This window comes from Granulicatella sp. 572.rep1_STHE (assembly GCF_001073445.1).
Lineage (GTDB): Bacteria > Bacillota > Bacilli > Lactobacillales > Aerococcaceae > Granulicatella > Granulicatella adiacens.
Window position 1 is genome coordinate 106,083 of the sequence record NZ_JVBO01000012.1, and the last position, 87,819, is coordinate 193,901.

Sequence of the window (87,819 nt, forward strand, 5' to 3'; positions counted from 1 at the left end):
TAATCAAAAAGATTTTACCAATTTAATGTCTGTTTATTTAGATGCTGTGTTTTATCCAAATTTCAAGCATGACCCTCAAATTTTAATGCAAGAGGGATGGCATTATCACCTAGAGAATGCTGAAGATGAACTGATTTATAAAGGCGTTGTTTATAATGAAATGCGTGGGGCTTTCTCTCAACCAGAATCAGAATTATATCGTTTAATTGAACCAACTTTATATCCAGATACGGTGTATAAACATATTTCAGGAGGAATGCCTGCTAGCATCCCGACTTTAACACAAGAAAAATTTGTTGATTTCCATGACAAATATTATCACCCAAGTAATGCGCGTGTTACATTATACGGGAATCTAGATTTAGACGTTGCTTTTGGTCAGTTAAGTGAATACTTTGATGCATTCGAACCAAAAGCATATGACTTTGGTCCTGTTGAACAAGCTCCGTTTGAAAAAAGACATGAATTAGAAGCAAAATTCTCGATTTCTCAAGAAGAATCTGAGGAAAACAAAACATTGCTTGCTTATGTTTGGGCTGCTGGAAAAGGTACAGATGCTGAATCACTGATTGCCTTAGCAGTATTAGACGAACTTCTTTTAGGAAGTAATACAGCACCTATTAAAAAAGCACTTTTGAAGTCAGGACTCGGTTCTGATGTTTCTGGTGGTTTTGGTGCGGCAACATATTCACCTATATTTGAAATTGTTCTGAAAGATACAAATCCTTCTGCAAAAGAAGAATTTATTACGATTATTGAATCAGAATTAAAACGACTCGTTGAAGAAGGAATTTCTCAAAAAGCCATTCAAGCGGCATTAAACAAGGCGGCGTTCCGATACAAGGAGCTTACAGCATTAGAAGGTTCTACTCCTAAAGGTATTTTGTATTCTCTAAACGCGCTAACGAGCTGGTTATATGGTGGAAATGTGTTCGAGACATTTGAGTACCAACCAATTTTAGATAAGATTCAAAGAGAAATGACCAATGGATACTTCGAAAAATTAATTCAAAGTACATTATTAGAAAATACGCACTCAGCAGTTATTACACTTTCTCCTGAACCAGGACTTCTAGAGCGTAAAGACCAAGCGCTAAAAGAACAATTAGCTGCCTATAAGGCTTCGCTAAGTGACGAAGAATTAGAAGCATTGGTCGAAGAAACTCAAAAATTATTAGAACGTCAAACAACTCCTGACAAAGAAGAAGATTTGGCGAAATTGCCTAAACTCTCGATTGAAGATATTGATCGCAAAGTGAAGCCATTACCACTAACTGTGGAAGAACAAGATGGCAAACCAACCTTTTTACACTATGAAGACTTCACAGCAGGCATTTCTTACGTGAAATATTACTTCGATTTATCCGGTGTGAAGACAGAAGATATTCCGGTCGTGGCCTTCTTGACAGAAGTGTTAGGGGAAGTTGGAACAGAAAACTTCACAGATGAAGCCCTCAGCACAGAAATCGACTTCTACACTGGCGGTATCGGAACGAATGCGACTGTAATTACTGAATCCGTGGCAGACAATATTTACTATCCTAAATTCACAGTGAGTGGGAAAGCCTTGTCGGAATATCAACCACAGCTTTTGAGTTTGATTGAAGAAGTGGTTCACCGTTCGAACTTAGATGATGTAGAGAAAATTAAAGAGCTATTACTTAATGTGAAAGCCGACTTAGAGATGAACTTCAACTATGGTTCACACGTGGCAGCACTTCGTCGTTTAGAGTCTTACTACTACGAAGGCGCGAAATACTTACAATCGCTTGAAGGAATCGACTACTACGACTTTATTTGCGATGTGGTGGATGGTTTTGAAGAAGAGCCTCAAGCGTTTATCGACCGCCTAAAAGCTGTGTTAGAGGTTATTTTAACAACAGACCAATTAGTGGCAACCTTTGTCGGAAGTAAGGAAGACTTTGAACATTTCAAACAAGTATCAGAGGACTTCTTCAAACATCTTGGAAATCACAAAGTTGAAAAACAAGCCTTCACAAATCCAGTGGAAGTGTTAAACGAAGGATTCAAGACAGCGCAAGAAATCAACTATGTCGCAAAAGGATATAACCAAACCCTTCTAGGGGTTCCAGTGAACGGAATGAACTTATTCTTAAAATCAGTTCTAGGACTTGATTATTTATGGAATACGGTTCGTGTTCAAGGTGGGGCTTATGGAGGTATGAGTATCATCAATGATAAAGGGGACGTCGCAGGTCTTTCATACCGCGACCCGAACATCGTTGAAACACTCGAACGTTATGATGGACAAGTAGAATACTTAGAAAACTTCAACTTGTCAGAGGCGGAATTTGAAAAGAACTTGATTGGTACATTCAGTACAATCGACCGTCCACTTTCAGCTGCTCAAAAAGGTGCAGTAGCCTTTACGCGTTATTTCACGCATTTGACGCAAGAGAAAGTGCAACAGTTCCGTGATGAAATCTTAGATGCAACTCCTGAAAAGGTACGCGCATACGCTCCAACGATGAAAGCCATTATGGATCAAAACGCGTTGGTTGTAATTGGAAATGATACGAAGATTGAAAACCATAAAGACATCTTCAAAAATATCCGTAACTTAACAAAATAAGTCAACAAAAACTCCCAACCTTCACAAAAGTGAAAGTTGGGAGTTTTACTGTTTACTATTCATGGGGCATTTTATTTTCTTCTTGTTTTAGCCACATCGGGATACTTGTCATCACTAATAAGAATAGGAATGCACTTTGTACCCAAAGAATGGCCACATCGAATATGCCATGTACGAAAAGAACAACGATGAGTGACACATAGAGTCCAACGATTGGACGTTTCTTTGGATCGCGACTCATTTCTAAAATCATACGAACGGGTTTAAAAGAAGCAATTGCAAGAAGCAATGTTCCGATAATTCCGTAGCTTGAAAGTGTATCGATATATAAACTGTGTGCGTGTTCATGGTAGCGAGCACCGATTCTTGCAAAACTGTGCAAGTAAGTTAGAGGTCCTTCACCAAACCATGGATTTTTTTTAAAGAGAACCATTCCTGAATTCCAAATCGAAATCCGCTCTTCCATAGAAGAATCAAGAGTTCCCATACGAACTCCAATATCGTTAGAGAAGAGGAACATCAGTCCAATTCCAAAAGCGGCAATACTGAGCCAGAATGCTTTTGAGTTTCGAATCGTTGTAAAGAGATAAATAATGGCTCCACAGATAATCGCTGGGAAAGCCGTTCTATTTTGAGTGAAGCTGAGACCAAATAGATTAATTCCAATCGCAACAGCACCAATGAACTTCCAGAACCAACTCTTTGTGATGCTCAGTAAGTAGAAGGCAATCATAATGCAGAAGCAACAAATGATTCCGTAATAATTCGGGTTAAAGAAGGTTACTTCGGCACGGTTTTGGTGCCATACTTGCATCTTCGGAGATAGGAATGTGTAGTTAAATTTATGAACGATTTCATAATGTTCTAAAAATGCAAATCCAGCGGCAAAAATGCTAAGCAGTAAGATGGTCTGCAGAACAATATGGAAAAAGTCCGGTGTCAATCGCCTTTGATAATAATTGAAAAATATAGCATACATCAAAAAGCCAATTGAGATAACAGCCCCAATATAGTTTCCAGACACCATCGAAACAGCAAAGCTAAATCCAATAAATGTTAGTAAAATTGGGTGTGACACGAGGTCTTTTAGAACTTGTGTTAATTTCCCGGTAAAGGCAAGAAGTATGATATATAAGCCAAACAATGTTAGGAATAAATAAAACGGAAGGAAGCTACTAATAATGAGTAAGTATAGCGCTAAGTCCTGATTCGAAAATCGTTTTATTTTTCCGATAATCGTTAGTAGTTTCATAATGGTCCTTTCAGGTAATTTTTATACCAATTAATCTAATGAAAATGATATCAGTTTATTTTACCACTAAATGATAAGGGAGGGCAAATTGCAAGGTGTTGGGAAACCTTCTTTGAAAGATTTAGAAAACAGGCGTACAATAAAGATAGATTCACAGAAAGAAGGAATAAAAATGAAATTAGTATTTGTTCGACATGGAGAAAGTGAATGGAATGCTCTCAATTTATTTACTGGTTGGAGCGATGTGGAATTGACTCAAAAAGGGGAACAAGAAGCTCATCATGCAGGGAAAGTATTACGCTCATTAGGAATACCCTTTGATCATGTGTATTTATCCGTATTAAAAAGAGCCATTCATACAGGTCATATCGTCTTGTCTGAATTAAATCAAGACTATTTACCAGAGACGAAGAGCTGGCGATTAAACGAACGCCATTATGGAGCCTTACAAGGACTCAACAAACAAGAAACACGTGAAAAATACGGCGACGAACAAGTGTTGCTTTGGAGACGTTCTTATGACGTGATGCCTCCGCTTCTTAGTGAAGAAGAAGCCGCTAAACAAGCCCAAGACCCACGCTATAAACATTTACAAGTGAAGGACCTTCCTCAAGGGGAAACATTGAAAACAACTTTAGAACGCGTACTTCCAATTTGGCAAGATAAGATTGCGGTGGATTTACTAGACGGTAAGAATGTTCTTGTTGTAGCTCATGGGAATTCTTTACGTAGTTTAGTGAAATATTTATTGAATCTTAGTGAAGACGAAATCTTAAAATTTGAAATTCCAACAGGAACACCGCTTGTATTTGATTTAGACGAAGATCTACAAGTAAAAGAATACCATTTTGAAAAATAAGGAGGATGCGAATGAAGTGGGAGAAAAAACACACATTAGAAGAGACTGTTGAGTGGACAGGTCTTCCTGAAAGTGAAATGGAACCGTTCAAAGCTTATATAAATGGAAAGACGCCAGGAATTTGTGGGACGTATGCTGCTGCAGCGTTAACAGTACTGATGGCAAAACGCGAAGAAGTCGTGACACAAACGATGGATGAGCTTCTAAAAGGCATGGAAGCTTCCATTGAATACGCGTTCCCATATCGGGGAACCTTTTATTGGGATGTGCAACGCGGACTCAATGACGAGTGGAAGAAATACGGCTATAAGACACGCTTTAATTTATTTAGTGAAAAAGTCACACCAAGCCTTCTAGAAGACGGAGTTCCTGTTATTGTAGGAACAACTGCCGCTCTAGGTAGCCCGTATAAAAATCACTGGATTGTAGTGTACCAATACGCTTTCGATTCAAATGGAAAACTCTGGTATAAGGCATACGATAACCATGGGTCCATTACAACCGTTATTCCAGCTGTCCAAACACTTTGCGCCATCTGGCTTGAAAAACTCTAGTTCCAGCACATAGAGAATAAACTAGATTGCAGAGAGCTCCCAGACTTAAAAGCAGAAATAACATACCGGTATAGTAAAAAGGAGCGAAGAGTCTGTTATTTGGCACATAATTCTATCAGAGCACAATTTAACTCTGCCTCATAAAATAAGTAGCACATAAAAATGATTACGAAGAAGCCTGCGGATTTTATAATCGCAGTAACGTGAAAAGCATCGAATGTGAACTACGCGGAGTCGGAACTTGTTCCGTAGTTAAAACAGTTTATAAAGTTAGACGCAGTAGCTGATTGAATCAAGCTTCATCACTTGTGATTCGCTTAATTCTAATCAGCCTTGCGGGGGTAAGACTACAAAGCAAACAGGACTCACACTGTGAGTCCTGTTTTGACTTTGGTCTTACTCCCGTTTGAAGCTTCGAAGGAGCAAGACTAAGGCTTGGTCCGGTGCCCCGTAACAGCGATTATAAAATAAAACCGCAAGGCTTAGAAGTAATCATTTTTTTCTGTGCCTAAACTAATTCTATGAGCAGGGTTTAAGACAAAAGCAAAAGTGTTCTGATAGAATGAATGTGACAAAAAGGAGGAAGAATGAATGAAAGAATTTGATTTAATTTCTATCGGTGGCGGTAGTGGTGGTATTGCCACAGCCAATCGTGCTGCTATGCATGGTGCAAAAGTAGCTGTAGTGGAAGGAAACTTACTTGGAGGAACCTGTGTAAATATCGGCTGTGTTCCTAAAAAAATTATGTGGTATGGAGCGCAAATTGCAGAAGCGATTCACGCGTATGGACCAGATTATGGATTTACAGCAGAAAATGTAAAATTCGATTTTAAGACACTAAAGAAAAATCGTGAAGCGTATATTGACCGTTCACGCGCTTCTTATAATGGAACATTTGAACGTAACAACGTGACCTTAATTAAAGGATATGCAAGCTTTGTTGATGCCCACACGATTGAAGTGAATGGGGAAGAGTATCGTGCAAAACATATTGTGATTGCAACAGGCGCAAAACCTGCGATTCCAAATGTAGAAGGGAAAGAACTTGGAGGCACTTCTGACGATGTATTTGCATGGGATGAGTTGCCACAATCAGTAGCCATCTTAGGTGCTGGATATATTGCCGTAGAACTTGCGGGTGTTTTACATGCTCTAGGCGTAAAGACAGACCTATTTGTTCGCCGCGATCGTCCACTTCGTAACTTCGATCATTCGATTATTGAAGTGCTAGTTGAGGAAATGGAAAAATCAGGACCAACTTTGCATACTAATAAAGTGCCTCAAAAACTCGTTCAATTAGAAAATGATAGTGTGGAAATTCAATTTGAAGATGGAACAAGTTTCACTGCTGAAAAAGTGATTTGGGCAACAGGACGCGTTCCAAATACAGCTGGATTAAACCTTGAAGCAGCAGGTGTTGAATTAACAGAACGTGGATTTATCAAAGTGAATGAGTACCAAGAAACAACGGCTGAAGGAGTGTACGCACTGGGTGACGTTTCTGGTGAAAAAGAATTAACACCAGTAGCGATTAAAGCAGGCCGTACATTAGCAGAACGTTTATTTAACGGACAAACAAACGCCAAAATGGACTACACAACGATTCCGACAGTTGTTTTTTCACACCCAGCCATTGGAACAGTAGGGCTTAGTGAAGAACAAGCCGTTAAAGAGTATGGGAAAGAAAACGTGAAAACATACTTATCAACTTTTGCTGGAATGTATTCAGCAGTAACAAGTCATCGCCAACAAATGAGCTTCAAACTGATTACAGCAGGACAAGATGAAAAAGTAGTTGGACTTCACGGGATTGGATATGGCGTTGATGAAATGATTCAAGGCTTCGCAGTAGCCATTAAAATGGGAGCCACTAAAGCTGACTTCGATGCAACCGTAGCCATTCATCCTACGGGAAGCGAAGAATTTGTGACGATGCGTTAAGGATGTGAGAAAAGGCGTTTATAGGCGATGACGGTTCGCAGTTTAGCCGTAAGCGGTCTGGAAGACCGTGCGGACTAAACTCGAAAGGCTTGAGCCTATGCTTTTGCGAGCTCAACTACAGCAGGATACGAGGGCGAACGCTCAGGACTGAATCACTGGACTGATATGCCGCAAGGGACTTTGAAAAAAGTCGTGCGGACATATCAGGAAGTGGACGTCAGTCCTGTGAGCCCGAGTTCAACTATACAGGGATGTGAAGGCGAGTGGTCAGCTTTCGACCCTTTACCGAAATTAACGCAAGCGTCCGATAAGGACGTGCGGATAATTATCGGAAAGGAACGCGAAAGCTACGAGCCTGAACTCAACTACACAGGATGTGAGCAAAAGCGTTCAGCCAATATTCACAGTGTGAATGTTGGGTGACGGTGAGTTTGCCTTCATCACTGCACAAAAATATTTAGATTTACAACCACAAAAACACCCTAGATGGTCATCCATCTAGGGTGTTTCATTTTCTTTATGCGGCCGGCGGGACTTGAACCCGCACAGGTATACACCCACTGCCCCCTCAAGACAGCGCGTCTGCCATTCCGCCACGACCGCAGAACTATTTCAGTTTATCAAATGTTTGTTGGAATTTCAATCTAAAAGGATTAGTTTTCCGTGACATTTTCCGCACACATAGCGTTTTGTATTCATCTTACGCATTCTAGGGTAGCGGTGATGGCACGATGTGCATTCGTAAATGAAGTTCGGATCTCTCATTCGCTCGACAAATCGACTTCCACCTACCTGAGCGAGCAGGCGTTTGAAGTCTTGGTCACGGTGACGATAGCCGCCACCTATTTGATGCAAGTGATAATGGCAGAGTTCATGTTTAATGACGCCAGTCAAAGTTTCTAGCCCCAGTTCTTGTTCGACAAGGGGGTTAATCTCGATATTTCCCGTCTTCAGAAGATAACGACCACCGCTGGAGCGTAGACGATTGTTATAAGTGATTTTGTGCGTGAATTCGCGGTGAAAAGACGTGCGCGAAATCTCCTCGGTTAAGTTTTGTAATTCGTGTTCGTTCATAGTTGCCTCCGACCATAGTGTAACATGCTTTGCACCTTTAGAAAACAAGATAAACTTTGACCTTTCCGCACCAGACGGGTAAAATAGGAGGGTATAAGATTTTCAATCTGGAGGAAACTAAATGAAAATTGTTGTTGTCGGTGGGGGGAAAGTCGGCGAAGTCATTTGCCAAGAACTCTCAACGGAAGAAAATGACATTGTATTGATTGATAAAAATCAAGATTTAATTGATCGACTCTTAAACAAATTCGATATTATGGGAATTTGTGGAAATGGTACTAGTTACGATATTCTTGTGGAAGCAGGAGTGGAAAACTGTGACATCTTTATTTCCGTAACGGAAATGGACGAAATTAATATTATTGCATCAATTCTTGCGAAAAAAATTGGGGTGGAATATACAGTTGCACGTGTGCGTAATCCTGAGTATTCACAACAATTACAACTCATTCGTGAAAGTTTAGGAATTTCATTACTGATTAACCCTGAGCTTTCTACTGCCCGTGATATCGCGAATAACTTTAATTATCCTTCTGCATTAAGTGTGGAAAATTTTGTTGGAAATCGAGTGAGCTTACTGGAATTGGAAATCAATGAAGGATCACGTCTTGCTGGATTATCTTTAAAAGAAGTGCGTAATCGTTTTGAATCTATTTTAATCTGTGTGATTCATCGTAACGAACAAAGCTTTATTCCGGACGGAGATTCAACACTAGAAGCAGGAGATCATGTGTATATTACTGGAGCTTATCCTGACTTACGTAATTTCTTAAAATTAACAGGACAAGAAACGAAGAGTGTCTCTTCGGCCGTGATTGTTGGTGGTGGTCGTATCACCTATTATTTACTCAATATGTTGAAACAAACTAAAATCGATACGAAAGTGATTGAAGTAAATGAAGAGCGCAGTGAAACTTTAAGCTATGCATTTCCACATACAACAGTAATTCATGCCGACGGAACTGATCACGATGTATTAGAGGAACAACGCATTACAGAATATGATGTGTTTGTATCGATGACAGGGATTGACGAGGAAAACTTAATCCTTTCTGCCTATGCGAAACAACAAGGCGTTCAAAAGATCATTACGAAGATGAGTCGTCCAGCTCTTCTTAAAGTATTTAAAGGTTTTGACAGCCAATCAGTTGTGACTCCAAAACATATCGTGGCTAATGAAATTATTCAATTCGTTCGTTCACGTTCAAATACTCAAGGCTCAAATGTTGAAGCATTATACCGTTTAGCAGATAACCAAGTTGAAGCACTGCAATTCCGTGTTCAAAAGAATAGTGCGATTTGTGGCATTCCATTATCAGAACTCAAAACAAAATCAAATCTCTTGATTGCGTTTATTGTTCGTGGACAACAACTAATCTATCCTGCCGGAAATGATACCATTGAACCATTTGATAAGGTAATCGTCGTGACAACGGAAAAAGACTTTGACGACATTAACGACATTTTGGAATAGAGGTGTCGCAATGAATATAAAAACAGTTCGCTATTTTGTGGGGAAAATGCTTCAAGTTGAAGCAGCACTTTTAGCTTTACCACTAATTGTTAGCTTTATTTATCAGGAGTCACATACTCAAAAACTTGCTTATGCTGGTACGATTTTGATGTTGCTTGTAATTGGCTCTCTCTTAAGCTTTAAAAAACCGGAGCCGCTTAAAATTATGGCGAGAGACGGGGTTGTTACCGTTGCGTTGAGTTGGATTTTACTCTCTTTCTTTGGAGGATTACCCTTTGTCTTTACGGGTGAAATTCCAAATGTTGTAGATGCTTTCTTTGAAACAGCAAGTGGGTTAACAACAACAGGATCAAGTATTATTCCAGACCTTTCTGTATTAGCGCATTCTTCATTATTTTGGAGAAGTTTCACTCACTTAGTCGGTGGGATGGGGGTACTGGTTTTTGCACTTGCGATTCTGCCAAGTCATGGTTCCGAATCCGTACAATTAATGCGTGCGGAAGTCCCTGGACCTGTGTTTGGAAAACTTGTTTCAAAATTAGCGCATACGGCACAAATTTTATATATGATTTATTTAGCAATGACTGCTGTACTAGTGATTATTCTGGTCGTCTTCCAAGTACCGCTCTTTGATGCTTTGCTTCTAGCGTTTGGTACAGCTGGAACAGGTGGTTTTGGGATTAACAATGCTGGATTTAGTATCTACGCCAATCCTGCAGCTGTGGAATGGATTATCGGAGTAGGGATGATGCTTTTTGGAATCAACTTTAACTTGTACTACTTCGTCCTTTTAGGCGCTGTTAAAGATGTGATTAAAGACGAAGAAATGCGTACATATGTCGGAATCGTCCTCAGTTTTACGATGATTATTTTTACCGTATTGACGATTACTCAAACGGCTTTAGGAGTTCCGATTCGTAGCGTCTTCTTTACGGTATCATCGATTATTACGACAACCGGATATTCAACGGTCGACTTTGGACTCTGGGGATTGTTCCCACATGTGCTCCTTCTACTTCTGATGTTTATTGGAGGATGCGCAGGGTCAACAGCCGGAGGGATTAAAGTTTCTCGTGTTATCGTGTACTTCAAGAGTGCGATTGCCGAATTAAAACGTATGGGGCAACCTCGCCGTGTATTTGTACCAACGATGAATGGAAAACCAATCGACAATAAGATGGAGAAGAGTATTGCCAACTACTTAATCGTGTATGTACTGTTCTTCCTCGTATTGTTACTTTGCGTGTCATTTGAAGCAGGCGATTTTACAACAGCCTTCTCAAGTGTGGCCGCAACCTTTAACAACATCGGGCCAGGGCTTGGTCAAGTTGGGCCTACAAGCAACTTCTCGATGTATTCGGATTTCAATACATTTGTCCTTTCAATTGGGATGATTGCAGGACGTTTGGAAATTTATCCAATCATTATGCTTTTCTCACCAACAACCATGAAGGCATTTACTCGAAGACGTTAACAAATTCTTAAACAAATAGATACAGAACTTTAAGGAAAGAGCACTCTTTTCTTAAAGTTCTTTTTGTATACTAGAGGTGTAACAAGTGAGTTACGATTTTAAATAAAGGAGGTTCATTCATGAAGAAATGGGTGAAAGGAACCGCAATCGTCCTTGCATTGATGGGATTATCCATGAAAAGTGCATATGCCATTGATACAACGACCATTAATGAAAAATGGGGAAAACCAACCGTTGTTTATGGTGGAGGATTAAATGAATCACAAATTAAACAGACATCAGAGTTATTAGGAATTAAAGATCCGAATACAGTGAAAATAGAAAAAGCAACTGGGCAAGATATGATTAAATATCTTGGAAGTGGAGATGGTAACACTTCTGTTATGATCTCTTCAGTGATGGTTCAAAAGAAGGATAAAGGAACTGGAGTTAAGGTTCGTATTAAGACTCCTGAAAACATCACCCTAGTGACAGCTGAGCAATATGCTAATGCGGCCATCACTGCTGGGGTAACTGATGCGGAAATTGAAGTCGCAGCAGTTACCAAAGTAACTGGAGAGTCTGCCTTAACAGGAGTATACAAAGCCTTCGAAGCAAATGGAGTTCAATTAGATGCCAAACGTACCGAAGTTGCTCAACAGGAATTAGAAGTGACGAATAAAATCGCGCAAGAGAATGCAAACCAAAAAGGATTCGATTCCTCAAAACTCGATAAAGCGATGATTGAAATCAAAAAAGAACTTGCGGAACTCAAACAAAAGCAAGGACAATTAGCAACTAAAGAAGATATTGAACGCATTATTAATGATGCGTTGAAGAATAACTCGTTGCAAAATGTGATTTCTAAAGATCAAATTAATGCATTAGTCGCTTTTGCACAAAACTACCAAAACACAAGTGCGATTGATTCCAAACAAGTATTAGAACAATTAAATAGCTTGTCAAAATCAGTCGGCGAAAAGATTAACAGCTTAGTCGAACAAGCCAAAAACGAAGGATGGTTGGATAAAATTGCCCAATTTTTCACTTCTATCTTTGAAAGTATTAAAAATCTATTCAATCAACAATAGGAAAGTCAGATTGAATATTTTATAAACAAAAAGCAGTCGTACAAGAACCAACTAAGAACAGCTGTAAGTTCTTAGAATCCCCCTCTTTAGGTTCTTGGAAGGCTGTTTTTGCTTTTCTTCCATATCACAATAAGGTCTTCACAATAAAAAAATAAATTAATGTTATATTTTTTTAAGAAGATAGCTCTTGTAAAAAGGAGGAGAGTGCAATGAAAGAATGGATAAAAAAGTATACCGTTTATATTGTTATTGCCATGATATATTATTTCATTCCATTATATTTAGTCAAAGATACAGGAAGTGGCATCTTTCTACTATTGATGGTCATCCCTATAATTGTATTCCTTATTTCTGTTGTCTTCGCTCTAAAGAACGGATTTAGATGGTATTTTTCTGTTATCGTTGGATTATTATGGTTTCCGAATGTGTATATTTTAAATGACTCTGCCAGTAGTTATATAATCATCTATGGAGCGATTAGTTTAATTGGACAATTGATAGGAAATCTTCTTAGAAAATATAGAAAGAGTATCTAGTTTCTAATCATGAAAAAGAGTTAAAATCAACAAATAACCCTGACCAGAGATGGTTAGGGTTTTCTGTTTTGTTTTAGAATAAGATAAGATGCAACAACCTTATTTTATACTTTTTTGGAGGGTATTAATATTTTTAGAAGATAATATGAAATATTATGTTGACTGTTATTTTTAGAATGTGTAAAATTTACATATGCTATTAAAAGAGAAGTTTCTTTCAGAAAAGCAAAAATAGTGGAGGGTATGTAAATTGAGAAGTACAAATAAAAAGAAGAAATTTAATATGTTTAGTGTTCTATTGAATGTGGTATTAATAGCTATTATAGCTATTGGAGTGCTATTTTTCTTACCTAAACAACAAAAATCAGAAATCAAATCTTCAATTAATATCGAAAGTATTGAAAAAGTGAATGAAGTTGTATTTTTGAATGCAGGAGTTAATGAAATTATTACTGAAACAAAAACAACCCAAGTTTTTGGGTTTGATGTGCCGTTCTCTAGAAAAACAGCATTAGTGATTTTAAATTATACAGCTAAATTTGGAATTAAAAGTAGTGTAAAGGTTGAACAAATAGCTGAAAAAGAATATAAGGTTATCGTTCCAAAATTTGAAGTAATTGGTGTTGAACTTTCAAAAGATAATCCTTACAATTTGTATGATAATCATGGAGAGCTGTTAAGTGGAACTACAGAAGATGTTGATACTGGCAAATTGGTTACTAACCAACTTTCTAATGATAAACAAGCAGAGTATTTAGATAAGTTTAATAGTGACATTAAAGAATCTGCAATCAATTATTATAAAACTATATTTGCTTCAATGGATTCTGAAGTAAAGATAACGGTAGAATTTTCAGAATAACACTTTCACATAGGATTTTTAGAAACAAATAACCCTGACCAGAAATGGTCAGGGTTTTCCTTTTGCATTTTAAAATAAGATTAAGAGTAGGCTGATGGTGATAATTAATTGTACTACTAAACCAATGAGTGATAAGTATACTGGATCGATAGAGGATTCCGTTGCGCTTTTAAAAATAGATGACGCTAGTGTCACAATATAAAGTAAAATATGTGCAAAGAATACGATTAAGATTCCAACGAAAAACCACACTGGAGAAATAAAAGTCATAACCGTCGAGATTGCTAATAATAGAATTGCGAGGACATTCATTCCTTCATATTGAGTTAACCAGTAGTTAAAGACATGTTGACGTTTTTGGAAAACATGTTTCAGCCCATATGAAATAGTAGGGAATCCTAGGTAGAAGAATACGTAAAATACCAAGAATCTAACAAACATCCAAATATAATTTGGGGTACTCGTTAAGCTTGGTAAGATTGAAATATCAGCAAATAATTGATACTGCGTAAATAATGTATGAATGACATGAGTTGTAATGAAAGCAGACATTACAGTCGCTAGAATAATTAACGCGTACCCGTAAGTACGACTGTATTGACGTTTCCGCGAATATTGATTCGTTGGATGAATCAAACGTTCTCCAAAGAAAGCAAAGAATCGTTTGAATTTATTCCACGCACCTGCATATGCCAAGCGGTTATTCTTTACGCGGTTTTCTTGTGAACTACGGTTATCTTCTTCTGGGATTTTCGTTTCCACTTTTGTAGTGAATGAAGCAGTAGGTTCGTTATTTTCGTCTAATAAGTCTGTTTGAACTCCATCATTTGGCTCAATGGCAGTAGGAGCAGAAAGTTCATCTTGAACGGTGCCACAATAAGGGCAGAGTGTTTCTTTTTCGTCAATCATTTCATGACAGAATGGACATTGTTTCATGAATTTTCCTCTTTCCGTATGTATTACTAAATTTCATTGCTATTGTATCATAATTTTACTATAAAAAAAGACTAGGAACTCCTAGTCTTAGCGTGGCATCTTTTCAGATGAGTAGGTCGTGTTCACATCACGAACTACAAACAGCTACATCCGGTAGTGTGCCAAAGCACTCCTGTTCCACATAACTCGCAGTCTCTAATGTACTGCGTGTCGCCTCATCGCATAGAATACATTATAGCAGAGGGTGTGTAGAATGTCATGTATGAACTATTTTTCGCGGATTACTTCGATTTTGTAGCCATCTAAATCTTTCACGAAATAGTAGTTTGCAGGATGTCCTGGTAAACCTTTTAAGTCTGTAACATCATAGCCTTTTGCAAAATGTTCAGCATGAAGTCCTTCAAGGTCTTTAGCGCTGATTGCGATATGACCATATCCGTCGCCGATTTCGTATGGTCCGTGACCATAGTTATATGTTAATTCTAATTCATAGTCATCTCCTTCAAAAGCGAGATAAGCGATTGTGAATTTATGTTCTGGGAAGTCTTTTCTTCTTGTTTCTTTAAAACCGAATGCTTCTTCGTAGAACCGAATGCTTTCTTCTAGATTTTCAACACGGACACAAGTATGCAACATTTTTGACATGGTGTGACCTCCTTTATTTATTTTATTTAAGACTAACAAACTCGAATGATAAATACAAGTTTCCAAGACTGTTTTCAATACAAAGACAAATGTATTTATTTAGTGGAAATCCATTGCGTTCCATTCATTAATTTGGTAGTCTAGGTACATTGAAAAATAAGGAAGTGTCATATGAAAGTAATCAAATTTGGTGGAAGCTCTTTAGCAAATGCCACACAATTAAGAAAGGTCTTTAATATTGTAAAATCCGATTCAAGTCGTAAAATCGTGGTAGTTTCAGCACCAGGAAAACGGTCTTCTGATGATGAAAAAGTAACAGACCTTCTCATCCAATTAGCAACTTCTCATATTGAAGGAAATTATGATGAAGAAGTATTAAAGAAAATCTTAGTCCGTTATAAAGAAATCAGCGATGAATTAGAATTAAAACCTGAAGTGTTTGAACTCGTTCGGATTCATTTTAAAAACTTAAAAGAAAGAAACGATCTATCCTCTGAATATTTAATGGATGCTTATAAAGCAAGCGGGGAAGACTTAAATGCTCGTCTTATCGCATTTTACTTTAACCAAGAAGGTCTTGCTGCTAAATATGTTGGACCTAGAGAAGCCAAACTTTGGGTAAGCAATACTCCAGGGGAAGCTCGCGTTTTAGAAGAAAGTTATCATGAATTAGAGTACTTACAACTAACAAATGAAGTGATTATTTTCCCAGGATTCTATGGGGTAACAAAAGAAGGGAAAATCGTAACGTTTTCTCGTGGCGGATCTGATATTACAGGATCTATTTTAGCCAATGCCGTGAACGCTGAAGAATACGAAAACTTTACAGACGTAGATGCCATTTATGTAGCAAGTCCAAAGATTGTTCATAAACCACTCCCTATCGATGTATTATCTTATACAGAAATGCGTGAGTTATCATACGCTGGTTTTTCAGTATTCCATACAGAAGCACTTCTTCCTTCTATCAAAAAAGGAATCCCGGTACATGTATGTAATACCAACAATCCTGAAGCAAGTGGAACCTACATTATGAAAGGGAAGGTGACTTCTCCAAATGTTATTTCCGGTATTGCAAGCTCACCAGGTTTCGTAAGTATTTACGTGAAGAAATACTTAATGAACCATGAGATTGGCTTCCTTCGTAAAGTATTGACGATTTTTGAAGAAGAAGGCATTTCCATTGAACATATTCCAACGGGAATTGATGATGCGACAATTATCATTCGTGGGGAAGATGCGACAGATGAGCAATTAGAGTCTATTGTAGAGCGATTCTATGCTGAATTAGATGTAGACGAAGCAAGCTTTACACGTGGACTTTGCTTGATTATGTTAGTAGGGGAAGGGATGGTCAACATGGTCGGTACTACTGCTCGTGTGGCTTCAACTCTTGCTCGTACTCAAATCAATATTGAATTATATAACCAAGGGGTATCTGAGGTTTCGATGATGTTTGGTATTTTGGACCAATATGAAAAGAAAGCCATCCGTGCGCTATATGATGAATTTTTCGGTGAAGAAAAAGAATATCAAGTGGTGGAATAATTTTTCCTCTCCATATTAAAATGAAACATTAACGGTTGTAATTAATCAATAGGAAGAGTAGAATATCGAATATATTCTGCTCTTTTTATTTTGAGCGCAGTATTTTTGTTTAGAATAGGAGGGACGAAGATGATTCGTTTCTTATTGAAAGATTCCATTCCAAAAAGGATTGCAGCAAGTTTTGCCATTGTGATTTTGGTGGGATCATTACTACTTAATTTGCCGATTTCGCAAATAGCGACCTCACAAGCCACGTATTTTGACCATTTATTTACTACCGTATCGATGGTATGTGTAACGGGTCTATTTACGCAACCAGTAGCTGAAACGTATAATGTTTTTGGCCAGATTATTTGTATGATTCTGATGCAAATAGGAGGCTTAGGGTTGATGAGCATCATAGCTTTTTTCCTTTATGATTCTGGCAAAAAGATGTCCTTAGTCGATAAATTAGCCCTGCAAGATAGTTTGAACCGAGAAGATGGTCAGGATTTCAAAAAATATTTAACAACGATTTTTAAATATACTTTCGTTATTGAATTGATTGCAGCGGTTATTCTATCTTTTCGTTTCGTTCCTGAACTAGGAATCGGAAAGGGAATCTTTACAGCATTTTTCTTAGCCATCTCCGCTTTTTGTAATGCTGGATTTGATAATTTAGGTTCAAATAGTCTGATTAATTATGCAACGGATCCACTATTGAATTTAGTCATTGCAGCTCTTATTATTCTTGGTGGGATTGGTTTTTCTGTTTGGTTTGATTTCAAAAACAGTTATTTATCTATGCGAGAATCTACAAAGAGCAAAAAGAAAAAATCATTCTACCGACGATTGCATTATCATACGAAGATAGTTCTTTGGCTAACTGGGATTATTCTCTTAAGCGGAACGGTTTTAACCATGTTGACGGAATGGAATAATCCAAATACGATAGGTAATCTATCATTTTTAGATAAATTGCTTGTCAGCTTCTTCCAAACCGTGACGATGAGAACGGCTGGATTTGCTTCGATTGATTACACAACAGCGCATCCAACTAGCCTTCTTTTATATTCTATTCAAATGCTAATTGGAGGTTCTCCTGGTGGGACTGCCGGTGGGGTGAAGACGACAACTTTCTTAGTGGTTCTCTTATTTATTCGTTCAGAAGTGTATGACGAGCGTATGATTCAATTTAGAAATCATCGTATTTCGCAAGAATTGGCGAGAAAAGCTTTAACGATTTTTATCGTATTTACTACATTAATTCTAACGAGTGTATTCTTACTCAGCTTAACGGATCCAGATGCCCCATTGTTATATACTTTATTTGAAACTATTTCAGCGGTATGTACAGTAGGAGTAACGGCGAATTTAACACCAACCTTATCTTTTCTTGGAAAAATTGTGATTATGCTGTTGATGTTTATTGGACGTATCGGACCATTAACGGTTCTGTTAAGTTTTTCAAACAGAAAGAAAAAAACACTCGACATGAAGTATGCAAAAGCACCATTAATAATTGGATAGAAAGTAGGAATTATGATGAGAAAAACAGTTGGTATTTTAGGATTAGGCGTATTCGGGATGACCATTGCTAAACAACTAAGTGACTATGATTGCGACATTATTGCTGTGGACCGTGATGAAATTAACGTCAATCGTATTGAATCGCTGGTCACAAAAGCAGTGATTGCCGATGTTACAGATGAAGATGTTTTAAAAGAAATTGGAATCGGTGACTGCGATACAGTTGTGGTTGCTACAGGTTCAAGTTTAGAAGCGAGCATTTTAGCAGTAATGCACTGCAGTCGACTTGGAGTTCCTGAAATTATTGCTAAAGCAAAAAGCCGTACCACAACAGAAATCTTAACCAAGATGGGTGCACAACGTGTGGTAAACCCAGAAAAAGAAACAGGAATTCGTCTCGTAAAGAACATTCTTCACCATAAACTTGCTGAAGTGATTGCTCTTGATGGGAATATTTCACTTGTGGAATTTTATCCACCAAAATCATGGGTTGGAAAACAACTAAGCGATTTAGACTTACGTAAAGATTATGATTTGAACTTAATTGGATATCGTGAAGGAAAGGATGAATCGTTGAATACAAAAGTGTTTGCAGAATTTCTCATTCGTGAGGATGTCATTCTTGTAGCGATTATCGGAACGGATAGTTTAGACAAAGCCACTTTCCTTGAAGACTAATTAACGAGATCAGGTGAATCAAAAGCGATTCATTTGGTCTCTTTTTCTTTAAAAATGGATTCAAACCCTTTCCAAAGCATCCATTTCATAGTACACTATGACTATCAACTTTTTAGAAAGTAGGGATGACAATGGCCAATAAAAAACCATTAAGACGTGAAGACGTTCCTGTAGAATTGACATGGGACCTTTCCGCAATTTACGAATCAAACGAAGGATTTGAAAAGGATTTAGAATTTGTAAAATCACAAATTCCAGCAGTAGCCGCTGCAAAAGATACAGCACTAAAAGACGGGGAATCATTATTAGCGTTCTTAAATCTTTTAAACGTAGTGGATGATAAGATTGAAACAGCTTATGTTTACTCACATTTAAAAGCAGACCAAGATACTTCAAATAACGAAAATCAAGTCTTAAACCAACGTGCGTTCTCTACATATATTGATTTTTCAGGCGCTTCTGCATGGTTTAGTCCAGCAATCTTAGCATTATCCGATGAAGAGTTCGAAGAATATTTCAAACAAGAACCAGGACTAGAAGACTTCCGTGTATTATTAGAAACAGCGCGTATTAAAAAAGGTCACGTGCTTTCAGATAAAGAAGAAGCTTTACTATCAAAAGCAAGTGAAGTGTTCCAAGGCGCAAGCAAAACGTTCAATTTATTAAATAATGCTGACATCAAGTTTGACGAAATCACAACTGAAGATGGTGAAAAAGTTGAATTGACAAACGGAAACTACTCAGTATATATCGAATCTAAAAATCAAGCTGTTCGTAAGGAAGCATTCGAAACATTATACAAACCATACATCAACTTAAAAAATACATTCGCAAGCACACTTGGTACCGAAGTGAAAGGTCATAACTTCAGCGCTCTAGTCCATAACTATGATTCAGCTCGCCAAGCAGCACTTGCTTCAAACCAAGTTCCAGAAGAAGTGTACGATGCTTTAGTAGAAGTGGTAAACGAAAAATTACCATTACTACACCGTTATATTGCATTACAACAAAAAGCATTAGGCTTAGATGAATTGCATATGTATGACTTATATGTACCAATTACAGGTGATGCTCCAATTAAATATAATTACGAAGAAGCAGCAAAAGCAAGTCGTGAAGCCTTACTACCACTTGGAGAAGAATATGCTGAAATCATGAAAAAAGCTTATGCTGATCGTTGGATTGACGTTGCTGAAAACATCGGTAAACGTAGTGGTGGATACTCAAGTGGGGCATACTCAACAGCACCATACATCTTGTTGAACTGGCATGATGAATTATCAAACTTCTTCACATTAGTTCATGAGTTAGGACATAGTGCTCACAGCTACTTCACTCGTAATACTCAACCAAAACAATACGGAGATTACTCAATCTTCTTAGCAGAAATTGCTTCTACAACAAACGAAAATATCTTAACAGATTACTTGTTGAAGAAACATACAGATAAAGAAGCGCAAAAATATATCTTAAACAACTATTTACACCGCTTCAAATCAACCATTTTCCGTCAAACACAATTTGCGGAATTTGAACATCAAATCCACTTAATGGATCAACAAGGTCAACCATTAACGCAAGAATCTCTTGCAAAAGTATATGGAGAAATCAACGCTAAATACTATGCGAATGTCATCCAAGATGAACAAATTGCATACGAATGGGCTCGTATTCCTCATTTCTACATGAATTACTATGTATTCCAATATGCAACTGGTATGGCTGCCGCAACGGCTTTATCAGATAAGATTTTACATGGGACTCCTGAAGATTTAGAAGCTTACTTAAACTACTTACGTGCAGGACGTAGTGATGCTCCTATTGAAGTCATGAAGAAAGCTGGAGTAGATATGACGAAGAAAGATTACTTATATGATGCATTTGATGTATTCGAACAACGTCTATCACAATTAGAAGCGTTAATGAGTGAATAATCTCAAAAATTAATTGATTCAAAAACAGAAAAAGGTTCGTAAGAAATTTTCTTACGAACCTTCTTTGTTTAAAAAAATGAATGGAAAAGCTAATAATTTTTTATAAAAAATCCCAACTAGAAACTCTAGTTGGGAGATAATTAATAGCGATTTAAATTCATATTGACCACTTTATCAAATTTTTGATGCTCACCTGTATGTGTTCCTACTAATTTTTTTGTAGAGTGATACCCTGGTAAAGGCTCACCATTACAAATTTCAGCAATGGTCTCAGCTGTAATGCTACTAGCTAAAAGTAATCCATAAGGTTGATTAGAGTTATCAAAAATAACAAGGGAAGGAGTATGTGTAACATTCATCTCTTGCGCAATTTGAAGATCTCGATCATAGGCTTTTTTTACAGCGGAGCTAGATTTATCCTCGTAAAACATCTTTTTATCAATTTCGATTTTATTTAATATTTCTTCTAACAAGTCATCATTGTATTCGCGTTTATGTTGATGAATTTGTTGTTGTAATTCAATCAAAAATTGATGTCCAAGGCGTTTTCCTTGTAGGAGTGCAGCTTTATAAGAGAGGGCTGCATCATAAATTTTCATGTATATATCATTTCGTAAATCTAAATCCGTTACAGGTAATTTTTGGTTTTTCATATATTGATTAACGGTCTGTAAATTATGAAATGTTAAAAAGTGATAATGCACTTTAAATTCAGAATTACGTACAAATTTTAGTAATTCATTTTCACAGCGATAACAGTATGTTCCCAATGGATTCACGAATAAAAATAATTCGAAAATCTTTTCGTGTGAAGTGTTTTTTGATAGATTTTTTGTTTCGTAGGTACTCAAAATCCGACACCTCTGTTTCTCTAACTTTATTTTTGTAACTTTATTGTAACATAGTTCCTAAAAAATTCAGAATAAAATGCGGTTCCCTCGCTTAGGAGGAGATACTTGAAAGGGCTCGTTTAATTTTACTTTCTGCTTGTTCTCGTTGAATTTGATACTTTTGAAGAATCTTCAAAAAGACTTCTTCCCCTAATGAGAGATTCTGAACTTCCATCTCCATTTCATAGTCCACTTTCCCGTTATAGTAACTTTCATCTAGAACAAGCCATTCGTTGTTAGATAAGGGACCTTCAAATCGATGAGTGGTTAATAGAGCAGTTTGTTCGACCTTTTCGATAAAGACTCCATTACTTTCTAAAGTCTCTTTAATGGATAAAGGAAGCGTAAATTGCTTTTGTTCATTGTATTGGTGAAGTATTTCAACAGGCAATTCATGAGTGAATTCCAATACTTCTAGACTAGATTGAGGGATTTTCAAAGTGATTTCTCCAATGGTTTTTCCCTCAACAATTCGAATACGTAAAGCCATTTTATGAGATTGGAGGATTCCATCCCAATCATAATAACTATTGGTTTGGGTGATTTCTTTAGATAAGAGGGGCTTAAAATCCTCTAGAAGCGAATGATATTGGCTCTTGGTCAGTAAATTTTTAAATTCTCTTTCTACTTGTAACAATTATTTCCCTCCTTCAGCATTCTATTGTATCTCAAAATCATGGATAATTGAAAAAAATCGCATTAATTAGTCAAGCTTTTACATAAAATATGGTATGATAGAGAACGGAAATGAAAAAAAGTAGGTGGAAATATGGAAAAGTTGGAAACGCCGCTTGTTGAAGATTGGGAAGCCTTTCTAGCTCCGTATTATCAAGCAATTGAAGAATTAAAAATTAAATTAAAAGGGATACGTCGTCAGTATCGTCAAGAAGGAAGACATGCACCGATTGAATTTATCACAGGGCGTGTGAAGACTCCTGAGAGTATTCTAGAGAAGATGCAAGTTCGTAATATTCCTAGAGAAGAATTCCTCGAAGGCGTACAAGATATTGCTGGACTTCGTATTATGTGTCAATTTGTAGATGACATTTATGAAGTCGTTCGTCTGATTCGTCAAAGGAACGACTTTGAAATCGTGATTGAACGAGATTATATTCAAAATAAAAAGGCAAGTGGATATCGCTCTTACCATCTTGTGTTGGAGTATCCTGTTCAGCGAATTGAAGGGGAAACAAAGATTTTAGTAGAAATTCAAATTCGTACACTAGCAATGAATTTTTGGGCGACTATTGAACACTCTTTAAACTATAAATATAAAGGAGAGTTCCCTGAAGCGATTCATGAACGGTTAGAGCGTGCAGCGGAAGCAGCCTTCTTACTAGATGAAGAGATGTCTGAAATCAGAGAGGAAATTCAGGAAGCGCAATATATTTTTGCAATTTGTAAGGAAAATCAAAGAAAAAGAAAGAAACGGAGGTAGGTCATGAAAGTCGGTTTATATGGAAATCAATCAGAAAAAACGAAAGAAGTCATGAATGCCTTTAACCATCTTTGCCAACAAGGAGAATTTACTAGAGATGATGAACATCCAGATATTGTGATTACAGTTGGTGGAGACGGAACTCTTTTAGGAGCTTTCCATCATTATCGTAATCAATTAGATCAAATCCGCTTTGTCGGGATTCATACTGGGCACCTCGGATTTTATACGGATTGGCGAAATTATGAAGTGGATGAATTAATCGAGTCATTAAAAAAGGATAAAGGGGAGCGTGTCAGCTATCCTTTACTAGATGTGACTGTTAAGCTAAAAAATGGTGAAACAGCACATTATTCAGCTTTAAATGAGGCAACTTTACGCAAAGTAAACGGTACGTTATTCTGCCAAGTTTTTATTAATGGTGATTTGTTTGAAAACTTCCGTGGAGATGGTCTTTGCGTTGCGACACCAACTGGTTCAACAGGACTTAGCAAGTCTCTTGGTGGAGCGGTCGTGCATCCACGTGCTGAAGTGATGCAAATGTCAGAAATGGCGTCTATTAATAATCGTGTGTATCGTACACTGAGTTCACCAATGATTTTTGCTAGGGATAATGTATTGACCCTTCGTCCAGAAAGTGAAGAAGGAATGGTGATGGCGATTGATCATTTAACTTATGATGGGAATGAGATAGAAGAGATTCAATTAAAAATTAGCAAGGAGCGTATTTCATTTGCTGCTTACCGCCATACTCCATTCTGGGATCGAGTAGAAGATGCATTTATTGGTTCTCGTGAAGTAAATTGTAATGGAAGTGAGGAAGTCCGTTGATTTTAACGTGGAATTACCCATACGAGTATCCGATGATGATGCGCTCTTTTCTGCAAGAAGTAGGCATTTCAAGAACGTTTTTAGCACATGTCAAATCGCATGGGGAATTACTCGTCAATGGCCGTCATGAGATTGTTTTGAAAACACTGCGTCCTGGGGATGTCCTCACGATGGTGATACCAGCTTCTGGAGAGCATGAAACGGTGATTCCAAGCGAAGTTCCGATTGATATTTTGTATGAAGATGAGTATTTACTCATTATCAATAAGCCTGTTGGGACTGCTTCGATTCCATCAAAGTTACATCCGGATCACTCGATGGCTAATCGTGTGAAAGGATACTATAAAAGGCGTGGCTATGCTGACCAAATTACTCATGTGGTTACTCGCCTTGACCGCGATACAACAGGAGTGATGATGTTTGCCAAACACCGTGTTGTACATGCGTGGATGGATCAAGCGTTGCGAGAAAAAACAATTCAAAAAAAATACTTAGCATTAGTACATGACACTTCAACTCTAGAAGCGCATGGATTTATCAATGCACCTATTGGTCGTCATGAAGGATCTATTATTAATCGTTGTGTATCAGAAGATGGAAAACCTTCCTTAACCGAATATTGGAAGAAAGACACACTAGATGGAGCAGAACTTGTCGAGATTTTATTACATACTGGGCGTACGCATCAGATTCGTGTTCATTTCTCGTGGCTTGGGGCTCCGCTTGTGGGGGATGATTTATATGGTGGGCTTAAAGACGAACTTTTAGATCGGCAAGCTTTGCATTGTCACTCACTAAAGTTTATTCATCCGATGACGAAAAAAGAACTGATAATAGAAGCTCCACTTCCTAGAGATATGAGTCAGTGGATTGAAGCGCATAAGAAGTAAAGAGAGGAGAATCACCATTGAGCGAAATTGTTTATGAATTTGAAGATATTTTAGAACAAATTCAACATACTTTAGCAACAGAAGATAAACAGCAATTCAGAGAAATCTTCTTTGAAAACCATACTTACGACCAGGCACAGCTTTACTTGAGTTTAACCTTAGAAGAGAGAAAGCTCGCTTACCAATATTTAACTCCTGAAGAGATGGCAATGGTGTTCGAACTTTTAGAAGAAGACGTAGAGGACGTGGAAGAGTATTTAAACGAAATGGACGAAGCCTATGCCTCACGAATGCTTGCGGAAATGTATTCTGATAATGCGGTAGACGTGTTAAAGCAAGTAGGGGAAGAAAATGTCCGTACATACTTGCGCTTGATGCCACATAAAACAGCAAGTGAACTCCGTCAATTATTGAACTACGAAGATGAAACAGCAGGTGCGATGATGACGACGGAATTTATCGCCGTGCATGAATCCGATACATTAAAAACAGCGATGGCGACGGTTAAACGATTTGCTGAAGATGCTGAAACCATCTACTATGTGTATGTTACTGATGATGAAAATCATTTAACCGGGATTCTTACATTGAAAGACTTAATCGTGAAACCAGACGAAAAACTCGTCAAAGATATCATGATAGACCGTGTCGTAACGGTGCACGTAAATGATGCGCAAGAAGAAGTAGCACAAACGATTAAAGACTACGACTTTCTTGCGATTCCGGTTGTAGACGATACGAATACGTTAGTAGGGATTATCACAGTCGATGATGCTCTAGACGTTATTGAAGAAGAAGCGACTAGTGACTATTCAGGTCTTGCAGGGGTAAACGTTGATGAAGCTCATCAAGGCGTGTGGGCAGGCATTGTCAATCGCTTGCCAGGGATTATGACTCTTCTCATTATGGGAACAGTGACAGCATTCCTCTTCAGACATTATGAGCCACTGATTCAACAAGCAAGTATCTTTGCAATCTTTATTACATTAATTACTGGTACTGCTGGTAATACAGGGACACAATCTCTTGCAGTTGCGATTCGTAAGATTGGGCTTCATGAGGAAGAGCAGTCTTTTTGGAAAGTACTCGTGCAAGAAGGGACGACAGGTCTAGGAATCGGATTGATTTCTGGGGTAGTTGTGTTTGGAATTGTGAGTCTATGGCAAGGGAATATTGTACTTGGTGGCATTATCGGTTTTGCGATGTTTGCTTCGATTTTCGTTGCTGCATTAACAGGGACTTGTATTCCGTTCTTATTAGATAAATTTAACTTTGATCCTTCAATTGCCAGTGGACCATTCATTACCACTGTTAACGATTTAACAACTGTATTTGTTTATTTCACGATTGTAAGTCAATTTATCTCGGTGTATTTAGTAAAATAGAAGATGATATAGCATATAAACAATATCGTTTATATGCTATAATTTCATTCTGAAATTAAATAGGCTGACTACCTATCTCTGGCGTGGAAAGTTAGAATATGTAACTGAAAAAAAGAGAATCCTATGTATTCGAAAGCTTTATCAGATGAAATCATTCATCTTTTTACATGAATGAATAAAATTAAATTTTTTAGAAATATTGCTCCCAAATTAACATCTTCTGAAACAAATGTAAGAAAAAAGGATATCCCTGGGGATATCCTTTTGTTTTGTTGAAGTTCCGTTAAAGGATAGGTAGTAGTTGATCTCGAAAAAGCAGAAGTTCAAGCATCTCGAGTTTAGTCCGCGTAGTCTTTCAGATCGCTTATGGCTAAACTATGAATCTTTAGCTAATATTCTCACTGCCAATGTTAGCTAGACTACTTTTCTCACATCCTATAATTTAAAGTAATCTTGCAAATACTTCGCTAATCCATTTTGGTCATTGGTGAATGGAGTAATGGCATTAGCCACATTTTTCAATTCATCAATACCATTTTTCATCGCAACTCCGTGCCCTGCGTATTGAATCATTTCCATATCATTGTCCTCATCACCAAAGGCAAGAATGTCCTTTTGATGAATATCATAATAACGAGAAAGATGTTCAACGGCTTTTGCTTTATGGATTCCGCTTGTAATGACTTCTAGACAAGGGTAACTGCCTCCCCAAGTTCTTACTTCAATGCCGTTATTGTAACGATGTAAAATTTTCTTCTTGATTTCAGATTGTAATTCTAAGTCAGAGAATAACGCTACCGCTGTAGGCTTTTCTTTTAATTTAGTTGTTGGATGAATCAATAATGGTTTCTGATCTTTTGGATAATATGTACAATCGGGCAGCTCTGTAATATTTGAATACATCAATTCAGTTCCTTCAACCATCAAATAATCCACTGGTAAAGTCTTGTTAAAAGCAACTAAGTCTAAAACAAGTTCAGTATCCAATGTGATATGATAGCGTCCATCCCATTCTGGCTTGCTTGGAATATGACAGAGAGCACCATTGAAATTCACAATAGGACCTCCAAGATTCAATTGGTTGTATATTTCTTTTGAGCTACGATAAGGACGACCGGTAACGATAGCAACTTTATGACCTAGTTTTTGAACAGCATGAAGTGTGTCAATCGTTTCTTGTGTGAGTTCAGAATTTGCATTTAAAGTAGTCCCATCTAAATCGATGGCAATTAATTTTTGGTTCATAAATACTCCTTTCTAATAAAGTTATGTAAATTGGAAACTTGAGGTTAAAGTTTCATTTTAGTACAATATCTGTATAAGTGTACCATATTTTCAATAAAATAAGAAGAAAGAGGAAATTATGATTCAAATTGATTATCGTGAAGTAAAGGGAATCCCTTATGCAGAAGTCGTAGATACAGCTTTAAAAGACCAAGTACTTCCTATTGTTGTGTTCTATCATGGTTGGACCGGTAGTAAAGACCGTGTTGTAACCATTGGAGTTGAACTCGCTAAGCGTGGCATTCGTGCGATTTTACCAGACCAACTGTTACATGGAGACAGAGGTGTGCGTCTAATTGGAGGAGAAATCTGGGAGATTGTTGCAAACAATATTAAAGAACTTCCTGTTTTAAAAGAAGAGATGAGACAGCGTGGACTCTTAAATGAAGAGAAGTTTGGGGTATCTGGTTTAAGCATGGGTGGTATTACGACATACGCATTGTTCAATCACTATCCAGAGATTACAGCCGCAGCCAGTTTGATGGGAAGTGCGGATCCTGCTCGTTTTGCTAAATGGACGATTTCTTCCATTTGGATGACAGGAACAACAAAGGAACAATGTGATGCATTAGAAGCGGAAATTGAGAAGAATAAAGCATTTTTAGATGCAATGGCTCTTGCAAAACGCCCGGAACGTATTAACGGACGTCCATTATTCTTATGGCATGGGACAGCAGATGATAAAGTGCCTTATGAATTAAATAAAGAATTTTATGATAGTATTAAGAAGGAACCATACGCTACAAAGGTAGAATGGCATGAGACACAAGGTGAAGGTCACCGAGTACCTCATCAAGTGTTTGAAGCAGTAGCGGATTTCTTCCAAAAAGTATTTCAATAGGAGAGTAGCAAATGACAGAAGAGAATAAAACTGCAGCAGAAGCAATGCAAGAAAAGATCTTAGAAGCGTTAGAAACAGTCATTGATCCCGAGTTAGGAATTGATATTGTAAACTTAGGATTGATTTACGGAGTGGACTTAAATGAGGAAGGTCATTGTAAAGTGGATATGACCCTTACAACAATGGGTTGTCCGCTAGCAGATATTATTACAGATGAAATTCATCGCGCATTAGCTGAGATTGAAGAAGTGAAGACAATAGATGTGAAACTTGTTTGGTATCCGGCATGGACTCCTGAACGGATGTCACGATACGCAAGAATTGCATTAGGTATTCGATAAGACAAAATCCCCACAGATGTGGGGATTTTTTTGTGCAATAAAATAAATTCTGTCAGATAAATACGTATGGTGAAATTATCATATATGATAATTTTCATGGTGCATTCAAAGGGTGTGTGCTTTGACTTAGATGCAGTGGGGTAAGGAGGGCTCACATCGCGCAGTGGTTTATTGACATTCTTTTCATCACTCGTGATTCAAGAAAGTCTAATAAACTGTGCGGGCGAAAGACGACGAAGCAGAAAAACCTCACATTGTGAGGTTTTTCTTGTCTTCTGTCTTTCTGCCTAGTCTTCTCCCGGTCTCATCGGACGTTTATATTTACTCTTTGATTCTTGTCGGATGATGGTATGTGGGGATTTACGTCCCTTGTTAGAATTTCTAAAGAGCATTTGCATTTTTTCGTCGTCGAAGAGTTCTAAGTTTTGATCGACGAAGTGACTTGCATCAGCTTTCCAATCGGAATGATAGTAATTGAATAATTCAGCCATCGCGATCGTTTTATCGGTGGCACTCCCTTTAAATTCAGGGTCTGTTACTTCTGTTAAGTATTGTTGCATTTTTGCAATTCTATTTTTATCAAAATCTGCCATAACATTCGCCTCTTTTCAGTTATATTTTATCACAGCTCCGTTTTTGAAAAAAGAACTATTTAAATTACTGTTCATTTTTATTTGTTTGCATTATACTAGATAATGCTGTTTTTTAGAAAGGAGAGTGAATCATGGCAAAAGATATGACAAGTGGTAAGCCAATCAAGCTAATTTGGAACTTTACAATCCCCTTATTAATTGGGAATTTATTCCAACAATTATATAACATGGCGGATACATTTATTGTTGGACGAACGATTGGAGTTCATGCATTGGCTTCTGTTGGCTCAACTGGAAGTATTATCTTCCTCATTCTAGGATTTGCAAATGGATTAACGGCAGGATTAGCCATTCCTCTTGCCCAAAGATACGGCGCTAAAGATTATTTAGGAGTAAAGCGTAGTTTTTATGTATCCATACTGATTTCTGCCGTGGTTGCCATTCTTCTAACAATTCTCAGTATGATTTTTTGTCGCCAAATTTTAGAAATCATGCAAACGCCCGTCGAAATTATTGACGGCGCTTATGATTATTTGATGGTCATCTTTGCGGGAATCTTTTCGTCTATGGCTTTTAATTTGCTCTCTAATATTTTCCGTTCAATTGGAGATGCGAAAACGCCATTGTATTTCCTTGTGATTGCTTGCATCATGAATATTATTCTAGATGTTGTTTTTATTGCGGGATTCGGAATGGGAGTTGAAGGAGCAGGATATGCGACAGTTCTTTCTCAAATATTTTCTGCACTCGCTTGTATTCTTTATATATGGAAGAAAATTCCTATTTTAAGATTGAACTCAAAAGACTTCGTTGCAGAATCTTCGGACGTTAGAGAACATGTTCGCATTTCGTTTCCAATGGCCTTTCAATCCTCTATTATTGCAATAGGGGCCATTATTATTCAAATTACTTTAAATCAATTGGGAGCAACTGCCGTAGCTGCTTATACTGCCGCACAAAAAATTGATCAGGTTGCTATTCTTCCAATGATGTCTTTTGGAGTAACGATGGCAACGTTCGTGGCACAAAACTATGGAGCAAAAAAATACGACCGAATTTGGAGAGGCGTACGAGACTGCATTAAGTTATCCTTGACTTTTGCCATTTCGGTAGGAATTATTCTCAATCTGTTTAGTCCTATTTTTATTCGTGCTTTTGTCGGCGTTGGACATGAAGAGGTGGTTGAGTTAGGGGCGATTTATTTTATAACGAATGGAACGATGTATAGTCTTTTATCATTGCTCTTTATTTATCGATACACTTTACAAGGGGTAGGAAAGACTTTTACACCTACCGTAGCAGGAATTATGGAATTATGTATGCGAGCTTTTGCAGCCGTAGTACTTTCCAATTTATATGGGTATACGGGAGCAACAATGGCTAACCCATTAGCATGGCTAGGTTCGTTAATTCCACTGATGATCGCATATTATTTATTTAAGAATAAATTTCCGAAAGAGCAGGTTTCTTAATGAGTATATAAAAAATGTTATATCCTAAGTTTCAGGGGATTAATTCTGAAATATATAAATTTATATGAAGAAATTATGATAACATTTATAAAATGTTCTTTTTTATGTTACAATTAATTTGATAGTTAACAATAATTGTGGAAAGGTGATGATTTTTTTCTTATTTGGGGAATGAGAGGTTAGTTGATCGTGTGTTATGTAGGGGAACGTACATAGAAAAAGGAGATTAAAATGAAACAAAAATTTTTAAAATTATTGTCGCTGTTTGTCGTCGTTGGTTTTCTCATGCAAGGATTGAATTCTTCAGTACTTGCGCAGGGAACTCCACAAGAAGTTGATGCAACGATTACGCATTTTGAAATCCAAAATGCAAGTAAAAAGTCAGTTAACGAGTTAAATAAAAATGACTTCTTTTACTTAGCAATGGATTGGCAAGTTAGTAATTCGGGCTCGGTATTACATTCTGGGGATTATTTTGATATTACACTTCCTAATAATTTAACATTTCCACCTGGGTATTCAGAACCCCAATTTGATTTAACGGATTCTGAGGGGAATGTAATTGCAAGAGCTGTTGTGACTACAGGCCCTGAAGCTATTGGAGGTAAGATTCGAGTTACCTTTAATGACAAAATTAATAATAAATATGATGTCAAAGGGAAGCTTTATTTAGGTGCTCTATTTAATAAACGTGTTACAAAAGACAATGTGGTTAACCAATTTGATATTTCTGTTAAAGGGAAAGTCACTTCTAAAAACCTTAAAGTAACAAAAGTTGGTGTTCCAGCAGATCAAATTATTTCTAAATGGGGTCAACAAGTTACACAAAATGGACAACGGATTGATCAAGTAGAATGGTATGCAAATATCAACTATGCTAAAGCAGATTTAAAAAATGCGGTTATTACAGATGAACTTCCAAATGGAGAAACTTATATTCCGGATTCTTTTGTGTTAGAAGAAGTAGAATATACAGATGAAGGTGCAATTCTTAGAAGACTTAAGAACATTAGTTTAGAAGGCAAACTTCAACTTAGAAACAATAACCAAGCATTTACGATTAATATGGGAGATACTGGAGCGAAACAATATCGCTTAACATACAGAACAACTTATACTATTGGTTCTTCTTTAAGAAATAAAATTAAAGTAACACATGCTGGTGGTTCGAAAGAACACGGATTTACTTATAAGTCATCAGAAGCTGGTGGTACTGCAGATGGACAATTAGCAAGTAAAATCAAATTGACGAAAGTCGATGAAGAAGATAAAAATATTGTTCTTGCAAATGCGGTGTTCGAAGTCACTGGTCCAGACAACCAAAAATTCGAACTAAGAACCGGTAACGACGGTACGATTATCTCTGGTGTATTAAAACAAGGAACCTACACAGTCAGAGAAATTCAAGCTCCTACAGGGTATCAATTAAATGGAGATACATTTACATTAGAAGTAACTCCTAAAGGTGGAGCCTTAAAAACTGTTACTAATAAGAGAATTAAAATCAACATTTCTGGTGAAAAAACATGGGATGATGCCAATGATCAAGATGGAAAACGTCCTTCAAAAATCAGAGTGAACTTACTAGATGAAAATCAAAAGGTAGTTCAATCTAAAGATGTGACACCAGATGCTTCTGGTAAATGGAAGTATACATTTGAAAATGTAGATGAATATAATGTCAAAACCGGTAAAAAGATGAATTACACGATTACCGAAGAAGCGGTAGAAGGGTATACAACAGAAGTTACAGGATATGACATCAAAAACTCGTACACACCTAAAAAGACAAGTATCCAAGTGACTAAGAGCTGGAATGACGCCGAAGATCAAGACGGAAAACGTCCTACAAGTGTCACCATCACTCTTTATGCAGATGGTCAAAAAACAGATCAAACGCTTGTCTTAAATAAAGAAAACAATTGGACAGGAAGCTTCTCAAATCTTGATGTGTATAAAGCAGGTAAGAAAATTGAATACACTATTAAGGAAACGGCTGTTGAAAATGGATATGCAAGTTCAACGGCAGGAAGCGTAGAACAAGGCTTCACTGTTACAAATAGTAGAACTCCAGAAAAAACTTCTGTGAAGGGAACTAAAACATGGGATGATGCTAACGACCAAGATGGCAAACGTCCGAAAGAAATTACCATTAAATTGTTGAAGAATGGTCAAGAATTTAAAACTCAAAAAGTAACTGCAGCGGATGGTTGGAAATGGAGTTTTGATAATCTAGACAAGTATGAGAATAAACAAGAAATTACTTATACTGTTGTAGAAGAACAAGTTGAAGGCTATACAACTAAAGTAAATGGCTACGACATCACGAACTCATACACACCAGGTAAAACAAGCGTACAAGTAACAAAAGCTTGGGATGATGCGAATAACCAAGATGGTAAACGTCCTGCAACAGTAACGGTTACTTTATATGCAGATGGCCAAAAAACAGATAAGACTCTTCAATTAACGAAAGAAAACAATTGGACAGGAAGCTTTACAGATTTAGATGAGTTCAAATCTGGTAAGAAAATTGAATATTCTATTAAAGAAGAATCAGTTGAAAATGGTTATGTAAGCCAAGTGACAGGAGATGCTAAAAAAGGTTTTGTTGTAACAAACTCTAGAACTCCTGAAAAGACTTCTGTTAAAGGAAGTAAAACATGGGATGATGCCAACAACCAAGATGGCAAACGTCCAAAAGAAATCACAATCAACTTATTGAAGAATGGTCAACAAGTAGCCACTAAGAAAGTAACAGAGGCTGACGAGTGGAAATGGAGCTTTGAAAATCTTGACAAGTATGAGAATGGACAAGAAATCACTTATACAATTGTAGAAGAAAAAGTGGAAGGATACACAGCTACTGTTAAAGATTTCAACGTTACAAACTCATATACACCAGGTAAGACAAGTATCCAAGTAACGAAAGCTTGGGATGATGCTAATGACCAAGATGGTGTTCGTCCAACAAGTGTAACGATTAAGTTACTTGCAGATGGAAAAGAAACAGATAAGAAACTAGTATTATCGAAAGAGAATAACTGGACAGGTAACTTCACAGATCTTGATGAATATAAAGATGGTAAGAAGATTGAATATACTATTTCTGAAGAAACAGTAGGAAAAGGATATACAACACTGATTACAGGAAATGTTCAAGAAGGATTTGTGGTTACAAACAAAAGAACACCAAATACGCCTCCTGAAAAACCAAAAAATGAATTACCGAAAACAGGTACAACTGCTTCATTAGCACTTCTTGGAGCGGTAGCCCTAATTGGTGGAGTGACAGTATTAAAGTTTCAAAGAAAAGATAACTAAAATACAATAATATAGTAGTTTTTATGAAGGGAATAAGTTTTATTTAAAAACTTATTCTCTTTTTTTGTATAAAACAATAGAAAATTCATATTTAAAATGTAAAATTTTAAAATTTAACATAATAAAAGATTGACAAGCGATTAAGAAAACCTTTATTATAATCGTAGTGGACTATAACTAAAAAATAGGAGGACAATTATAGATGAAAAAATTATTTCATTCTTTTGTAGCACTATTGATGCTAGTATCGGTCTTCGTACCTTTACTTAAAATGAATAGTGTTGTTAACGCTGCTGAAAAACCATCTTCAGAATATACGTTAACGACGGTACCAACGATTAATACAAATAAATTAGTCGACCACGCAAAATATGGTGAAGGTAAGTTCTATCTACAAACAACTTACAAATTCCCAGATAATGTTACCCTTAACAATGGGGACTTTGTTACTTATCAAGTTCCTGCGGAGTTCAAAATTGAACAAGATTCAACAACTCCATTAAAGGCTGCAAATGGGGAAACTATTGCGGAATTGACAACAGACAAAGCAACAAATACTGCTAAAATTACTGTTACAAATGAAGAATACTTCAAAAAGTTCAACGAAAATAAAGAACTTGTAGCTTCATTTACGACAGTATGGGCAGACCATGTACAAAGAAACAAGGAATATGAAATTACTATTCCAGGTGCTGGGGTTTACCACTTAACTCGTATTGTTCCAGATGATGACCCAACTGGGTTTACTAAATGGGGGTACAAGATTCTAATGACCCTAACTACGTAAACTGGCGTGTACGTATTAACCGTTATGCTGAAAACTACACTGGAGTTTCTATCAAAGATACAATTCCAGAAGGTCAAGTATTAGCAAGTGAAATTACTGGTTACTACTTCCCTAACTGGGAAAACGGTGATGGAAGATCTCCATTAGACAAAGCACATGTTCAAGTAACAGATAAAAACAACTTTACTGTTACTCCAAACGGAGACGGAACTTTACCAAACAAAGGTTTGTATTTAATTTATAGAACTCGTTTAACAAAACCTGTTGATCCAGTTACTAAACGTGTTTTAAACCATGCTACTGTTACAACGAATGAAAAAGCTGAACCATTTGAAGTAGATGGATTTGCTCCAATTACTACAACTGATGGTGTCGGTACAGGTGCTAAATCTGACGAAGTTGAATTCCAAGTAACTAAGAAATTAGAAGGAAAAACTCTTGAAAAAGATGCTTTCAGCTTCCAATTAATCGACAAAACTGGTCAAGTAGTTGAAACAGTTAAAAACGATGAAAATGGTAAAGTGAAATTCAAAGCGATTAAATTCAGCGAAGTTGGCGAATCTGTTTACACAATTAAAGAAGTAAACGATGCTAAAAAAGGTTACACTTACGATGAAAAAACAATCACTGCTACAGTTACTGTAGAAGATGTATACGGTGAAAAAATTGCAAGTGTTAAATATGACAGCAAAGAGTTCTCTAACTCATATAAAGCTGCTCCTACAACAGTTGAATTAAAAGCTACTAAAGTTTTACAAAACAAAACTCTTGAAGCTGATAAATATACTTTTGAACTAAAAGAAAACGGTCAAGTTGTTCAAACAGCTAAGAACGCTCAAGATGGTTCAATTAAATTCCCAGCAATTACTTATGCTGCAGAGGGAGTCCACACCTATACTGTAACTGAACAAGCTGGAACTGAAGATGACGGAGTTGCATTTGATACAAATGCATACGAAGTGACTGTTGAAGTAAAAGACAATGGTGAAGGTCAATTAGTTGCTACAATTAAAAATGGAGATAACTTAACATTCACTAATGTTTACTCTGCTAAACCAGTTAAAAAAGCATTAACAGCTACTAAAGTTCTTAACGGTGGAACATTAGCTGACGACCAATTCGAATTCGAATTGAAAGAAGGCCAAAATGTTGTTGCTACTGCTAAGAACAAAGCTGACGGTTCAGTAACATTCAAGGAAATTGAATATACAGCTGCTGGTACACATACTTACACAGTATCAGAAAAAGCTGGCACAGCTGCTGGATATACTTACGATTCTAAAGTATACACAGTAACTGTTGATGTTGTAGATAATGGAAAAGGTCAATTAGTTGCAAATGTAACTGATGGCGACAACTTAGTATTTACTAACAAATACGAAGAACCAACAACTACAACAACAACAACAACTACTACAACGACAACAACTACAACTACAACAACTACAACAACTGAAACTACTACTGAAGTTCCTTCAACTGAAGCAACTACTACAACAGTAGAAGAACCAAAAGAACCAGAATTACCAAATACTGGTGCAACAGCTACTTTAGCTGGAGCAGGTGTTGCTGTATTGTTATCAGGATTTGCAGTATTAGGATTTAAGAAAAGAGAAAACTAATCGTTAATCTTTAAATGAGGATGCGTATGCATCCTCATTTTTTTTTTATTTATTAAATGGTATAATAAAACGAATATACTTGAATCGAGGTGGAGAAATGAAGTCGGATATTGAAATTGCACAAGAAGCGTCAATGCAGCCCATTACAAAGATAGCAAGTAAGATTGGATTAACAGAAGACGAAATTGATTTATATGGAAAAGTGAAAGCAAAGATTCTTAAATCAGATATACATGAAGCCAACAACTACGGTAAGTTAATCTTAGTAACTTCAATGAATCCCACACCTGCAGGAGAAGGAAAATCAACCGTTACAATTGGTCTTGGGGATGCTTTAAGTTCTATCCAAAAGAAAACAGCCATTGCATTACGAGAGCCATCTTTAGGGCCAACTCTTGGACTAAAAGGAGGAGCAACAGGTGGAGGCTATGCTCAAGTGGTTCCGATGGAAGAAATCAATCTTCATTTCACAGGGGACATGCATGCCTTAACGAGTGCAACCAACCTTCTATCTGCCATTATTGATAATCACATCCATCAAGGAAATGAACTAAATATTGATATCAAACGAATACTATGGAAAAGGGCGGTAGATTTAAATGATCGTGCTTTAAGAACGATTGAAATCGGGCTCGGAGGTCCTGTAAATGGAGTTCCTAGAGAGGACGGATTCGAGATTACGGTAGCAACCGAAATGATGGCTGTTCTTTGTTTAGCACGGGACTTAAACGACCTGCAAAAAAGAGTTTCGAATATTCTTGTTGCTTATGATATTTCTGGAGATCCGATTCGTGTTTCTGACTTAAAAGTAGAAGGTGCGATTACCGCTTTATTGAAAGAGGCCATTAAGCCGAATCTGGTTCAAACTTTAGAGGGGACACCTGCTATCGTTCACGGAGGACCATTTGCCAATATTGCACACGGATGTAATAGTGTGATGGCTACAAAGATGGCCTTAACATTGGCGGATTATACAGTAACAGAAGCTGGCTTTGGGGCTGACTTAGGAGCTCAAAAGTTCCTGGATATTAAAGTGCCAGTATTAGGGAAGTCTCCAGATGCGATTGTTCTTGTCGCGACCATTCGATCGACTAAAATGCATGGAGGGTTGTCTCTCGAAGAGTTATCTAATGGAGAATCACTCGATGCATTAAGAGAAGGATTTAAAAACGTTGCAAAGCATATCGAGAATGTACAGAAGTACGGCGTTCCAATGGTCGTAGCCTTAAATGAATTTACGACGGATACTCCGGCTGAAAGAGAATTGTTTATGGAGCTTTGTGAAGCAATTGGAGTTGATTGCATTTTGTCTTCCGTTTGGGAAAAAGGCTCAGAAGGCGGAATTCATTTAGCCAAAAAAGTAGTGGAACTCTGCGAGCAGAATAGTCAGTTTAATGCATTGTATCCAGTAGATGCGACGATTCAAGAAAAGATTGAGGCGGTTGCTACCAAAATTTATGGAGCTTCGAAAGTGAATTATACCCAGAATGCACTCGAAGATTTAAAAGAAATAGAGCGTTTGGGTTGGAATGAAATGAATATTTGTATTGCAAAAACACCTTATTCATTCTCAAATAATGCAAAATTGAAAGGACGGCCAACCGATTTTGAGATAACGATTCGTTCACTTGTTCCTAAGTTAGGTGCTGGATTTATTGTTGCGCTGACAGGGAAAGTTCTTACAATGCCTGGACTTCCAAAAGTACCCGCAGCCTTAGGAATTACTGTAAGTGAAGATGGAAAAATTCAAGGCCTCTATTAGAGGTGACGAAAGGAGTTTGCATGAAAGATTTTAGAGTAGATCATTTAAAAAAATCTTATGGTGCAAAAACACTATTAGAAGATGTTTCTTTTATTATCAATGAAGGGGAACATGTAGGTCTCATCGGACAAAATGGGACTGGTAAAAGTACGCTTCTTTCGATTTTAGCTGGGGTCGATTTTGCAGAATCAGGAGATATTACAACTTCAAATGACTACAGAATTGGGTATTTATCTCAACAACCGGAACTAGACGATGAAGATACAATTTTTGAAGCGTTATATAAAGGCGATCATCCAACATTAAAAGTCGTTCATGATTTTGAAGAAGTGGTGGAACAATTACGCAAAAATCCAACGTCCCAAAGCCTTGCAAAACGATATAGTGACCTTGAGCAAAAGATGAATGAAATTGATGGATGGCAAGTAGAAGTTCAAATTAAAACCATTCTTCAAAAAATGGGATTGACGGATATCCAAAAGAAAGTTGGGACTTTATCCGGTGGTCAAAAGAAACGTGTTGGTCTTGCTAAAGTATTGATGGAAGAACCGGATTTACTCTTACTAGATGAGCCGACAAACCACTTAGACCTTGAAGCGATAGAATGGTTGGAAGGATACTTAGCTAATTATAAAGGTGCGATGATGCTTGTTACTCATGATCGTTACTTCCTAGAACGTGCGGTAACGCATATGTTTGAATTGGTCAATGGTCGTATTGAAGCCTATGAAGGAAACTATGAATCTTACTTAGAGCAAAGAAGCCAAAGAGAGCAAATTGCGAGCCGTATGAGCCAAAAGCAAAAGCGATTATACCAGAGCGAATTAGAATGGATGCGTCAGGGCGCAAAAGCTCGTACGACAAAACAACAAGCGCGTATTCAGCGATTTGAAGCATTAGAAAAAGATGTGAAACAGACAACTAGTCAAGAAAAATTAGTAATGGAATTTGACCAAACGAGAATCGGTAAACGGGTCTTCCAAATGGAAGATTCCAGCCTTTCGATTAATGGCCAACAAATTGTGAAGAATCTGGACTGGATTATTCAGAGTAAAGCACGTATTGGGATCGCGGGTGTGAATGGAGTCGGAAAATCAACCTTTCTGAATGCGATAGCTGGGCAAATTCCATTTGACAGCGGTCAGTTTGTTGTAGGGGAGACTGTTCGAATTGCGTATTATAAGCAACAAGACGAAGATATCCCAATGGATAAACAATTGATTCAGTACTTACGTGAAGAAGCAGAAGAAATTAAACGCGCAAATGGAGAAGTGGCATCTATTTCTGAATTACTGGAGACTTTTTTGTTTCCAAGACATTTGCATGGTGCATATATTCATACACTATCCGGGGGAGAAAGAAGAAGGCTCTATTTACTCCGTTTATTAATGACAAAGCCGAATGTTTTATTGCTGGATGAACCAACAAACGATTTAGATATCGATACATTAACTGTATTAGAAGATTTTCTTCAATCTTTCAATGGAGCAGTTCTCATTGTATCTCACGATCGTTATTTCTTAGATAAAACGGTGGAGCAGTTATTTGTCATCCGAGGAGAAGGTCAAACGGAATTGTTCTATGGGTCTATGAGTGATTACTTAGAACAAGAGAAGAGTTTATCGAAAGTAGTTATCGAAGCTCCGAAAGTGGAAAAAAGTAAAGAGGAGACTACTAAGCTAACTCCGGCCAAGAAAATGACGTATCAAGAGAAGAAAGAATGGGAAACCATTGAAACGACGATACAAGAGTTAGAAGAAAAATTGGAATCCTTACAAAGGGAAATGACTGCCAATGCGCAAGATTTTGCAAAATTACAAGCATTACAAGAAGAACTCGATAAAACAGAAGAAGCAGCTGCAAACGCCTATGACCGTTGGGAATATTTAGCAGAATTAGCTGGGAATTAATAGAAAGGAACAGACATGACGAAGCAGTATAAAGAGTTATTAACTAAAATTTTAGAAGAGGGTACGACAAAAACAGATCGTACCGGAACAGGAACGAAGAGTATTTTTGGGTATCAAATGCGTTTTGATCTTCAAAAAGGATTTCCACTCTTGACGACTAAAAGAGTTCCATTTGGATTAATTAAGAGTGAATTATTGTGGTTCTTACACGGAGATACTAATATCAAATATTTATTAGAGCATAATAATCACATTTGGGATGAATGGGCATTTGAACGCTATGTGTCTTCGCCAAAATACAAAGGACCAGATATGACAGATTTTGGTCGCCGTTGCTTACAAGACGAAGCGTTTAATGAAGTTTATCAAGAAGTGAAAAAAGACTTCTGTGAGAAAATTTTAACGGATGATGCGTTTGCTGCGGAATTCGGAGAATTAGGGAATATTTATGGTTCACAGTGGCGTCATTGGAAAACATCAAAAGGGGAAACCATTGACCAAATCGAAGACTTACTCAACTTGTTGAAGAATTCTCCAGATTCACGTCGAATGATTGTTTCTGCTTGGAATCCAGAAGATGTTCCAAGTATGGCTCTTCCACCATGTCACACAATGTTTCAGTTTTATGTGGCGGATGGTAAATTAAGTTGCCAATTATATCAACGTAGTGCAGACGTGTTCCTCGGAGTACCGTTCAACATCGCAAGCTATGCATTATTAACACATTTAATTGCTAATGAAGTAGGATTAGAAGTGGGTGAATTTGTCCATACTTTAGGAGATGCACACATTTACTTAAATCATATGGAACAAGTAAAAACACAATTAGCGCGTGAAGAGATGGCCTTACCTACACTAGTTTTAAAACATCCTGAAAAATCAATGTTTGATATTGATGTTACGGATGTCGTTGTCGAAGGATATCAATCACATCCAACAATTAAAGCACCTATTGCTGTTTAATGCAGGAGGAAAAATATGCTAATTTATATTTGGGCACAAGATGAGAGGGGTCTAGTCGGAAAAGATGGGACACTTCCTTGGCGTTTGCCGAATGATTTGAAGTTCTTTAAAGAAGTCACGATGGGGCAAACAATATTAATGGGTCGAAAGACTTTTGAAGGAATGGGAAGTCGCTTACTTCCGGGGCGACAAACCATCATCCTAACTACTAGCTCGGATTATATTATTCCTGGTGCAGAAGTCGTAACGAATATTGAGGAGATTGTTGAAGATAGTCGACATGAGGATATTTATGTTTGTGGTGGAGCACAAGTATATAATCTGTTGAAAAATCATGTGGAACTTCTCTATTGTACGAGAATTCATGCTAGTTTTGAGGGAGATACTTATTTTCCAACAGAATTTCCTTGGAGCGATTTTATTAAAGTAAAATCGTTAGAAGGGGAAATGGACGAAAAAAATCTCTATCCTCACACCTTTGAAATTTATGAACGAAAAGAGGGTTCTTATGACCACTTGGCATGATGTGATTGGGGAAGAAAAAGAAAAGGAATACTTTAAAAAGGTTCGTTTGTTTGAAAGAGAAGAACGAAGTCGACATCAAGTTTTTCCAAAAGCGGAGAATGTATTTAAGGCGCTTGAACTCACACCATTTGATCAAGTGAAAGTGGTTATCTTAGGTCAAGACCCTTATCACGGAGATCATCAAGCGCATGGACTTAGTTTTTCAGTGCAACAAGGTGTGGCACTTCCGCCTTCTTTGCAAAACATCTATAAGGAATTAGAAACGGATTTAGGAATCCCCGTTGCAAAGAGTGGAGAGTTAACCTCTTGGGCAAAACAAGGGGTACTCCTTCTCAACACCGTTTTAACAGTCCGAGCACATGAAGCGAATAGTCATCGTGGAATGGGTTGGGAAACTTTTACGGATGCGGTGATTTCATCGTTAAATAAAAGTGATCATCCAATCGTATTTCTACTATGGGGAAGGCCAGCACAATCTAAAGAAAAATTAATTACCAATGAGAATCACTTGATTTTAAAGTCACCGCACCCAAGCCCGTTGTCAGCTTATCGCGGATTCTTTGGAAGTAAACCATTTAGTAAAATTAATGATTTTCTTTTAGCTACAAATCAAAAACCAATCGATTGGAGAGTTGAGTAAATGAAATTAATTCATTTACTCAATTTTTATGTTCATTATATGATTTTTATGATACAATCGATATAAAGTATGAATAGAAAGAAGGTATATCATGAATCTTAAGTCTAAAAGACTTCATTTTTTTGCAAGTTTATTGATGATTTTGTCAATATTATTTGTTGGTAATTCTTTTGCAAACGCTGCAGAAGGTAGAGAGTTAGAAAAAGTTATTTCGGGATTAGAATTATTAGATCAATCTGATACGAAGTTAACTCCAGATGAAAATGGCGTTTATCAAATACGAACGAACAATTCGTATAAGTTAAGAGCTACTTTCGATTTAGCAAGTTATGACAATAATATTAAAAATGGCGATTTCTTTAAATTAACAGTACCGCCTTCACTAACATTCTTTAATAATAATGATATTGAATTAGTTGATTTAGAGACTCAAGTTCCAATTGCAGATGCTCACTTTGAAAGTAATGGTGATAATCAAGGAGGAACTGTAACCGTTACTTTAAAAAACTTAGAAAAGTATTTAGAAAAGAAAGGTGCGGATACAGTTAAAGGAGTAAAAGGAAACTTAGCTCTAAACTTTATCTATAAGCAAGATGTAACCGACAAGACTGTTACTTTTGATTCTAAATCATTGAAAACAGTGATTACTCAAGTGCATACTTCAAAAACTTATACACCTGACGCGGTAGTAGGGGAAGAAAACTTTGCCAAAAATGGTGGTCAAGCAGTTAGAAAAGCTTGGGATTCTCCTAAATTAAAAGCTGCTGGCAGTCCATCTTCTGGCCAATATGTCTCTAGATGGAGAGTTCGTGTTAACACAAGTGGAAAGAATTTAGGGAATAATTTAGTTCTAAATGATGTTCTACCTCAATTGGATGGTACAGCAAGTATCCAATATATTCCTGAATCATTATTAGTCTATAAAGCCCCTTCGATGACTGAAGGAACTTCAGCAGATGCTGCTGATTTCGTTCTTTTAACAGAGGGAGTTGACTATACAGTTAATTGGGCAGCCGATTATAAGAGCTTCACAATTACATTTAAAGACGGAAGTCAAAAATATTTTGTCACTTACGAAACAACTACACCAAATGATGGAAGCAAGGTAGCCAATATGGTTTCTCTTACAAAAGAAGACGGAGAAGAAATTACTCGTCGCACAAATGTAACAGACACAACTTTTACAGCTACTGCTACATCATTATTCTCAGGAACCATTGAGGCTGCTGGAGCATACACGATTAAACTAGTGAAAGTAGATGCTGTAACTGGTCAGCCAGTAAATGGTGCGGTGTATGTCGTTACAGATCCTAGCGGAGCAACTGTTGAATTGACGACGGACCAAGATGGAAATGCGGTTTCTCAAGCTTTTGACCAAAAGTACGTTGGAAAAGAATTTACTGTAAAAGAGAAAACAGCTCCAGAAGGATATGAATTAGACGCAACAGAATACAAAGTTGTTTTAGGAGTAGAACGTAGTCTTCTCAAATTGAAAGATCAACCAAAAGAAGTGACAACAACAACCACTACGACTACTACAACAACGACAACAACAACTGCTTCTACTACTGAAGCAACGACAACAACACAATCAACAACCACAGAAGCGACTACAACAACTCAACCAACGACTACTGAAGCAAGTACAACTACACAAACAACTACTACAGAAGTGACTACACAAGCACCAACTACTGAAGTAACAACTACAGAAAGTACTACTAGTGAAGTTACTACTTTAGATACTACGACAGCTCTTTCTTCTGAAGAACCTTCTACAACAGAAGATAAAAAAGAAGAACTTCCAAATACTGGTACAGGAAGTCAAGGCTTCTACATTATCGGAGGAATTGTTTTACTAGCAGCAGCTGCTGGATTATTATTCTTTGCAAAAAATAAAAAAGATGATCAATAATAGTATGAAAGACTGACAGTTATACTGTCGGTCTTTTTTATTTGGACTTGCAAATGATAAGGTTGAATATAGAAGTACTGAGGAGTAAAATAGAAGTAGGAAAAGAATATATGGATGGAGGGATTTTCAATGGAAAAACTGATGTCTTACTTCTATAAATTAGTTGCAATTGTGACCATCCTCTATTTAATGATTACAATCTACTTAATGAGTTTAGGAGATTCTTTAATCACTCGTGAAGGATGGTATGTCATTATCCTAAGTAGTTTTATTCTTGTGATTGTTTTTGGCCTAGAATATGCACGCAGGAGGTTCCCAGATAGCCTTTTTGAATTAATGTTGAATACGATCGGAATGCTTTGTATAGGCTGGTTGATGTTTGTTGTCCGTGCTTTTGGGGTTACTGTCAACAACCACGCAAGTAGTCTTCAGTTGAATAGTGTATTTCAACAAATCATTTCGGGATTCGAATGGAGTCGCTTAGTACTATTTATTTTAAGTATTGCTTTTGTGATTGGAAATGGGATTCGCTATTTAAAACAGTCTAAACTAGTAACTCATTCATAATCTTCTTAAAACGGGACGTGAGAACGTTCCGTTTTTACTTTTTTTGAAAAGGTTGATATAATAAGAACAAATGTTCGTTTTCAGGTGGAGGTATAGATGCGAAAAATATTACATGTGGATATGGATGCTTTTTTCGCTTCTGTTGAACAAAGAGAGCACCCAGAGTGGAGAGGAAAACCAGTTATTGTTGGAGGAAAACCCAATGAAAGAGGAGTCGTCTCAACTTGTTCATACGAAGCACGAGCTTTTGGTGTTCGATCTGCGATGCCTACAGCAAAAGCCATGAAACTATGTCCAAAAGCGATTCTTACTCCAGGAAACTATTCTTTGTACAAAGAGATATCCTCTCAAGTTCGTGAAGTGTTTAAATCCTTTACGAATATGATAGAACCACTTTCGATTGATGAAGCTTATTTAGACGTAACCAATAATAGTAGGGGGATTGCTTCTGCCACTTTAGTAGCACACTTGATTCAAAAGGAAGTGTATGAAAAGACTGGACTTACTTGTTCTGTGGGCGTGTCTTTTAATAAGTTCTTGGCTAAAATGGCCTCAGGTTATCAAAAGCCTTCTGGAATTACAGTGATTACACCTGAAAACGCACAAGAATTTATTCGGACTATTCCAATTGGAGATTTTTATGGGGTTGGAAAAGTGAGTGCCGAAAAGCTTAGAAGAGCAGGAATTGAAACGGGAGAAGACTTGCTTCATTTATCGAAAGCAGAATTAGAAAGTAGATTTGGAAATTTAGGACCTAGGTTATATGCACAGGTAAGAGGAATCTCGAATGATCAATTGACTTTGTATCGAGAAAGAAAATCCATGGGTTCAGAAAGAACTCTTATCAAGGATACGACAGATCATGGTATTTTGAGTGAGTATTTAGAAAAGTTTTCTCTTGAAATAGCGAGCATGCTACAGAAAAGAGCATTAGCATCTCGTACAATTTCCTTAAAATTAAGAGATTCTAATTTTAATACAACAAGTAAAAGTGTTACATTACGGGACTATTTTAATAAAAAAGAAGAAATTCTTCAGCTTGCATTGCAACTATTTGAAGAAATGATGGATGAAAAGCCAATTCGTTTGATTGGGCTAAGTGTTTCGCATTTAGAAAAGACAGATAAAATTTATAAACAATTAAAACTGTTTTAATAAATTAGTACAGTTCTAAAAGCGAAACTAGTACAGTTTGCAAGTGAAAACAATAGGTTCATTTGCTGAAAATAGATGAAAACAGATAAAGAGATGAACAAATCGGAATAAAAAAAGACTTTATAAAGCGTAACAAAATAGAACTTTATTCACAAAGTTAACAGAAACGCTCTATAAAGTCTTCTTTGCTTGCATAATTCACAAAAGTTTGTTAAATTATTATACGATAGCAGAGGGAATAGTACAGTTTTAACTACCTGTTTTGTCTGTGAAGCACAATTTCTTATAGAAAAGGGGAAAAAAGAAGTATGGCAACGAAGAAAAAATTCAATCTCGATGCACTTTTCACACCAAATAACACGAACTTTGAAATGGTTCAAGTGTTAGACGCAGAAGGAAAAGTTGTAAATCCTGACTTAGTACCAGATTTATCTGACGACGAATTAGTTGAATTAATGACAGATATGGTATGGTCTCGTATTTTACACGAACGTTCAACTGCATTAAACCGTCAAGGACGTTTAGGTTTCTATGCTCCAACAGCTGGACAAGAAGCTTCTCAATTAGCTTCAATTAAAGCAATTGAAAAAGAAGACGTTCTTTTACCTGGTTACCGTGATGTACCTCAATTAGTAAAACACGGTTTACCATTATCACAAGCATTCTTATGGTCTCGTGGACATGTTGCAGGTAACATGTACCCAGAATCATTAAAAGCTTTACCACCACAAATCATTATCGGTGCACAATATGTTCAAGCAGCAGGTGTTGCATTAGGTTTACAAAAACGTGGTAAGAAAAACGTTGCAGTAACTTATACTGGTGATGGAGGATCTTCACAAGGGGACTTCTACGAAGGAATTAACTATGCTGGTGCATACAAATCACCTGCAATCTTCTTTATCCAAAATAATGGTTGGGCTATTTCAACTCCTCGTGAGTTACAAACAGCTGCTCCAACATTAGCTCAAAAAGCTGTTGCTGCTGGTATCCCTGGTATCCAAGTAGATGGTATGGACCCATTAGCAGTTTACGCTGTAACTAAAAAAGCTCGTGAATACGCAGTTGCCGGAAACGGTCCTGTGTTAATCGAAACAATCTGCTTCCGTTATGGTCCTCATACATTATCAGGTGACGATCCAACTCGTTACCAACCAGAAGGAATTCAAGATGAATGGGCTAAGAAAGATCCATTAATTCGTTTCCGTAACTACCTAACAGCTAAAGGCTTATGGTCAGAAGAAAAAGAAAACGAAGTAATCGAAGCGACTAAAGAAGAAATCAAAGAAGCTATTAAAGAGGCTGACAAACAACCTAAACAAAAAGTTTCATTCTTCTTAGAAACAATGTTTGAAGAACCAACAAACGTTATTAAAGAACAAATCGAACACTTTAAAGCAAAGGAGAATAAATAATTATGGCACAAATGACAATGATTCAAGCCATCACTGATGCATTGGCTGTTGAATTAAAACGTGATGAAAATGTCCTAATTTTCGGGGAAGACGTTGGTAAAAACGGTGGGGTTTTCCGTGCAACTCAAGGACTTCAAGATGAATTCGGTGAAGACCGCGTTTTCAATACTCCTTTAGCAGAATCTGGTATCGGTGGTTTAGCAATCGGTTTAGCTTTAGAAGGTTACCGTCCAGTTCCTGAAATCCAATTCTTCGGTTTCGTATTCGAAGTAATGGATAGCGTGGTAGCTCAAGCAGCTCGTACACGTTACCGTATGGGTGGAACTCGTAACATGCCAATCGTATTCCGTTCACCAATGGGTGGAGGGGTGCATACTCCAGAATTACACTCAGATAACTTAGAAGGTTTAGTAGCTCAATCACCAGGTTTGAAAGTGGTTATCCCTTCAAACCCATACGATGCAAAAGGGTTATTAATCTCAGCTATTCGTGACAACGACCCAGTTGTTTACTTAGAGCACATGAAATTATATCGTTCATTCCGTGAAGAAGTTCCAGAAGGAGAATACACAGTTCCTCTAGGAGTAGCTGCTGTAACTCGTGAAGGTAAAGACGTATCTGTAATTACTTACGGTGCAATGGTTCGTGAAGCTGTTAAAGCTGCTGAAAACTTAGAAAAAGAAGGAATCTCAGTAGAAGTTATCGACTTACGTACTGTTTCTCCATTAGACTTAGACACAATCTTAGCATCAGTTGAAAAAACTGGTCGCGTAGTGGTTGTTCAAGAAGCACAACGTCAAGCTGGTATCGGCGCAATGGTAATGTCTGAAATTTCTGAACGCGCAATCTTAAGTTTAGAAGCTCCTATCGGACGTGTTGCAGCTCCAGATACAATCTTCCCATTTGGTCAAGCAGAAAACGACTGGTTACCAAATGCTAGCGACATTGAAGCTAAAGTTCGCGAAACAGTGAACTTCTAATTTAACAATTTTCATTCTAAAGAGCCTCTCACTTGAGTGTGCTCTTTAGAGTTTTATAAAAATAAGAAGGGATGTACAAGCATGGCTTTCCAATTTAAAATGCCTGATATCGGTGAAGGTATCGCAGAAGGCGAAATCGTAAAAATCGACATTAAAGTCGGAGATACAATTCAAGAAGATGATATTTTATTCGAAGTACAAAACGACAAATCTGTAGAAGAAATTCCTTCTCCAGTAAGTGGTAAAGTATTAGAAGTTAAAGTTCAAGAAGGTACAGTAGCACGAGTTGGCGACATCATCGTAGTTATTGACGATGGTTCAGGACCTGAAGAAGCATCTGCACCAGCAGCGGCTCCAGCGGCAGCACTTGCACCAGCTGCACCTGCAGCATCAAGCACTTTCCAATTCAAATTACCTGACATCGGTGAAGGAATTGCAGAAGGTGAAATCGTTAAAATCGACATCAAAGTAGGCGACACAATTGCTGAAGATGACATTTTATTCGAAGTACAAAACGACAAATCAGTAGAATCTATTCCTTCTCCAGTAGCTGGAACTGTTACAGCAGTTTTAGTATCTGAAGGAACAGTAGCTCACGTTGGTGATGTAATTGTTGAAATCGCAACAGAAGGCGGTTCTCACGCACCTGCAGCAGCGGCTCCAGCAGCACCTGCAGCACCTGCAGCAGCTCCAGCGGCACCTGCAGCTCCAACTGGAGTTCCAGCAGCAAGCAACCCTGGTAAATTAGTATTAGCAATGCCTTCAGTTCGTCAATATGCACGTGAAAAAGGTGTTGATATTACAGCAGTAGTTCCAACTGGTAAAGGTGGACGCGTAACTCGTGAAGACATCGATAACTTCGGTGGCGCACCAGTGGCAGCTCCTGCAGCAGCTCCAGCATCAGTAGAAGCTCCAGCAGCATCAGCAGCACCAGCTCAAGCATCTGCACCAGCAGCGGCTCCAGCTCCAGCTAAACCATTCGTTGGATCAGCAGAACGTGAAGAACGCGTTAAATTAACTCCAATGCGTAAAGCAATCTCTAAAGCAATGGTTAACAGCAAACATACTGCACCACACGTTACATTACATGACCAAGTTGAAGTTTCTAAACTTTGGGATCACCGTAAGAAATTCAAAGATGTTGCAGCTGCACAAGGTACTAAATTAACATTCTTACCTTACGTTGTTAAAGCTTTAGCAGTAGCAATGAAGAAATTCCCAGTATTGAATGCTTCTATCGATGACGCATCTCAAGAAATTGTATACAAAAACTACATCAACATCGGTATCGCTACAGATACAGATTTAGGTTTATTCGTTCCAAATATCAAAGATGCGAATACTAAGAGCATGTTCGGTATTGCAGATGAAATTAACGCATTAGCTGCAAAAGCTCATGAAGGTAAATTAACAGCTGCTGAAATGGGACAAGGAACAATTACAATCTCTAACATCGGTTCAGTAGGTGGCGGTTGGTTCACTCCAGTTATCAACTACCCTGAAGTTGCGATTTTAGGTGTTGGTACAATCGTTCGCGAACCAGTAATCAACGAAAACGATGAAATCGTAATCGGACGTAACATGAAATTATCATTAAGCTTTGACCACCGTATCGTGGACGGCGCAACTGCTCAAAAAGCTATGAACGAAATCAAACGTCTATTAAACGATCCAGAATTATTATTAATGGAAGCTTAATTCATTAAACAGTTAGGAACGACGTAGACGCGTGTTTACGTCGGTTCCTTATTTGAAAACTTTTAAGAGGTGAAAAAAATGGTAGTAGGCGATTTCGCTATTGAACTAGATACAGTCGTAATCGGTGCCGGCCCTGGTGGATATGTTGCAGCTATTCGTGCAGCACAAGAAGGTCAAAAAGTTGCGATTATCGAGAAAGAATATATTGGTGGTGTCTGCTTAAACGTTGGATGTATTCCTTCTAAAGCATTGATTGCTGCTGGACATCATTACCAAGAAGCACAACACTCAGAAGTATTTGGTGTGACTGCTAAAGAAGTTGTTTTAGACTTCGCAAAAACTCAAGAATGGAAAGATAACCAAGTTGTTAAGAAATTAACTGCTGGTGTTGAGTACTTATTAAAGAAAAACAAAGTTGAAATCATTCGTGGAGAAGCTTTCTTAGTAGACGAACACACTTTACGTGTTGTGACTGAAGACAGCGCTCAAACATACTCATTCAACCATGCTATCGTAGCTACTGGTAGCCGTCCAATCGAAATCAAAGGTTTCAAATTTGGCGGACGCGTGATCGATTCAACTGGTGGTTTAGGTCTTAAAGAAGTTCCTAAAAAATTAGTTGTTATCGGTGGTGGAGTTATCGGTTCAGAATTAGGTTCAGCATATGCTAACTTAGGTTCAGAAGTGACAATCCTTGAAGGTGCTCCAAGCATCCTTTCAATGTTTGACAAAGACATGGTTAAACTTGTTGAAGATAACATGGCTAAAAAAGGTGTTACTATCGTAACTAACGCAATGGCTAAAGAAGCTGTTGACAACGGTGACAGCGTAACTGTTAAGTACACAGTTGACGGTAAAGAAGAAGCGGTTGAAGCGGATTACGTAATGGTTGCTGTAGGTCGCCGTCCTAATACAGATGAATTAGGTTTAGACGTTGCTGGTGTTGAAATGACTGAACGTGGTTTAGTAAAAGTTGATAACCAAGGACGTACAAACGTTAAAAATATTTTTGCTATTGGTGATATCGTTCCTGGACCAGCTTTAGCTCATAAAGCAAGCTACGAAGGAAAAATCGCTGCAGAAGCAATCTCAGGTAAAGCAGTGGCTGTTGACTACCGTGCAATGCCATCTGTTGCCTTCACTGATCCAGAGTTAGCTTCTGTTGGATACACACAACAACAAGCTAAAGATGCTGGTTTACAAGTGAAAGCTTCTAAATTCCCATTATCAGGAAATGGTCGTGCATTATCATTGAACGCTACTGAAGGTTTCGTTCGTTTAATCACTACTAAAGAAGATAACGTAATCGTTGGTGCTCAAGTTGCCGGCGTGAACGCTTCTGATATCATTGCTGAATTAGGTTTAGCAATCGAAGCTGGAATGAATGCAGAAGATATTGCATTAACAATCCACTCACATCCATCATTATCAGAAGTAGTTATGGATACTGCAGAATTAGCATTAGGTATGCCAATTCACGTTTAATTTTCATATTAATGAACTTAGAGGACTCGAATTTTCGGGTCCTTTTTTGTTGTTGTTAAAGAAAAGATGACGTAGTTTTCGTTTTAAACCCGAACAATTATCTGAATGAAGTTTAAAATATTTGTGGTTTCCTCCTGGATAGCTTGATTGGAGTGGGGGTTATCGCTTATAATGAAGCGTATAAGACCGAATGAAGGAAAAGATTCATCCTCCTCCATTCATCGAACCTTTATGTAAACGAAGGGGGATGTTTCATGTCAGAGGACAAGAAATTTAAGGATTCCTACGTACTTTGTATCGGTGGAATGAACGTAGACAAGAAAGTTCAATTGCTCGAAAATCTCGTGCTCGAAACGAGCAATCCAGTAGTCTCATCACTGAGTGCAGGCGGTGTTGCCAGAAACATTGCTGAAAATTTAGGACGACTAGGACTTTCTGTTAAGATGTTATCGGTAGCAGGAGATGACGAAAGTTTTACATGGCTTGAAAGAGAAACGAAAGACATTATTGATTTTTCATTAGTTGACCGACTGTCAGGAAAAATAACGTCGAATTATACAGCGATTTTGGACCTTCAAGGTGATATGTGTCTTGCTTTAGCAGATATGACCATTTGTGAGGAGATGACACCTCAGTGGCTCACTTCGCATGAAGAAGCGGTGAAAAAAGCAGCGCTCGTCATTGCGGATCTCAATCTTCCTCAAGAAACATTAGCAGCGCTTATACAGTTAACAAATGAAGGAAAAATTCCACTTGCCATTATTCCAGTAAGTGGACCTAAGATGAAACGAATCCCAGACAATTTACAAGGAGTGACTTGGATTGTCGTGAATGAAGATGAGTCAAAAACAAGGTACGGCGAACACGAACTTCCTGAACTGGCTATATTGTGGCAGAAGGATGGTGTTGAAAATATCGTTATTACAAAAGGAACGAAATGTGGTGTTTTTGCAGATGTTACAGGGATCGTAAAGACTTTTACACCGATTAAAGCAGAGCAAGTCTGTGATGTGACAGGAGCAGGAGATTCATTTTCTTCTGGAGTGCTTTACGGAGCTCTTAAGGGGGCTAGCTTGGAAGAATCGATAGGATACGGATTAACGAATTCGTACTATACGGTCCAAGCTATTGAAACTGTTCGAAAAGACTTAAACGCTAAGTCATTTGAAAAAGAATATCAACAATTAAAGGAAAGAGGTTTATCATGAATCCATTATTATCAATCAGCAAGGAAGTACAACACGCATTAGACAACAACCTACCAGTCGTAGCGTTGGAATCAACCATTATTTCACACGGAATGCCATATCCACAAAACGTTGAAATGGCTAAAACGGTAGAACAAATTATCCGCGACAATGGCGCTGTTCCAGCAACTATCGCTATCATGGATGGAAAATACAAAATTGGTTTAGAAGAAGCTGACCTAGAACGTTTAGCTAAAGAGAAACCAGTCGCAAAAGTATCTCGCCGTGACTTAGCTGAAACATTTGCAAAAGGTGTTTTAGGAGCAACTACAGTAGCAACAACAATGATTGGTGCGCACTTAGCTGGAATTAAAGTATTCGTAACTGGCGGTATCGGTGGGGTTCACCGTGGCGTTGAAGAAACAATGGATATCTCAGCCGACTTAGATGAATTAGGACAAACCCCAGTCACAGTTGTCTGCGCTGGTGCAAAAGCGATTCTTGATTTACCACGTACTCTTGAATATTTAGAAACAAAAGGAGTGCCAGTAGTAGGTTACCAAACAGACTACTTACCAGCATTCTACACTCGTACATCTGAGTACAAATTAAACAGCCGAGTTGAATCAGCTAAAGAAGTTGCTGAAATGATTCGTTACTCTGAATTACTAGACCTTAAAGGTGGTATCTTAGTCACAAACCCAATTCCATCTGAACACGAAATTCCACACGAAAAAATCGATGCAATTATCGATCAAGCGGTTCGTGAAGCAGACGAAAAAGGTGTTCACGGAAAAGACAGCACACCATTCTTATTAGCGAAAATCGTTGAGTTAACAGGCGGGGAAAGCTTGAAGACAAACATTCAGCTTGTTTATAACAACGCGAAGCTTGGTGCGCAAATCGCAAAAGAATACCAAGAAGGAAAATAATTCAGTACTTAAAAGTACTCTTATGGATTACTCTGTATCCTTACGGATATCTTCATATTAGCGATAACGGGGCATCGCTTCGAGCCAAAGGTCTCTCACCTTTAAAGCCTCAAAGAGGGCGTATGGATTCAAAATCCTACGCCCTCTTAGCACAGTGGTTGAATGGAATGAGTTTCGCTGTAAACAGCTATCTCATTCCTATTCAACTTTGTGGGGGAAAGAAAACGAAATGCCATAGATACAATGTATCTATGGCATTTCTGTCTTTCTCCCTCGTTTTGATGCACTTCCTGTCACTGCAACTACAAAATCCGTGGATACGACGTAATCCATAAATGAATGTATTTCTTTTGTGGTTTGTGCCCAAAGGAAAGAGACTCGTGCTTTTTGAGTTATAGAGTGCAACGACTTATTTTAGAAGAGTGCTATAAACAAATTAAACTGAAAAGCAGTTTTAAAATTTGAGTTATTGTCTCAAATTTTCGAGGAATCAACCTATTTAGTAAATTCTGTAAGAGTAGGATTAAACCATATAAAGCACCAAGAAGATGATGACTGAGAATCTGACGGATGTCATCGTCGTAGTAATGGGAAAGTGCATTAAATGCGAATTAGCAGGAGTTAGAAATGTTTTTCTTACTCCTGCTTTGAGGCTTTAAAGGCGAAAGACGTAAGGCTTGAGCCGGTGCCCCTTTACAACGACAATGAAAAAATCCGCAAGGATTCTCAGGAATCATCTTCTTTATTAAAAAGTTTTTTTATGCATAAATGGAAACTCTTGCAGAAAAAGTGTATACTAAATAGGTATGATTGTGAGGTGGCGAAATGGCCAATTATAGTTATCCAATTGATTTGGAATGGTCGCATGAAGAGATGAATAAAGTCATCAAACTTTGGAATGCGGTCGAAGAGGCTTACGAAAAAGGAATCCAAGTAGAAGTTTTCAAAAAAGCCTACCAAGAATTTAAAACGGTAGTTCGTAGTATCGGTGAAGAGAAGAGACTTGGCCGTGAATTCGAGGAAGTAAGTGGATATAGCCTTTATCGTGTTGTCCAAGCAAGTAAAAACGCAACAAAAATTATTCGTATGGAAGGATTGAAAAAATAATGGATTTATTAGCAACACACTTATTAGTAAATGACTGGATTATGGAGGCTGGACAAAAAATCCGTCACAGCTTTGGGGAACCATTAAAAGTAGATACAAAAACAAGCCGTAACGACTTAGTAACAAACGTGGATAAAGAAATCGAACAATTCTTTATCGCAAAAATTCGTGAACAATTCCCAACACACAAAATCATGGGAGAAGAAGGTTTCGGTGACGAATTAACTTCAATGGATGGTTACGTTTGGTTAATCGACCCAATCGATGGCACATTGAATTTCGTGAAACGTCAAGAAGACTTCGGGATTATGATTGCTTTATATAAAGATGGTGTAGGTCTATTAGGTTACATTTACGATGTAATGCGCGATCGCTTCGTATACGGTATTAAAGATTATGGTGCGTACTGCAATGGTCGTCGTCTTTCAACTCCTGAAATCCACAGTATTGGCGACAGCTCAATCAACGTGAATGGATTTATGTTATTAGAAGCGACTGAAAAAGAAGCTGAAATGATTCGTAAAGCAATGGTTACTCGTACTTACGGAGCTTCTTCGATTGAGCATATTCAAGTGATTTTAGGAAAATCTGTAGCGTATGTTTCAACATTATTAGCTCCTTGGGATATCGCACCAGGAATGGTGATTGCTAAAGAACTAGGATTACACTACAGTACAGTTGACGGAAAAGAAGTAGACTTCTTAGTTCCTAACAAAAAGACAACAGGTGTTATCTGTTCTAAAAATATTGCTGACGAAATTATCGCAGCATTTAAATAAGAATGAGTGGAGGGGCGTAAGTGATTACGCCTCTTTCTTTTAAAGGAGAACGTATGAATATTGCAGTTTATTGTGCGGCAAGCCAAAGTAATTGCCCTGCATTTGATACAAAAACAGAAGAACTAGGCAAATGGATGGCCAAACACAACCACACGCTCGTTTATGGTGGTGGAAATACGGGGCTCATGGGAGTCGTTGCGACTGCCGTGATGAATGAAGGCGGCGAAGTGATTGGTGTGATGCCGCAGTTCTTTGTAGACCGTGAAATTGCGAAACAAGATATCACGAAACTTCATATTGTCGACACGATGTCGCAGCGTAAAAATCAGATAATCGCACTTAGTGAAGTGTACATTGCGCTTCCTGGTGGTCCGGGAACTCTTGAAGAAATCTCTGAGGTCGTTTCTTGGGTACGTGTTGGCCAAACCAATGGCATTTGTATCTTCTATAATATGGAAGGGTACTATGATCATTTAGAAGCCTTTTTTGATATAATGGTGGAAAAGAACCTGCTAAGCAAAGAAGACAGAAGACAAATTCATTTTGTGAAAACTTTGGCGGAAATCGAAGTAATTATTGGGTTGGTATCAGTTTAAATTTCGAGTGCATTTACTTAAAAATCGATTTTATGTTTTGTATAATTTACTTAGTGAATAAAAAGTAAAGTTGTTATCCATCGTTAAATAGAGAGGGGAATGAGCTAATGATGAAGTCGATTAGTAAGGTCTACCAGTATTTGTCTTTTATCTGTTTATTGATTCAATTTCTATTCGCAATCTATTTCTATAATCAAAGTGGCGTATTTTTTCAAGAAGGAGTACTAATACTGTTTCAATCCTTGACTGGACTGTTGGTGATTGGAATAGTGCAACGAAGTAACAGGCAACACGATTGGCTAATTGGAGTAGGGGAAGCTTTAATCCTTCTTTTACTATTTTATCAAATCTATGCCAGTCATATTATGATTGTGGATGCATTTGTGGATAGTACCCTTCCACTTTTTTTACAAGAAGTTTTTGGGATTTGTAGTAAACTAGTTCTTTTGATGATGGGATGGAGTATTCTTCAACTGTTGATGCAGTTTGGTAGAATGTTCTGTGTAAAAAGGGTGACAACAAAATAAATCGAATGTAGTTCTATTATTGGAGTGGAAAAGTAAGCCGGAATGATGCAAGTTCTGGTGGAAGTTCTACTCCGTTTTTTGTTAGCGTAATACCCCTAACTTTGCTATAATAAAGGATATGAGTTTAAGGGAGGGCAACGAATGGAATTAGAAAAAACAACGCAAATGAACTTGCTTGTAGAGTTCTATGGCAGCCTTTTAACCGATAAACAACTCGAATATATGGAGCTCTATTATGGGGATGATTATTCGCTTGGTGAAATCGCCGAAGAATTTGACGTGAGCCGTCAAGCAGTATATGATAATATCCGCCGCTCGGCAAAGTTATTAGAAAATTACGAAGAGAAATTGCATCTGGTTGCTGATTTCTATAAACGCCAAGAGCACTATGATGAATTAGAAAAAGAAATTCAAAAGAACTATCCTGAGGCAACACAGCTTGCTTCAATCGTTTCAAAATTACAAGAGATGAATAAATAAACTCAAGGAGTGAAAATATGGCATTCGAAGGATTATCAGATCGCCTGCAAAATGCGATGACTTCCGTTTCACGAAAAGGAAAAATTACGGAAGCTGACTTAAAACAAATGATGCGTGAAGTGCGTCTTGCGCTTTTAGAAGCCGACGTTAACTTCAAAGTTGTAAAAGACTTCGTACGTAAAATGAACGAACGTGCATTAGGTGCCAATGTGCTTGAAGCATTATCACCAGCACAACAAGTCGTTAAAATCGTTAACGAAGAATTAACAGAATTAATGGGGGGCGAACAAGCGCCGTTTCGTTTTGAAGCTAAACCGCCAACGGTAGTAATGATGGTCGGTCTACAAGGGGCCGGTAAAACAACGACTGCTGGTAAACTCGCTTCTTTCATGGCGAAACATGAAAAGAAACGCCCATTACTCGTTGCTGCCGATGTGTATCGTCCAGCCGCGATTGACCAATTACAAACATTAGGAAAACAATTAAACTTCCCAGTGTTCTCACTTGGAAATCAAGTAAGCCCAGTAGAAATCGCAAAACAAGCCATTGAAAAAGCGAAAATTGATGGTCGCGACTTAGTGATTATCGATACGGCCGGTCGTTTGCATATTGACGAAACCTTGATGGAAGAATTACAAAACATCAAGGCAGTTGCAAATCCAAGTGAAATCTTACTCGTTGTCGACTCAATGACAGGGCAAGATGCCGTAAACGTTGCTCAAACATTTAACGAACGTCTGGATATTACAGGGGTTATCCTTACAAAACTTGATGGGGACACTCGTGGTGGTGCGGCTCTATCTATCCGTTCAGTAACTGGAAAACCAATTAAATTTACAGGTCGTGGGGAAAAATTAGAAGACTTCGAAATCTTCTACCCAGAACGTATGGCTTCTCGTATTCTTGGTATGGGGGACATGATGACCCTTATCGAGAAGGCACAACAAGACTTCGATGAAGCAAAAGCGCAAGAGATGGCGGATAAAATTAAAGCCAACACTTTTGACTTTAATGACTTTATCGACCAATTAGACCAAGTGAATAAGATGGGACCACTAGAAGACATCTTGAAGATGATTCCAGGGCTAAATAAAATGGCTGGTCTAAACGACTTAAAAGTGGATCCAAAAGATACAGCTCGTATGAAAGCTATCGTCTTATCAATGACTCCACAAGAGCGTGAAAATCCAGATATCTTATCACAAGCTCGTCGTAAACGTATTGCGGCAGGTTCGGCTCGTCCATTAGCAGAAGTGAACCGTTTAATCAAACAGTTCAACGAGTCTAAGAAAATGATGAACCAAATGTCTAATGGTAATATGAAAGGCCTAGAAGGCATGATGAACCAAATGGGCATGGGTGGACGTACGAATAAACTTGCTCAAATCGGTATGCAACAATACGCACGCCGTCAAAAACAAAATAAATTGAAAAAATTAAAGAAAAAACGTTAGGAAACAGCGTTATAAAATAATAAAAACCGCAACATCTTACTAAACACGTAAGGTTGCGGTTTTTATTATGGTGAAGATAACGCAAAGAAAGGAGAACTCAATGGGAAATCAAACGAAAACATGGCATGTCATTCCAGCGGTAGTCGCAACTGCGATTATGAGCTTTTGTGGTGTGCTGATTGAAACCGCAATGAACGTTACCTTCCCAACATTGATGACAGAATTCAATACAGATTCTTCAGGGATTCAATGGGTAACAACAGGATACTTACTGGCTATTGCCATTGTCGTGCCGATTACGGCGTATTTAACACGAAACTACACAATTCGCCAACTCTTCTTGGCAGCGAACCTTTTATTTATCGGTGGGGTCTTAATTGACTGTATTTCACCAAACTTAGCGATTTTATTACTCGGACGCTTTATGCAGGGGATTGGAACAGGAATTGCACTTCCACTAATGTTCCATATCGTATTGACAAAAGTACCTTTGCACCAACATGGAACAGTGATTGGAATTGGAGGAATGACGACCGCTCTTGCGCCACCAATCGGACCAACATTTGGTGGTGTCGTCTCAAGTATGTTTGGATGGCGTGCGATTTTCTATGCATTGATTCCATTCCTAATTTTCTCATTAGTGATGGGACTTTGGGCGATTCAAGCGGAAGAGTCACCAAAGAAACAACCATTCAACTTTATGGCGTTTGTAACGTTAGGGATTGGGCTCGCAAGTTTACTGATGGCGATTGAACATTTATCCGTCATCTACCTTGGAGTAGTAGTTGTGGCCTTTGCTGCATTCTTTTACTTTAACCAAGTGAATCCACTCTTATCGTTTAAACCATTCAAGCTTGTTCGCTTTAATGCGACACTTTATATCGTGTTAGCTTTCCAAGCAGTCGTCTTAGGTTTATCGTTTATTTATCCAAACTTTATTCAATTAGCGTGGGGAGAAACAGCCACAGTGGCTGGGCTCTTCATGTTCCCTGGGGCTGCGATGGTTGCGGTATTATCTGTTGTGTCGGGTCGTTGGTATGATAAATCAGGCCCGCTAAAGCCAATCTTAACGGGATTAGTATTTGCGGTTGTTGGGGGAGTAGCCATCAGCGTCTTCTTCCCAGGGTTAACGATTTATCCACTCTTAGCGCTAAACGTAATCTTTATGACAGGGATTGGATTTGTAATGGGAAGCAATGTGACCTATTCGTTAGCGCAATTAAATTCAGAGATTCAAGCAGATGGGAATAGTATTGTGAATACATTGCAACAGTTCACTGGTGCGATTTCAACAGCTGTTATCGCACGTATTTTCAGCTCTTTTGATTCCAACTTAGTAACAGCAGGACAAATCAGTGTCATCTTTGTAACGACACTTGCGGTGATCGCCCTTGTTGTTTTCTTGTGGATTTATCCGCAAACGCAAAAGAAAAATTAAAATAGTGAGGCAATCCTTTTCTACTGGGAGAAGGGTTGCCTTTTTTAGTACTTATCATATGAAATGAAAAGAGGACTATAGTACAATAGATAGACGTGTGAAAGGAGAGCAAAATGTATTTACTAAAGAAATTATCGTGGTTTTTTAAATTAGAGTGGAAACGATATGCTATCGGGATTCTTGCATTATCTCTTGTTAGTGTACTGAATCTGATTCCACCAAGAGTGATTGGGGAAGTTGTCGATGCCATTGACCTGAAGACCTTAACAACATCGTCTTTACTATGGAACTTATTGCTGTTACTCCTTTCAGCAGTAGCCATGTATGGCCTTCGTTTTGTATGGAGACTGTTCATCTTCGGGACTGCAAACTCGCTAGGACAGAGACTTCGCAATCGTCTATACGATCACTTCACAAAGATGTCTCCAAGTTTCTATCAAAAGTACCGTTCTGGAGATTTAATGGCTCATGCCACCAATGACGTGAGTGCTGTTGTCATGACTGCTGGTGGAGGTGTCATGTCGGCTGTCGATGCTTCGATTACAGCGCTAGTGACGCTAGCGACGATGTTCTTTGTGCTCGATTGGCGTGTGACGCTCGTTGCGATTATTCCATTGCCGCTACTGGCGATTGCGACAAATATTGTAGTTCGTGCGGAACATCAAAGTTTCAAAGAATCGCAAGAAGCTTTCTCACTGCTGAATAACCATGTAAACGAGAGTGTTTCTGGGATTAAAGTTACCAAATCTTTTGGATATGGAGAAAAAGAAACGGCGTCATTTTGGCAAACGAACCAAGATGCATGGAAGAAGAATAATCATGCTGCGAAATTTAATAATCTATTCGATCCAATCGTTCTTATTTTCGTGGGACTTAGCTACTTAATTAGCCTGGGGTATGGTGGGTATTTAATCCAACAGGGCGAATTTACGGTAGGAGAAATGATTACCTTCATGACATATCTAGATATGCTTGTATGGCCGCTTCAAGCCATTGGTTGGCTCCTAAATATCGGTCAACGTGCAAGCATCTCGTATCGTCGTATTGAAACATTAATGGACGAGACAAGCGAAGTAAAAGAAGCTCCTCACGCACTTCCGATTACAGAAGTACGTGAGATTGATGTCGATATCCATAACTTCCAATACGAAGATGTGCCAACATTAGAAGATGTAGCATTTCACCTTCGTCAAGGGCAAACGCTTGGGATTGTAGGCCCAACAGGTTCTGGAAAATCAACGCTCTTAAAATTATTCCTTCGTCAATATGATGCCGGAAAAGAAGAGATTTTAATGAATGGCCACTCGATTCAAGACTATCGCATGAAGGATTTGCGTGCGCTTATGGGATATGTGCCTCAAGAACAGATTTTATTTGCAATGTCGATTAAAGACAATATCCGTTTTGGAAATCCAACACTTCCTGATAAAGCAGTGATAGAAGCTACTAAAATCTGCGGACTGTATGACGATATTATGGCGATGCCTGAAGGGTTCGATACGTTAATCGGGGAGAGGGGTGTCCTTTTATCAGGCGGTCAAAAACAACGTCTATCGATGGCACGCGCGCTCGTTGTGAATCCTGAAATTCTCATGCTAGATGATTCGTTATCGGCTGTTGATGCGAAGACAGAGCATTTAATTTTAGAAAACTTGAAACGTGAACGTAGCGACAAAACGACAATGATTACAGCGCATCGTCTATCAGCGATTGTGCATGCGGACCTGATTATTGTGCTCCAAGATGGACGTATTGTGGAAAAAGGAATGCATGAAGAATTAATGGCGCTTGGTGGATGGTATGCCAAAACTTACGACCGTCAACAGCTTGAAGCGACACTTGAGGAAGGGGGAGACGCAGTTGAACATGAAGACCTTTAATCGACTCATCGCCTACTTATGGCGTTATAAGAAGTCGAGTACGATTGCGATTTTATTTATCCTCTTATCCAGTGTGACCGCAACGGTAATTCCGCTGATGGCTCGTTATTATATCGATACGTATATTGATAATGGCGTATGGAATGAAGGGTACTGGATCCTGATGGTTTACTACTCATTATTCTTGTTACGTGTTCTACTCACGTATATCGGAACCTATGCTTTTAGTTATGTATCCAACAGTGTTGTTCGCGATTTGCGTCAAGAGGCCTTTACCAACATGCAAAAACTCAATATGACGTATTTTGATACAACACCAGCAGGGGCTATCGTGTCGCGTTTAACGAACGATACACAGGCAGTTAGCGATATGTTTAGCTCAATTTTCTCGACGTTTTTAAGCACCATATTTATCGTTGTGGCGACATTATCAGCGATGTTTAGTATGAATGTTGGCCTTACGATTTTAATGATTCTGTTTATTCCGGTGATGTTTGCATCCGTTAAAATTTATAACCATTTATCTCACAGCGTAATTCGTAAGACGCGTGAGAAGCTCAGTGAGATTAACGTGAAGCTTGCAGAAAGTATTGACGGGATGAAGATGATACAGGCCTTTAATCAAGAAGAACGTTTAAGACGTGAATTCGAACAGATTAACGAGGAACATGTGCAATTCTCGAATCGTTCGATTAACGTGAACAGTTTGTTCCTTCGCCCAGCGATGTCACTTTTGAAGCTCGTTGCCTATGCGGTCATTATTTTATACTTTGGCCTTACATGGGAAATAGCAGGAGTGACTGCTGGGGTGATGTACGCCTTTATTCAATTCTCGAATCAGTTATTTAATCCATTAATCGATGTGACACAAAACTTCTCGATTATTCAAACGTCGATGATTGCAGCAACGCGTGTGTTTGAAGTCATCGATAATACCGATTATGAACCTGAACAACTTGGGAAGGTTACTGAGATTAAAGACGGGAAGATTGAATTTAGAAACGTTACTTTCTCTTATGACGGGAAACGAAATGTACTTAAGAATATTAATTTTGTGGTGAATCCAGGAGAGACCGTTGCCTTTGTAGGGTCGACGGGTTCAGGGAAGTCTTCCATCATGAATCTCTTCTTAAGATTTTATGATTTTAAAGAAGGGGAAATCTTGATTGATGAACTTCCAATTCAACAATATTCAAAAGAAGTTCTTCGCGATAAAATCGGACTCGTACTTCAAGATCCATTCTTATTCCATGGAACGGTTGCTTCTAATATTCGCATGTACCAAGACATCACAGACGAAGACGTGAAGCAGGCGAGTGAGTTCGTAGATGCTCATCATTTTATCGAACAACTTCCACAAGGATATGACCATAAAGTCTCTGAAAAGGGATCAACATTCTCTAGCGGTGAGCGCCAATTAATCGCCTTTGCTAGAACGATTGCGGCCAATCCGAAAATCCTGATTCTGGATGAAGCGACTGCTAATATCGATTCGCAAACCGAAGAAGTCATTCAAACGTCTCTTAAGAAAATGAGAAACGGAAGAACGACCTTAGCGATTGCTCACAGATTGTCGACGATTCAAGATGCAAACCAAATTTTTGTACTCGATAAAGGAGAAATCGTCGAGAGCGGAACGCATACGGAACTCTTAGAAAAAGAAGGACTCTATTATAAAATGTACCAACTCCAAGCTGGGATGATGCAAGAATAACAATCATTAGAAAAGACATAGCGAAAAAACGCTATGTCTTTTTTGCAAGTGTAACAATTTTGTTACGTAACATAATTGTTACATCATAAGTTGGAAAAGTTCAGCTGTATCAAAAATGATTTGTATCAAAATTGATACAAAAGGAGTTTTTGAATTAAAGTTGTATCATCTGTGATACGTATCATGCAGGATACACAGTGCATCAAAAAAATACCTTTGAGAAGACTCTCAAAGGTATTTTGCGTTATTATTTGCGGTTTTGTTTTCCAGCGTTTCTTCCAACTGGTTTATTTTGGCGCTTTGCAAAAGTTTCTTGTTGTGTCGCTTTTTGTGCTGGTTTGCTTGGTGTTTTACGCTCCGGTAAAACGATATTATCATGATTTAACTCTTCGTCAATTTGTGCTTTAATTTTTGGACGTAAGTATGTGTTTTGAATCCAAGATTGTAAGATTTGAATTAAAGCTGAAGCAAAGAAGTAAATACCAACCCCTGCAGGTGATTGGAAAGTCATCATAAACATCATTACTGGTAAAATATAGTTCATAGAACGACTTTGTTTTTTTGTTTCTTCATCCATTCCCATTTGACTTACGAGAGATTGAATGTAGTATAGGGCAGCAGTAGCAATTGCTAAAGGAACAAATTCTTTACCTAGAGCAATTCCCATGAAGTCACTGCTTGAAATCTCGTTAGATAGCAAGATTGCATTATATAATCCGCTCCAAATTGGAAGTGTAATTAATAGTGGAAGACATCCAGAACCAAGTCCGCCCATTAATGAGACGTTATTTAACTTGTATAGATCCATTTGCTCTTGTTGAATTTCTAGTTTTTCTTGAGGAGTTGCTGCTTGTTCTGCACGAGCAGTAATTTCTGCAATATATGGTTTTAAAACTGCCATCTTTTCTTGCTGGACAAGCATTGATTTCATTTGATGGAATTGTGTTGGCATTAAAACCACACGGACTAAAACGGAGACGATAACAATCGCAATAGCATAATTTCCATTAAACATAGAAGCAATTTGATTTAATAACCATTGTGTTGGGACGACTAGATATTCATAGAGCCATCCAACGGGTTGATGATCTGCATTATATTGCACGGTACATCCTGCTAATAGTAGTGGAAGAACAGTTGCAACGAAAAGCAGTTGCGTTTTTTTAGTAAGTTTCATAATCACTTTCCTTTTCATTTAATAACATGACTTATTTTACACGGGTTTCGTTGAAATAGCAATGTTCTTTATATAATTTCAAATTTTGTAAAAAGAGGTGCATCCATCAATGAACATTCTTCGTATCGGTCGACACGTCCGTAAGGAGAAGTGGATGCTTTTACACGTTCAATAAAGCGATTGACAGCGTTTGGCTCTCCTTGAGCTACGGCTAGGACAGAACCATCCATTTTGTTTTGAACCGTTCCAGTAATCTCTAGTTGAATAGCGAGTTGCTGTGTGAAGAAACGGAAGCCAACACCTTGAACTCGTCCCCAGACGCGAATTTGTAGAGTAATCATAGAAATACCTCCTTAAATGATGATTAATTTGTCATCTTTATGAAACAAGATTACCATGATTTCCTAAAATTTGGTATACTAAGATACGAGGTGAAAACATGTTTAAAGTTATTGAAACAGTGGGTCATGATGAACCATGGTGGTTTTTTGAAGACTGGGAAAAGATGATTGTTTCGACAGAAGAGTTTGATGAGATTGAAGAGGCTCTTTGTGCCTATCAGGCTCTCTATCAAAATTTTGAAGATAACTATCCAGAAAAACGTGAGAAAGGATCTTGCTGTGTTGCATTTTGGAACACTGTAGAAACAGATTATTGTGTTCCTTGTGAATGTGACCTTCAGATTTTTCATGGAATTATGATTGTTGATGAAAAAAATCAATTAGTAGACTTGAAAGGAGAAGAACGTGGCTAAACAAACAAAGAAAAAAACGTCTAGAAGCAAAAATACTCAAAACTCAAATCCCTTACTTTCTATAGAAGCGTTAGCGGTATTTTTGATTGTCTATTGTTTATTAGCAATATTTCAACTGGGATTTTTGGGTAAATTTTTTGCAAACGTCATTCGCTTCTTTATAGGAGATTTATTTGTGTTCGGAGGCGTTTGCGGAATCCTTGCTGGATTTGGAATGCTCTTTAGAGGACGAATGCCTAAAATTATTTGGAGATGGACTGTGGCAGCAGTTTGCTCAAGTATTGCGTTACTCCTATTTGTATCCGTAATGACTTATAGTAGCTTTACGAGTTCAGGGTCTCCTTTATTTCAAGAGATGATGAATCGATTTATGGTTGATTTTACATCCAATATGATTTCTCAAAACCTTGGTGGAGGGCTCATTGGTACGCTTTTATATGCGGGAACTTATTTCCTCGTATCGCAATGGGGAACTTATTTATTAGTATTCTTACTTCTAGTATGCAGTGCCTTACTTATTTTTGATATTCATTTAAGTGATGTTATGAATTTTGTTCGAACTCACGTATCCAATCTTTCTCAAAAAATTGCTGAGAAAAAGGCAGAAAAAGAAGCAAAACAAAAAGCGCTTGAAGAAGAGGATTTATATACTCCAAATCCAGAAATCCATCTGGATGAATCTTTACCAGTAGAAGAACCTGTAAAGGAAGAGCGAAAAGAACATTCCTTATTAAACCGAATGAAAAATGCCTTCTTTGATGATTATGAAGATGAATCAATGGTAGATACGGAGCAGGAATTGTATGAACCTGTCTACAGTGAGCCAGTAGTTTCTCCAGAGCCAGTTTCTCCGGTGACACCAGTAGTTTCAACTCCATCGCCAATCGCTTCTAAAACACAAGAAAACTCTATCCAAGAGGAAGCAGAGTTTGAGGATGATGGGGAAGATATTGGAGATTTAGCAATGGGAGGCGAGGAAAATGATGAAGACTATCAATTACCTCCAGTAACCTTACTGAATCCTGTTCAACAATCGGATCAATCAAATGAACGTACGATTGTGGAACGCAATATGCGTATTTTAGAGCGTACGTTTGCAAGTTTTGGGGTGGATGCTAAAGTCATGCCAAACCCAATGCTAGGGCCAGCCGTGACAAAATACGAAATTCAACCAGCAATCGGTGTTAAGGTAAGTAAGATTGTTAACTTGAGTGATGATATAGCTCTAGCACTTGCTGCCAAAGATATTCGTATCGAAGCTCCAATCCCTGGAAAACCTTATGTAGGGATTGAAGTTCCAAATAGCCAAACAAGTTTTGTATCCTTTAGCGATGTCATTCAATCGGCTATTCAATCATCAAAACCATTAGACGTACCATTAGGAAGAGATATCTCGGGTAATGTTCGTCTTTGCGATATTACAAAAATGCCGCATATGTTAATTGCCGGTTCAACCGGTTCGGGTAAATCCGTATGTATTAACGGCATTATCACAAGTATTTTAATGAAGACGAAGCCTCATGAAGTGAAACTGATGATGATTGATCCGAAGATGGTAGAGTTGAATGTGTATAATGGTATTCCTCATCTATTAACACCGGTTGTAACAAACCCTCGTAAAGCTGCGCAAGCCTTACAAAAGGTTGTGGCTGAGATGGAAAAACGTTACGAATTATTTGCTTCAATGGGAATGCGTAATATCGATGGGTATAACGCTCATGTCGAACAATATAACCGTGAAACAGGCGAAAATAACCCAACGCTTCCTTATATCGTCGTGATTGTAGACGAACTTGCGGACTTAATGATGGTTGCAAGTAATGAAGTGGAAGACGCGATTATTCGTCTTGCGCAAATGGCTCGTGCTGCCGGGATTCATATGATTCTAGCAACACAACGTCCATCGGTTGACGTTATCACAGGGATTATTAAAGCCAACGTTCCTTCTCGTATCGCCTTTGCGGTATCTAGTGGTACAGACTCTCGTACGATTATTGATGCTAATGGCGCTGAGAAACTTTTAGGACGCGGGGATATGCTGTATATGCCAATGGGTGAAAATAAACCAATTCGTGTACAGGGTGCATTCTTAACGGATGAAGAAGTCGAACGTATCGTTGATTTCGTGAAAAATCAGCAAGAAGTAGAGTATGATGAAGCGATGATGCCTTCAGAAAACACAACTGCTGCTGGTGGTAGTGAACCTGAAGACGAACTATTCTACGAAGTCATCGAATTATTAAAAGAACAAGAAACGATTAGTACTTCCTACTTACAAAGACGTTTCCGTATCGGATTTAACCGTGCAGCACGAATGATTGACGATTTAGAAGCGCGTGGTTATGTCGGTCCTGCAGATGGAAGCAAAGGAAGAAAAGTGAATGTTCATGTTTTCAGTGAAAATAATGCTTCTGAAACCACTGAAACAAATACTTAGAAATGTAAAACACGAACATTTTTCGATAAAATTACCTCCAATAGAAAGATTTATCTTGCTTTTCATTTTATTTATGATAGAATGACTGTAGTAAATCATTTATTGGAGGTTTTTTATTGTGAAAATTAAGAAGAGTTTTGCTTTATTCGCTTTATCTATTGGTGCAAGTGCTGTATTAGCAGCATGTGGTGGTTCTTCTACTAACTCATCTTCATCATCAAATGCTTCAAATTCAGGTTCAAATGATAATTTTAAAGCCGTTATGGTTTCAGATACTGGTGGTATTGATGACAAATCTTTCAACCAAGGTGCTTGGGAAGGTTTGTTAGAATGGGGTAAAAACAATGGTGGTAAAACAAAAGGCAATGGCGTTGATTACATTCTTTCTAAGTCAGAATCTGATTACACAACAAACCTCAACACAGCAGTGTTAAATGAATATATTATTATTTTTGCTATCGGATTTAAATTACAAAAAGCTGTTGAAGAAGCAGCAAAAGCAAATCCAGAAGCTCACTTTGCAATCATTGATAGTGTGGTAGAACAACCAAACGTAGCTTCTATCAACTATAGAGACCAAGAGGCTGCTTTCCTAGCTGGGGTTTCTGCTGGTTTAACTACAAAAACAAATAAAGTTGCTTTCATCGGTGGAATGCACGGACCAGCGCTTGACAAATTCGAAGCAGGATTCAAAGCTGGTGTTAAAGCTGTAAATCCAAATGCAACTGTTGAAATTCAATATGCTGAATCATTCTCTGATGCAGCAAAAGCTAAATCTTTAGCAGAAGCAATGTACGCTTCAGATTTCGACGTTATCTATGCGGCAGCAGGTGGTGCTGGTTTAGGTGTATTTGCAGCAGCCAAATCTATCGTTGAAACAAATCCAGATCGTAAAATTTGGGTAATCGGGGTAGACCAAGACCAACAAGCAGAAGGTAAGGTCAACGATTCTCGTAATGTTACATTAACTTCAACTTTAAAAGGTGTTAAACAGGCATTAATGAAATTTACGGATGATGCTGCTAAAGGAAACTATCATGGTGGAGAACAAGTGGTATACGGATTATCAGATGATGGTGTTGGTTTAACAGATGGTCAATTAACGGAAGAAGTTAAGGCAAAAGTTGCTGAATATAAGAAAGCAATTATCGATGGAAAACAAGAAGTTCCTGCGAAACCTTAATTAGATTTAACGATTAAAACGAGAGGAGTAGGAGTGGAAGAGAATGGATATTTCTTCACTCCTACTTTTTTATACATAGATCATTTATGAGGTGAGAAGAGTGGTACAAGATACATTTGTGATTGAGATGAAAGGAATCACGAAGAAATTTGGGGATTTTGTTGCGAATAACGAAATTGATTTAACGTTAAAGAAAGGTGAAATCCATGCGTTATTAGGAGAAAATGGGGCAGGAAAATCTACTTTAATGAATATTCTTTCTGGTTTATTAGAACCAACAGAGGGAGAAATTAAAGTCAATGGTGTTCCAACGAAAATTGATTCACCAAATACAGCGAACCGATTGAAAATCGGGATGGTTCACCAACACTTTATGCTAGTGAAGAAATTTTCAGTTGTTGAGAATATTATTTTAGGGAAAGAACAAACTAAATTCGGTTTTATCAATAAAAATACTGTAAAAGAAGAAATTTTGGCGTTGTCTAAAAAGTATCACTTAGTAGTGGATCCAGACGCTAAAATTGAAGACATCTCTGTGGGAATGGAACAAAGAGTGGAGATTCTTAAAACTCTCTATCGTGGGGCAGATATTTTAATCTTCGACGAACCAACAGCTGTATTGACGCCACAAGAAATTGAAGAATTGATTTTAATCATGAAGCAATTAACGAAAGAAGGAAAATCGATTTTCTTAATCACTCATAAAATTAAAGAAATTCAAGCTGTAGCCGATCGTTGTACTGTTATTCGTCGTGGAAATGTCATTGGGACAGTAGAAATGGGAAGTGTTTCTGATCAGGAACTAGCAGATATGATGGTTGGACGTTCAGTTTCCTTTAAAACGGAAAAAGAAGCTGCAAAACCAACGACAGACGCACTTGTAATTAAGAATTTAGTTGTAAAGGATAGTCGTGGAATTAATGCGGTAAACGGTCTGGATTTAACAGTTCGCCACGGTGAAGTGGTTGGTATTGCAGGGGTGGATGGGAATGGTCAAACAGAATTCGTTCAAGCTCTTGCAGGTTTGAGAAAAATTGAAGAGGGTTCAATTGAATTAAATGGAAAAGATTTAACGCATCTGCCAACAAGACAAAGAACGGAAACGGGACTAGGCCATATTCCAGAAGACCGTCATAAACATGGGCTTGTATTGCAAATGGGATTAGATGAGAACATTGGAATTCAAACTTATTATAAAGAACCTCTCTCTAAAAGAGGATTCCTTAATAAAAAAGCATTTGTCGATTTGGCAGAACGCTTAATTGAAGAATTTGATGTTCGTACACCAAGTCCTACTATTTCAGCTGGTTCTCTTTCAGGAGGAAATCAGCAAAAAGCGATTATTGCTCGAGAAATCGATCGTGACCCAAGTTTATTAATTGCAGCACAACCAACGAGGGGATTGGATGTTGGGGCGATTGAATATATCCATAAACGCCTTATTGAACAAAGAAATAAAGGGAAAGCAGTTTTGTTAATGAGCTTTGAACTAGATGAAATTTTAAACGTGGCGGACCGAATTGCCGTTATGTATGAAGGTAAAATTGTGGATGTGTTAGACACTAAGGAAACAAATGAAACAGAATTAGGATTATTGATGGCTGGTTCTACAAGAGAACAAGTAAGAGCTATGAAACAGGAGGAGTTATAAAATGAAAGGTGCGAGTTATAAAAAAGTCCTTATTCCTGTCCTTTCAGTTATTTTAGGGCTATTAGTAGGGGCCATTATTATGGCGGTATTTGGGTTTGATCCTGTTAAAGGTTATTCAGCTCTTTTAAAAGGTTCCCTAGGAAAACCATTTTATATTGGTGAAACTTTAAGACAAGCTACGCCTCTGATTCTTGTAGCCTTAGGTTTTGCATTTGCAAGTTATGCAGGGTTCTTCAATATCGGGGTAGCTGGTCAAGCGTTGATGGGGTGGTTTGCTTCTGTTACAACAGGACTTCTTTTCCCTGATTTACCTAAAATTGTATTACTTCCTTTATGTATTCTTGTAGGGATGCTTGCAGGGGCTTTATGGGCAGGAATTGCGGGTTATTTAAAAGCATACTTTAATACGAGTGAAGTTATCGTGACGATTATGTTGAATTATACAGCATTGCATATTGTGAATTATGTGATTCGTGAAATTCTAACAGAAAAAGCAGAAATTACAGCATCCGTTCCAGAAGCCGCTAGCTTAAAAATGTCTTTCTTATATCAATTAACAAGCAAATCTACATTACATGGTGGAATCTTCATTGCGATAGCTGCTGTGTTTGTTGTCTGGCTTTTAATGAATAAGACAACAACCGGATTTGAGTTGAAAACAGTAGGGCTAAATAAAAACGCGGCCGAGTATTCCGGTATGAGCGCTAAAAAAACAATTATTTTAGCAATGTTAATCTCTGGTGGGCTTGCAGGTCTTGGAGGAGTTATGGAAGGATTAGGAACATTCCAACATGCATTTGCTTCTGAAAGCTTACCAAGTATTGGATGGGATGGAATGGCGGTAGCGCTATTAGGTCTAAGTAATCCATTTGGAATCTTATTCTCTTCATTAGTATTTGCAATTTTACGGATTGGTGGAATTTCCATGCCACTACTTGCAAAAATTCCTACAGAGGTTGTATCTATTGTAGTTGCCTTTATTATTTTCTTTGTTGGGGCGAACTATTTAATGCAAGTGATTGTCGATAAATTTCCAAGTTTTGGGAAAAGAAAGGGGTAAATAGATATGGATTTAGTCACTCTATTACAAGTAATTGTCGGAAATATGCTCATCTATTCAACGCCTCTTATTTTAACTGGACTTGGTGGTGTATTTTCTGAAAGAAGTGGGATTGTTAATATTGGTCTTGAAGGAACGATGGTTATAGGTGCTTTTGCATCTGCAGTATTCAACCTAGCATTTGCACCACAATTGGGCGCATGGACACCTTGGATAGCGCTCCTTGTTGCGGCACTTGCTGGAGCATGCTATTCGGTGATTCACGCTGTAGCTACTGTTTACTTGCGCGCTGATCATATTATTTCAGGAACGGTGTTAAACTTACTGGCACCCGCTTTAACCGTATTTTTATGTAGACTTTTGTATAACGAACTCGGACAAACGGAAATTATTACGAACTACTTTGGAAAGACAACTATTCCAGTACTAAGTTCAATTCCAATCATCGGTCAAATCTTCTTTACAGATACTTTCCTCTTAGCCTATTTAGCTATTGGATTGGCCTTTGTCTGTTCGATGATTTTAAATAAAACAAAATTTGGTTTACGTTTACGTTCGGTTGGGGAACATCCTCAAGCAGCCGATACTTTAGGAATTAATGTTTATCATATGCGTTTTGCAGGAGTATTAATCTCAGGGTTCTTAGCAGGGATTGGTGGAGCTATTGTTGCTCAATCGATTACTCTGAACTTTTCTGCGACAACCATAGCGGGTCAAGGATTTATTGCAATGGCAGCGATGATCTTTGGTAAATGGAATTCTGTGAGTGTGATGTTATCCGCTTTACTCTTTGGTCTTGCTCAAAGTTTAGGGGTTATTGGAAACTACATTCCAATTATTAAAGATATTCCGTCAGTAGGCTTGACGATTGCGCCATATTTGATTACTATCATTGTATTGGTAGGATTCATTGGTAAATCGGAAGGGCCAGCTGCGAACGGCAAAAACTACGTTAAATCAAAATAATAATGAAACTGCTTTTAATTTGGATTTGAATCTTTGTTAAAAGCAGTTTTTTAATGAGAAGGGGTTATAAATGAAAAGACTAGTCACTTTAATGATTGCTATCCTTGCAATGGTAGCTATTTTATTTGGAGTAAAAAATTTTATTCAAAACAAAGAGGCCAAAGAAGAATCGAGTTCTTCTTCAGAACAACAACAATTGTTCCTATTTAACTGGGGGAATTATATCGATCCAGAATTAATTAAAGAATTTGAAGCAGAAACTGGAATTCAAGTGGTTTATGAAACATTTGATTCCAATGATGCGATGGAGGCTAAATTGAAACAAGGTGGAACGCGATATGATTTGGTATTTCCAAGTGAATCAAGTATTACCAAATTAGTAAATCAGAATTTACTTCAAAAATTAGACCATTCAAAGATTAAAGGACTAGAAAATATTTCTTCTTTCTTATTAAATAGTCCCGTTGATCAAGGAAATCAATACACCATTCCTTATTTCTGGGGAACGGTTGGGATTATGGTGAATACGAAGTATATCGATCCTGAAAGTATCCAAACGTGGGGTGATTTATGGAAAGAGGAGTTTAAAAACAAACTTCTTGTACTTGACGGAAACCGTGAAGCGTTAGGGATGGCTCTCCAATCCTTAGGGTATTCATTAAATTCTAAGAATGAAACTGAATTAAAAGCAGCTGAAGAAAAATTGAAAGAATTAAAATCAAATGTTCGCGCAGTACTCAATGAAGAAATTAAAACCATGATGAAACTGGAAGAAGCTCCAATCGGAATGGGGTATTCTGGAGATGCAGCTGCAGTTGCAGAAGAAAATCCAAACGTACAATATATTTTACCAAAAGATGGAAGTGCCGTTTGGACGGATAACTTTGCAATTGCGCACACAGCAGTGAATGTTGAAGGAGCATATGCCTTTATTAACTTTATGTTACGTCCAGAAAATGCAGCCAAAAATGCTGAATTTGTTGGGTACGCAACTCCTAATGAAAAAGCCAAAGAGTTGATGGATCCAGAAGTCACTGCAGATGAGACGTTCTATCCATCAGAAGAAGTTATCCAATCTCTGGAACATTATGAGTTTTTAGGAAATGAATGGATAACAAAATATAATGAAGCCTTTTTAGACTTCAAGATGGGATTATAATATGCACTATTATTTAAAAAGTAAGAATATCTTCATTGGAGACACAAATGAAGCAGTACCTGCTATTTTAGAAATCAAAGATGGCGTGATTGTAAACCATTTAGATTACAATACTTCCCTTGTAGGGGAAGTTATCGATGTAGGAGACCAATTAGTGACTCCTGGGTTTATTGACGCGCATGTTCATTTGTATTTGTCTGCTTTAATTCATTTAGGAAAAATGAAAGCGGTGGGAGGAGCCTCTATTGAAGAAGTCATCACACAAGCGGAATCCATTCCTGAATATAATGGTTGGAAAATTGGAATTGGATGGTATGCGAGTGATTTTGGACAGCAAATTTTGCCAACGAATGAAGACCTTGATAAAGCTTCAAAGACAATTCCTATTTGTTTAATTGCAGGGGACGCTCATACGATTTGGTTTAATTCAAAGGCACTAGAAGTACTCGAATTAACCCCAGAAGCCATTCCACAAAACATTGGTGGAGAAGCAGTTGTAAAAGACGGCAAGCTAACAGGAGTATTTCTTGAAGCAAAAGCCATCTATTATTTATCAAAAGTATTATCTGTTTATAAAGACGATGAAGAACAGGCGTTAAAAAATTATATGTCATACTTAAACCAAATGGGTGTGACGGCAGTTGGGGATGTGGCCTTAACGGGTGAAAGTCCTGATGATATTGTATACCCTGAGCTTTACGCAAAAGTGGAAAAAGAGGCCACTGTACGTGTTAGCTTCTTCCCAGCGATGCGTGAGGCAGTAGAACAAAACCGTGAACTGTACAAAAAATACCGTTCCAAAATGCTTCAAATGGGTGGCGTAAAGCAATTTTATGATGGAGTGACAAGTTCTCATACCGCCTATTTGAAAGAGCCGTATCCAATGCCGTTCTTCGAGGGAGATGTCGGAGGGCCACTCTTAACAGAAGAAAAGATGGAACGTTTAACGCTTCTTGCCAATAAAGAAGGATGGCCTATGAGAATTCATACGGTAGGCGATAAGGCCATTGCTTTAACGCTTCAAAATTTTAAAAAGGCGCAAGAAGAAACACCTTTTGACGCACCGTATAAATTCAACACGATTGAGCATTTAGAAGTGATGGATCCTACAGACCTTCCATTAACAGCTCAAGATTCCCTCATTGTTTCTGTTCAGCCAAGTCATTTATTAGTCGGTTATGAAACTTTAGATGAAGAAGTTGGGGCAGAGCGTGCGCGCCATATGTTCCCGTTCAAATCCTTCTTAGAAGAAGGTGCTACGCTTGGTTTTGGAACGGATACGCCAGTGGTACTGGATGTTACACCGTTTGAGTCGATGTTTAACGCGGTGGCAAGGCAAACTAAAGAACAGTTACCGGAACCTTGTTTATTGCCAGAACAACGTATTTCTTTTGTTGAAGCATTAAAGGCGCATACCAGTGGTGCCGCTAAAGCATTAAGTCGATTAGATATCGGTACATTGGAAGTAGGCAATTTGGCCGATTTTGTCGTTTTAGATAGAAATATTATTGAAGGAAGCCCACAAGACTTATTAAAAGTGGAAGTGGTGGCAACCTATGTAAATGGAAAATGTGTTTTCAAAAAGTAGTTCAAAAGCTAGATAGAGCCTTCTATCTAGCTTTTTTCATATATTTTCAGCTGAATAGTTTTCTTTCAAAATTGTTGTTTTTATGAAAATAAAAAAATTAAAATCCCTTTGTTATCATAATGTAAGCACTAATAAATTTGAAGATAGTTTGAATTTCAAAATAAATTGCAAAAAATAGTTTGACACTCAAAGTAAAAAATAATATACTTTGAACATCAAATGATTTGATATTCAAACAAAAGGAGAAAATCTTTTATGGAACCAACTCTAGAGACCATAAACGGGTACTTGGTGGACGTCTTTAACCAAATGCTCGACATTGAAGAATCTTCGCTGGCGCAAAGCCAATTTAATGATTTATCCATTAAAGAGATGCATGCCATTGAAGCGATTGGAATGTATAGCGAACATACGACAACGGAAGTCGCTAATAAATTGAATGTTACTGTTGGGACGCTAACAGTTGCAGTAAATGCATTAGTCAAAAAAGGCTACGTGGTTCGTTTGAAGAGCGAAGCCGATCGAAGAATTGTAATTTTAGGTCTGACCAAGAAAGGTCGCTTACTTTATCGTCTTCATCGTAAATTCCATGAAAAATTAGTTTTAAAAACAATTGAAGGAATGAACGCTGAAGAAATGGCAGTTCTTGTGAAGGGGCTTCATAATTTACATGATTTCCTACACGAGGCTGTACTAGCAAATCAAGAAGGGAAGTAGACATTGTGGGGGTTAAAGTGATAGCGACAAGTTCCTATCTCCCAACGTCCGTGATCACAAATGATGACTGGGCGAAACGAGTAGATACTTCTGATGAATGGATCGTAAAGAGAACAGGAATCAAAACCCGATATTGGGCAAAAGAACAGACAACAAGTGATTTGGCAACAATTGCCGCAAAACGCTTAGTTGAAAAGAGTCAGATTAATCCTGAATCTATTGAATTTATCATTGTAGCAACGATGACACCTGATGCAGCAAGTCCTTCTTGCGCATCTCTTGTACAAGGAGCTATCGGAGCAACGAATGCTTTTGCGTTCGATGTGAGTGCAGCTTGTAGTGGTTTTGTATTTGCATTGTCTACTGGACTAAAGATGTTAGAACACGGGCAAAGAAAATACGGAATCGTCATTGGAGCAGAAACGATGCTTAGTTCACTCGATTGGGGAGACCGCTCAACGGCTATTCTCTTTGGAGATGGTGCTGGAGCTGTTCTTTTACAAAAAGATGAAGAGCCATTTTTTTTGGCGGAAACATTACAAAATGATGGACAGAAATCTGAGGCATTAGTCGCTGGAAAAAGAATGACAAATCAAACAGTTTCAACCATGACAATGGATGGTCGAGGCGTTTATGAATTAGTCAGCAAAACTGTTCCAGTCAATATCCAAGATACTTTACAAAAGGCTGGATATACAGCTGACGATATTGATTTGTACTTGTTACATCAAGCAAATCGTCGTTTAGTCGAACAAGTGGCTAAGAAATTAAAACAACCAATCGAAAAATTCCCAATGAATATCGATCATGTTGGAAATACTTCGGCTGCAAGTATTCCGATTTTATTTAATGAACTCGTAGAAAATGGAACATTGAAAATCGGAGAACATAAAAAAATTCTTCTATCAGGTTTTGGCGGTGGCCTTGCCTGGGGAAGTATCACAATCACATTATAATTTTTAAAATATTGGAGGAAAACACAATGACATTTGAAAAAATTCAAGCAATTATCGTAGATCAATTAGGTAAAGAGGAAGAAGAAGTACAATTAACTACTCGTCTTAAAGATGAATTAGACGCAGATAGCTTAGATTTATTCCAAATCATCAACGATATCGAAGATGAATTCGATGTAAAAATCGATACTGAAGAAGGTCTAGAAACAGTTCAAGACTTAGTGAACTACGTTGATAAACAATTAGCTGAAAAATAATCAAAAAAAGGATGGTAACACATGAAATCAAGAATCTGCGAAATGATTGGAATTGAATATCCGATTATCCAAGGAGGAATGGCATGGGTTGCAAATCCTGCGCTTGCAAGTGCTGTGTCTAATGCTGGCGGTCTAGGAATCGTTGCATGCGGACATGCTCCTGGCGAAGTCGTTAAAGGATTTATTGAAGAAATGAATCGTTTAACAGATAAACCTTATGGTGTAAATATTATGCTATTAAGTCCATTTGTTGATGAAGTAGTGGATGTTGTCTGTCAGGCTGGCGTTAAAGTGGTTTGTACTGGTGCTGGTAGTCCTGGCAAATACATGGCGAAGTTTAAAGAAGCTGGTATCACAGTTATTCCAGTTGTAGCTTCGGTTGCTTTAGCAAAAAGAATGGAAAAAGAAGGAGCAGACGCGATTGTAGTAGAAGGAATGGAAGCCGGTGGACACATTGGTAAGTCCACAACTATGGCTCTATTACCTCAAGTAGTAGATGCAGTGAGTGTACCGGTAATTGGTGCAGGTGGTATCGGAGATGGTCGCGGAATGGCGGCTGCTTTAATGTTAGGTGCCGATGCAGTTCAACTAGGAACAAGATTTTTGGTCTCTACTGAGTGTACTGCACATGACAACTTTAAAGCTTCTGTTTTAAAGGCAAAAGATATCGATACTGTTATTACTGGACAAATTACAGGTCACCCAGTTCGAGTTTTACGTAATAAATTAACGAAGATTTATCTTCAAGCGGAAAAAGAGGAAACTAGTAAAGAAAATCCTGATTTTGAACGTTTAGAAGAAATCGGACGTGGAGCACTGCGTAGAATTGTAGTGGAAGGAGATACTCAAATGGGATCAATGATGGCTGGACAAATCGCTGGTTTAATCTCAAAAGAACAAAGCTGTTCAGAGATTATTCAAGAATTGATGGCCGAATCTTATGAAGTCATCCAGAAAGAACTTGCACGTTTTTAATTAAATGAAAAAAGGGAATGGTGAAATATGCTTATTTAGCATATTTCCACCATTTTTTTTACAGCGCAATAGGAGGAAACTCATGAAAATCGCATTTTTATTTCCAGGTCAAGGAAGTCAAAAACCACAAATGGGCTTAGAAATTGCTGAGCACTTCGAGGTGGCTAAAGCTGTTTTTGAAGAAGCAAGTAACGTTCTGCCATACAGTGTGACGGACATTCTTTTGGAAGAACCTGCCACACGAATCAATCAAACAGAATATACGCAACCGTTGTTATTAACGGTTTCTCATGCATTAGCAAGCGTCTTAGAACAAGAAGGAATCACACCGGATGTGGCTGCTGGATTGTCTCTAGGTGAATATTCAGCGCTTGTGGAAGCAAGAGTCCTTGACTTCAAGGAAGCTCTAAATTTAGTCGCAAAACGCGGTCAATATATGCAAGAAGCGGTTGTAGAAGGCGAAGGGAAAATGGTGGCCGTTTTAGGTCTTGAAGACAATGTTATCGAAGACATTTGTCGTGAAGTTTCAAGATCAGAAGCTCTCGTAGTTCCTTCAAACTATAACACACCAGGACAATTAGTCATTGGTGGTCATGCAGAAGCAGTTGATGTTGCAAGCGAAAAATGCTTAGAAGCTGGCGCTAAAAGAGCTGTACCACTTGTGGTATCTGGACCTTTCCATACACCGTTAATGAAAGAAGCGAAAGTTCGCTTTGCTCCTGAGATGGAAGTGGCAGAGTTACAGGAGAGTAAATGCCCTGTATTAAGCAATACGCTAGGCACACCACATGAAGGCGTTCCTTCAAAAGACGTTCTCTGTGATCAAATTACAAATGCCGTGAAATGGAAACAAAATGTAGAGTGGATGCTTCAAGACGGCGTAGATGTCTTTATTGAAGTCGGTCCTGGAAAAACATTGACACAAATGGTGAAACAAATTGCTAAAGCAAAAGGTGCTTCTGTTCAATTATTCCAAACAGATAGCCTTAAAGCAATGACAGAAACCATTGAAAAAGTAAAGGAACTGAAAGGATAACGAAATGAAATTTAAAGATAAAACAGTTATTGTAACAGGGAGCCGTCGTGGGATTGGTCTTGGAATCGCATTAGAATTCGCTAAACTTGGCGCTAATGTTGTCTTAAACGGTACTCGTGAAATTGATGCAGAAACACTTGCTCAATTTGATGCTTATCCTGGTGAAGTGATGACATTTGTTGGAGACGTTTCGAAATTCGACGTAGCTGAAAGCTTTATTAACGAAGTAAAAGAGCGTTTTGGACGCATCGACGTGTTAGTCAATAACGCTGGAATTACGCGTGATGGTTTATTAATGCGTATGAGTGAATCTGATTTTGACGATGTAATGAATATTAACTTAAAAGGATACTTCAATATGATTCGTTTTGCGACTCCAGTTTTCGTAAAGCAAAAATCAGGAAGCATTATTAACATTACTAGTATCGTTGGGGTTACAGGGAATGCAGGTCAAGCAAACTATGCTGCAAGTAAAGCGGGGATCATTGGTTTAACAAAATCTGTTGCTAAAGAAATTGGTTCTCGTGGGATTACAGTAAATGCTATTGCTCCTGGATACATCGATACAGATATGACACAAGCATTACCTGAAAAGATTCGTAATGAGTGGGAAAAACAAATCCCAGTACGTCGTTTCGGTACAGTAGAAGACATTGCTGAAGCATGTGTGTTCTTAGCGGAAACAAAATACGTTACAGGACAAGTGTTAAACGTTAACGGCGGATTATACATGTAATCTCTTAAAGGAGGAAAACAATGAATCGAGTAGTAATTACAGGAATGGGAGCAATCACTCCTTTAGGAAATGATGTAGCTAGCTTCTGGGAAGGCCTTAAAGAAGGCAAGAACGGAATCGCTCCAATTACAAAATTTGATAAAAAAGATCTAGATGTTTATGTGGCTGCTGAAGTGAAAGACTTCGATGCTACAAAATACATGGATCGTAAAGAAGCAAAACGAATGGATTTATTCTGTCAATACGGACTTGCAGCAGCAATGCAAGCGGTAGAAGATAGTGGGATTACTCCAGAAAATACAGACTACGACCGTTTTGGTGTTATGGTGGGTTCTGGTATCGGTGGGTTAACCGTAATGGAAAGCCAAATCATCAAAATGCATGATAAAGGTCCAACTCGTGTAGCTCCATTATTTGTTCCAATGGCTATCGGTAATATGGTCGCAGGGAACATCTCAATGAAGATTGGTGCACGTGGTGTATGTACGTCATTAGTAACAGCCTGTGCGACAGGAACACATGCCATTGGGGAAGCGTTCCGTAACATTAAACATGGTTACTCAGATGTCATTTTAGCCGGTGGTGCTGAAGGTTCTATCTGTGAAATCGGAATTGCAGGATTTGCTGCTTTAACGGCTCTTTCAAGCAGCGAAGATCCAAATGCAGCTTCGTTACCATTTGACAAAAAGCGTGGCGGATTCGTAATGGGTGAAGGAGCGGGGGTTCTTGTTCTTGAAAGCCTAGAACACGCACAAAAACGCGGTGCTAAAATTTATGCAGAAGTCGTTGGATATGGTGCTACAGGAGATGCTTATCACATGACTGCTCCAAATCCTGACGGAAGTGGTGCTGGTAAAGCAATTCTACAAGCTATCGAAGAAGCAGGAGTAGCTCCAAGCGAAGTGGACTATGTGAATGCTCACGGAACAGGTACTCCAGCAAACGATTCTGCTGAAACAACTTCAATTCGTTATGCATTAAAAGAAGCAGCGGATAAGGTTCATGTGTCTAGTACAAAATCAATGACTGGTCACTTATTAGGAGCTGCAGGAGCAATTGAAGCAATTGCTTGCGTGAAAGCTGTTGAGGAAGATTTTATTCCACCAACGATTAATGTTACAGAGCAAGATGAAGCTTGTGATTTAGATGTAACTCCAAATGTTGGTGTTGCAACGAAAGTAGAAGTAGCGATCAGTAATTCACTTGGTTTCGGAGGACATAATGCCGTTATCTGTGTGAAGAAATGGAAGGATTAATACATGAATGTAGAAGAAATTAAAGAACTAATGGCTTTGTTCAATGAATCAAACATGACGGAGTTTCATTTATCAAACGAAGAGTTCGAAGTGCAATTTAGTAAACGTGAGGAATACCCTCAAGTCGTTTCTAATGCTGTTGCACCAGTTGCAAATGTGGCTAGTCCAGTGGAAGCAGCACCAGTGAGTGTCCCTTCTTCTGCTGAAACACAAGAAGCACCACAAGTCGCAACCGACGCCAAATACATTACAAGCCCAATCGTTGGGGTGGTTTACTTACAATCTTCACCAGATGCAGATCCATTTGTACAAGTGGGTAAACAAATCACTTCAAACGACACTGTATGTATTGTCGAAGCAATGAAAATCATGAATGAAATTAAGAGCGACTTCAATGGTGAAGTGGTGGAAGTCCTTGTAGAAAACGGCCAAATGGTTGATTTTGGACAAAAATTATTTGCGATTCGCTAAACCCAATTTTAGGAGGAAATAAAGATGAACATTATGACTGTAACTGACGTAGCTGAGTTAATTCCTAACCGTTACCCAATTTTATATATTGACCGTGTTGATGAATTAGTACCAGGTGAACACGTTGTGGCACGTAAAAACGTGACATTTAACGAAAGCTTCTTCCAAGGACATTTCCCTGGTGAACCTGTAATGCCTGGTGTGTTAATCGTTGAAGCATTAGCACAAGCTGGATCAATTCCATTATTGAAATTAGATTCTTTTAAAGGAAAAACAGCTTACTTAGGCGGATTAAACAATGTTAAATTCCGTCAAAAAGTAACTCCAGGAGATGTGTTAACACTTCAAGTGGATATCGTTAAATTAAAAGAATATGCAGGAATCGGTAAAGGCGTTGCTTATGTTGATGGTAAGAAAGTCGCAGAAGCTGAATTAACCTTTATTATTGGACGTTAAGCCTATGTTTAATAGAGTACTAATCGCAAACCGTGGAGAGATTGCTTGCCGTATTATTCGAGCTTGTCGTGAGTTAGGGATTGAATCGGTAGCAGTCTATTCCCAAGCGGATAAAGATGCTCTTCATGTACAATTAGCGGACCACGCTGTCTGTATTGGCCCAGCTGCTTCAAAAGATTCTTACTTAAACGTAGAAAATATTTTAAGTGCGGCTGTGACTACTGGCGCACAAGCAATCCATCCAGGATTTGGATTTTTATCTGAAAATGCGAAATTTGCTAAAATGTGTGCTGAATGTCAAATAACTTTCATCGGACCTTCTAGTGAAGTTATTTCTCAAATGGGAGATAAAGCAGAAGCACGTAAACAAATGATTGCTGCAAATGTTCCAGTTATACCAGGAAGCGATGATGTAGTGCCAACTGTAGAAGAAGGAATTGAACTGGCTAAGCGAATTGGATTCCCTCTGTTAATCAAAGCTGTCGCAGGCGGTGGAGGAAAAGGAATCCGTCGTGTTGAGTCTGTGGAAGAATTTGAACATCAATTTGTCACAGCTCGACAAGAAGCCTTACAAGCCTTTGGAAATGAAGATGTGTACATGGAAAGAATCATTTATCCTGCAAAACATATTGAAATACAAATCCTAGCGGATCAACATGGAAATGTGGTTCATCTTGGAGAGCGTGATTGCTCACTTCAAAGAAAAAATCAAAAAATCATTGAAGAAGCTCCAAGTCCTTCTCTTTCTTCTCAACTTAGAAGAGATATGGGAGAGGCAGCTGTCAGAGCTGCTAAAGCAGTAGGGTATCAAAATGCAGGAACGATTGAGTTTCTTGTAGATGAGGACAAACACTTCTATTTCATGGAAATGAATACCCGAATTCAAGTGGAACATCCTATTACAGAAATGATTACGAATGTGGATTTAGTCCAACAGCAAATTAAAATTGCTGCTGGAGAAGAGCTTCCATTTACACAAGAAGATATTACTTTTCAAGGACATGCCATTGAGTGTCGTTTAAATGCTGAAAATCCGTTTGAAGGGTTCCGTCCTTCTCCAGGAAAGGTAACTTTTCTCCATCAACCTGTTGGTGGAATGGGCGTTCGTATTGAATCTGCTCTATACACTGGCTATCAAATTCCACCTTTCTATGATTCGATGTTAACGAAGTTGATTGCACATGGTAAGACACGAGAAGAAGCGATTCTAAGAATGAAACGCATGTTATTTGAGTTAGTAGTAGAAGGTGTAGATACTAACCAGGAGTTTGTGGAAGATTTACTAGATTCTTCAGCATTCAAACGCGGTGATTATACAACCGCTTATGTTGAATCGGAATTTTTGAAACATTGGAATCAGCCTAAAGAGAATTAGAATGATTTAGTAAAGGAGTGATTAGATGGGTCTGTTTAAAAGACGATCGTATATCACCATCAATCGTATAAAAGTAGACTTATCTGAGCAGTCTGAGTTACCTACTGTACCAGATGGAAAGTGGATTAAATGTCCTGGTTGTGGTAAGACAGTCTACAAAGAAGATTTAGGAGCGCTTAAAGTTTGTCCAAATTGTGATGGGCATTTTCGAATTAGTGCTTCAGAACGTTTAGCCATTACGGTCGATAGATTCGAAGAGCTTTTTGAAGATGAAAAACCAAAAGTGGATGTAGCATTCCCAGGATACGAAGCGAAATTAGAAAAAGCAGCAAAGGTTGCTAAAGAAAATGAAGCTGTTACTGTCGGTGTTGCTACTATTGGAGAAGAAACCTTCATTTGTTGTGTCATGAATTCATTTTTTATGATGGGTTCAATGGGACAAGTTGTTGGTGAAAAAATCACCAAGGCTTTTCATGAAGGAATCAAACGCCAATTACCAGTAGTTATTTTTACTGCTTCTGGGGGAGCTCGAATGCAAGAAGGAATTTTTTCTCTGATGCAAATGGCTAAAATTTCTGGGGCGGTTGAAGAACATCATCAAGCTGGTTTATTTTATTTAACCGTATTAACGGATCCGACAACTGGTGGTGTAACAGCTAGCTTTGCGATGCAAGGAGACATTATACTTGCTGAACCTAAAGCCATCGTTGGATTTGCAGGGAAGAGAGTTATTGAACAAACAATGAATCAACAACTTCCTGGCGATTTCCAAACTGCAGAAACCGTACTAGAGCAAGGGTTTATTGATGCAGTTGTTCATCGCAAAAAAATGAAAAAAACGATTCATAAACTTCTTGTACTTCATAGAAAGGAGTCAAATGCATGAAACCAATGAAAATTGTTTCGTTGGCCCGTGATGTGAAACGTCCAACGACAAAAGAGTGGATAAAAGCTGTATTTGACGATTTCATTGAATTACATGGAGATCGTTATTATGCCGATGATAAAGCTTTAGTAGGTGGGATTGCTACTTTAAATGGAACTCCTGTTACCGTTATTGGGATGGAAAAAGGACATACTCTTCAAGAAAATCTCAAAACGAATTTTGGTCAAGTGCATCCTGAAGGGTACAGGAAAAGTGCACGATTGATGAAACAAGCTGAGAAATTTAATCGACCAGTTGTTACCTTTATCAATACTGCGGGTGCTTTCTGTGGGGCTACTGCGGAGGAACGTGGAATTGGAGAGGCCATTGCGGATAATCTCCGTATTATGAGTCATCTCAAAGTTCCTATTATCGCCATCCTTTGTGGAGAAGGAGGTAGTGGTGGAGCTTTAGGGTTGGCAGTTGCTAATGAAGTTTGGATGATGGAGTACGCGATGTATTCTATTCTTTCTCCTGAAGGATTTGCTTCTATTTTGTGGAAAGATGGATCCAAAGCTGCTCAAGCGGCTGAACTCATGAAATTTACTTGTCATGATTTACTAGATCAAAAAATTGTTGACCGGGTGATTTTTGAGAAGAAAAAAACTAATGAACAAATTGCATCAGAATTACGTGAGCAATTAAAAGTGCAGTTAGATTTTTGGATGAAGAAATCGAAAGCGGAGATTGTATCTCGTCGATTAGAACGTTTTAATCAGTATTAAGAATGAGTAAAATCAAGGAGCCTGACTTTGTTGTTAGGCTCTTTTTTGTTATACTAAAGTTACCATTTTCATTGGAGGGATCGTTTATGACACGTTTAGAAAAAGTAAGAAATTCCATGAAAGAATTAGAAATTGATGGATTCATTGTTTATAGTCCATACAATTTACGTTATTTAGCAAACTTTACGGGAACAACTGGATTTGCATTAATCACATTGACAGATGCTTATTTTGTAACAGATGCTCGTTATACACAACAAGCACAACAACAAGCACAAGGATTTCATGTGATTGAACACAAAACAGGTTGGGTTCCGGCGTTTGAAAAAATCATTCGCGAAAATGATTTAAAATTTGTAGGATTTGAAGCTGACCATGTTACAGTTTCTCAATTAGAAATTTTTGAAGATGCATTTGATACAGCATTAATTCCAACACAAAACATTGTCGAAAAAATTCGTGAAGTGAAAGATGCTGGAGAAATCCAAACGATTCGTGAAGCTTGCCGTATTTCAGACGCTGCATTTTTACATATTTTAGACTTCATCAAACCAGGTGTGACTGAAATCCAAGTGGCTAATGAATTAGATTTCTATATGCGTGGATCAGGTGCGACAGGAGTTTCATTTGATACAATCGTTGCAAGTGGAGTTCGTTCTTCAATGCCTCACGGAGTTGCGAGTGCGAAAGTGATTGAAACTGGAGACTTAGTAACACTAGACTTTGGTTGCTACTACAATGGTTATGTGTCAGATATGACTAGAACGATTGCAGTAGGTGAACCCATCGACCAATTAAAAGAAATTCACGATGTTGTCTTGCAAGCTCAATTAAAAGTGAGCCAAGCAGCAGGCCCTGGAAAAACAGGCGTAGAATTAGATAAAATCGCTCGTGATTATATCGCTAGTCGTGGATATGGAGAATACTTCACTCACTCAACAGGACATGGTATCGGTCTTGAAATCCATGAAGCACCAAATGTTTCTCGTATTGCAACACAAGCATTTGTACCAGGAAATGTGATTACAAATGAACCAGGAATTTATCTTCCAGGTGTGGGTGGTGTTCGTATTGAAGATGACATTATTATTAATGAAACTGGCGGCGAAGTCATTCAACAAGTTCCTCGTGAGTTAATCATCCTTTAAAATGGACTGTAGTTGTTAGAATACCTGTTTCATGGTAAACTAAATGAGACTGAGAAAATCTTTTAAAGAGTAATTTTCTAGTAAAAAAGGAGGTTACAAAATGGAACAAATGAAGAAATATTCTAAAGATAAAGAACTAGGAGCAATTGAAATTGCACCTGAAGTAATTGAAAGTATTGCAGGCATTGTAGCTGCACAAGTAAAAGGATTTTATCCTGTTCCTGGCTTTTTAAATACCATTTTTGGTGGGAAAGAATTATCTAAAGGGGCATACTTAACAGAGGAAAATGGAGCCTTTGTGATTGATATTTACGGAAACGTAGACTATGGGGTTTCAATTCCTAAAACAGCATTATTATTACAAAACAAAATTAAAGAACAATTGCTATTCAGTTGTGAACTTGTTATTTCACAAGTAAATGTTCATGTTCATGATATTTTACCGGTTAAGCAAGAAGAAACTGAATTATTTGAATTGGGGGATGAATAGTGAGTCGAAAACCATTAAAAAGACGAGCACTACGTGTATTGGCAATTCAAGCATTATATCAATTAGATATGACTCCTGAAATGCACATTGTGGATGCGCTCAGTCTTGCGTTGGAATGCTCAGAAGATTCACCTTATTCTAGCGATGCAATTACGGAAGAAGATTTATTAAACGAAGTTCCGGAAATTACTTACAGCATAGCATTAGTAAGAGGAGTACAAAATAATCTCGAAAAGATTGATGGATTAATTGAAAAACACTCTAAGAGATGGAAATTAAATCGTATTGTACGTTTAGACTTGATTATCATGCGAGTTGCAATCTTTGAGATGACTTCTCCAGAATTAGAAGTTCCACAAACTGTAGCGTTAAACGAAGCAATTGAAATTGCCAAAACATACAGTGATGAAAAATCAGCGAAATTTATTAATGGTATCTTATCAAACTTTGTAAATGGGTAAGATTCTACTACACGAAGAGTCTGAAGCAAACGTTTCAGACTCTTTTTTAAAACAGGATGCGAGAAAAGGCGCTTATAGGCGATGACGGTTCGCAGGTTGGCCGTAAGCGGTCAA

General features: G+C 38.0%; 77 protein-coding genes, 1 tRNA gene and 1 pseudogene (1 of these 79 cut by a window edge). 68 read left to right on the plus strand and 11 right to left on the minus strand.

Translation table 11 applies throughout. From position 1 onward, the window contains the following. A protein-coding gene (locus ADH99_RS01890) for an insulinase family protein (RefSeq protein ID WP_065427289.1) crosses the window boundary here: on the plus strand, window positions 1-2,593 show its 3' portion. Its footprint begins 329 nt before the window's first position; 2,593 of the gene's 2,922 nt are visible here — the last part of the coding sequence; its start codon lies beyond the left edge, outside the window; the stop codon is at window positions 2,591-2,593. A gap of 55 nt (window positions 2,594-2,648) precedes the next feature. On the opposite strand, the gene ADH99_RS01895 is transcribed toward ADH99_RS01890, so the two are convergent. Then, window positions 2,649-3,845, minus strand: a complete 1,197-nt coding sequence (locus tag ADH99_RS01895) for an O-antigen ligase family protein (RefSeq protein WP_049554676.1) — start codon at window positions 3,843-3,845, stop codon at window positions 2,649-2,651. Window positions 3,846-4,017: 172 nt separating this feature from the next. Here ADH99_RS01895 and gpmA point away from each other — a divergent pair, with 172 nt between their 5' ends. From gpmA to gorA, 3 genes are all read left to right on the plus strand, one after another. Further along, window positions 4,018-4,704 (plus strand): 2,3-diphosphoglycerate-dependent phosphoglycerate mutase, encoded by a 687-nt coding sequence (gene gpmA, locus ADH99_RS01900; RefSeq protein WP_049554732.1) that lies wholly within the window; start codon window positions 4,018-4,020, stop codon window positions 4,702-4,704. 11 nt (window positions 4,705-4,715) lie between these two features. Next, window positions 4,716-5,258 carry a hypothetical protein gene (locus tag ADH99_RS01905; RefSeq protein WP_049554675.1) on the plus strand — a complete coding sequence of 181 codons (543 nt, stop codon included), beginning with the start codon at window positions 4,716-4,718 and terminating at the stop codon, window positions 5,256-5,258. A gap of 591 nt (window positions 5,259-5,849) precedes the next feature. Next, complete coding sequence (gene gorA, locus ADH99_RS01910; RefSeq protein WP_049554674.1) at window positions 5,850-7,199, plus strand: glutathione-disulfide reductase; 1,350 nt, start codon at window positions 5,850-5,852, stop codon at window positions 7,197-7,199. Window positions 7,200-7,719: 520 nt separating this feature from the next. Here the strand turns inward: gorA and ADH99_RS01920 are convergent. Both ADH99_RS01920 and ADH99_RS01925 read right to left on the minus strand, forming a co-directional pair. Beyond that, window positions 7,720-7,802: transfer RNA gene (locus ADH99_RS01920), tRNA-Leu, on the minus strand. Window positions 7,803-7,838: 36 nt separating this feature from the next. After that, complete coding sequence (locus ADH99_RS01925) at window positions 7,839-8,273, minus strand: SprT family protein (RefSeq protein WP_049554672.1); 435 nt, start codon at window positions 8,271-8,273, stop codon at window positions 7,839-7,841. Window positions 8,274-8,394: 121 nt separating this feature from the next. Here ADH99_RS01925 and trkA point away from each other — a divergent pair, with 121 nt between their 5' ends. The 5 genes from trkA to ADH99_RS01950 all read left to right on the plus strand — a co-directional run bounded on the left by trkA (window position 8,395) and on the right by ADH99_RS01950 (window position 13,689). Beyond that, on the plus strand, window positions 8,395-9,747 hold the full coding sequence (trkA, locus tag ADH99_RS01930; RefSeq protein WP_049554671.1) for a Trk system potassium transporter TrkA: 1,353 nt from the start codon (window positions 8,395-8,397) through the stop codon (window positions 9,745-9,747). A 10-nt stretch (window positions 9,748-9,757) separates the two neighbouring features. Beyond that, entirely contained in the window at window positions 9,758-11,221 is a 1,464-nt protein-coding gene (locus tag ADH99_RS01935; RefSeq protein ID WP_049554670.1) for a TrkH family potassium uptake protein, read from the plus strand. Between the two features lie 119 nt (window positions 11,222-11,340). Continuing rightward, window positions 11,341-12,291 carry a DUF1002 domain-containing protein gene (locus ADH99_RS01940; RefSeq protein ID WP_049554669.1) on the plus strand — a complete coding sequence of 317 codons (951 nt, stop codon included), beginning with the start codon at window positions 11,341-11,343 and terminating at the stop codon, window positions 12,289-12,291. Between the two features lie 209 nt (window positions 12,292-12,500). Then, window positions 12,501-12,827 carry a hypothetical protein gene (locus ADH99_RS01945; RefSeq protein WP_049554668.1) on the plus strand — a complete coding sequence of 109 codons (327 nt, stop codon included), beginning with the start codon at window positions 12,501-12,503 and terminating at the stop codon, window positions 12,825-12,827. A 250-nt stretch (window positions 12,828-13,077) separates the two neighbouring features. Then, the gene (locus tag ADH99_RS01950; RefSeq protein ID WP_239652362.1) at window positions 13,078-13,689 is read left to right on the plus strand and encodes a DUF4230 domain-containing protein; all 612 of its coding nucleotides are present in this window, start codon (window positions 13,078-13,080) and stop codon (window positions 13,687-13,689) included. A 69-nt stretch (window positions 13,690-13,758) separates the two neighbouring features. Here the strand turns inward: ADH99_RS01950 and ADH99_RS01955 are convergent, their stop codons facing one another. Together ADH99_RS01955 and ADH99_RS01960 are read right to left on the minus strand one after the other, a co-directional pair. Then, entirely contained in the window at window positions 13,759-14,625 is an 867-nt protein-coding gene (locus ADH99_RS01955) for a zinc ribbon domain-containing protein (protein WP_049554667.1), read from the minus strand. 267 nt (window positions 14,626-14,892) lie between these two features. Further along, complete coding sequence (locus ADH99_RS01960) at window positions 14,893-15,270, minus strand: VOC family protein (RefSeq protein WP_049554666.1); 378 nt, start codon at window positions 15,268-15,270, stop codon at window positions 14,893-14,895. Between the two features lie 171 nt (window positions 15,271-15,441). Between ADH99_RS01960 and ADH99_RS01965 the strand changes: the two genes are divergently transcribed. The 4 genes from ADH99_RS01965 (at window position 15,442) to pepF (ending at window position 20,939) form a co-directional block, all read left to right on the plus strand. Then, entirely contained in the window at window positions 15,442-16,818 is a 1,377-nt protein-coding gene (locus ADH99_RS01965; protein ID WP_049554665.1) for an aspartate kinase, read from the plus strand. A gap of 129 nt (window positions 16,819-16,947) precedes the next feature. Continuing rightward, a complete protein-coding gene (locus ADH99_RS01970) occupies window positions 16,948-18,327 on the plus strand; it encodes a TrkH family potassium uptake protein (protein WP_049554664.1) in 1,380 nt (459 codons plus the stop codon). A 12-nt stretch (window positions 18,328-18,339) separates the two neighbouring features. Continuing rightward, window positions 18,340-19,005, plus strand: a complete 666-nt coding sequence (locus ADH99_RS01975; RefSeq protein WP_049554663.1) for a potassium channel family protein — start codon at window positions 18,340-18,342, stop codon at window positions 19,003-19,005. Window positions 19,006-19,136: 131 nt separating this feature from the next. After that, window positions 19,137-20,939, plus strand: a complete 1,803-nt coding sequence (gene pepF, locus ADH99_RS01980) for an oligoendopeptidase F (protein WP_082160230.1) — start codon at window positions 19,137-19,139, stop codon at window positions 20,937-20,939. Between the two features lie 140 nt (window positions 20,940-21,079). Here pepF and ADH99_RS01985 read toward each other — a convergent pair whose 3' ends face one another. Together ADH99_RS01985 and ADH99_RS01990 are read right to left on the minus strand one after the other, a co-directional pair. Next, window positions 21,080-21,790: a DsbA family protein gene (locus tag ADH99_RS01985; RefSeq protein WP_049554661.1), complete on the minus strand. Its 711-nt coding sequence runs from the start codon at window positions 21,788-21,790 to the stop codon at window positions 21,080-21,082. Window positions 21,791-21,881: 91 nt separating this feature from the next. Beyond that, on the minus strand, window positions 21,882-22,466 hold the full coding sequence (locus tag ADH99_RS01990; protein ID WP_049554660.1) for a CYTH domain-containing protein: 585 nt from the start codon (window positions 22,464-22,466) through the stop codon (window positions 21,882-21,884). A gap of 132 nt (window positions 22,467-22,598) precedes the next feature. Between ADH99_RS01990 and ADH99_RS01995 the strand changes: the two genes are divergently transcribed. The 4 genes from ADH99_RS01995 to mgtE are packed head-to-tail and all read left to right on the plus strand — an operon-like array spanning window position 22,599 to window position 26,373. Beyond that, complete coding sequence (locus ADH99_RS01995) at window positions 22,599-23,267, plus strand: GTP pyrophosphokinase (RefSeq protein ID WP_005605192.1); 669 nt, start codon at window positions 22,599-22,601, stop codon at window positions 23,265-23,267. Window positions 23,268-23,270: 3 nt separating this feature from the next. After that, on the plus strand, window positions 23,271-24,098 hold the full coding sequence (locus ADH99_RS02000) for an NAD kinase (protein WP_053091342.1): 828 nt from the start codon (window positions 23,271-23,273) through the stop codon (window positions 24,096-24,098). Further along, a complete protein-coding gene (locus tag ADH99_RS02005) occupies window positions 24,095-24,988 on the plus strand; it encodes an RluA family pseudouridine synthase (RefSeq protein WP_343214156.1) in 894 nt (297 codons plus the stop codon). Before ADH99_RS02000 ends, ADH99_RS02005 begins: the two co-directional genes overlap by 4 nt. 17 nt (window positions 24,989-25,005) lie before the next feature. Beyond that, the gene (gene mgtE / locus ADH99_RS02010) at window positions 25,006-26,373 is read left to right on the plus strand and encodes a magnesium transporter (RefSeq protein WP_049554659.1); all 1,368 of its coding nucleotides are present in this window, start codon (window positions 25,006-25,008) and stop codon (window positions 26,371-26,373) included. Between the two features lie 435 nt (window positions 26,374-26,808). Here the strand turns inward: mgtE and ADH99_RS02015 are convergent, their stop codons facing one another. Beyond that, window positions 26,809-27,618, minus strand: a complete 810-nt coding sequence (locus ADH99_RS02015; RefSeq protein WP_049554658.1) for a Cof-type HAD-IIB family hydrolase — start codon at window positions 27,616-27,618, stop codon at window positions 26,809-26,811. A gap of 118 nt (window positions 27,619-27,736) precedes the next feature. Here ADH99_RS02015 and ADH99_RS02020 point away from each other — a divergent pair, with 118 nt between their 5' ends. Both ADH99_RS02020 and ADH99_RS02025 read left to right on the plus strand, forming a co-directional pair. Further along, window positions 27,737-28,498, plus strand: coding sequence for a prolyl oligopeptidase family serine peptidase (locus ADH99_RS02020; protein WP_049554657.1), 762 nt, complete (start codon window positions 27,737-27,739; stop codon window positions 28,496-28,498). Between the two features lie 11 nt (window positions 28,499-28,509). Next, complete coding sequence (locus ADH99_RS02025) at window positions 28,510-28,839, plus strand: metal-sulfur cluster assembly factor (RefSeq protein ID WP_005605203.1); 330 nt, start codon at window positions 28,510-28,512, stop codon at window positions 28,837-28,839. A 287-nt stretch (window positions 28,840-29,126) separates the two neighbouring features. Here the strand turns inward: ADH99_RS02025 and ADH99_RS02030 are convergent, their stop codons facing one another. Next, window positions 29,127-29,432 (minus strand): hypothetical protein, encoded by a 306-nt coding sequence (locus tag ADH99_RS02030; protein WP_049554656.1) that lies wholly within the window; start codon window positions 29,430-29,432, stop codon window positions 29,127-29,129. 131 nt (window positions 29,433-29,563) lie between these two features. On the opposite strand from ADH99_RS02030, the gene ADH99_RS02035 reads away from it, so the two are divergent. From ADH99_RS02035 to ADH99_RS02160, 26 genes and pseudogenes are all read left to right on the plus strand, one after another. After that, a complete protein-coding gene (locus ADH99_RS02035) occupies window positions 29,564-30,904 on the plus strand; it encodes an MATE family efflux transporter (RefSeq protein ID WP_049554655.1) in 1,341 nt (446 codons plus the stop codon). 231 nt (window positions 30,905-31,135) lie between these two features. Further along, on the plus strand, window positions 31,136-34,228 hold the full coding sequence (locus ADH99_RS02040; RefSeq protein ID WP_049554654.1) for a Cna B-type domain-containing protein: 3,093 nt from the start codon (window positions 31,136-31,138) through the stop codon (window positions 34,226-34,228). A gap of 202 nt (window positions 34,229-34,430) precedes the next feature. Beyond that, window positions 34,431-36,637, plus strand: a pseudogene (locus ADH99_RS10625) (Spy0128 family protein). Between the two features lie 97 nt (window positions 36,638-36,734). Further along, on the plus strand, window positions 36,735-38,399 hold the full coding sequence (locus tag ADH99_RS02050) for a formate--tetrahydrofolate ligase (protein WP_049554653.1): 1,665 nt from the start codon (window positions 36,735-36,737) through the stop codon (window positions 38,397-38,399). A 20-nt stretch (window positions 38,400-38,419) separates the two neighbouring features. Further along, the gene (locus ADH99_RS02055) at window positions 38,420-40,309 is read left to right on the plus strand and encodes an ABC-F family ATP-binding cassette domain-containing protein (RefSeq protein ID WP_049554652.1); all 1,890 of its coding nucleotides are present in this window, start codon (window positions 38,420-38,422) and stop codon (window positions 40,307-40,309) included. A 15-nt stretch (window positions 40,310-40,324) separates the two neighbouring features. After that, on the plus strand, window positions 40,325-41,272 hold the full coding sequence (locus ADH99_RS02060; protein WP_049554651.1) for a thymidylate synthase: 948 nt from the start codon (window positions 40,325-40,327) through the stop codon (window positions 41,270-41,272). Between the two features lie 15 nt (window positions 41,273-41,287). Continuing rightward, window positions 41,288-41,797, plus strand: a complete 510-nt coding sequence (locus ADH99_RS02065; RefSeq protein ID WP_049554650.1) for a dihydrofolate reductase — start codon at window positions 41,288-41,290, stop codon at window positions 41,795-41,797. Beyond that, window positions 41,781-42,437 carry a uracil-DNA glycosylase gene (ung, locus tag ADH99_RS02070; RefSeq protein ID WP_049554649.1) on the plus strand — a complete coding sequence of 219 codons (657 nt, stop codon included), beginning with the start codon at window positions 41,781-41,783 and terminating at the stop codon, window positions 42,435-42,437. Before ADH99_RS02065 ends, ung begins: the two co-directional genes overlap by 17 nt. Before the next feature lie 91 nt (window positions 42,438-42,528). After that, window positions 42,529-44,352 carry a prealbumin-like fold domain-containing protein gene (locus tag ADH99_RS02075; RefSeq protein ID WP_049554648.1) on the plus strand — a complete coding sequence of 608 codons (1,824 nt, stop codon included), beginning with the start codon at window positions 42,529-42,531 and terminating at the stop codon, window positions 44,350-44,352. Between the two features lie 129 nt (window positions 44,353-44,481). Next, a complete protein-coding gene (locus tag ADH99_RS02080; protein WP_039848748.1) occupies window positions 44,482-44,919 on the plus strand; it encodes a hypothetical protein in 438 nt (145 codons plus the stop codon). A gap of 96 nt (window positions 44,920-45,015) precedes the next feature. Beyond that, window positions 45,016-46,074 (plus strand): DNA polymerase IV, encoded by a 1,059-nt coding sequence (dinB, locus tag ADH99_RS02085; protein ID WP_005605219.1) that lies wholly within the window; start codon window positions 45,016-45,018, stop codon window positions 46,072-46,074. Between the two features lie 308 nt (window positions 46,075-46,382). Next, a complete protein-coding gene (gene pdhA / locus ADH99_RS02090; RefSeq protein ID WP_005605221.1) occupies window positions 46,383-47,489 on the plus strand; it encodes a pyruvate dehydrogenase (acetyl-transferring) E1 component subunit alpha in 1,107 nt (368 codons plus the stop codon). A 2-nt stretch (window positions 47,490-47,491) separates the two neighbouring features. Further along, window positions 47,492-48,469 (plus strand): alpha-ketoacid dehydrogenase subunit beta, encoded by a 978-nt coding sequence (locus ADH99_RS02095; RefSeq protein WP_049554647.1) that lies wholly within the window; start codon window positions 47,492-47,494, stop codon window positions 48,467-48,469. Between the two features lie 81 nt (window positions 48,470-48,550). After that, a complete protein-coding gene (locus ADH99_RS02100; protein WP_049554646.1) occupies window positions 48,551-50,167 on the plus strand; it encodes a 2-oxo acid dehydrogenase subunit E2 in 1,617 nt (538 codons plus the stop codon). Between the two features lie 78 nt (window positions 50,168-50,245). Then, window positions 50,246-51,652, plus strand: a complete 1,407-nt coding sequence (gene lpdA / locus ADH99_RS02105) for a dihydrolipoyl dehydrogenase (RefSeq protein ID WP_049554645.1) — start codon at window positions 50,246-50,248, stop codon at window positions 51,650-51,652. A 254-nt stretch (window positions 51,653-51,906) separates the two neighbouring features. Next, entirely contained in the window at window positions 51,907-52,860 is a 954-nt protein-coding gene (locus ADH99_RS02110; protein ID WP_049554644.1) for a carbohydrate kinase family protein, read from the plus strand. Beyond that, window positions 52,857-53,771: a pseudouridine-5'-phosphate glycosidase gene (locus ADH99_RS02115; RefSeq protein WP_049554643.1), complete on the plus strand. Its 915-nt coding sequence runs from the start codon at window positions 52,857-52,859 to the stop codon at window positions 53,769-53,771. The genes ADH99_RS02110 and ADH99_RS02115 overlap by 4 nt, the downstream gene beginning before the upstream one ends. An 825-nt stretch (window positions 53,772-54,596) precedes the next feature. Next, complete coding sequence (locus ADH99_RS02120) at window positions 54,597-54,878, plus strand: UPF0223 family protein (RefSeq protein WP_049554642.1); 282 nt, start codon at window positions 54,597-54,599, stop codon at window positions 54,876-54,878. Continuing rightward, the gene (locus ADH99_RS02125; RefSeq protein ID WP_005605229.1) at window positions 54,878-55,657 is read left to right on the plus strand and encodes an inositol monophosphatase family protein; all 780 of its coding nucleotides are present in this window, start codon (window positions 54,878-54,880) and stop codon (window positions 55,655-55,657) included. The genes ADH99_RS02120 and ADH99_RS02125 overlap by 1 nt, the downstream gene beginning before the upstream one ends. A gap of 53 nt (window positions 55,658-55,710) precedes the next feature. Continuing rightward, window positions 55,711-56,253, plus strand: a complete 543-nt coding sequence (locus ADH99_RS02130; RefSeq protein WP_049554728.1) for a TIGR00730 family Rossman fold protein — start codon at window positions 55,711-55,713, stop codon at window positions 56,251-56,253. A 107-nt stretch (window positions 56,254-56,360) separates the two neighbouring features. Beyond that, entirely contained in the window at window positions 56,361-56,780 is a 420-nt protein-coding gene (locus tag ADH99_RS02135) for a hypothetical protein (RefSeq protein WP_049554641.1), read from the plus strand. Window positions 56,781-56,921: 141 nt separating this feature from the next. Further along, window positions 56,922-57,260, plus strand: coding sequence for a putative DNA-binding protein (locus tag ADH99_RS02140; RefSeq protein WP_048711172.1), 339 nt, complete (start codon window positions 56,922-56,924; stop codon window positions 57,258-57,260). Between the two features lie 17 nt (window positions 57,261-57,277). After that, entirely contained in the window at window positions 57,278-58,714 is a 1,437-nt protein-coding gene (gene ffh / locus ADH99_RS02145; RefSeq protein WP_049554640.1) for a signal recognition particle protein, read from the plus strand. Window positions 58,715-58,814: 100 nt separating this feature from the next. Then, window positions 58,815-60,152 carry an MFS transporter gene (locus tag ADH99_RS02150; RefSeq protein ID WP_049554639.1) on the plus strand — a complete coding sequence of 446 codons (1,338 nt, stop codon included), beginning with the start codon at window positions 58,815-58,817 and terminating at the stop codon, window positions 60,150-60,152. A 113-nt stretch (window positions 60,153-60,265) separates the two neighbouring features. Then, on the plus strand, window positions 60,266-62,032 hold the full coding sequence (locus ADH99_RS02155; protein WP_049554638.1) for an ABC transporter ATP-binding protein: 1,767 nt from the start codon (window positions 60,266-60,268) through the stop codon (window positions 62,030-62,032). Continuing rightward, window positions 62,019-63,746, plus strand: coding sequence for an ABC transporter ATP-binding protein (locus ADH99_RS02160; protein ID WP_049554727.1), 1,728 nt, complete (start codon window positions 62,019-62,021; stop codon window positions 63,744-63,746). Before ADH99_RS02155 ends, ADH99_RS02160 begins: the two co-directional genes overlap by 14 nt. 247 nt (window positions 63,747-63,993) lie before the next feature. On the opposite strand, the gene yidC is transcribed toward ADH99_RS02160, so the two are convergent. Beyond that, window positions 63,994-64,923, minus strand: a complete 930-nt coding sequence (gene yidC / locus ADH99_RS02165) for a membrane protein insertase YidC (RefSeq protein ID WP_244266359.1) — start codon at window positions 64,921-64,923, stop codon at window positions 63,994-63,996. 68 nt (window positions 64,924-64,991) lie between these two features. Continuing rightward, window positions 64,992-65,264 carry an acylphosphatase gene (locus tag ADH99_RS02170; protein ID WP_049554636.1) on the minus strand — a complete coding sequence of 91 codons (273 nt, stop codon included), beginning with the start codon at window positions 65,262-65,264 and terminating at the stop codon, window positions 64,992-64,994. A 98-nt stretch (window positions 65,265-65,362) separates the two neighbouring features. Here ADH99_RS02170 and ADH99_RS02175 point away from each other — a divergent pair, with 98 nt between their 5' ends. The 23 genes from ADH99_RS02175 (at window position 65,363) to nusB (ending at window position 87,705) form a co-directional block, all read left to right on the plus strand. After that, window positions 65,363-65,677, plus strand: a complete 315-nt coding sequence (locus ADH99_RS02175; RefSeq protein ID WP_049554635.1) for a DUF1033 family protein — start codon at window positions 65,363-65,365, stop codon at window positions 65,675-65,677. Next, window positions 65,670-68,114 carry a DNA translocase FtsK gene (locus tag ADH99_RS02180; RefSeq protein ID WP_049554634.1) on the plus strand — a complete coding sequence of 815 codons (2,445 nt, stop codon included), beginning with the start codon at window positions 65,670-65,672 and terminating at the stop codon, window positions 68,112-68,114. The genes ADH99_RS02175 and ADH99_RS02180 overlap by 8 nt, the downstream gene beginning before the upstream one ends. Window positions 68,115-68,238: 124 nt before the next feature. Beyond that, entirely contained in the window at window positions 68,239-69,297 is a 1,059-nt protein-coding gene (locus tag ADH99_RS02185; RefSeq protein WP_049554726.1) for a BMP family lipoprotein, read from the plus strand. A gap of 100 nt (window positions 69,298-69,397) precedes the next feature. Next, on the plus strand, window positions 69,398-70,948 hold the full coding sequence (locus ADH99_RS02190; RefSeq protein ID WP_005605262.1) for an ABC transporter ATP-binding protein: 1,551 nt from the start codon (window positions 69,398-69,400) through the stop codon (window positions 70,946-70,948). 1 nt (window position 70,949) lies between these two features. After that, complete coding sequence (locus ADH99_RS02195; protein WP_049554633.1) at window positions 70,950-72,008, plus strand: ABC transporter permease; 1,059 nt, start codon at window positions 70,950-70,952, stop codon at window positions 72,006-72,008. A gap of 6 nt (window positions 72,009-72,014) precedes the next feature. Then, window positions 72,015-72,974, plus strand: coding sequence for an ABC transporter permease (locus ADH99_RS02200; RefSeq protein ID WP_005605266.1), 960 nt, complete (start codon window positions 72,015-72,017; stop codon window positions 72,972-72,974). A 70-nt stretch (window positions 72,975-73,044) separates the two neighbouring features. Next, window positions 73,045-74,133, plus strand: a complete 1,089-nt coding sequence (locus ADH99_RS02205; RefSeq protein WP_005605268.1) for an ABC transporter substrate-binding protein — start codon at window positions 73,045-73,047, stop codon at window positions 74,131-74,133. A gap of 1 nt (window position 74,134) precedes the next feature. Further along, a complete protein-coding gene (locus ADH99_RS02210) occupies window positions 74,135-75,721 on the plus strand; it encodes an amidohydrolase (RefSeq protein WP_049554632.1) in 1,587 nt (528 codons plus the stop codon). Window positions 75,722-75,976: 255 nt separating this feature from the next. Then, window positions 75,977-76,438 (plus strand): MarR family winged helix-turn-helix transcriptional regulator, encoded by a 462-nt coding sequence (locus tag ADH99_RS02215; RefSeq protein ID WP_005605272.1) that lies wholly within the window; start codon window positions 75,977-75,979, stop codon window positions 76,436-76,438. Between the two features lie 5 nt (window positions 76,439-76,443). Continuing rightward, window positions 76,444-77,394 carry a beta-ketoacyl-ACP synthase III gene (locus ADH99_RS02220; RefSeq protein ID WP_049554631.1) on the plus strand — a complete coding sequence of 317 codons (951 nt, stop codon included), beginning with the start codon at window positions 76,444-76,446 and terminating at the stop codon, window positions 77,392-77,394. 26 nt (window positions 77,395-77,420) lie between these two features. After that, window positions 77,421-77,651 (plus strand): acyl carrier protein, encoded by a 231-nt coding sequence (locus ADH99_RS02225; protein WP_049554630.1) that lies wholly within the window; start codon window positions 77,421-77,423, stop codon window positions 77,649-77,651. Window positions 77,652-77,672: 21 nt separating this feature from the next. Continuing rightward, the gene (gene fabK / locus ADH99_RS02230; protein WP_049554629.1) at window positions 77,673-78,626 is read left to right on the plus strand and encodes an enoyl-[acyl-carrier-protein] reductase FabK; all 954 of its coding nucleotides are present in this window, start codon (window positions 77,673-77,675) and stop codon (window positions 78,624-78,626) included. A gap of 82 nt (window positions 78,627-78,708) precedes the next feature. Continuing rightward, window positions 78,709-79,662, plus strand: coding sequence for an ACP S-malonyltransferase (gene fabD, locus ADH99_RS02235; protein WP_065427288.1), 954 nt, complete (start codon window positions 78,709-78,711; stop codon window positions 79,660-79,662). Between the two features lie 4 nt (window positions 79,663-79,666). Continuing rightward, complete coding sequence (gene fabG / locus ADH99_RS02240) at window positions 79,667-80,398, plus strand: 3-oxoacyl-[acyl-carrier-protein] reductase (protein WP_049554627.1); 732 nt, start codon at window positions 79,667-79,669, stop codon at window positions 80,396-80,398. A gap of 20 nt (window positions 80,399-80,418) precedes the next feature. After that, complete coding sequence (gene fabF / locus ADH99_RS02245) at window positions 80,419-81,654, plus strand: beta-ketoacyl-ACP synthase II (protein WP_049554626.1); 1,236 nt, start codon at window positions 80,419-80,421, stop codon at window positions 81,652-81,654. A gap of 3 nt (window positions 81,655-81,657) precedes the next feature. Then, a complete protein-coding gene (gene accB / locus ADH99_RS02250) occupies window positions 81,658-82,125 on the plus strand; it encodes an acetyl-CoA carboxylase biotin carboxyl carrier protein (RefSeq protein WP_049554625.1) in 468 nt (155 codons plus the stop codon). Between the two features lie 24 nt (window positions 82,126-82,149). After that, window positions 82,150-82,581, plus strand: coding sequence for a 3-hydroxyacyl-ACP dehydratase FabZ (gene fabZ / locus ADH99_RS02255; RefSeq protein ID WP_049554624.1), 432 nt, complete (start codon window positions 82,150-82,152; stop codon window positions 82,579-82,581). Between the two features lie 4 nt (window positions 82,582-82,585). Next, on the plus strand, window positions 82,586-83,956 hold the full coding sequence (locus tag ADH99_RS02260) for an acetyl-CoA carboxylase biotin carboxylase subunit (RefSeq protein WP_049554623.1): 1,371 nt from the start codon (window positions 82,586-82,588) through the stop codon (window positions 83,954-83,956). Between the two features lie 25 nt (window positions 83,957-83,981). Continuing rightward, window positions 83,982-84,842: an acetyl-CoA carboxylase, carboxyltransferase subunit beta gene (gene accD / locus ADH99_RS02265; protein ID WP_049554622.1), complete on the plus strand. Its 861-nt coding sequence runs from the start codon at window positions 83,982-83,984 to the stop codon at window positions 84,840-84,842. After that, window positions 84,839-85,606 carry an acetyl-CoA carboxylase carboxyl transferase subunit alpha gene (gene accA / locus ADH99_RS02270; RefSeq protein ID WP_049554621.1) on the plus strand — a complete coding sequence of 256 codons (768 nt, stop codon included), beginning with the start codon at window positions 84,839-84,841 and terminating at the stop codon, window positions 85,604-85,606. Before accD ends, accA begins: the two co-directional genes overlap by 4 nt. A gap of 86 nt (window positions 85,607-85,692) precedes the next feature. After that, window positions 85,693-86,754 (plus strand): M24 family metallopeptidase, encoded by a 1,062-nt coding sequence (locus ADH99_RS02275; protein WP_049554620.1) that lies wholly within the window; start codon window positions 85,693-85,695, stop codon window positions 86,752-86,754. Between the two features lie 100 nt (window positions 86,755-86,854). Beyond that, window positions 86,855-87,244 (plus strand): Asp23/Gls24 family envelope stress response protein, encoded by a 390-nt coding sequence (locus ADH99_RS02280; protein WP_049554619.1) that lies wholly within the window; start codon window positions 86,855-86,857, stop codon window positions 87,242-87,244. Beyond that, window positions 87,244-87,705: a transcription antitermination factor NusB gene (nusB, locus tag ADH99_RS02285; protein ID WP_049554618.1), complete on the plus strand. Its 462-nt coding sequence runs from the start codon at window positions 87,244-87,246 to the stop codon at window positions 87,703-87,705. Before ADH99_RS02280 ends, nusB begins: the two co-directional genes overlap by 1 nt. Window positions 87,706-87,819: the final 114 nt, after the last annotated feature.

Coding starts and splice junctions, on each gene's coding strand:
- fabF (WP_049554626.1), top strand. CDS start 80,419: ATGAATCGAGTAGTAATTACAGGAATGGGAGCAATCACTCCTTTAGGA.
- ung (WP_049554649.1), top strand. CDS start 41,781: ATGACCACTTGGCATGATGTGATTGGGGAAGAAAAAGAAAAGGAATAC.
- ADH99_RS01960 (WP_049554666.1), bottom strand. CDS start 15,270: ATGTCAAAAATGTTGCATACTTGTGTCCGTGTTGAAAATCTAGAAGAA.
- ADH99_RS01925 (WP_049554672.1), bottom strand. CDS start 8,273: ATGAACGAACACGAATTACAAAACTTAACCGAGGAGATTTCGCGCACG.
- lpdA (WP_049554645.1), top strand. CDS start 50,246: ATGGTAGTAGGCGATTTCGCTATTGAACTAGATACAGTCGTAATCGGT.
- ADH99_RS02170 (WP_049554636.1), bottom strand. CDS start 65,264: ATGATTACTCTACAAATTCGCGTCTGGGGACGAGTTCAAGGTGTTGGC.
- ADH99_RS02080 (WP_039848748.1), top strand. CDS start 44,482: ATGGAAAAACTGATGTCTTACTTCTATAAATTAGTTGCAATTGTGACC.
- ADH99_RS01940 (WP_049554669.1), top strand. CDS start 11,341: ATGAAGAAATGGGTGAAAGGAACCGCAATCGTCCTTGCATTGATGGGA.
- ADH99_RS02200 (WP_005605266.1), top strand. CDS start 72,015: ATGGATTTAGTCACTCTATTACAAGTAATTGTCGGAAATATGCTCATC.
- ADH99_RS01975 (WP_049554663.1), top strand. CDS start 18,340: ATGATGAGAAAAACAGTTGGTATTTTAGGATTAGGCGTATTCGGGATG.
- ADH99_RS02075 (WP_049554648.1), top strand. CDS start 42,529: ATGAATCTTAAGTCTAAAAGACTTCATTTTTTTGCAAGTTTATTGATG.
- ADH99_RS02100 (WP_049554646.1), top strand. CDS start 48,551: ATGGCTTTCCAATTTAAAATGCCTGATATCGGTGAAGGTATCGCAGAA.
- ADH99_RS02225 (WP_049554630.1), top strand. CDS start 77,421: ATGACATTTGAAAAAATTCAAGCAATTATCGTAGATCAATTAGGTAAA.
- ADH99_RS02215 (WP_005605272.1), top strand. CDS start 75,977: ATGGAACCAACTCTAGAGACCATAAACGGGTACTTGGTGGACGTCTTT.
- ADH99_RS02120 (WP_049554642.1), top strand. CDS start 54,597: ATGGCCAATTATAGTTATCCAATTGATTTGGAATGGTCGCATGAAGAG.
- fabZ (WP_049554624.1), top strand. CDS start 82,150: ATGAACATTATGACTGTAACTGACGTAGCTGAGTTAATTCCTAACCGT.
- ADH99_RS02110 (WP_049554644.1), top strand. CDS start 51,907: ATGTCAGAGGACAAGAAATTTAAGGATTCCTACGTACTTTGTATCGGT.
- ADH99_RS02065 (WP_049554650.1), top strand. CDS start 41,288: ATGCTAATTTATATTTGGGCACAAGATGAGAGGGGTCTAGTCGGAAAA.
- accA (WP_049554621.1), top strand. CDS start 84,839: ATGAAACCAATGAAAATTGTTTCGTTGGCCCGTGATGTGAAACGTCCA.
- ADH99_RS02040 (WP_049554654.1), top strand. CDS start 31,136: ATGAAACAAAAATTTTTAAAATTATTGTCGCTGTTTGTCGTCGTTGGT.
- ADH99_RS02150 (WP_049554639.1), top strand. CDS start 58,815: ATGGGAAATCAAACGAAAACATGGCATGTCATTCCAGCGGTAGTCGCA.
- ADH99_RS01995 (WP_005605192.1), top strand. CDS start 22,599: ATGGAAAAGTTGGAAACGCCGCTTGTTGAAGATTGGGAAGCCTTTCTA.
- ADH99_RS01945 (WP_049554668.1), top strand. CDS start 12,501: ATGAAAGAATGGATAAAAAAGTATACCGTTTATATTGTTATTGCCATG.
- ADH99_RS01935 (WP_049554670.1), top strand. CDS start 9,758: ATGAATATAAAAACAGTTCGCTATTTTGTGGGGAAAATGCTTCAAGTT.
- accB (WP_049554625.1), top strand. CDS start 81,658: ATGAATGTAGAAGAAATTAAAGAACTAATGGCTTTGTTCAATGAATCA.
- ADH99_RS02015 (WP_049554658.1), bottom strand. CDS start 27,618: ATGAACCAAAAATTAATTGCCATCGATTTAGATGGGACTACTTTAAAT.
- dinB (WP_005605219.1), top strand. CDS start 45,016: ATGCGAAAAATATTACATGTGGATATGGATGCTTTTTTCGCTTCTGTT.
- ADH99_RS02205 (WP_005605268.1), top strand. CDS start 73,045: ATGAAAAGACTAGTCACTTTAATGATTGCTATCCTTGCAATGGTAGCT.
- ADH99_RS01955 (WP_049554667.1), bottom strand. CDS start 14,625: ATGAAACAATGTCCATTCTGTCATGAAATGATTGACGAAAAAGAAACA.
- ADH99_RS02060 (WP_049554651.1), top strand. CDS start 40,325: ATGACGAAGCAGTATAAAGAGTTATTAACTAAAATTTTAGAAGAGGGT.
- gpmA (WP_049554732.1), top strand. CDS start 4,018: ATGAAATTAGTATTTGTTCGACATGGAGAAAGTGAATGGAATGCTCTC.
- ffh (WP_049554640.1), top strand. CDS start 57,278: ATGGCATTCGAAGGATTATCAGATCGCCTGCAAAATGCGATGACTTCC.
- ADH99_RS02025 (WP_005605203.1), top strand. CDS start 28,510: ATGACAGAAGAGAATAAAACTGCAGCAGAAGCAATGCAAGAAAAGATC.
- ADH99_RS02140 (WP_048711172.1), top strand. CDS start 56,922: ATGGAATTAGAAAAAACAACGCAAATGAACTTGCTTGTAGAGTTCTAT.
- ADH99_RS02195 (WP_049554633.1), top strand. CDS start 70,950: ATGAAAGGTGCGAGTTATAAAAAAGTCCTTATTCCTGTCCTTTCAGTT.
- pepF (WP_082160230.1), top strand. CDS start 19,137: ATGGCCAATAAAAAACCATTAAGACGTGAAGACGTTCCTGTAGAATTG.
- ADH99_RS01905 (WP_049554675.1), top strand. CDS start 4,716: ATGAAGTGGGAGAAAAAACACACATTAGAAGAGACTGTTGAGTGGACA.
- fabD (WP_065427288.1), top strand. CDS start 78,709: ATGAAAATCGCATTTTTATTTCCAGGTCAAGGAAGTCAAAAACCACAA.
- fabG (WP_049554627.1), top strand. CDS start 79,667: ATGAAATTTAAAGATAAAACAGTTATTGTAACAGGGAGCCGTCGTGGG.
- ADH99_RS02275 (WP_049554620.1), top strand. CDS start 85,693: ATGACACGTTTAGAAAAAGTAAGAAATTCCATGAAAGAATTAGAAATT.
- trkA (WP_049554671.1), top strand. CDS start 8,395: ATGAAAATTGTTGTTGTCGGTGGGGGGAAAGTCGGCGAAGTCATTTGC.
- yidC (WP_244266359.1), bottom strand. CDS start 64,923: ATGAAACTTACTAAAAAAACGCAACTGCTTTTCGTTGCAACTGTTCTT.
- fabK (WP_049554629.1), top strand. CDS start 77,673: ATGAAATCAAGAATCTGCGAAATGATTGGAATTGAATATCCGATTATC.
- ADH99_RS02050 (WP_049554653.1), top strand. CDS start 36,735: ATGAAGTCGGATATTGAAATTGCACAAGAAGCGTCAATGCAGCCCATT.
- ADH99_RS02155 (WP_049554638.1), top strand. CDS start 60,266: ATGTATTTACTAAAGAAATTATCGTGGTTTTTTAAATTAGAGTGGAAA.
- ADH99_RS02055 (WP_049554652.1), top strand. CDS start 38,420: ATGAAAGATTTTAGAGTAGATCATTTAAAAAAATCTTATGGTGCAAAA.
- accD (WP_049554622.1), top strand. CDS start 83,982: ATGGGTCTGTTTAAAAGACGATCGTATATCACCATCAATCGTATAAAA.
- ADH99_RS02030 (WP_049554656.1), bottom strand. CDS start 29,432: ATGGCAGATTTTGATAAAAATAGAATTGCAAAAATGCAACAATACTTA.
- gorA (WP_049554674.1), top strand. CDS start 5,850: ATGAAAGAATTTGATTTAATTTCTATCGGTGGCGGTAGTGGTGGTATT.
- ADH99_RS01965 (WP_049554665.1), top strand. CDS start 15,442: ATGAAAGTAATCAAATTTGGTGGAAGCTCTTTAGCAAATGCCACACAA.
- ADH99_RS02280 (WP_049554619.1), top strand. CDS start 86,855: ATGGAACAAATGAAGAAATATTCTAAAGATAAAGAACTAGGAGCAATT.
- ADH99_RS02130 (WP_049554728.1), top strand. CDS start 55,711: ATGAATATTGCAGTTTATTGTGCGGCAAGCCAAAGTAATTGCCCTGCA.
- ADH99_RS02175 (WP_049554635.1), top strand. CDS start 65,363: ATGTTTAAAGTTATTGAAACAGTGGGTCATGATGAACCATGGTGGTTT.
- ADH99_RS02135 (WP_049554641.1), top strand. CDS start 56,361: ATGATGAAGTCGATTAGTAAGGTCTACCAGTATTTGTCTTTTATCTGT.
- pdhA (WP_005605221.1), top strand. CDS start 46,383: ATGGCAACGAAGAAAAAATTCAATCTCGATGCACTTTTCACACCAAAT.
- ADH99_RS02125 (WP_005605229.1), top strand. CDS start 54,878: ATGGATTTATTAGCAACACACTTATTAGTAAATGACTGGATTATGGAG.
- ADH99_RS02000 (WP_053091342.1), top strand. CDS start 23,271: ATGAAAGTCGGTTTATATGGAAATCAATCAGAAAAAACGAAAGAAGTC.
- ADH99_RS02210 (WP_049554632.1), top strand. CDS start 74,135: ATGCACTATTATTTAAAAAGTAAGAATATCTTCATTGGAGACACAAAT.
- ADH99_RS02035 (WP_049554655.1), top strand. CDS start 29,564: ATGGCAAAAGATATGACAAGTGGTAAGCCAATCAAGCTAATTTGGAAC.
- ADH99_RS02115 (WP_049554643.1), top strand. CDS start 52,857: ATGAATCCATTATTATCAATCAGCAAGGAAGTACAACACGCATTAGAC.
- ADH99_RS01970 (WP_049554664.1), top strand. CDS start 16,948: ATGATTCGTTTCTTATTGAAAGATTCCATTCCAAAAAGGATTGCAGCA.
- ADH99_RS01895 (WP_049554676.1), bottom strand. CDS start 3,845: ATGAAACTACTAACGATTATCGGAAAAATAAAACGATTTTCGAATCAG.
- ADH99_RS02020 (WP_049554657.1), top strand. CDS start 27,737: ATGATTCAAATTGATTATCGTGAAGTAAAGGGAATCCCTTATGCAGAA.
- ADH99_RS02095 (WP_049554647.1), top strand. CDS start 47,492: ATGGCACAAATGACAATGATTCAAGCCATCACTGATGCATTGGCTGTT.
- ADH99_RS02260 (WP_049554623.1), top strand. CDS start 82,586: ATGTTTAATAGAGTACTAATCGCAAACCGTGGAGAGATTGCTTGCCGT.
- ADH99_RS02160 (WP_049554727.1), top strand. CDS start 62,019: ATGAAGACCTTTAATCGACTCATCGCCTACTTATGGCGTTATAAGAAG.